The organism is Nocardiopsis eucommiae (genome assembly GCF_965344335.1).
Classification (GTDB): Bacteria; Actinomycetota; Actinomycetes; order Streptosporangiales; family Streptosporangiaceae; genus Nocardiopsis; species Nocardiopsis eucommiae.
The window spans coordinates 55,750-169,356 of the sequence record NZ_CBDRIY010000009.1 but is presented as its reverse complement, the minus strand read 5'-3'; the positions used below and the strand labels follow the sequence as shown (position 1 = coordinate 169,356).

At 71.7% G+C, this 113,607-nt stretch carries 103 protein-coding genes, 2 tRNA genes, 1 CRISPR repeat array and 1 riboswitch (2 of these 107 cut by a window edge); of the genes, 69 read left to right on the top strand and 36 right to left on the bottom strand.

Features of this window, described 5'->3' with window-relative positions; genetic code table 11:
• The 12 genes from pyrG to der form a co-directional block, all read left to right on the top strand.
• Window positions 1-1,604, top strand: partial view of a CTP synthase gene (pyrG, locus tag ACRWK8_RS08115; protein ID WP_378742031.1) — the 3' portion only. It extends 37 nt beyond the left edge of the window; only the last 1,604 of its 1,641 coding nucleotides appear in the window; the start codon falls outside the window, past its left edge; it ends in the stop codon at window positions 1,602-1,604.
• A gap of 44 nt (window positions 1,605-1,648) precedes the next feature.
• Entirely contained in the window at window positions 1,649-2,317 is a 669-nt protein-coding gene (locus ACRWK8_RS08110; protein WP_378742029.1) for an NUDIX domain-containing protein, read from the top strand.
• Window positions 2,318-2,321: 4 nt separating this feature from the next.
• Window positions 2,322-3,359, top strand: a complete 1,038-nt coding sequence (locus tag ACRWK8_RS08105) for a site-specific tyrosine recombinase XerD (protein WP_431869318.1) — start codon at window positions 2,322-2,324, stop codon at window positions 3,357-3,359.
• 289 nt (window positions 3,360-3,648) lie between these two features.
• Window positions 3,649-4,608, top strand: a complete 960-nt coding sequence (locus ACRWK8_RS08100) for a ParA family protein (RefSeq protein ID WP_378742025.1) — start codon at window positions 3,649-3,651, stop codon at window positions 4,606-4,608.
• Window positions 4,605-5,006, top strand: a complete 402-nt coding sequence (locus ACRWK8_RS08095; protein WP_378742023.1) for a hypothetical protein — start codon at window positions 4,605-4,607, stop codon at window positions 5,004-5,006. Before ACRWK8_RS08100 ends, ACRWK8_RS08095 begins: the two co-directional genes overlap by 4 nt.
• A 121-nt stretch (window positions 5,007-5,127) precedes the next feature.
• Window positions 5,128-5,991, top strand: coding sequence for a segregation and condensation protein A (locus ACRWK8_RS08090; protein ID WP_378742021.1), 864 nt, complete (start codon window positions 5,128-5,130; stop codon window positions 5,989-5,991).
• On the top strand, window positions 5,991-6,581 hold the full coding sequence (gene scpB, locus ACRWK8_RS08085) for an SMC-Scp complex subunit ScpB (protein WP_378742019.1): 591 nt from the start codon (window positions 5,991-5,993) through the stop codon (window positions 6,579-6,581). The genes ACRWK8_RS08090 and scpB overlap by 1 nt, the downstream gene beginning before the upstream one ends.
• A complete protein-coding gene (locus ACRWK8_RS08080) occupies window positions 6,568-8,544 on the top strand; it encodes a pseudouridine synthase (protein WP_431869314.1) in 1,977 nt (658 codons plus the stop codon). Before scpB ends, ACRWK8_RS08080 begins: the two co-directional genes overlap by 14 nt.
• 116 nt (window positions 8,545-8,660) lie before the next feature.
• Window positions 8,661-9,023, top strand: a complete 363-nt coding sequence (aroH, locus tag ACRWK8_RS08075; protein WP_378742014.1) for a chorismate mutase — start codon at window positions 8,661-8,663, stop codon at window positions 9,021-9,023.
• Between the two features lie 128 nt (window positions 9,024-9,151).
• A complete protein-coding gene (locus tag ACRWK8_RS08070; RefSeq protein ID WP_378742012.1) occupies window positions 9,152-10,291 on the top strand; it encodes a prephenate dehydrogenase in 1,140 nt (379 codons plus the stop codon).
• A 120-nt stretch (window positions 10,292-10,411) separates the two neighbouring features.
• A complete protein-coding gene (gene cmk, locus ACRWK8_RS08065; protein WP_378742010.1) occupies window positions 10,412-11,101 on the top strand; it encodes a (d)CMP kinase in 690 nt (229 codons plus the stop codon).
• 221 nt (window positions 11,102-11,322) lie between these two features.
• Window positions 11,323-12,759, top strand: a complete 1,437-nt coding sequence (der, locus tag ACRWK8_RS08060) for a ribosome biogenesis GTPase Der (protein ID WP_378742079.1) — start codon at window positions 11,323-11,325, stop codon at window positions 12,757-12,759.
• Window positions 12,760-12,847: 88 nt separating this feature from the next.
• Here der and ACRWK8_RS08055 read toward each other — a convergent pair whose 3' ends face one another.
• Window positions 12,848-14,293 (bottom strand): MFS transporter, encoded by a 1,446-nt coding sequence (locus ACRWK8_RS08055; protein WP_431869311.1) that lies wholly within the window; start codon window positions 14,291-14,293, stop codon window positions 12,848-12,850.
• Window positions 14,294-14,391: 98 nt separating this feature from the next.
• Between ACRWK8_RS08055 and ACRWK8_RS08050 the strand changes: the two genes are divergently transcribed.
• Window positions 14,392-14,886: a 2-thiouracil desulfurase family protein gene (locus ACRWK8_RS08050; protein ID WP_378742006.1), complete on the top strand. Its 495-nt coding sequence runs from the start codon at window positions 14,392-14,394 to the stop codon at window positions 14,884-14,886.
• A 33-nt stretch (window positions 14,887-14,919) separates the two neighbouring features.
• Here ACRWK8_RS08050 and ACRWK8_RS08045 read toward each other — a convergent pair whose 3' ends face one another.
• The 3 genes from ACRWK8_RS08045 to ACRWK8_RS08035 are packed head-to-tail and all read right to left on the bottom strand — an operon-like array spanning window position 14,920 to window position 16,565.
• Window positions 14,920-15,465 (bottom strand): dihydrofolate reductase family protein, encoded by a 546-nt coding sequence (locus ACRWK8_RS08045; RefSeq protein ID WP_378742004.1) that lies wholly within the window; start codon window positions 15,463-15,465, stop codon window positions 14,920-14,922.
• The gene (locus ACRWK8_RS08040; protein ID WP_352388189.1) at window positions 15,462-16,403 is read right to left on the bottom strand and encodes a helix-turn-helix domain-containing protein; all 942 of its coding nucleotides are present in this window, start codon (window positions 16,401-16,403) and stop codon (window positions 15,462-15,464) included. The genes ACRWK8_RS08045 and ACRWK8_RS08040 overlap by 4 nt, the downstream gene beginning before the upstream one ends.
• Before the next feature lie 24 nt (window positions 16,404-16,427).
• On the bottom strand, window positions 16,428-16,565 hold the full coding sequence (locus tag ACRWK8_RS08035; protein WP_352388187.1) for a hypothetical protein: 138 nt from the start codon (window positions 16,563-16,565) through the stop codon (window positions 16,428-16,430).
• Window positions 16,566-16,640: 75 nt separating this feature from the next.
• Here ACRWK8_RS08035 and ACRWK8_RS08030 point away from each other — a divergent pair.
• The 3 genes from ACRWK8_RS08030 to ACRWK8_RS08020 all read left to right on the top strand — a co-directional run bounded on the left by ACRWK8_RS08030 (window position 16,641) and on the right by ACRWK8_RS08020 (window position 18,489).
• Window positions 16,641-16,714 (top strand) — tRNA-Pro (locus ACRWK8_RS08030).
• Window positions 16,715-17,214: 500 nt separating this feature from the next.
• On the top strand, window positions 17,215-17,919 hold the full coding sequence (locus ACRWK8_RS08025) for an AAA family ATPase (protein WP_431869308.1): 705 nt from the start codon (window positions 17,215-17,217) through the stop codon (window positions 17,917-17,919).
• A 162-nt stretch (window positions 17,920-18,081) separates the two neighbouring features.
• The gene (locus ACRWK8_RS08020) at window positions 18,082-18,489 is read left to right on the top strand and encodes a RidA family protein (protein WP_378741999.1); all 408 of its coding nucleotides are present in this window, start codon (window positions 18,082-18,084) and stop codon (window positions 18,487-18,489) included.
• Here ACRWK8_RS08020 and ACRWK8_RS08015 read toward each other — a convergent pair whose 3' ends face one another.
• The 3 genes from ACRWK8_RS08015 to ACRWK8_RS08005 are packed head-to-tail and all read right to left on the bottom strand — an operon-like array spanning window position 18,490 to window position 20,273.
• The gene (locus tag ACRWK8_RS08015; RefSeq protein WP_378741996.1) at window positions 18,490-18,702 is read right to left on the bottom strand and encodes a helix-turn-helix domain-containing protein; all 213 of its coding nucleotides are present in this window, start codon (window positions 18,700-18,702) and stop codon (window positions 18,490-18,492) included.
• Complete coding sequence (locus tag ACRWK8_RS08010; RefSeq protein WP_378741993.1) at window positions 18,702-19,199, bottom strand: DUF2975 domain-containing protein; 498 nt, start codon at window positions 19,197-19,199, stop codon at window positions 18,702-18,704. The genes ACRWK8_RS08015 and ACRWK8_RS08010 overlap by 1 nt, the downstream gene beginning before the upstream one ends.
• Window positions 19,200-19,250: 51 nt before the next feature.
• On the bottom strand, window positions 19,251-20,273 hold the full coding sequence (locus ACRWK8_RS08005) for a zinc-dependent alcohol dehydrogenase family protein (RefSeq protein ID WP_431869305.1): 1,023 nt from the start codon (window positions 20,271-20,273) through the stop codon (window positions 19,251-19,253).
• 331 nt (window positions 20,274-20,604) lie between these two features.
• On the opposite strand from ACRWK8_RS08005, the gene ACRWK8_RS08000 reads away from it, so the two are divergent.
• Together ACRWK8_RS08000 and ACRWK8_RS07995 are read left to right on the top strand one after the other, a co-directional pair.
• Complete coding sequence (locus ACRWK8_RS08000) at window positions 20,605-21,750, top strand: NAD(P)-binding domain-containing protein (RefSeq protein WP_431869303.1); 1,146 nt, start codon at window positions 20,605-20,607, stop codon at window positions 21,748-21,750.
• A 45-nt stretch (window positions 21,751-21,795) separates the two neighbouring features.
• Window positions 21,796-22,860, top strand: a complete 1,065-nt coding sequence (locus ACRWK8_RS07995; RefSeq protein ID WP_431869301.1) for a glutathione S-transferase family protein — start codon at window positions 21,796-21,798, stop codon at window positions 22,858-22,860.
• Window positions 22,861-22,877: 17 nt separating this feature from the next.
• On the opposite strand, the gene ACRWK8_RS07990 is transcribed toward ACRWK8_RS07995, so the two are convergent.
• Window positions 22,878-23,777: a LysR family transcriptional regulator gene (locus ACRWK8_RS07990; RefSeq protein ID WP_378741984.1), complete on the bottom strand. Its 900-nt coding sequence runs from the start codon at window positions 23,775-23,777 to the stop codon at window positions 22,878-22,880.
• Between the two features lie 97 nt (window positions 23,778-23,874).
• Between ACRWK8_RS07990 and ACRWK8_RS07985 the strand changes: the two genes are divergently transcribed.
• Window positions 23,875-24,786 carry an EamA family transporter gene (locus ACRWK8_RS07985; RefSeq protein ID WP_431869299.1) on the top strand — a complete coding sequence of 304 codons (912 nt, stop codon included), beginning with the start codon at window positions 23,875-23,877 and terminating at the stop codon, window positions 24,784-24,786.
• Here ACRWK8_RS07985 and ACRWK8_RS07980 read toward each other — a convergent pair.
• Window positions 24,783-26,543 (bottom strand): TIGR03767 family metallophosphoesterase, encoded by a 1,761-nt coding sequence (locus ACRWK8_RS07980; RefSeq protein WP_431869297.1) that lies wholly within the window; start codon window positions 26,541-26,543, stop codon window positions 24,783-24,785. The genes ACRWK8_RS07985 and ACRWK8_RS07980 overlap by 4 nt on opposite strands.
• Before the next feature lie 684 nt (window positions 26,544-27,227).
• On the opposite strand from ACRWK8_RS07980, the gene ACRWK8_RS07975 reads away from it, so the two are divergent.
• From ACRWK8_RS07975 to ACRWK8_RS07960, 4 genes are all read left to right on the top strand, one after another.
• Window positions 27,228-28,097 carry a hypothetical protein gene (locus ACRWK8_RS07975; protein WP_431869295.1) on the top strand — a complete coding sequence of 290 codons (870 nt, stop codon included), beginning with the start codon at window positions 27,228-27,230 and terminating at the stop codon, window positions 28,095-28,097.
• Window positions 28,098-28,240: 143 nt separating this feature from the next.
• Window positions 28,241-30,073: an outer membrane protein assembly factor BamB family protein gene (locus ACRWK8_RS07970; RefSeq protein WP_431869293.1), complete on the top strand. Its 1,833-nt coding sequence runs from the start codon at window positions 28,241-28,243 to the stop codon at window positions 30,071-30,073.
• Window positions 30,070-31,842 carry a PQQ-binding-like beta-propeller repeat protein gene (locus ACRWK8_RS07965; protein ID WP_431869291.1) on the top strand — a complete coding sequence of 591 codons (1,773 nt, stop codon included), beginning with the start codon at window positions 30,070-30,072 and terminating at the stop codon, window positions 31,840-31,842. The genes ACRWK8_RS07970 and ACRWK8_RS07965 overlap by 4 nt, the downstream gene beginning before the upstream one ends.
• A 72-nt stretch (window positions 31,843-31,914) precedes the next feature.
• Window positions 31,915-31,988, top strand: a tRNA-Pro gene (locus ACRWK8_RS07960).
• Between the two features lie 159 nt (window positions 31,989-32,147).
• Here the strand turns inward: ACRWK8_RS07960 and ACRWK8_RS07955 are convergent.
• Together ACRWK8_RS07955 and ACRWK8_RS07950 are read right to left on the bottom strand one after the other, a co-directional pair.
• Window positions 32,148-32,492 carry a tyrosine-type recombinase/integrase gene (locus tag ACRWK8_RS07955; RefSeq protein ID WP_431869289.1) on the bottom strand — a complete coding sequence of 115 codons (345 nt, stop codon included), beginning with the start codon at window positions 32,490-32,492 and terminating at the stop codon, window positions 32,148-32,150.
• Between the two features lie 950 nt (window positions 32,493-33,442).
• Window positions 33,443-33,850: a hypothetical protein gene (locus ACRWK8_RS07950; RefSeq protein WP_431869287.1), complete on the bottom strand. Its 408-nt coding sequence runs from the start codon at window positions 33,848-33,850 to the stop codon at window positions 33,443-33,445.
• Between the two features lie 531 nt (window positions 33,851-34,381).
• On the opposite strand from ACRWK8_RS07950, the gene ACRWK8_RS07945 reads away from it, so the two are divergent.
• From ACRWK8_RS07945 to ACRWK8_RS07935, 3 genes are all read left to right on the top strand, one after another.
• Window positions 34,382-35,176 (top strand): hypothetical protein, encoded by a 795-nt coding sequence (locus ACRWK8_RS07945; protein ID WP_431869285.1) that lies wholly within the window; start codon window positions 34,382-34,384, stop codon window positions 35,174-35,176.
• A 98-nt stretch (window positions 35,177-35,274) separates the two neighbouring features.
• A complete protein-coding gene (locus ACRWK8_RS07940; protein WP_431869283.1) occupies window positions 35,275-35,751 on the top strand; it encodes a hypothetical protein in 477 nt (158 codons plus the stop codon).
• 286 nt (window positions 35,752-36,037) lie between these two features.
• Window positions 36,038-36,634, top strand: coding sequence for a hypothetical protein (locus tag ACRWK8_RS07935; RefSeq protein WP_431869281.1), 597 nt, complete (start codon window positions 36,038-36,040; stop codon window positions 36,632-36,634).
• A gap of 212 nt (window positions 36,635-36,846) precedes the next feature.
• Here the strand turns inward: ACRWK8_RS07935 and ACRWK8_RS07930 are convergent, their stop codons facing one another.
• Together ACRWK8_RS07930 and ACRWK8_RS07925 are read right to left on the bottom strand one after the other, a co-directional pair.
• Window positions 36,847-37,005, bottom strand: coding sequence for a hypothetical protein (locus ACRWK8_RS07930; protein ID WP_431869279.1), 159 nt, complete (start codon window positions 37,003-37,005; stop codon window positions 36,847-36,849).
• Window positions 37,006-37,273: 268 nt separating this feature from the next.
• Window positions 37,274-37,678: a hypothetical protein gene (locus ACRWK8_RS07925; RefSeq protein WP_431869277.1), complete on the bottom strand. Its 405-nt coding sequence runs from the start codon at window positions 37,676-37,678 to the stop codon at window positions 37,274-37,276.
• Between the two features lie 103 nt (window positions 37,679-37,781).
• Between ACRWK8_RS07925 and ACRWK8_RS07920 the strand changes: the two genes are divergently transcribed.
• The 3 genes from ACRWK8_RS07920 to ACRWK8_RS07910 all read left to right on the top strand — a co-directional run bounded on the left by ACRWK8_RS07920 (window position 37,782) and on the right by ACRWK8_RS07910 (window position 41,581).
• Entirely contained in the window at window positions 37,782-38,159 is a 378-nt protein-coding gene (locus ACRWK8_RS07920) for a winged helix-turn-helix transcriptional regulator (protein ID WP_431869275.1), read from the top strand.
• A 73-nt stretch (window positions 38,160-38,232) separates the two neighbouring features.
• Window positions 38,233-40,230 carry a prolyl oligopeptidase family serine peptidase gene (locus ACRWK8_RS07915; RefSeq protein ID WP_431869273.1) on the top strand — a complete coding sequence of 666 codons (1,998 nt, stop codon included), beginning with the start codon at window positions 38,233-38,235 and terminating at the stop codon, window positions 40,228-40,230.
• Window positions 40,231-40,279: 49 nt separating this feature from the next.
• Window positions 40,280-41,581, top strand: coding sequence for a pyroglutamyl peptidase (locus tag ACRWK8_RS07910; RefSeq protein WP_488186449.1), 1,302 nt, complete (start codon window positions 40,280-40,282; stop codon window positions 41,579-41,581).
• Between the two features lie 74 nt (window positions 41,582-41,655).
• Here the strand turns inward: ACRWK8_RS07910 and ACRWK8_RS07905 are convergent, their stop codons facing one another.
• Entirely contained in the window at window positions 41,656-42,564 is a 909-nt protein-coding gene (locus ACRWK8_RS07905; protein WP_378741964.1) for a LysR substrate-binding domain-containing protein, read from the bottom strand.
• 157 nt (window positions 42,565-42,721) lie between these two features.
• Here ACRWK8_RS07905 and ACRWK8_RS07900 point away from each other — a divergent pair, with 157 nt between their 5' ends.
• The 5 genes from ACRWK8_RS07900 to ACRWK8_RS07880 all read left to right on the top strand — a co-directional run bounded on the left by ACRWK8_RS07900 (window position 42,722) and on the right by ACRWK8_RS07880 (window position 47,602).
• The gene (locus ACRWK8_RS07900) at window positions 42,722-44,038 is read left to right on the top strand and encodes an MFS transporter (protein WP_378741962.1); all 1,317 of its coding nucleotides are present in this window, start codon (window positions 42,722-42,724) and stop codon (window positions 44,036-44,038) included.
• A 79-nt stretch (window positions 44,039-44,117) separates the two neighbouring features.
• Entirely contained in the window at window positions 44,118-45,395 is a 1,278-nt protein-coding gene (locus tag ACRWK8_RS07895; RefSeq protein WP_431869270.1) for a flavin-containing monooxygenase, read from the top strand.
• Window positions 45,396-45,403: 8 nt separating this feature from the next.
• Complete coding sequence (locus ACRWK8_RS07890; protein WP_431869268.1) at window positions 45,404-45,826, top strand: RidA family protein; 423 nt, start codon at window positions 45,404-45,406, stop codon at window positions 45,824-45,826.
• Window positions 45,823-46,491 (top strand): DUF1028 domain-containing protein, encoded by a 669-nt coding sequence (locus ACRWK8_RS07885; RefSeq protein ID WP_431869266.1) that lies wholly within the window; start codon window positions 45,823-45,825, stop codon window positions 46,489-46,491. The genes ACRWK8_RS07890 and ACRWK8_RS07885 overlap by 4 nt, the downstream gene beginning before the upstream one ends.
• On the top strand, window positions 46,481-47,602 hold the full coding sequence (locus ACRWK8_RS07880; RefSeq protein ID WP_431869265.1) for a M20 family metallopeptidase: 1,122 nt from the start codon (window positions 46,481-46,483) through the stop codon (window positions 47,600-47,602). The genes ACRWK8_RS07885 and ACRWK8_RS07880 overlap by 11 nt, the downstream gene beginning before the upstream one ends.
• 25 nt (window positions 47,603-47,627) lie before the next feature.
• Here ACRWK8_RS07880 and ACRWK8_RS07875 read toward each other — a convergent pair whose 3' ends face one another.
• The 7 genes from ACRWK8_RS07875 to ACRWK8_RS07845 all read right to left on the bottom strand — a co-directional run bounded on the left by ACRWK8_RS07875 (window position 47,628) and on the right by ACRWK8_RS07845 (window position 57,636).
• Window positions 47,628-48,065, bottom strand: a complete 438-nt coding sequence (locus ACRWK8_RS07875; protein ID WP_378741951.1) for a hypothetical protein — start codon at window positions 48,063-48,065, stop codon at window positions 47,628-47,630.
• A 107-nt stretch (window positions 48,066-48,172) separates the two neighbouring features.
• Complete coding sequence (locus ACRWK8_RS07870; RefSeq protein ID WP_378741949.1) at window positions 48,173-49,414, bottom strand: helix-turn-helix domain-containing protein; 1,242 nt, start codon at window positions 49,412-49,414, stop codon at window positions 48,173-48,175.
• Window positions 49,415-49,560: 146 nt separating this feature from the next.
• Window positions 49,561-50,643, bottom strand: coding sequence for a hypothetical protein (locus ACRWK8_RS07865; protein ID WP_431869262.1), 1,083 nt, complete (start codon window positions 50,641-50,643; stop codon window positions 49,561-49,563).
• A complete protein-coding gene (locus ACRWK8_RS07860; protein WP_378741945.1) occupies window positions 50,640-51,680 on the bottom strand; it encodes a TIR domain-containing protein in 1,041 nt (346 codons plus the stop codon). The genes ACRWK8_RS07865 and ACRWK8_RS07860 overlap by 4 nt, the downstream gene beginning before the upstream one ends.
• A 61-nt stretch (window positions 51,681-51,741) precedes the next feature.
• Complete coding sequence (fxsT, locus tag ACRWK8_RS07855) at window positions 51,742-55,605, bottom strand: FxSxx-COOH system tetratricopeptide repeat protein (protein ID WP_431869260.1); 3,864 nt, start codon at window positions 55,603-55,605, stop codon at window positions 51,742-51,744.
• Window positions 55,606-55,882: 277 nt separating this feature from the next.
• Window positions 55,883-57,028: a PrsW family intramembrane metalloprotease gene (locus ACRWK8_RS07850; RefSeq protein WP_431869258.1), complete on the bottom strand. Its 1,146-nt coding sequence runs from the start codon at window positions 57,026-57,028 to the stop codon at window positions 55,883-55,885.
• Window positions 57,025-57,636, bottom strand: coding sequence for a hypothetical protein (locus ACRWK8_RS07845; RefSeq protein WP_378741939.1), 612 nt, complete (start codon window positions 57,634-57,636; stop codon window positions 57,025-57,027). The genes ACRWK8_RS07850 and ACRWK8_RS07845 overlap by 4 nt, the downstream gene beginning before the upstream one ends.
• Before the next feature lie 276 nt (window positions 57,637-57,912).
• On the opposite strand from ACRWK8_RS07845, the gene ACRWK8_RS07840 reads away from it, so the two are divergent.
• Entirely contained in the window at window positions 57,913-58,698 is a 786-nt protein-coding gene (locus ACRWK8_RS07840) for a class I SAM-dependent methyltransferase (RefSeq protein WP_431869256.1), read from the top strand.
• A 503-nt stretch (window positions 58,699-59,201) separates the two neighbouring features.
• Here the strand turns inward: ACRWK8_RS07840 and ACRWK8_RS07835 are convergent.
• On the bottom strand, window positions 59,202-60,632 hold the full coding sequence (locus ACRWK8_RS07835) for a WGR domain-containing protein (protein ID WP_431869254.1): 1,431 nt from the start codon (window positions 60,630-60,632) through the stop codon (window positions 59,202-59,204).
• A gap of 129 nt (window positions 60,633-60,761) precedes the next feature.
• Window positions 60,762-61,706: an MBL fold metallo-hydrolase gene (locus ACRWK8_RS07830; RefSeq protein ID WP_431869252.1), complete on the bottom strand. Its 945-nt coding sequence runs from the start codon at window positions 61,704-61,706 to the stop codon at window positions 60,762-60,764.
• A 298-nt stretch (window positions 61,707-62,004) separates the two neighbouring features.
• Here ACRWK8_RS07830 and ACRWK8_RS07825 point away from each other — a divergent pair, with 298 nt between their 5' ends.
• Complete coding sequence (locus ACRWK8_RS07825) at window positions 62,005-62,745, top strand: maleylpyruvate isomerase family mycothiol-dependent enzyme (RefSeq protein WP_431869250.1); 741 nt, start codon at window positions 62,005-62,007, stop codon at window positions 62,743-62,745.
• A 109-nt stretch (window positions 62,746-62,854) separates the two neighbouring features.
• Window positions 62,855-63,829 carry a phosphotransferase gene (locus ACRWK8_RS07820; RefSeq protein WP_431869248.1) on the top strand — a complete coding sequence of 325 codons (975 nt, stop codon included), beginning with the start codon at window positions 62,855-62,857 and terminating at the stop codon, window positions 63,827-63,829.
• 22 nt (window positions 63,830-63,851) lie between these two features.
• Here the strand turns inward: ACRWK8_RS07820 and ACRWK8_RS07815 are convergent, their stop codons facing one another.
• A complete protein-coding gene (locus ACRWK8_RS07815) occupies window positions 63,852-65,324 on the bottom strand; it encodes a bifunctional phosphatase PAP2/diacylglycerol kinase family protein (RefSeq protein WP_431869246.1) in 1,473 nt (490 codons plus the stop codon).
• Window positions 65,325-65,642: 318 nt separating this feature from the next.
• Between ACRWK8_RS07815 and ACRWK8_RS07810 the strand changes: the two genes are divergently transcribed.
• The 8 genes from ACRWK8_RS07810 to ACRWK8_RS07775 all read left to right on the top strand — a co-directional run bounded on the left by ACRWK8_RS07810 (window position 65,643) and on the right by ACRWK8_RS07775 (window position 75,219).
• A complete protein-coding gene (locus tag ACRWK8_RS07810; RefSeq protein WP_378741922.1) occupies window positions 65,643-65,966 on the top strand; it encodes a hypothetical protein in 324 nt (107 codons plus the stop codon).
• A 137-nt stretch (window positions 65,967-66,103) separates the two neighbouring features.
• Complete coding sequence (locus tag ACRWK8_RS07805) at window positions 66,104-67,561, top strand: hypothetical protein (protein ID WP_431869244.1); 1,458 nt, start codon at window positions 66,104-66,106, stop codon at window positions 67,559-67,561.
• Window positions 67,562-67,601: 40 nt separating this feature from the next.
• The gene (locus ACRWK8_RS07800) at window positions 67,602-69,638 is read left to right on the top strand and encodes a hypothetical protein (RefSeq protein ID WP_431869242.1); all 2,037 of its coding nucleotides are present in this window, start codon (window positions 67,602-67,604) and stop codon (window positions 69,636-69,638) included.
• A 119-nt stretch (window positions 69,639-69,757) separates the two neighbouring features.
• Entirely contained in the window at window positions 69,758-71,050 is a 1,293-nt protein-coding gene (locus ACRWK8_RS07795) for an NAD(P)/FAD-dependent oxidoreductase (RefSeq protein ID WP_431869240.1), read from the top strand.
• Complete coding sequence (locus ACRWK8_RS07790) at window positions 71,044-71,844, top strand: DUF1365 domain-containing protein (RefSeq protein ID WP_431869238.1); 801 nt, start codon at window positions 71,044-71,046, stop codon at window positions 71,842-71,844. The genes ACRWK8_RS07795 and ACRWK8_RS07790 overlap by 7 nt, the downstream gene beginning before the upstream one ends.
• Window positions 71,841-73,100: a class I SAM-dependent methyltransferase gene (locus ACRWK8_RS07785; RefSeq protein ID WP_431869236.1), complete on the top strand. Its 1,260-nt coding sequence runs from the start codon at window positions 71,841-71,843 to the stop codon at window positions 73,098-73,100. Before ACRWK8_RS07790 ends, ACRWK8_RS07785 begins: the two co-directional genes overlap by 4 nt.
• Window positions 73,097-74,410, top strand: a complete 1,314-nt coding sequence (locus ACRWK8_RS07780; protein WP_378741907.1) for an SAM-dependent methyltransferase — start codon at window positions 73,097-73,099, stop codon at window positions 74,408-74,410. The genes ACRWK8_RS07785 and ACRWK8_RS07780 overlap by 4 nt, the downstream gene beginning before the upstream one ends.
• Window positions 74,407-75,219: a DUF1295 domain-containing protein gene (locus ACRWK8_RS07775; RefSeq protein ID WP_431869234.1), complete on the top strand. Its 813-nt coding sequence runs from the start codon at window positions 74,407-74,409 to the stop codon at window positions 75,217-75,219. The genes ACRWK8_RS07780 and ACRWK8_RS07775 overlap by 4 nt, the downstream gene beginning before the upstream one ends.
• A gap of 186 nt (window positions 75,220-75,405) precedes the next feature.
• Here the strand turns inward: ACRWK8_RS07775 and ACRWK8_RS07770 are convergent, their stop codons facing one another.
• Window positions 75,406-76,191, bottom strand: a complete 786-nt coding sequence (locus ACRWK8_RS07770) for an SDR family oxidoreductase (RefSeq protein WP_431869232.1) — start codon at window positions 76,189-76,191, stop codon at window positions 75,406-75,408.
• Between the two features lie 182 nt (window positions 76,192-76,373).
• On the opposite strand from ACRWK8_RS07770, the gene ACRWK8_RS07765 reads away from it, so the two are divergent.
• Window positions 76,374-77,369 carry an aminoglycoside phosphotransferase family protein gene (locus tag ACRWK8_RS07765; protein WP_431869230.1) on the top strand — a complete coding sequence of 332 codons (996 nt, stop codon included), beginning with the start codon at window positions 76,374-76,376 and terminating at the stop codon, window positions 77,367-77,369.
• On the opposite strand, the gene ACRWK8_RS07760 is transcribed toward ACRWK8_RS07765, so the two are convergent.
• From ACRWK8_RS07760 to ACRWK8_RS07745, 4 genes are all read right to left on the bottom strand, one after another.
• The gene (locus ACRWK8_RS07760; RefSeq protein ID WP_431869228.1) at window positions 77,302-78,537 is read right to left on the bottom strand and encodes an NAD(P)/FAD-dependent oxidoreductase; all 1,236 of its coding nucleotides are present in this window, start codon (window positions 78,535-78,537) and stop codon (window positions 77,302-77,304) included. The two genes, ACRWK8_RS07765 and ACRWK8_RS07760, sit on opposite strands and share 68 nt — an antisense overlap.
• A gap of 20 nt (window positions 78,538-78,557) precedes the next feature.
• Window positions 78,558-78,755 carry a ferredoxin gene (locus tag ACRWK8_RS07755; RefSeq protein WP_378741897.1) on the bottom strand — a complete coding sequence of 66 codons (198 nt, stop codon included), beginning with the start codon at window positions 78,753-78,755 and terminating at the stop codon, window positions 78,558-78,560.
• 13 nt (window positions 78,756-78,768) lie between these two features.
• The gene (locus tag ACRWK8_RS07750; RefSeq protein ID WP_431869225.1) at window positions 78,769-79,665 is read right to left on the bottom strand and encodes a pyridoxamine 5'-phosphate oxidase family protein; all 897 of its coding nucleotides are present in this window, start codon (window positions 79,663-79,665) and stop codon (window positions 78,769-78,771) included.
• Window positions 79,666-79,770: 105 nt separating this feature from the next.
• A complete protein-coding gene (locus ACRWK8_RS07745) occupies window positions 79,771-80,223 on the bottom strand; it encodes a VOC family protein (RefSeq protein ID WP_431869223.1) in 453 nt (150 codons plus the stop codon).
• Between the two features lie 179 nt (window positions 80,224-80,402).
• On the opposite strand from ACRWK8_RS07745, the gene ACRWK8_RS07740 reads away from it, so the two are divergent.
• Entirely contained in the window at window positions 80,403-80,957 is a 555-nt protein-coding gene (locus ACRWK8_RS07740; protein ID WP_431869221.1) for a CGNR zinc finger domain-containing protein, read from the top strand.
• Window positions 80,958-81,006: 49 nt separating this feature from the next.
• On the opposite strand, the gene ACRWK8_RS07735 is transcribed toward ACRWK8_RS07740, so the two are convergent.
• Window positions 81,007-82,056, bottom strand: a complete 1,050-nt coding sequence (locus tag ACRWK8_RS07735) for an NAD(P)-dependent alcohol dehydrogenase (RefSeq protein ID WP_378741888.1) — start codon at window positions 82,054-82,056, stop codon at window positions 81,007-81,009.
• A 235-nt stretch (window positions 82,057-82,291) separates the two neighbouring features.
• On the opposite strand from ACRWK8_RS07735, the gene ACRWK8_RS07730 reads away from it, so the two are divergent.
• Together ACRWK8_RS07730 and ACRWK8_RS07725 are read left to right on the top strand one after the other, a co-directional pair.
• On the top strand, window positions 82,292-82,675 hold the full coding sequence (locus ACRWK8_RS07730; protein WP_378741886.1) for a VOC family protein: 384 nt from the start codon (window positions 82,292-82,294) through the stop codon (window positions 82,673-82,675).
• A gap of 54 nt (window positions 82,676-82,729) precedes the next feature.
• Window positions 82,730-83,977, top strand: a complete 1,248-nt coding sequence (locus tag ACRWK8_RS07725) for an MFS transporter (RefSeq protein WP_431869218.1) — start codon at window positions 82,730-82,732, stop codon at window positions 83,975-83,977.
• A 377-nt stretch (window positions 83,978-84,354) separates the two neighbouring features.
• On the opposite strand, the gene mgrA is transcribed toward ACRWK8_RS07725, so the two are convergent.
• Window positions 84,355-85,350, bottom strand: a complete 996-nt coding sequence (gene mgrA / locus ACRWK8_RS07720; RefSeq protein WP_378741882.1) for an L-glyceraldehyde 3-phosphate reductase — start codon at window positions 85,348-85,350, stop codon at window positions 84,355-84,357.
• A gap of 417 nt (window positions 85,351-85,767) precedes the next feature.
• Here mgrA and ACRWK8_RS07715 point away from each other — a divergent pair, with 417 nt between their 5' ends.
• The 13 genes from ACRWK8_RS07715 (at window position 85,768) to ACRWK8_RS07655 (ending at window position 99,993) form a co-directional block, all read left to right on the top strand.
• Window positions 85,768-86,166 (top strand): VOC family protein, encoded by a 399-nt coding sequence (locus tag ACRWK8_RS07715; protein WP_378741880.1) that lies wholly within the window; start codon window positions 85,768-85,770, stop codon window positions 86,164-86,166.
• A 102-nt stretch (window positions 86,167-86,268) separates the two neighbouring features.
• A complete protein-coding gene (locus ACRWK8_RS07710; RefSeq protein ID WP_431869215.1) occupies window positions 86,269-87,267 on the top strand; it encodes a sigma-70 family RNA polymerase sigma factor in 999 nt (332 codons plus the stop codon).
• 343 nt (window positions 87,268-87,610) lie between these two features.
• Window positions 87,611-88,786: a UDP-N-acetylglucosamine--N-acetylmuramyl-(pentapeptide) pyrophosphoryl-undecaprenol N-acetylglucosamine transferase gene (locus tag ACRWK8_RS07705; protein ID WP_431869213.1), complete on the top strand. Its 1,176-nt coding sequence runs from the start codon at window positions 87,611-87,613 to the stop codon at window positions 88,784-88,786.
• Between the two features lie 136 nt (window positions 88,787-88,922).
• Window positions 88,923-89,377: direct repeats of the CRISPR family, unit length 28 nt; unit sequence CTGCTCCCCGCGCACGCGGGGATGGACC.
• Between the two features lie 178 nt (window positions 89,378-89,555).
• On the top strand, window positions 89,556-90,017 hold the full coding sequence (locus ACRWK8_RS07700) for a PPOX class F420-dependent oxidoreductase (RefSeq protein WP_431869211.1): 462 nt from the start codon (window positions 89,556-89,558) through the stop codon (window positions 90,015-90,017).
• Window positions 90,018-90,162: 145 nt separating this feature from the next.
• Window positions 90,163-90,274, top strand: a riboswitch (SAM riboswitch).
• A gap of 79 nt (window positions 90,275-90,353) precedes the next feature.
• Window positions 90,354-92,006, top strand: coding sequence for a TIGR04028 family ABC transporter substrate-binding protein (locus tag ACRWK8_RS07695; protein WP_431869209.1), 1,653 nt, complete (start codon window positions 90,354-90,356; stop codon window positions 92,004-92,006).
• A 125-nt stretch (window positions 92,007-92,131) separates the two neighbouring features.
• Entirely contained in the window at window positions 92,132-93,073 is a 942-nt protein-coding gene (locus ACRWK8_RS07690; protein WP_431869207.1) for an ABC transporter permease, read from the top strand.
• Window positions 93,070-93,966 (top strand): ABC transporter permease, encoded by an 897-nt coding sequence (locus tag ACRWK8_RS07685; protein WP_431869205.1) that lies wholly within the window; start codon window positions 93,070-93,072, stop codon window positions 93,964-93,966. The genes ACRWK8_RS07690 and ACRWK8_RS07685 overlap by 4 nt, the downstream gene beginning before the upstream one ends.
• Window positions 93,963-95,948 (top strand): dipeptide ABC transporter ATP-binding protein, encoded by a 1,986-nt coding sequence (locus ACRWK8_RS07680; protein ID WP_431869203.1) that lies wholly within the window; start codon window positions 93,963-93,965, stop codon window positions 95,946-95,948. Before ACRWK8_RS07685 ends, ACRWK8_RS07680 begins: the two co-directional genes overlap by 4 nt.
• A 104-nt stretch (window positions 95,949-96,052) precedes the next feature.
• Window positions 96,053-97,075: a putative FMN-dependent luciferase-like monooxygenase gene (locus tag ACRWK8_RS07675; RefSeq protein ID WP_431869201.1), complete on the top strand. Its 1,023-nt coding sequence runs from the start codon at window positions 96,053-96,055 to the stop codon at window positions 97,073-97,075.
• A 466-nt stretch (window positions 97,076-97,541) separates the two neighbouring features.
• Window positions 97,542-97,820: a hypothetical protein gene (locus tag ACRWK8_RS07670; RefSeq protein ID WP_431869199.1), complete on the top strand. Its 279-nt coding sequence runs from the start codon at window positions 97,542-97,544 to the stop codon at window positions 97,818-97,820.
• On the top strand, window positions 97,817-98,440 hold the full coding sequence (locus ACRWK8_RS07665) for an alkylhydroperoxidase domain protein (protein WP_378741858.1): 624 nt from the start codon (window positions 97,817-97,819) through the stop codon (window positions 98,438-98,440). Before ACRWK8_RS07670 ends, ACRWK8_RS07665 begins: the two co-directional genes overlap by 4 nt.
• Window positions 98,437-99,084: a VOC family protein gene (locus ACRWK8_RS07660; RefSeq protein ID WP_431869197.1), complete on the top strand. Its 648-nt coding sequence runs from the start codon at window positions 98,437-98,439 to the stop codon at window positions 99,082-99,084. The genes ACRWK8_RS07665 and ACRWK8_RS07660 overlap by 4 nt, the downstream gene beginning before the upstream one ends.
• 129 nt (window positions 99,085-99,213) lie before the next feature.
• A complete protein-coding gene (locus ACRWK8_RS07655) occupies window positions 99,214-99,993 on the top strand; it encodes an endo alpha-1,4 polygalactosaminidase (protein WP_431869195.1) in 780 nt (259 codons plus the stop codon).
• Here ACRWK8_RS07655 and ACRWK8_RS07650 read toward each other — a convergent pair.
• A complete protein-coding gene (locus ACRWK8_RS07650; RefSeq protein ID WP_378741850.1) occupies window positions 99,990-100,283 on the bottom strand; it encodes a DUF6506 family protein in 294 nt (97 codons plus the stop codon). The genes ACRWK8_RS07655 and ACRWK8_RS07650 overlap by 4 nt on opposite strands.
• A gap of 75 nt (window positions 100,284-100,358) precedes the next feature.
• On the opposite strand from ACRWK8_RS07650, the gene ACRWK8_RS07645 reads away from it, so the two are divergent.
• The 4 genes from ACRWK8_RS07645 to ACRWK8_RS07630 all read left to right on the top strand — a co-directional run bounded on the left by ACRWK8_RS07645 (window position 100,359) and on the right by ACRWK8_RS07630 (window position 103,754).
• Window positions 100,359-101,000, top strand: a complete 642-nt coding sequence (locus ACRWK8_RS07645; protein ID WP_431869192.1) for a VOC family protein — start codon at window positions 100,359-100,361, stop codon at window positions 100,998-101,000.
• Between the two features lie 157 nt (window positions 101,001-101,157).
• Window positions 101,158-102,306, top strand: coding sequence for an SDR family NAD(P)-dependent oxidoreductase (locus tag ACRWK8_RS07640; protein WP_431869190.1), 1,149 nt, complete (start codon window positions 101,158-101,160; stop codon window positions 102,304-102,306).
• Window positions 102,303-102,500, top strand: coding sequence for a hypothetical protein (locus tag ACRWK8_RS07635; protein ID WP_378741843.1), 198 nt, complete (start codon window positions 102,303-102,305; stop codon window positions 102,498-102,500). The genes ACRWK8_RS07640 and ACRWK8_RS07635 overlap by 4 nt, the downstream gene beginning before the upstream one ends.
• A 177-nt stretch (window positions 102,501-102,677) precedes the next feature.
• Window positions 102,678-103,754, top strand: a complete 1,077-nt coding sequence (locus ACRWK8_RS07630; protein WP_431869187.1) for a glycoside hydrolase family 5 protein — start codon at window positions 102,678-102,680, stop codon at window positions 103,752-103,754.
• A gap of 47 nt (window positions 103,755-103,801) precedes the next feature.
• Here ACRWK8_RS07630 and ACRWK8_RS07625 read toward each other — a convergent pair whose 3' ends face one another.
• Window positions 103,802-106,300: an ATP-dependent Clp protease ATP-binding subunit gene (locus ACRWK8_RS07625; RefSeq protein WP_378741839.1), complete on the bottom strand. Its 2,499-nt coding sequence runs from the start codon at window positions 106,298-106,300 to the stop codon at window positions 103,802-103,804.
• Between the two features lie 207 nt (window positions 106,301-106,507).
• On the opposite strand from ACRWK8_RS07625, the gene ACRWK8_RS07620 reads away from it, so the two are divergent.
• Window positions 106,508-107,824, top strand: coding sequence for a bifunctional o-acetylhomoserine/o-acetylserine sulfhydrylase (locus tag ACRWK8_RS07620; RefSeq protein ID WP_431869185.1), 1,317 nt, complete (start codon window positions 106,508-106,510; stop codon window positions 107,822-107,824).
• Between the two features lie 17 nt (window positions 107,825-107,841).
• Entirely contained in the window at window positions 107,842-109,023 is a 1,182-nt protein-coding gene (gene metX / locus ACRWK8_RS07615) for a homoserine O-acetyltransferase MetX (protein ID WP_431869327.1), read from the top strand.
• A 43-nt stretch (window positions 109,024-109,066) separates the two neighbouring features.
• On the opposite strand, the gene ACRWK8_RS07610 is transcribed toward metX, so the two are convergent.
• A complete protein-coding gene (locus ACRWK8_RS07610) occupies window positions 109,067-110,014 on the bottom strand; it encodes an aldo/keto reductase (protein ID WP_378741835.1) in 948 nt (315 codons plus the stop codon).
• Between the two features lie 182 nt (window positions 110,015-110,196).
• On the opposite strand from ACRWK8_RS07610, the gene ACRWK8_RS07605 reads away from it, so the two are divergent.
• Complete coding sequence (locus ACRWK8_RS07605; RefSeq protein ID WP_378741833.1) at window positions 110,197-111,978, top strand: tetratricopeptide repeat protein; 1,782 nt, start codon at window positions 110,197-110,199, stop codon at window positions 111,976-111,978.
• A 12-nt stretch (window positions 111,979-111,990) separates the two neighbouring features.
• Here the strand turns inward: ACRWK8_RS07605 and ACRWK8_RS07600 are convergent, their stop codons facing one another.
• Window positions 111,991-113,322, bottom strand: a complete 1,332-nt coding sequence (locus ACRWK8_RS07600) for a hypothetical protein (RefSeq protein ID WP_431869182.1) — start codon at window positions 113,320-113,322, stop codon at window positions 111,991-111,993.
• On the bottom strand, window positions 113,319-113,607 hold the 3' portion of the coding sequence (locus ACRWK8_RS07595) for a hypothetical protein (RefSeq protein ID WP_431869180.1). It continues 107 nt past the right edge of the window; 289 of the gene's 396 nt are visible here — the last part of the coding sequence; its start codon lies beyond the right edge, outside the window; it ends in the stop codon at window positions 113,319-113,321. The genes ACRWK8_RS07600 and ACRWK8_RS07595 overlap by 4 nt, the downstream gene beginning before the upstream one ends.

The window sequence follows — 113,607 nt, the reverse complement described above, 5'->3', positions numbered from 1 at the left end:
CTGGCGGCGTCGCCTCCAGTCTTGGCAAGGGCCTGACCGCCTCCAGCCTGGGACGACTCCTGAAGTCGCGTGGGCTTCGGGTCACCATGCAGAAGCTGGACCCCTACCTCAACGTGGATCCCGGAACGATGAACCCGTTCCAGCACGGTGAGGTCTTCGTGACCGACGACGGCGCCGAGACCGACCTGGACGTCGGCCACTACGAGCGCTTCCTCGACGTCGAGCTCTCCGCCTCGGCCAACGTCACCACCGGGCAGATCTACTCCAGCGTCATCGCCAAGGAGCGCCAGGGCGCCTACCTGGGTGACACCGTGCAGGTCATCCCGCACATCACCAACGAGATCAAGTCGCGCATCTACGCGATGGACGCCCCCGACGTCGACATCGTCATCACCGAGATCGGTGGCACCGTCGGCGACATCGAGTCGCAGCCCTTCCTTGAGGCGGTCCGCCAGATCCGGCACGAGATCGGCCGGGAGAACTGCTTCTTCCTCCACGTCTCCCTCATCCCCTTCCTCGGCCCGTCCGGCGAGATGAAGACCAAGCCCACCCAGCACTCGGTCGCCGCCCTGCGCAGCATCGGCATCCAGCCCGACGCCATCGTCTGCCGCTCCGACCGGCCCATCACGCAGAGCCTGAAGTCCAAGATCAGCCTCATGTGCGACGTGGACGAGGCGGGCGTGGTCTCCACCCCGGACGCGCCCTCCATCTACGACATCCCCAAGGTCCTGCACCGCGAGGGGCTGGACGCCTACGTCGTCCGCCGTCTCGGCATGCCCTTCCGTGACGTCGACTGGACCGAGTGGGACGAGCTGCTGCGCCGTGTGCACCAGCCCGACCACGAGGTCACCATCGCCATGGTCGGCAAGTACATCGACCTGCCCGACGCCTACCTCTCGGTCAGCGAGGCCCTGCGCGCGGGCGGGTTCGCCACGGACACGCGCGTCAACATCCGCTGGGTGGCCAGCGACAACTGCGCCAGCCCCTCCGGCGCGGCCGCCGAGCTCGACGGCGCGGACGGCGTCCTCATCCCGGGCGGCTTCGGCGTGCGCGGCATCGAGGGCAAGCTCGGCGCGATCCGCTACGCCCGGGAGAAGGGCGTGCCGCTGCTCGGCATCTGCCTGGGCCTCCAGGGCCTGGTCATCGAGTACGCGCGCAACGTGCTCGGCCTCGAGGGCGCCAACAGCCTGGAGTTCGACGACAAGGCGATCGACCCGGTCATCGCGACCATGGCCGACCAGGAGGACGTCGTCGCGGGTGACCGCGACATGGGCGGCACCATGCGGCTGGGCCTGTACCCCGCGGACCTGGGCGAGGGCACCCTCGCCCGCGACCTGTACGACGGCGCCGAGCAGGTCTCCGAGCGCCACCGCCACCGCTTCGAGGTCAACAACGCCTACCGGTCCCAGCTGGAGGAGGCGGGTCTGGTGTTCTCCGGCCTCTCCCCGGATGGCAAGCTGGTGGAGTACGTGGAACTGCCCCGGGACGTGCACCCGTTCTTCATCGCGACGCAGGCGCACCCGGAGCTGCGCTCCCGCCCGACCAACGCGAACCCGCTCTTCCGGGGCCTGATCTCCGCCTCGCTGGAGCACAAGGTCTCCTAGCGGCGACGACCAGGCGGGTGGGGCCCGAGCCTGAGAGGGGCCGCATGGCCAACCACACCCGCCCGGTCGAGGACGAGACGACGGGGGCGTTCGCGAAGGTCGCGGACGCCCCCGAGTCGTGGCCGGTGGAGCGGTCCGAGGAGCGGTACCGGGGCGCCAAGTGCTCTATGCGCACGGACTGGGTGGAGATGCCCGGCGCCCACGGCCAGGGCCGGGCGGTGGCCGCCCGAGACTACATGGACCACCCCGGCGCCTCCGCGATCGTCGCCCTCGACTCCCGGGGGCGCGTGCTCCTGCAACGCCAGTACCGGCACCCCACCCAGCACACGCTCTGGGAGCTGCCCGCCGGTCTGATCGACGGTGACGGTGAGGGGCCGCTGGCCACCGCCAGACGTGAGCTGGTGGAGGAGGCCTCGCTGCGCGCCGCCACCTGGCACCGGCTCCCCGACTTCTACCCGAGCACGGGTTTCTCCAACGAGCGCATCCACGTCTTCCTCGCGCGTGACCTCACCGAGGTGCCCGAGGAGGAGATCGATTTCGTGCGCGAACACGAGGAGACCGACCTGGCCTCCGAGTGGCTGCCGCTGCCGGAGGCGGTGCGCGCGGTTATGGAGGGACGGCTGCACAACGGGGCGACGGTCATCGGGATCCTCGCCGCCCACGCCGCCTCCCAGGACGGCTTCGTGTCCCTGCCCGTGGCCTCGGACGACTGAGCCGGTGGTGGGAACGGACGCGGCGGAGAGGGAGCCGGGGCGCGCGGAGCTGGACGAGGGCCCCCTGGGCCGGGTCCGCGCCGCCTTCCTCGACCACCTGAGCGCCGAGCGGGCCCTGGCCGACAACACCCTGCTGGCCTACCGGCGTGACCTGTGGCGCTACGTCGAGTACCTGAGCGACCAGGGCGTCACCGACCTCGCCGGAGCGACCACGGGGCACGTCGGCGCGTTCCTGGGGGCGCTGCGTGACGGGGACGGGACCCACCCCCCGCTGAGCGCCTCCTCGGCCGGGCGCACGCTCGCCGCCGTGCGGGGGCTGCACCGGTTCGCGGTCCGTGAGGGGTGGGCGGACACCGACCCGGCCGTCGAGGTCGTGCCACCGTCACCGCCCATGCGCCTGCCCAAGGCCGTTCCCCTGGACCAGGTGGAACGGTTGTTGGACGCGGCCGGTCCGGTGGCGGCACCGGCCTCCGACGCGCGGTCCGACCTCCTGGCCCAGCGCGACCGCGCCCTGTTGGAGGTGCTGTACGGCACGGGGGCGCGGGTGTCGGAGGCGGTGGGCCTGGACGTGGACGACGTCGCGGAGGCGGTGGACGCGAGCGGCCCGGTCGGTCTGGTGCGCTTCCGGGGCAAGGGCGGCAAGGAACGCCTGGTGCCGCTGGGTTCGTACGCGCGCCGTGCCCTGGCCGGCTACCTGACACTGGTGCGGCCGGTTCTGGCCGCTTCCGGACGGGGCGGCCCGGCGCTCTTCCTGAACACGCGGGGTGGTCGCCTGACCCGGCAGGGCGGATGGGTGCTGCTGTCGGCGGTGGCGGAGCGGGCCGGGGTCGAGGGGGTGTCGCCGCACACCCTCAGGCACTCCTTCGCCACCCACCTGATCGACGGAGGCGCGGACATCCGTGTCGTGCAGGAGTTGCTGGGGCACAGTTCGGTCACCACCACGCAGGTCTACACCCTGGTGACCGTGGAGCGGCTGCGTGAGGTGTACGCCTCCAGCCATCCGAGGGCGCGGCGCGGCGCGGACCCGGGTGGCCGGGTGTGAGGCCGGGCGCCGCTCGTGGGGAGCCCGTACCGCGTTCGGGACGAGTCCGAGGCGTGTCGTGTGTACCCTTCTCCTACGAGAGAAATGGGTACGAGCGTGCGGTTCCTCCCGGTTGCAGAGGGTGGGGAATCCTGGTCGGATCATGTTGAAGTGCGCCGTGTCGTCGTTCTAGAGTCGCCGCACAGAGGTACGTTGCTGTCGACATATTGAGTTTCCGACGGCGGCCAGTCGTGGGAGACGTCAAGAGTCCCATCGGGCCGTGGCCGGTCCGTAGGGGAGGTCAAGGGTTGTGAACTGGTCGGAGAACGGCGAGGCGGCGAACACCGCACCCGTCGGCGAGGAGGGCTTCGCCGATCCGGTGAGCAACCCGTGGGGGACGACACGCAACACGGGGGCGGATCTGCACACCAAGAGACCCGTGCGTACATATCCGGAGCCAGCACCGCTCGACGAACACGGTCCGGCACGGATTGTAGCACTCTGTAACCAGAAGGGTGGGGTCGGTAAGACCACCACCACCATCAACCTCGGTGCCGCCATCGCGGAGTACGGCAGGCGGGTGCTGCTGGTCGACTTCGACCCGCAGGGCGCGCTGTCGGTGGGCCTGGGCCGACTGGACCCGCGAGAGCTGGACCTGACCGTCTACAACCTGCTCATGCAGCGTGACGTGACGGTCGAGGACGTCCTGCTCAAGACGGACATCGACGGTCTGGACCTCATCCCGAGCAACATCGACCTGTCGGCCGCCGAGGTGCAGCTGGTCGGGGAGGTGGCCCGTGAGCAGATGCTGGGGCGCGCGCTGCGCCCCGTCATCAACGACTACGACGTCATCCTGATCGACTGCCAGCCGTCGCTGGGTCTGCTGACCGTCAACGCGCTGACCGCGGCGGACGGGGTCATCGTGCCGCTGGAGTGCGAGTTCTTCGCGCTTCGCGGTGTGGCGCTGCTGATGGACACCATTCAGAAGGTGCAGGAGCGCCTGAACGAGGACCTCGTCATCGACGGGTTCCTCGGCACCATGTACGACCCGCGCACGCTGCACGCCCGCGAGGTGCTGTCCACGATCGTGGACGGTTTCGGCGACAAGGTGTACGGCACGGTCATCAACCGCACCGTGCGCTTCCCGGACGCCACCGTGGCGGGCGAGCCCATCACCAGGTTCGACTCGTCCTCGGCCGGGGCCAACGCCTACCGGTCGCTGGCCAAGGAGGTGCTGGCGAGGTGGCCTCTCAGCGGTCACGACGTGTGACGCTACCCGGGGCGGACGAGCTGTTCTTCCGCCCCTCCGGTCCCGAAGAGGAACCGGTCGAGACCGAACGCCAGTACCAGGTACCGGAACAGGATCGACAGAGCACCACCGAGAACTCGTCGGACCGGCCCGCGCGCAAGTCGAACGGCAGGGGGCGGAGCAAGGTACGCCGCGCTCCGAAGCCGAGCGGGCGTCAACGCCACGACGAGAAGATCACCGTCTACGTCTCCGGGGCGGAACTGCTGGCCCTGGAGCAGACCCGGCTCTCGCTGCGCGCGGAGCACGGGTTGTCGGCCGACCGCGGCCGCCTCGTACGCGAGGCCGTCGCCGTGCTGCTCGCCGACTTCGAGGAGCACGGCCCCAGCAGCATGCTGGTACGCCGGCTGACCGAGGACTGACGTTCCCGGACCGACCGCTGGGGGAGCGGACGCACATCCGGGGACCGGGAGGTGAGGGTGTCACCGGCAGCTCCGCGCCGGTGACACCCTGGTGTCATGAGTGAGAAGACGTGGACCCGTCATGGTGACTGACCAGGAGGGCGCGCCGCCGGGGGCGGAGAGCGCCGACGAGGTCGACGAGAACGCCTTCCAGGTGCACCTGGACAACTTCGAGGGCCCCTTCGACCTGCTCCTCGGGCTGATCTCCAAGCACAAGCTGGACATCACCGAGGTGTCGCTGTCGAAGGTCACCGACGAGTTCATCGCGCACATCCGCCGGTTCGGTGACGACTGGGACCTGGACCAGGCCAGCAACTTCCTGCTGGTCGCGGCCACCCTGCTCGACCTCAAGGCCGCCCGTCTGCTGCCGCGCGGCGACGTGGAGGACGAGGCGGACCTGGCGCTGCTGGAGGCGCGCGACCTGCTGTTCGCCCGGCTGCTCCAGTACCGTGCCTACAAGGAGGTCGCCTCCTTCATGCGGGAGCGCCTGGCCGCGCAGGGCCGCAGGTACGCGCGGGCGGTGCCGCTGGAGGAGCGGTTCGCGGGGATGCGTCCGGACGTGCTGTTCAGGCTCGGTCCGGAGGAGTTCGCCGCCCTGGCGGGGCTGGTGTTCACGCCGAGGGAGCCGCCGAGCGTCTCGGTCACCCACATCCACCTCACCAAGACCTCCGTCAAGGAGCAGGGTGAGCTGATGGTGGCCGAACTCCGAGAGCACGGCCAGCTGACGTTCGCCGAGCTCACGGCCGAGTGCGACGGCACCTTCGAGGTCGTCGCCCGGTTCCTGGCCCTGCTGGAGCTCTACCGGGCCGCGAACGTGGGCTTCGACCAGCCCGTCCCGCTGGGGGAGCTGACCGTGACCTGGACCGGCGGCGACGAGGACGTCGAGCTGGAGTCCGACTACGACGACGCGGAACCGACCGCCGAGACGACACCGGGGGAGCAGTGATGACCGCAGAGCACACCGCCGAGGCGGAGGACCTCTCCACACCCCCGGGTTTGCGCCGCGACCTGGAGGCCGTGCTGATGGTGGTCGACCAGCCGGTCTCCGAGTACGACCTGGCCCGTGCCATGGACGTGCCGTTGGAGCTGGTGACCCGAACCCTGGAGGAGCTCTCCCGGGAATACACCGAACAGGGCCGTGGTTTCGACCTACGGGCGGTGGCCGAGGGGTGGCGTGTGTACACGCGGCCCGAGTGCGCCGACATCGTCGAGCACTTCCTCAGGGAGGGGCAGGAGGTGCGGCTCACGCAGGCCGCACTGGAGACGATGGCCGTCGTCGCCTACCGCCAACCGGTCTCACGTGGCAGGGTCTCCGCCGTACGCGGGGTCAACTGCGACGGGGTTATGCGTACCCTCGTACTGAGGGGCCTGATCGAAGAGACCGGACACGATCCCGAGTCCGGTGCGCTGCTGTATCGGACCACTTCCTATTTCCTGGAACGGCTGGGCCTGCGTGGCCTGGACGAGCTGCCTGATCTGGCGCCGTTCCTCCCCGACGACATCGAAGGTCTTGACGACACCGGTGAGCACACCTAACAGAGAACGTTCCCGTGGTGAGCGGGACGGACACGCCCCGCGCGGTGAGCGCGGCGACTATGACAACCGCGGCGGCCGAGGCCCCCGCGACGACCGAGGCGGGAACGACCGCAGTGGCGGCGGACGCCACGACCGGGACGACCGTCCCCGCCGTGACGACCGTGGCCGGGGCGGCCAGCAGGGCCGGGACGACCGGCGCGGCGGCTACCAGGGTCGGGACGACCGTGGGGGTCGCTCCTACGACCGTCGTGACGACAGCCGTGGCGGTCGTTTCGACCGCGACGACCGACGTGGCGGGAACCAGAACCGCGATGATCGCGGGGGCCGTTCCTTCGACCGTCGTGACGACAGCCGTGGCGGGTACCAGGGTCGGGACGACCGTCCCCGTCGCGATGACAGCCGTGGTGGTCGCTTCGACCGCGACGACCGGCGCGGCTACCAGGGTCGCGACGACCGTGGGGGGCGCTCCTACGACCGTCGTGACGACAACCGTGGTGGCCGTCCGCAGGGTCGCGATGACCGTGGCCGTGGGCGCGATGACAGCCGTGGTGGTCGCTTCGACCGCGACGACCGGCGCGGCGGGAACCAGAACCGCGATGATCGCGGGGGCCGTTCCTTCGACCGTCGTGACGACAACCGTGGCGGGTACCAGGGTCGGGACGACCGTGGGGGGCGCTCCTACGACCGTCGTGACGACAACCGTGGTGGCCGTCCGCAGGGTCGGGACGACCGTGGCCGTGGCCGTGACGACAGTCGTGGTGGTCGCTTCGACCGCGACGACCGGCGCGGCGGGAACCAGAACCGTGGCGACAGCCGTGGCCGTTTCGACCGGGACGATCGTCCCCGTCGCGACGACCGGAACCGCGACGACCGCAACCGTGACGACCGGCGCGGTGGCTACCAGGGCGGACGGGACGACAAGCGCGGGGGCTTCCGCGACGAGCGTCCCCGCCGTGACGCCCAGGGCCGTCGGCTCCAGAACCGCGACGACAAGCGCGGCGGCTACCAGCGCCGTGACGACGGTCGTGGCGGCCGTCCGCAGGGCCGTGACGACCGGCCGCGCCGGGACCCGGACCAGCGTCCGGCCCGTCGCGACCACGAGCCCGTCCGCGACGTCAAGAGCGAGAGCCAGCTCTCCAAGGCGGCGCGCGAGCGTCTCCAGGCCCTGCGCGCGGACTTCAACCCGCGTGACGAGGACCGCCACGAGGGCGACTCCCGTGACACCTACACGGACGTCCCCGACGGCATCCGGCTCCAGAAGGCACTGGCCGCGGCCGGCGTCGCCAGCCGCCGGGCCAGCGAGGAGATGATCGCGGCCGGTCGGGTCAGCGTCGACGGTCAGATCGTCAAGCGCTTCGGCGCCCGGGTCGACCCCGAGGCCTCGGAGATCCGCGTCGACGGCATGCGCGTGGTCACCGCCCCGGACAAGCTGTACTTCGCCCTGAACAAGCCGCGCGGCGTGGTCAGCACCATGTGGGACCCGGAGGGTCGCCCGACCCTGGCCGACTACGCGGGCCAGACCGACGAGCGCATCTTCCACGTGGGTCGGCTGGACACCGAGACCGAGGGTCTCATCCTGCTGACCAACGACGGTGACCTGGCCAACCGCCTCACGCACCCGCGTTACAAGGTCGTCAAGACCTACATCGCGAAGGTGCCGGGCCCGGTGCCGCACCGCGTGGTGCGCGAGATCCAGAAGGGTGTGGAGCTGGAGGACGGGCCGGTCCAGGTCGACTCCTTCCGCGTGGTCGACAACGACGACACCCAGGCCATGGTGGAGATCCGCCTGCACGAGGGGCGCAAGCACATCGTGCGTCGCCTCATGGAGGCGGTGGGCCACCCGGTCGCGGACCTGGCCCGCACCCAGGTCGGTCCGATCGACCTCAACACCCTGCGTCTGGGCACCATGCGTGCGCTCAGTTCGCGTGAGGTCGGCGAGCTCTACAAGGCCGCCGGTCTCTGACCCGGAGGTCTTGTCGATACAGTTGACGGCGGTCGCGCCCCACCCGGGGAGCGGCCGCCGTCTCCCCTTTCCCCCGGGTGACGGCATCACCGACGAGGACGAAAGCGGGATCGAACGTGGCGGTACGGGCCATTCGCGGTGCGGTGCAGGTCGACGCGGACGAACGCGAGCAGGTGCTGGAGGCCACGACCGAACTGGTCTCCGAGGTGATGCGGCGCAACGGGCTCACCACCGACGACGTGATCAGCGTCCTCTTCACGGCCACCACGGACCTGACGAGTGAGTTCCCCGCGCTGGCGGCGCGGGGTGTCGGATTCACCGACGTCCCGCTGATGTGCGCCTCCGAGATCGACGTGCCCGGTGCCCTGCCGCGCGTGGTGAGGTTGATGGCCCACGTGGAGACCGACCTCCCACGGGCCGAGGTCCAGCACGTGTACCTGCGCGGCGCCCAGGCACTGCGCCTGGACATCGCACAGTAGCGACCCCGCCGTCAGCGCCCGGGCCGCCCGGCCCCACACCGGGGTCTCGGGCGGGAGGCCAGGTCAGAAGGTCGTACTCTGGGACCGTGCCCGCGACAGGCGCGGGCGGGGTGACTCGGGGGAGTGCTGTGGGCGAGGAAGCGGCCGGGACGGGCCGGACGGAGCCGCGTCGGGTCACCGTGGTCGGAACCGGGCTGATCGGAACGTCGATCGCCCTGGCCCTGCGCGCCCGCGACGTGGACGTCACGCTCAGCGACCCCGACGCGGCCTCCCTGCGCCTGGCCTGCGACCTCGGTGCCGGGCGTCCGCTGGAGGAGACCGACGGGTCGCCGGTGGACGTCGCGGTGATCGCGGCCCCGCCCGCCGTGGTCCCGGCGGTGCTGCGCGACGCCCAGCAGCGGAAGCTGGCCCAGGTGTACACCGACGTGGCCAGCGTGAAGACGAGTGTGCTGGAGGGCGCCGAGCGGCTCGGCTGCGACATGGCGACCTTCGTCCCCGGCCACCCCATGGGGGGACGTGAGAAGCACGGTCCCGGCGCCGCCCGCGCCGACCTCTTCCTCGGCCGTTCCTGGGCGCTGTGCCCCACCCCGGAGGCCGACCACGGTTCCGTCGAGGCGGTGGCCGGACTGGCCCGCATGTGCGGCGCGGACCCGCTGGTGCTGGACGCCCGGGCGCACGACCGCGCGGTGGCCCTGGTCTCGCACGCCCCGCACGTGGCCTCCTCCGCCGTGGCCGCGCGGCTGCTCTCCGGTGACGGCGACGCTCTGACCCTGGCCGGTCAGGGAGTACGTGACGTCACCCGGATCGCGGGAGGGGATCCGGCGATGTGGGAGGAGATCCTCACCCACAACGCGGGCCCGGTGGCGGAGGTGCTGCGCGGTGTGGCCCGGGACCTCACCGCCGCCGCCGACGCCCTGCGGTCCCGGAGCGGAACCGGGCACGGAGTCGCGTCTCGGGAGGATCTGGAGCCCGTCCGTGACCTGCTGGCGCGGGGGCGCTCGGGGCAGGCCCGGATCCCCGGCAAGCACGGAACGCTCCGCCGTCCGGACTACACGGTGATCCCCGTGGTCATCCCGGACGAACCCGGTGCCCTGGGCCGCCTGTTCGCGGCCGCCGCCACCGCCGGTGTGAACATCGAGGACGTGCGGATCGAACACAGCCCCGGGCTGCCGCTGGGCGTGGCGGAGCTGTACGTGCTCCCGGAGGCCGTGGACACGTTGGCCGACGCGCTGTCGGCCGACGGCTGGTCGGTGCACCCCGGACTCTGAACCCGGTCTCTGAACGCCGGACCGTACGCGTGGTGCCGGGCGTCTCGGCGCGAAGGTAGGCTGAGGCGTCGGCGACAGCAGACGCCGACGCAGGCACAGTGAACTCGGGAGTCAGCAGCAGTGAGCGCGCAGGGCAAGGGCATCGTCATCGCCATCGACGGTCCCTCCGGGTCGGGCAAGTCGAGCACGGCCAGGGGTGTCGCCAGGGCGCGGGAGCTGCGCTACCTCGACACCGGGGCCATGTACCGGGCCCTGACCTGGTGGATGCTGGACAACGGCGTGGACGTCGATGACGCGGCCGCGGTGGCCGCGAACGTCGAGCGTCCGGTCATCTCGATGGGCACCGACCCGTCCGCCCCCTCCGTGACGGTGGACGGCCGCGACGTGGCCGCCGAGATTCGCGGCAAGGAGGTCACCACCAGCGTCAGCGCTGTCTCGGCCGTGCCCGAGGCCCGTGAGCTGCTGGTGCGGACCCAGCGCGAGGTCATCGAGGCCGCCCGCGAGGAGAGCACCGGTATCGTGGTGGAGGGCCGTGACATCACGACGGTCGTCGCCCCCGACGCCCCCGTCAAGCTGTTCCTGACCGCCAGCGCCGAGGCGCGCGCCCAGCGGCGCAGCAAGGAGGTCCGGACCGTCGACGTCGCGGCGACCCAGGCCGACCTGGCCCGCCGGGACAAGCTCGACTCCAGCCGGGCCCACTCGCCGCTGACGCAGACCGCCGACGCCACCGAGCTCGACACCACCGGCCTCACCCTCGACGAGGTCATCGCTCTGGTCGTCAAGCTGGCCGACGAGGCCCGCGACAGCTAGCGCGGACCCGCCGGAGACGGCGGGAGGCCGGGGAGAGACCGGCCACACCGCCCCCGTCAGGGGGAACACACGAACATCCACGGGGGTTGCCCTCCGTGGCAGGACACGGGCGCCCTCGGTGGCGCCCGTGGTGATTCACGTGGCGATCGCGCTGAATCCTTCGACATCCTCGCGGCACGCATCCTGGGCGCGTGGGGACCTGGAACCGGGAGTACGAGTACATGAGTGAGTTCGACGTGTCCGACGTGGGCGAGGGGCCCGAGGGCGAGGACGCGGCACTGCCCGTCGTCGCCGTGGTGGGCCGACCCAACGTCGGCAAGTCCAGCCTGGTGAACCGGATCATCGGCCGCCGTGAGGCGGTCGTCGAGGACGTCCCGGGTGTGACCCGTGACCGGGTGGCCTACGACGCCGAGTGGCAGAACCACCGCTTCACGCTGGTGGACACGGGCGGCTGGGAGACCAGCGTCAGCGGGCTGGCCGCGATGGTCGCCCGCCAGGCCGAGTACGCCGCGCAGACCGCCGACGTGATCCTGTTCGTGGTCGACGCGACCGTGGGCATCACCGATGCCGACGCCTCCGTGACCCGGGTCCTGCGCGCCACGAAGAAGCCCGTGGTCCTGGCCGCCAACAAGGTCGACGGCGGGCAGCAGGAGGCCGACGCGCTCGACCTGTGGAACCTGGGTGTGGGGCAGCCGTTCCCGATCAGCGCCCTGCACGGTCGGGGTACCGGCGACATGCTGGACGCCATCGTGGAGGCCTTCCCCGAGACCCCCGTGGGCGAGGCCGAGGACGACGAGGACGGTCCGTCCCGTATCGCGCTGCTGGGCCGCCCGAACGTGGGCAAGTCCAGCCTGCTCAACCGGCTCGCCGGTGAGGACCGCGTGGTCGTGGACTCGGTCGCGGGCACCACCCGCGACGCCGTCGACGAGCTGATCGAGCTGGGCGGCCAGACCTGGAAGTTCATCGACACCGCCGGTATCCGCCGCCGGTTCCGTGCCCTCCAGGGCGCCGACTACTACGCGACGATGCGCACCGGTACCGCTCTGGAGCGGGCCGAGGTGGCCGTGGTGCTGATGGACGTCAGCGAGCCGCTGGCCGAGCAGGACATCCGGGTCGTGGAGCAGGTCGTGGAGGCCGGTCGCGGTCTGGTCCTGGCGTTCAACAAGTGGGACATCCTCGACGAGGAGCGCCGCACTTACCTGGAGAAGGAGATCGACCGCCAGCTGGCGCGGGTCTCCTGGGCCCCCCGGGTGAACATCTCCGCCATGACCGGCCGCCACATGGAGCGTCTGGTTCCGGCGATCGAGACCAGCCTGTCCGGGTGGAACCAGCGCATCTCCACGGGGCAGCTCAACAACTGGCTCAAGGAGCTGGTGGCGGCCACCCCGCCGCCCGTGCGTGGCGGCAAGCAGCCCAAGATCCTGTTCGCGACGCAGGCCGGTGCGCGTCCGCCGCACTTCATCCTGTTCACGACCGGGTTCCTTGAGGAGAACTACCGCCGGTTCATCGAGCGTCGCCTGCGTGAGGACTTCGGCTTCGAGGGGACCCCGGTGCACATCAGCATGCGTATCCGGGAGAAGAAGAACGGGGTACCGGGCCGCGCCTCCAAGGGCAGTGTGCGTCCGGACCGCAAGCCGCGCGGCGGCGGCCGCCGCTGACGGCGGGCCCGACCACCGCGGGTGAGACACGACGCGGGGGCGTCCCGGACGGGGCGCCCCCGCGTCGTGTTAAGGGACCGGGGTTCGTTCAGGTGTCCGTCGGCAGACGGCGGACGTTGCTGCCCCGGATCCCCGAACCGGACTCACCGCTCCGCCTCGGGTAGGGCAGGTGCCCGGAGGACCGGCCCGACTCGGGCACCGGGATCGCCGGGGCACCGGGCAGCGGACGTCCGGCGCTCTCCCGCATCCGCCAGACCACGACGAGTCCGATGACGCTGGCCGCCATCACCAGCCAGGCGGGGGAGTACAGGTTGCCCGTGGCCTGCACCAGCGACTCGGAGATCAGCGGTGTGGTGCCGCCGAACAGCGCCACCGAGACGTTGAAGCTGATGGCCAGGGCCCCGTAACGGACCTTGGTCGGGAAGAACGCCGGGAGCGACGCGGGGCCCGCGCCGGAGAAGTGCACCAGGGTGAAGGCCAGGACCAGCACGCCCAGGGCCGCCGCCCACGTGCTGCCCTGTTGCAGGAGCCAGAAGGCGGGCAGGGACAGCACCAGCCCGAAGACGCAGCCGGACATCAGGATCGGTCTGCGGCCGACCCGGTCGCTCATGAACCCGAACAGGGTCACGCTGGCCAGCATGAACACCATGGCGCCCAGGGTCACCACCAGGGCCAGGGTGGAGCTGTACCCCAGCACCGCCTCCAGGTACGTGGGCATGTACGCGGTCACCATGTAGTTGTTGACGTTGAACACCATGACCAGGCCGATGCACAGCGCGATGGCGTGCCACTGGCCCACGATCGTCTCCTTGAGCTGGCCCTTGCGGCGCTCGCCCGCCTCGTCCTTGGCGAACCCGTCGGTGTTCTCGTTGTAGACCGGGGTCTCCTCCAGCTTCACGCGCAGGTAGAGACCGATGGCGCCCAGCGGCAGCGCGAGCAGGAACGGGATACGCCATCCCCAGGCCTGCATGGTGTCGGGGCCCAGGAGCAGGGTCATCACGGTGACGATGGCGGCACCGCCCACGTAGCCGCTGACGGTGCCGAACTCCAGCCACGAGGAGAGGAACCCCCGGCGTCGGTCCGGGGCGTACTCCGCGATGAACGTGGTGGCCCCGCCGTACTCACCGCCGGTGGAGAAGCCCTGGAGCATGCGGGCGACCAGGAGGAGGATCGGCGCGGCGATGCCGATGGTCGCGGCGGAGGGGATGAGGCCGATCGAGAAGGTGCTGACCGCCATGAGGAGCATGGTGGCGGCCAGGACGCGCTTGCGGCCGATGCGGTCACCGAGCGGGCCGAAGAACACGCCGCCGAGCGGACGGACCAGGAAGGCCGCCGCGAAGGTGGTGAACGTGGCGATGAGCTGGACCCCGCCGGACTGTGACGGGTAGAAGACCAGACCGATCGTCACGGCGAGGTAGCTGTAGACACCGAAGTCGTACCACTCGGTCGCGTTGCCGATCGCGGCCGCGACCACGGCCTTGTGCGTCGTCCTTCGCTCCGTCTTCAGGGTCGGCCGGTCCGGTTGTTCGCTCACGTCTCCCCCTCGGTGGAATCACCTCACGTGCCTAGATAATCACTTGGGGTGAGGAAAGCGTGGGAGGTGTACGTGTTGGCCGACGGTAGCGTGGCACCATGCGCAAAGTGCTGGTCAGTGCCTGTCTCATGGGGCGCAGGGTCCGTTACGACGGCAGGGCCAAACCGGTGGGGGACGACACGGTCACCCGCTGGCGGGAAGAGGGCCGCCTCGTCGTGCACTGCCCGGAGATCGCAGGGGGGCTCCCGGTTCCCCGGCCGCCCGCCGAGATCGAGCCCGGAGCGGACGCCGCCGACGTGCTCGCCGGTCGGGCTCGCATCCGCACCCCCGAGGGGACGGATGTGACCGAGCACTTCGTCTCCGGTGCGCGGGCGGCGCTGGCCACCGCGCGGGCGCACGGCGTGGCGGTGGCGCTCCTCAAGGAGTCCAGCCCCTCGTGTGGGACGCGCGAGGTGTACGACGGCGCCTTCGAGGGGCGCAGGGTGGCCGGTGAGGGCGTGACCGCGCACCTGCTCCGGGAGAACGGTGTGGCGGTGTTCAACGAGGGCGAGGTCGCGCTGGCGGCCGAGCGCCTGCGCGACCTGGAGGCCTGAGGGCCACGGGGGCGCCCACGTGGCCCTCTCGGTTCAGTCCTTGACCACGGCGTAGCGCAGACAGGCGAAGGCCCCCACCAGCTTGGCCTCCAGCGGCCGCAGCCGCACCCGTCCGTCCAGCAGGGGGGCGCCCCCGCCCAGACTCACCGGCGCCACGGACACCGACACCTCGTCCAACAGGCCCAGCCGGGCCAGGTCGGCGGCGACACGGCCGCCGCCGACCACCCACACGTCACGACCGTTCGCGGCCCGTACCATCCCGGCGTGCAGGTCCCGCAGCTCCTGGTCCGTGTCTGCGCTGGTGAACCGGAGGTCCCCCTCGATCCGGGGAAGCTCCCGATGGGTGAGCACCCAGGTGGGCGCCTCGTACGGCCAGGGCTGGTCCCCCTCGTGTTCGTGGATCCATTCGTAGGTGGTCGCCCCCATGAGGATCGCCCCGGCGTTCCTGATGAACTCGGCGGTCTCGTCGATCGCCTCTCCCTCCTTCGCGCCCTCCACCGCGAACAACCAGTCGAGTGAGTTGTCCCGGTCCGCGATGAACCCGTCCAGACTCGTGGCGGTCTCGTACACGGTCCTCATACTGTGTCTCCCCGTTTCCTTGGTGCTTCGTAGCGTCGCGGCAACCACTCCAGGGGGTCTCCCTGGTCGACCTCCACCCCCGCCTCGCGCAGCATGTGCCGGACGTTCAACCGGCGGTACGCGGAGTAGGTGAGCACGTGCGCCACCACCCCGCCGAGGAGGAAGCTCTCCGGCGGGTCGCACAGGGCGTCGATCAGCCGGTCACCCCAGGCGTCCCGCCGGCCGATGTCGGCGACCACGGCGATCCACCGCGCCCCGGCCTCCGCGTGCCTGACCAGCAACGACTCCGGATCGTCGGCTCCGAGCTCCGGTGTGTCCGCGCCCTCGACGGAGGCGAGCCACACCTCCTTGGAGCGCACGAGGAGGTCCAGAGCCGAGGCGATCGACCCCTCCGCGCCGTCCCAGGACAGGACGGCCCGTGTGTCCCGGACCCGTCGGTACTCCTCCTCGGGCAGGTCCGCGGCGAACCGGATGAGCCGGGTGGTGTCGTCCACGTCGTGGTGGGTCTGGAGCCCGGTCACGTCCATGCTGGGTCGGCCCCTCGGGTTCTCCTCCACCCACAGGTGGAGCGGTGGATGGAAGTGGACGCCGTTCGGTGCGGGCAGCCAGTGGCCGCTGCCCGCCGTGGTGGCGCTCGGAGGATGCCCGAACGCCCGGGCGAAAGCCCGTGTGAACCCCTCGACGGAGGAGTACCCGGCCTCGAAGGCCGCGTCGGTGACGCTGCTGCCGTGACCGATCCGCCAGGCGGCCCGTTCCAACAGGACCCTCCGCCGCAGGGCCACCGGTGACTCGCCGGTGTCCCGGGACAGCTGGCGGCTGAAGTGGAAGGGGGAGGCGTGCGCCTGCCCGGCCATCTCGCTCAGCCGGGTGTTGTCCTCGTCCAGGACCGCGTCGAGCAGTTCTCGTAGGCGGTCTCGTCCGGTGGTGGCTTCGGTCATGTGACCAGTATGTTCCGGGGGCCCTCACCGCCGCTTGACCGTTCTTGCGCAGTGTCGGCTCCGCTTCGTGTCCTGACCGCCGACGGTGAGCGTGACGTCGGTGAGGAGGTGCGTGACGTAGGAGAACGCGGCGAGGGCGGCGCCGTCCGAGGGGGTGCGCATCGTGGTGCGAAACCCCCGGAGGATGCGATAGAGTCTTCCCCGTTGGCGACGCCGGAGACGGCGCCGCGCAGCGGACGGGACGTAGCGCAGTTTGGTAGCGCACTTGACTGGGGGTCAAGGGGTCGTGGGTTCAAATCCCGCCGTCCCGACACAGGAAAGCCCTGGTGAGACAGGAGATTCTCACCAGGGCTTCGTCATGTCCGGGGGAGCCCGGGGGCACCGGCCGTCTCCGTGAGCGGACGGCCTCGGGAACCCTCGTCGGGAGTCGGTCGACCGGGCCCCGTGTCGGTGTTCTCGCCGGTGGCGTCGTCCCCGGGCACGGGGACGGCCAGCCGGAATCCTGAGGTGGGGTCGTGGCCCTCGGGGAGACCACCGGAAGGCCCGTCCAGACGGGCTTCCTGGGCTTAGGCTCGGTCCATGACTGACATGTGGTTCAGCCGGGATTCTCCGGTGCTCCGCGCCGTGGTTCGCCTTGCGGACACGGGCACGTCGGGCGACCCTCGGACGTTGCGAGCATGAGGGGGCGCGCGGGAACGCGCGGTACTCGTCCGGAGCGTCCACGCCCCGGTGGCGTCGCCGTGTCTGTGCCGCGTCCCTCGTGGAGCCGTGCCTCACCGGCGCGACGGTCGGCTTTGAGGAGCTACCGAGGATGTTCCAGGGTCGGGTGCGCCACGTGCCCACGATGAAGGACGCGATGGTGCGCGGAGCGGTCTATCCTCGGCGGTCCCTGGTCCTGGTCGCCGGGGTCCCCGGGGCCGGGAAGAGCACCCTGCTGCGGCGACTGTTCGGTCTGCGCGGGGACGAAGCGCGGCCCGTCCTCACCGCGGACGGCGTGCGGGTGATCGACTCGCTGCAGTCGCGGTACCAGCTGAGGCCGCTGCTCGCCCGGGTCCCGTACCCGCTGTGGCGCTGGGTGGTGCACGTACTGCACCTGGCCCAGGTGGCGGCGGCGCTGTGCGGCGGCCCGGTCGTGGTGCACGAGTGCGGGACCCGGCTCCCGGTCCGCGTGCTGCTCGCCCTGCTCTGCCGGTTCCGCCGGTACGAGGTGCACGTGCTGATGATCGACGCCACCCCGGAGGAGGCCCGGAGCGGGCAGAACGCCCGGGGGCGGCGGGTGACCGAGCGCAGCCACCGGATGCACTCACGCCGCTGGCGGCGCCTGCGCGCGGCCACCCGGCACGGTCCGGCGGCGTTCGCGCCGGGGGCGCGCAGTCTGCTCGTACTCGACCGGCGCCAGGCACGGGAGCTGACGTGGATCCGTTTCGGCCCCGGTGGGGGCGCCCGTGGGTCACGGCGCACCTCGACGGACTCGCCCTCTGATCGGATCGAACTCCTGATGCCCGATGCCTCGTGACGCCCCTCTCAGGAGCGCGAGGTGACGAGTCGAGGCCCCGGAAGGGACGGTTGCGTCCGGGGATGGTGACGCGCGCCCGGGCGATGACCGTTAAATCGTTGGGCGCCGCCCCTCCGCGCCGCTAGGGTTCCCTGGGCCCGACGCTTCCCTTGGAGACCCTTCTTGAACAGTGCAGTGACCCTCATCCGTTCCGCCGCCCTCTCCGACGCCGCCGAGTACGCCTACGCGGCGACCGTTCCGCCGGGCGTGCGCCTGGTCTTCCCCGCCGGATCGTGCCCGCTCGACGAGGACGGCTCCACCGCCGCCGTGGGTGACTACGCGGGCCAGGCGGCCGTGTGCGTGGCCAACCTGCGGACCGCCTTGGCCGAGGCGGGCGCCGAGCTCACGGACGTGGTCAACACCCGGGTGCTCGTCGCCTCCACCTCCCAGGACGACCTGGTCGCCGCCTGGGAGGTGGTTCGCGACGCCTTCGGGGAGCACGACGTCCCCAGCACCCTCATGGGCGTCACCGTCCTGGGCTACGACGACCAGCTCGTGGAGATCGAGGCCGTGGCCGCCGTGCGCGAGTGATCAGGCCTCGTCGGGGACCCGGCGCAGCAGGTCGCCGGGTTGGCAGTCCAGGACGCGGCAGATCGCGTCCAGGGTGGTGAACCGCACCGCCTTGGCGCGGCCGTTCTTCAGGACGGCCACGTTCGCGGGGGAGATCCCGACGGCCTCGGCGAACTCCCCGACCGACATGCCGCTCCGGGCGAGCTGGACGTCGAGATCGACGATGATCGGCATCAGACCACACCGGCCATCTCGGTCTGGAGACGGGTCGCCTTGCTGAGAAGGCCGCGCATCAGGACGACCAGCAGGACGAACGCCGCACCCACGGCGGCTGTCACGGAGGCGGCGCCGAGCGCGGCGACCGCCTCCATGGTGCCGTGGGCGAACGGCATGTCGGTCACGGCCAGGTGCCCCGCGACCCCGGCGGTGAGCAGCGTCGCCACGAGGCCGGCGCCGATGATGACGTCCACCCACACGAAGGCGCCGGGATCGAAGAGCGCGTCGCGGCCCAGCATGCCGAGCAGCTGCCACGTGGCGACGAGCGCCGCCTGGACGCAGGCGACGCCGAGGACGCCCAGGACCGTGTACGGGACGACGATCCTCTCGTACGGCGGGAAGTGCGCGGCCTCCCCCGCGAGGGCCCCCGGGATCACGACGATCTGCCCGAAGAGGCCGACCAGGAGGGCCACGACGATCGCGGCGCGCAGGATGAGGGTGATGGAGTGGTGCATATATCGATTATCAATAGATAGCTATCGATAGTCAATAGGCGCCGCCCTCTCTCAGAGAGTGAGCATCACCTTGGTGGCCCTGCGCTGGTCCATCGCCCGGTACGCCTCCGCCGCCTCCTCGATCGGGAGGGTGAGGTCGAAGACCACCCCGGGATCGATCTGGTCCGTCATGACCAGGTCGACCAGGTCGGGCAGGAACCGGCGCACCGGAGCGGGGCCGCCGAGCAGGCTCACCGTGGAGAAGAACAGGTCCATGCCGTCGAGTTCGACCCCGTGGGACACCCCGACGTAGCCGACGTGCCCGCCCGGCCGCGTGGAGTGGATGGCCTGCTCCATGGACTCCTGGGTGCCGACCGCCTCGACCGTCGAGTGGGTCCCCAACCCTCCGGTGAGCTCCCGCACCCTCTCCGCGCCCGCCCGGCCGCGCTCCTCCACGATGTCGGTGGCGCCGAACCTCCGGGCCAGGGCCTGACGGTCGGCGTGGCGCGACACCGCGATGATCCGCTCCGCGCCGAGTCGGCTCGCGGCCAGGACCGCTGACAGGCCGACGGCACCGTCACCCACCACCGCGACGCTCCGGCCGGGTCCCGCGTCGGCCGCGACGGCGCCGAACCAGCCGGTGCCCAGCACGTCGGAGGCGGCCAGCAGCCCGCGGGTCTGTTCCGGAGTGGGCTCCCCCGGCACCCTGACCAGGGTGCCGTCGGCCAGGGGCACGCGCGCGTAGTCCGCCTGGGTCCCGAGGGAACCCATCATCACCTGGTGGACGCAGCGCGACTGGAACCCCGCCTGACAGATCTCGCAGGTGTTGTCGGAGGCCACGAACGAACCGACGACGAGGTCACCCACCCGGACGTCGCGCACCGCGGGTCCGACCCGCTCCACCACGCCGACGTACTCGTGGCCCATGCGGGTGGGACCGTCCTGCTGTTCGACGCCTCGGTAGGGCCACAGGTCCGATCCGCAGACACATGCGGCGGTGACCCGGATGACGGCGTCGGTCGGCTCGACGATCGCCGGTTCCGGAACGTCCTCCACCCGGACGTCACCGGGCCCGTGCATCACTACGGCTCGCATGGCTTCTCCCCTCGTTGACTCTCTGTTCTGCCCGCCAGAGCACCACGTTTCACCTCCGCGACGGAGTTCTGCCTGGTGGGGCGGTGTGAGGGCCCCGCTCGAACGGAAACCGGAGCGGCGGGTGCTCCTGCGGGCGCCGTTCGTCCGCGTGCACGTGTGGCCGATGTCCGGCCTGTCCGGCGACTCGTCGGGCACGCGGGGGAAGCGCTGGTCCCCGGCTGTCCCCGGGGCGACGGTGGCGCACGTCACCGAGCCCCCTCCCGCGCTCACCGGCATGAACCGTGGCGCACCGTTGTTCCCGGAGGGTGGCGGACGAACGTGAGGAGGGGTCGTGGAGGGTGGTCGGGGCGGAACGCCGCCCGGGGCGACGGACGTGGTGATCATCGGTGCGGGTCAGGCCGGGCTCTCGGTCGCCTGGCACCTGCGGAGGCTCGGACTCGGGCCCGGGGTGGGATTCGTGGTCCTGGACCGGGGTCCCGACTCCGGCGGGGCGTGGCAGTTCCGCTGGGAGTCACTGCGGCTGGACGACGCGCACAAGGTCGACGACCTGCCCGGGATGCGGGAGATGGGCCTGAGCTTCGCCACCGCCGACGCCGCGCGCCCCGCACGGGACGTGGTGCGTGACTACTACGAACGGTACGAGCAGTGGTTCGGGCTGAACGTACTGCGGCCGGTCCGGGTCACCTCGGTGCGCGAGGAGGGAACCGGCCTCCTGGTCGCCACGGACAAGGGCGACATCGCCGCACGTGTGGTGGTCAACGCCAGCGGGACCTGGGCGCGGCCCTTCCGGCCCTACTTCCCCGGGGCCTCGGACTTCCGTGGCGTCCAGGTCTCCACACCCGAGTACCGGGCGGCGGAGGACTTCGCCGGGGCGCGGGTGCTGGTCGTGGGCGGCGGGACCTCGGCGGTGGGGTTCCTGCGTGAACTGGAGGGGATCGCCGCGAGCACGGTCTGGGCCACCCGCCGTCCGGTCGAGTTCGTCGACGACCCCCAGGGCGGGGTCCGTGCGGTGCGCAGGGCGGACGAGGCGGCCCGGGCGGGGCTTCCGCTGCCCAGCATCATCAGTGGAACCGGACTGCCCGCCACGGAGGGGAACCTCGCGGCACGGGACCGCGGGCTCCTCGTGTCCCGGCCCATGTTCACCGAGATCGAACCCGACGGCGTCCGTTGGCCCGACGGCTCCTTCGAGCCCGTGGACGCCATCGTCTGGGCCACCGGGTTCCGCGCCGAACTCACGCACCTGGCGCCCATGCGACTGCGCGAACCCGGTGGAGGGGTGCGGGTCGAGGACGGCCGCGCCGTCCGCGAGCCGCGCCTGTTCCTCGCCGGGTTCGGTCCGCAGGCCAGCACGATCGGCGCCAACCGGGCCGGGCGCTCCATCGCCCGCCAGGTCGTGGCCCGGCTGCGGGCCGACGAGGGAGAAGTGCGGGGAGAGGGGCCTGTGGACGACCGGTGCCGCGGTCGGTCCAGGAGTTAGTGTCGGTTCCGGACCCAGTTGGTGCACAGCGTCGGAGGTAGCCGTATGAGGGCCAACAAGCTTCCCACCGAGGAGATCAAGCGGGACCCGGCGGCCTTCGCCGACCGGGTCACCGCCGACGCCCGCTTCGGGCGCCCGGCCGAGGCGGGACGTTACCGTCTTGTCGTCAACCGGGCCTGCCCGTGGGCTCACCGCGTGGTGATGACCCGGCGGCTCATGGGGCTGGAGGGAGCCGTCTCCCTGGCCGTCACCGACCCTGTCCAGGAGATCATCGACGGTGATCCGCACTGGGTGTTCACCGAGCGCACGGGCAGCCCCGGGGACCGGGACCCGGTCCTGGGCATCCACGCCCTGCGCGAGGCCTACCTCGCCCGCGACCCCGCCTACGACGGCGGCGTGAGCGTGCCCGGGCTGGTCGACGTCCCCACCGGGCACCTGGTGTCCAACGACTACGACCAGATCAGCGTGGACATGGCCACCGAGTGGGGCGGCCTGGCTCGGGAGGGGGCTCCGGAGCTGTACCCCGAGGCGCTCCGGGAGGAGATCGACGCGGTCAGCGCCGAGGTCTACCGTGACCTCAACAACGGTGTCTACCGGTCCGGGTTCGCCCCCGACCAGCGGCGCTACGACCGGGCGGTCTCCTCGGTCTTCGCCCGGCTGGACGCCCTGGAGAACCGCCTCACCGACCGCAGGTACCTGGTGGGCGACCACGTCACCCTCGCCGACCTGCGGTTGTGGGCCACCCTGGTGCGGTTCGACGCCGTCTACCACGGCCACTTCAAGTGCAACCGGCGCAAGCTCACGGAGTACCCGGCACTGTGGGCGTACGCGCGGGACCTGTTCCAGACGCCGGGCTTCGGGGACACCACCGAGTTCGAGCACATCAGAGTCCACTACTACCGGGTGCACACGGCCCTCAACCCGTCCGGCGTGGTGGCGATCGGCCCGGACCCCCGTGCCTGGCTCACCCCGCACGGCAGGGAGGCCCTCGGTGGCGGCCCCTTCGGAAGGGGCACGGCGCCCGGTCCGGTACCCGTCACCGAGAGGTTGCCGCCGCTGGAGGCCCAGGACCGCGCGGCCGGAGGGACCTGGGACGCGCCGCTGGACTGAGCGCGCACGGGTCGGCCTCAGTCGAGGACGGTGTGTTCGCGCAGCAGACGGACGGCCTCGGTGACGGCGGGGCGCCGGGAGGTGCCCTCACGCCACAGGACGGCCACCCCGCGCACCGGGACGGGCTCCAGCGGCTTGACCACCAGGGAGTCGGGCACGGCGCCCCGCCCCAGACGGGGGACGAGGGCGATGCCCAGCCCGACCTCCACCAGGGCGAGCTGGGTCTGGAACTCGGCCACGAAGTGGGCGATGTCGGGTGCGCCGTGCACCGGACGCAGGGTGCGGGTCAGCCAGTCGTGGCAGACCGTCCCGGGGGGTTGGCAGATCCAACGCTGTGAGGCCACGTCCTGGTGGTTCAGGACGGGGAGTTCGGCGAGGGGGTGATCCCGGGGAAGGACGACGTCGCACCGGTCCGCACCGAGAGCGGCGCGCGACACCCCCTCGGGCACGGCCATCGGCGCGATGTCCCAGTCGTGGACGACGGCGAGGTCCACCGTTCCCTGCGCGACCATGTGCGGGGAGCTGTGCGGGTCCTCCTCGACGACGCGCAGGTCGAGGTCGGGGTACCTCAGGGTCAGCTCGGCCAGGGGGCGGGGGAGCAGCCCCCGGGCGGCGGTGGCGAAGGCCGCCACGGTGAGGCGGCCGGAGGGCTGGCCGCGCCGTTCCTCCAGGGTGACCTCGGCGGTCTCCATGAGGGTGAGCATCCGGGACGCGGTGTCCACCAGCATCCCGGCGGCGTCGGTGAGCACCACACCGCGTCCCTGGCGTTCCAGGAGCGCGGTGCCGGTCTCACGTTCGAGTTTGGTGACCTGCTGGGAGATGGCCGAGGGGGTGTAGCCCAGTGCCTTGGCGGCGGCGCTGACCGAGCCGTGGACGTGGACGGCGTGCAGCGCCCGGAGTCGGGACAGGTCGAGCACGAGGGGCTCCTCACGGAATTTCTTTAAGCAGTGCTGAACCTAACCTAGTAGAAGCTTTCGCTGGTGCTAAAGCCTGGTGCCCGCCATGATCGGAGGTATGCGCCCCACCCACTCCCTGCTCGCCGTGCTGGTCGCCGCCGTGTGGGGGCTCAACTTCGTGGTCATCGAGGTCGGCCTCGACCACTTCCCGCCGCTGCTGTTCTCCGCCCTGCGGTTCGTCGTCGCCGCTCTTCCCGCGATCTTCTTCGTCCGGCGTCCCGGCGTCGCGTTCGGCTGGGTCGTCCTCGTGGGACTGGTGCTGGGAGTGGCCAAGTTCGGGCTGCTCTTCACCGGCATGAACCTCGGGATGCCCGCCGGTCTGAGCTCGTTGGTCCTCCAGGTCCAGGCGGTGTTCACGGCGCTCTTCGCGGTGCTCTTCCTGCGGGAGGGGCTGCGCCCGGTCCGCTACCTCGGGATGGCCGTCGCACTGGCGGGGATCGGCCTCGCCGCGTACGACCACGGCGGATCGGGCCCGTTGGCCGCGTTCGTGCTGGTCGTGGCGGCCGCGGCGTTCTGGGGGCTCTCCAACGTGATCACCCGGAGGGCCGCGCCGCCGGACGCGCTGAGCTGGATGGTCTGGGTCAGCGTGGTGCCTCCGCTGCCGCTCTTCGCCCTGTCGATGGTGCTGGAGGGGCCCGGGGCCGGGCTGGCCGCCGTCCGGGGCCTGGACCTGGCCGGGGCGGGCGCCCTCCTCTATGTCGCCTGGGCGGCCACGGTGTTCGGCTTCGGAGCGTGGGGCTACCTGCTGCGGCGCAACGAGGCCTCGGCCGTCGCCCCGTACTCGCTGCTGGTGCCGGTGTTCGGGATGGTTTCGGCGGCGGTGTTCCTCGGGGAGTCGGTCCGCCCGCTGAGCCTGGTGGCGGCGGCGCTCCTCGTGGGCGGTGTGGCGCTCACGGCCCTGGGCGGCCGGTCCGCGAGGGCGGTGGACACGGGTTCCCCGCGCACCTCGGGGAACCCGCGTTCTACCTAGCGGCCCGGGTGGTGAGCGGCGACCAGGAGTTCCACGTTGCGGTCCAGCGGCTCGCCGTAGTTGGCCGGGTCCGCGTACAGGTCGTTGACGGACAGCTCGCGGTAGAGCGAGGCCAGCCCCTCCACCGAGAAGTCGCCGTGGTCGACCTGGTACGGGCTGTCCGCCTCCAGGAGCGTGGTGAAGAGCGACATCGTGCCGTCGGCGTTGTCCACGATCTCGATGCTGCGGGCCATCTGCGGGTGGTCGATGTGCGAGGCGGTGTTGATCTCCCAGAACCCGCGCTCCGGCGCGCTGGAGGTGTGGGCCCGCACCCTGTTGTAGTGGGTGTGACCGTTCACCCAGGCCAGCACGTTGGGGTACCGCTTGAGCATGCGCACCAGGATGTCACCGATGTACCGGATCTCGGCGGGGCGGCGACGGTCCGGGAGGGGGTTGGTCATGGTGTCGCTGGTGTGGTGACTGAACAGGACGAACAGCTCGTCGGTGACCTGCTGGGCGCGGCGCCGACCGAGCAGGTCGTAGTAGACCGAGCTGGAGCCGCGCAGCGTCCGCTCCAGCCAGTCGTACTGGGTCTTGCCGATGGAACCGTTGGCCAGACCGGCGAGCGTGGTGGTGTCCATGCTGATCCCGAGGACACCCTCGGCGATCCGGAAGCTGTAGAAGCAGTCCACCCCGTCCGCGTTGTCCTCGGTGAACCCGTGCCCGACCGGCCCGGGCCCGGTGTTGGCCTCCGCGAGGTGGGCGGCGACGAAGCCCGCCGTGTCGAAGGGGGCCCGCCGCTCGTCCGGGGTGACGGTGGAGGTCAGCGCGGCGGTGGTCACCGCGTCGGGGTCGGGGTGCTCGACCTCGTCGGGGATCTCGCCGAGCCGGTCCTCGTCGGTCATCGCCTCGGCCGTCTCCGCGGTGACCCGGTCGTCCGCGAACATCAGCTTGCGGTCGCCCACGTAGACGTCACCGAGGGTGCCCGCCGGCAGGGTGCCCGCCGGGGTGTTGTCGTGGTTGCCCACGGTGCAGTACCAGGGGACGTCCAGGCCGGGGCTGCTGAACTCGGCCGTGGCGGCGGCCAGGAACCCGGGCAGGTGGGGGAACCCGCCCCGTGCCTTGTACCGGTCGCTTCCCTCGCTCTCGGGCTGCCAGTACAGCTCGGAGCCGCAGTTCTGCACGCCCTCGAAGCGGGTGGGGTCGCCGGTGTCGGGCGTGAGTGAGCCGCCGTTGAGGATCGACATGAGCCAGGCGAGCTCGATCTGCTCGTGGTTGTCGGTGTTGTCGCCGGTGGTCATCATGAAGTCGAAGGGGCGGCCGGTCACCGGGCCGTTCCTGAGCGAGTTCACCCGGGCGACCAGCGCCGACGCCCCGACCATGGCGAGCGCCTCCTGGGGGCGGTGCGCGCTGGAGCCGAGGATCGGGTGGGTGTACTCGAACCGCACGGGGCTCTGCACGTCGAGCACGTGCAGGTCCGTGAACTGGACGAAGGCGCTCAGGGGCACGCGCCGTTCGTCGCGGCCCGACTGCGCGGGGACCAGGTCCTCGCGGACGTGCAGCGGCCAGCCCGGACCGGCGGTGAGGAGCCGGTAGCCGTCCCCGACGGGGGAGGCCACCTCCGCGAAGGTGGTGCCCTCGGGGTGGGCGACCCGGTCGAGGGCCTCCCGGACCAGCCGGTCGTGGGTCGCGGCGGAGACGGGGAGGGCGGGCAGACCGAGGGCGAACCCGAGTCCTGCGGAGGCGGTGAGGAAACCGCGCCGGTTGAGGGAGGCCATGGGTGGCGGCGTCCTTTCGGCCCTGCGGGGGCCTGTGAGGAGAGCGGGGCGCCGTCATTAAAGGCCGAAGTCAGCGCTGGTGGCAACGGGTGCACGGCCACGGGTGCCGCACCCGGTCCGGTGCGGCCCCGAGGCCGGTGGGTACGATCATCGGTTCGGCCCCTTCCGTTTGTGTGAGCAGGAGGGCAACCTCACCGAGAGTGATCGCCCGTCGTCCGCACGCGCGTCGACGGCGCGTGGCGGACCGTTCTCCTGGGCCGTGGGGAGTCGTCACAAAGGTGAGTACTTCTCATGTTTGGCCGGATGCGGCCAATCTGGGCTCGCCTCCTGCGCTGGACACCTGGACGTCCCCGCCGCCCACCACCCGGTCGTGACGGACCTGAGCGGAAGGTGTCCTCCACCGCCTGGGCGGAGGGGCGCGACAGTGGAGGCCCTGGAGCACACGGACTGCGTCCGGCGGCACCAGGAGACGGGGAACGACCCCAGTCCGCACGGCTGGCTGCCCGCACCTGCCGCCGAGCTCCGACCACCCGCCCTGGCCCGCGAGGGACGAACCCGTCCGCCCGTGCTGGCACACTGTGCGGGCGCCCGTGGCCCGGGGCGACGGATCCCGGCCGGGTTGGACACGAACGGGGAGAGCATGCGCGGGAGCATGTGGACGGGGCGGATCCGGGGGGTGCGGCCGTGAGCTGGCCAGCGCGGAACGAGGGCGGGAACGGCGGGTACCCGCCCCAGGGGCACCCCGGCCAGTACGGTCACCAGCAGCCGCCGAGGCCTCCGTACGGGCAGCCGTACCAGGGCCACCCGCAGCACTTCCAGCAGCAATCCCAGGCCCATCACCCCCACGGATACCAGGGACACCACCCGCGTCCGGGCCACCAGCAGCACGTTCCGGTGGAGGGTCTGCCCCACGGGTGGACGCGCGCGCCGGGATGGGCCCTGCCGGGGGAGCCCGGGACCCTCACGGCCCGCCCCGTGGGCGACGTGGGCACCTACCTGCGCTACCTGCTGGCGTTCAGTCCGCTCCTGGGGGTGTTCTTCCTCGTCGTCCTGATCCTGACGTCCATCTTCTTCGAGACGGCCAGCCCCGGGACCGGAGTGACCGGCGGCATCGTCGTCGGCGCCCTCGCCACGCTCTGCCTCGCCGTCCTCCCCGTCGTCAGGACCCGGCGCATGCTCGGGGGAACCGTCGTGGTGATCTCCCCGGCGGGCGTCGACCTGCGCGACCACATCGGCTTCGAGGTGCGGCTGCGCTGGCGGGACGCCACCCAGGTCGGCAGGACCGTCGACCGCGTCGCCGCCGGTCCGGGCGTCGAGGTCGGCGGCCAGCAGGTCCAGGTCCGGGACCTGGAGTCCCGCGGCCTGGTGGGGTGGGGAGAACGCGTCATCCCCGACCAGGCCGCGCGTATGCGGACCGTCCTGGCCTCGCAGCCCCGCCACCCCCGGACCGGCGCCGAACTGGTCGCCGTCTCCTTCCAGGCCGCCGGGGCCAGCGGCTGGGACAACCCGCTCGTCACCGAGGCCCGCCGCCACCGCCCCGACCTCTTCGGCTGACCCTCGTTCACGCGTCCCCGGACCCCTTCCCCCGGCCGGAGGGCAGGGAAGGCCCCGATCAACCGGGATTCCCTCATCGCTGCTACTTTTCGTGTCGTCGCGGGGCCCGGGAGCCCCTCAGATCACGGACGGGGCGGTGCGGGTTGGCGGGTGGAAGGCGCACGGAGGGTGTCCTGGCGTGGATCGGGGCGGGAGCGATCGCGGGGGCGCTGGTTCTGGCCGCGCTGACCCTGGCCCTGCACCCGGTGGGGCGGGACGAGGGAGTGTTCGCGGTCGCCGGCTGGGGCTGGTTCTGGTCCTGCCTGATCGGGGCGTTCGTTTTGATGACCGGCGTCCGTTGGAGTCGTCCCCGCCCCGACAAGGATCCCCTACCGGAGGACGGTTGGGACTACGTGGTCCTGGTGGCCGCCGCAGCGGCCGTCGTGTCCGTCATCGCGGCCCACGGTGTGTTCCTGGGTACTGACTCCTCCGATCCGGACACCCTGACACCGAGCGCCTTCCGTGCCGGTGTGGTGGTCTGCGCGGTCGCGCTCGGCCTGCTGTTCCTGCTCACCTCCGTACGGCGCCCCACCGCCGACCCTCGGGTCCGTTCCCTGCCCGCCCTCGGCGCGGGCGCGCTCACCGTGGTCCTGGTCGGGGCTCTCACCCCGGTGTTCGTCGGGCCGGGCGACGGATCCCGGCCCCGTCACTCCGTCGCTGAGGAGCCGCCCGACGCGGGCCCGGTCCCCGACCGGGTGCGTGAGACGGGGTGGACCTGGCGTCCCGACCACGATGCCGAGATCGACCGGATCACCGCCGGAGTCCACGGTCCCCTGGTCGTCCTCGGAGACGGCGTGGTGTCCCTGGACGGCACTGACGGTGCCGAGGTGTGGTCGTATCGTCGTCCCGCCGGTGACGCCGCCAACGAGGACATCTCGCTGTGGGTCGGCGACCGCGCGTATCTCACGTACACGCCGGTGACCGGTGACGACACCGAGGCCGACCCCGTCACGGAGGCGTTCGACCTGGTCACGGGGGAACGGAAGGCCGAGTACGCCATGCCTCCGGAGGAGGGCGACGCCGGTCGCCTCCTGGGGTGGTCGGACGGCGTCCGCGTCCACCAGGACTGGCGGGCCCGCAGGGAGGCGGACCGGGCCCCGGGGCTGAGCGCCTGGGACGCGGCGACCGGTGAGGAAATGTGGCACCGAACGCTGGGATCGGACGGGGACCAGTTCTGTGACGGGAGCCGCCCCCGGGTGCGCCGGGACACGGTCGAGTACGCCGTCGTCTGTGTGAACCCGGACGTTGTGGCCGAGCGGGGACTGGACGTCCGCGATCTCGTCTGGCACGGTGACGCCCCCACCGAGTTCCACGTGGTCTCCGTGGACCTGAGGACCGGCGAGGAGCTGTGGACCCACGAGCGCGCGGACTGGCAGGACGTCTTCGTCCCCAGCGTGTCCTGGACCGCGTGGGGGACCGGCGACTCGGGGAACGCGATGGTCGTCGAGACGTCGGTCGGCGCGCGGGGCCTGCTGTTGGACACGGCCACCGGCGAGGTGCTCCTGGACTTCGCGCACGGAGCCGCGGGAGAGGACGACACCCTCTCCCCGGAACGGGTGGTCGCGGCGGACCCCGAGGGCGTGGACGTGCTGGTCACCCGGGCGGAGCAGGGCGTCGAGATCCAGCGCGTCGACACCTCGGGGAACCGCACCGTGCTGGTCGGGGCGGGCGGGTTCCTCAAGGACGTCTTCGTCGAGGAACACGTGGCCCTGGCGGACCAGGTGCTCTTCACCGACGGCGGGCAGGACACGGAGGGCCGTGAGCCGGTCAGCGTCCTGGCGGTCTCACCGGGGGAGAGGTTGGGCACGGGTCTGGACCACCGGATCGTCCTCAGTGCCCCGGGTGAGGTGCGCCAGCTGGCGTCGTCAGCAGGAGCGGTCGCGGCCCTGGTCAGCGAGTACGAGGGTGGAACCCGAGTGGAGGGACTGGTTCCGTGACGCGTCGAATCAACGTGGACGGGCTGTGGGTTCCGCTCGCCTGGGCGGGCAGCGGATCCGTGCTCGCCGGCGGTCTGGTCCTGGCGGTCCTGGCGTTCACGGTTCCCTCCGGTGCACCGCTGCACTGGGCACTGCTCGGCGCGGTGCCGCTGCTCGTCGTGGCATGCGTGCTGAGCGGAGGAGAGCAGCGCCCCCGAGCGGGCTCCCCGGGCGCTGGCTCGGGCCCGGTGCGGGCGGCCGCCGCCCTGGTGGCGTGCCTGGCCCTGTCGGTGGCCGTCCGCGAAGGGCTGCCTCCCCGCGACGAGGGCCAGGAGCTGCCAGCCGCCGACGTCCTGGTCGATCCCGGAGGGAGCTCCTCCCTGTTCTTCCTCGCGGCCGTGGCGCTGTTGTTGGGGGCCGTCGCCCTGATGGTCTCCGGGCGCCCCGAACTGTCGCGGCCCCCCTCGGCGCGCCCCCGGCGGGCGTCCCTGTTGGCCTCCCTCGCCCCGGCCGTCGCCCTGACGGTGCTCGCCGTGCCCACGGCGCTCGACCGGGACCGCCTCGCGCACACGCTCGCTCCTTCGCTCACGGACGCCGGGGAAGCCGTGCCGGGCGAAGAGGTGGCCTGGGTGTGGGAGCACCCTGAGGACGGTTCGGCGGGCGGTGTCGACGTGGTCGCCACCGCGACCGGGGCACTGGTGCTTGGTGACACCGGTGTGTGGGCGCTGGACACCCGGGACGGCACCGAACGCTGGAGGTTCCGTCCGGTCGGAGAGGTCGTCTGGTCCGGTCTGTCACCGGACACCGAGCGCGTCGCGGTCCTGTATCGGGACGACAGCGAGACCGACCGGGGGCGGGCCCTCACGATCCTGGAGACCGACACCGGCGGGCTGGTCGGACACCACGGCGTCCCCGACCCCGTGGAGCGCGTGTCGCTCACCAACGCCACGTTCGTCCAGACGGGGGAGGGCGGCACGTTCACCCTCCGGGACCACGAGTCGGGGGAGGAGCTGTCGTACGCGGGTACCCCGGACGGATGCGTTCCAGTGGGGGCGCCGGTGGTCGCGGGTACCAGGATCCTGGTCCCGGACACCTGCGAGGAGGCCGGTCGCCACCGGGGAGAGAACCCGGTCCGCGTCCTGGGTGCGCGCGGCGATTGGTTCGAGCGCGCCGAGCTCCCCGGTCCCGTGGAGGAACTGGTCTCGGCCCCGGACGGCTGGGCGGTGGTGGCCCGCCACGGCGGCGACGAGCCCGGCGCGCTGGCCCTCCGAGGAAGGGACGGCGGAGTGATCTCCTCGGACCTGAGCGAGGACGACGTGGTGCGGGTGGACCCCGTCAACGGCGAACGGCTGCTGTTCACCGAGGCCAGCGAGGGCGCCCGACGCGTGGAGTACCGCCTCGAACGGCCGGTGGTGGTTCCGCCGGGCGAGGGCGATCCGACCATCGAGCCTGTGGCGCCCCTGGCGTTCGAGTTCGCGGACGAACTCTCGGTCGAGGAGGCCGAGCTGGCACTGGACCCGGGTTCCGTCGCCGCGGGGCCCGACCTCTTCGCCGCCGTCCACGGTGTGCCGCGCGCGACCGTGGGCGGCGGGGATCCGGCCCTCCACCTGCTGGTCGGCGCGTGGGGATCCGAGGGGACGGCGGTCCGGCTCGACACGGCGGCCGAGGGCCTGGCTCCGGCCGGTTCGGGCTTTGGCGTGGCCCTGGCGCCGGGGGCGGTCGTGGTGTCCGGCCTCGCCGTGGGGGAGCGGGCTCACGTCGTCGGCGTGGGCCCCGGGCCCAGGGGCTGACTGGTTCGAGCGCCCTCCTACATGCGGTAAAGTTTCACCTGTTGGCGGGGCGGAGACGCACCGCCCAGCGGCCGGGACGTAGCGCAGTTTGGTAGCGCACTTGACTGGGGGTCAAGGGGTCGTGGGTTCAAATCCCGCCGTCCCGACTGGCGAAGGGCGTTCACTCAGGTGGACGCCCTTTCTCGTGCCCGGGTGCGGCCCGAACCTAGGCCGCGTTGCACATTCATTGCAGATGGACTCAGAACCTGGTCCAGTTCACGCTGCCATTGCCAACCGGGCGGCCGCTTGCTTCCGACCCACGTCCATCACGTCGGCGACTTCGTCCAGGCATCAGGGAACAGGTGCCCGTACACGTCCAGCGTGACCGTCGCGCTCTTGTGGCCAAGCATGTGCTGGACGACCTTCACGTCGGTCTGGGCAGCGATGGCCAACGACGCGGTGGTGTGCCTCAGCTTGTGCGGAGTCAGTCCAAGACCGTCGAACCCGGCGTCGCGAACCGCCTGGTCGAATTCCTTCGCTCTCCGATTCGCCGCCCGTAGGCAGGTTCCCCGACGAGTGGTGAACACGTAGGAATCCTTGTCGCGACCCTGAACGAGCGGGGTGAGGTCTGCGACCAGCGAGGGTGGGATGGGGACGGTGCGGACTCCCATGTCTTCGGCGCCTGCTCCATGAGCTTTCCCTTGACCTCGGAGAAGGTCTGCACGACGCGGATGCGGCGTTTCTCCAGGTCCACTCGGCCCACCTTCAAGGCGGAGGCTTCGCTCCACTGTAGGCCTGTGTAGGCGAGCAAGAGGATGAGGGCACGGTTGATGTGAGCTGTGGCGGCGGGCAGGTGGGACTCGACTCGCGCGGTGATCGCGACGGCGTCGGGCTCACCGGCTTCGGTGATGTACCGGTCCAGGCGCAGGTCCTGCACTAGTTCGTCCAGGACCGGGACGCGCCCTGCGGCCACGGCTCGAAACTCCGCCGCGACCAGCAGGTCGCGGTAGCGGTCCGCGGCGGCCTGCTCGCCCTGAGCGCGCACCGCTTCCAGGGCCTTCTCCTGGTCGGACAACTGTGCGTTGCGGAGTTCGGTCAGGTCGGTCTCGGCCTGGCGCAGCCGCTTGAGTTCGTCCGTGCTGGGCAGCTTCTTGAGCTGGTCTTCCTTCTTGCGCAGGTGGAACTGGTAGTACGCAGCCTTCTGGGCCTCGGCCATCTCCGCGACGGGGACACCCTCGGGAAACCCCTTGTCGGAGATGCTCGACTCGGTCTTGATCTCGCTGTTGTCGGTACCGGGCTCTGTGTTCTTGGGCATGGGACTTCCCCTGTCGGGATTGGAAAGTGGAGCCGCACCCCTGTCGGATGCGGGCATGGAAATGGCCCGCATAGGCGGGCCATTATTGGTAGAGAGCTCGGGCGAACTGTTCGTGGAAGATGAGTCAGCCGGTCACGGTTCGAGGATCACGACCTCTTCGGATCATGTCTCGTCTGACGTCTTGGTCGGGGAGCTCGGGAGGCTCGGAATGCTCGGACCGCAACAGCGTCCGCGGAGCGGACTCAGTGTCGCGTCGTGCTCGACGCCCGGGGTCTTTCGGGGCGGGCCCGCGACCGGCCGTGAAGGTCACCTCCCGAAGGTCAGAAGTCGGACCGCGCTCAGGTCCGCGAGGATGTTCGGCGCGCTCTGATGGGGGAGCCCGGTCACGGGCACGACCCGGTCGGCCGCGAGGACCTCGACGTCGAAGCCAGGCCTGCGAGCCCGTTGGGCTGCGATCTCTCCCGTACCCCACACACGGGTCGTGGAGGAAGTCGCCTCGGCGTAGGTGGAAGGGAGTTGGTCCAGGACGAGGTTGGTCTGGCCACGCACGAGCAGGCACACGAAGCCCGAGCCGACGACGAAGCCGAGTTCACCGATCGAGGACCGGCTGGCCTTCGCGTAGGTGGTCCAGCTAGCGGTGGTCGCGGCCCGTCCCTGCGGCGTCATCGCGATGCCCGCTCGGGTCAGGCGAACCCAACGCCGGGCGGCACGCATGGAGGAAGGGATGGGGGAGAGGTCGGCGTCCTTCTTGCGCTGGCGAGCGGCAGCGGCTCGGCAGGCTGGAGAGCAGTAGCGAGCGTGGGCACGGGCGCGAAGAGGGAGCGGGCGAGGGCAGTGGGAACACTGTGGCATGAGTACGCTTCCACGCCGCTGAGCAGCGTGAATATCAACGAGTCAGAGGATGGGGATCTCGGTGAGGGGCTGAGTCGGGCCGAGCGGAGAACAACCCGACGAAGGGCGGCAGAAGGGCGCCGGTGGGGCGGCCAGTCGCCCCAAGAAGCACAAGCAGGGCGTCTGACCCAAAAATCCCCAGACTCGTACAAAACGCGAGGCGCCGCACTTTCCCGGGGGCTGTGGGCCCCGAAGGGGGTACCCCCGAGGAACCAGCTCAAGGTTCTAGACGTCGAACGTTCAGAGAAGGCAACGCTAGGCTGAGGTCACAGGTTGAGGGATTGGGTGAACATGGATGCAAGGAAGATCGTCGATCGCGTTTCCTATCGGAAACCTTCTGACGATGATGTATGTGTGAGCTCAGAAGAGTTGAAGGACCGGCTGGGTAGACTGAAAAAGCTTTATGCAGATAAGTATGATGTGCTATTTGACGTGCCTATTATGAAGCTCTCTGGCCTGGAAGTGATGATGCTTCTCGGTTTGGAAAGAGTGAGTATTCATGGAGAGGAAGCTGCGAGGCTAATTCGGGTTGATATGGACCAGGATCAAGCTGTAACGTCGCTCCGGGCTCTCCTTGGGGAATTGCAAGCACTCCCCCAGTCAAGTCTCAATGGTTTCGTATATACAGCTGAAACCGATCTGGGGCCCGAACTTGCTGAGGCCGTGGTGGGGTTGTTGCAAACGTTTGGGTTCGCTGAGTCTCATTGTGAGAATCCGAAATACGGTTCCTATTTTCAAAGATTCTTCACATGGATGAACGACAGGGCAAATTCTCCTGCAGGAATTGACGCGAGGGAGAAGGCGCAGCGTGCCCTTGAGCTCAAAGTACTGGACAAGGAACAGGCCGGGGTTGATGCTCAGCAGGCCGAGGCTGTCGCGCGCGTGATCACCGCCCTTGAAAGGACCGAGCGATGTGCTCTACTGGTTGGATCACTCCTGGTCGTTAAGACTCAGGAGGTTCTCGTGGCACGAAACCTCACACAGAGGGAAATGTTGCTACTCAGCATGAACCCTGAACTTCAGATGCAGCCGGAGAGGCTGTTGGAGTTGCTTCGTCAAGCGCAGGGGGAGAAGGACTGCGAGCCGGTCGCTTCCATGCCGGAGATGGGACGGCACTTCCGAACTGCGATCGAGAAGCGGGCTGGCTGACGTGGATGGCAGATGTGACAGAGCTCGGTGCTAGGGCTCCGCCGGTAGCACCCAGGGGAACAGCGGAACCAAACACGCCACCCGTAAGTCTCAGAAACATGGTCGTTTCCGCTCCTGCTCCCGATGATGAACCCGCTGAAGGAGCGACGGGTGAAGATGCTCTTGCTGACACCGTCAACCACTACCGGATGTATCTCCAGGCCGGCTCAGGTAAGATAGGGGCCGCCAACCACGCGGCGCTGTGGCTGACGGGGGCGAAAAGGTCTCTACTGTCTCCCCAGCAAGTCGGAACTGTGGATCAACTTGTTGACGAGGCCAGGCGTTCACTACAGGTCGACAGCTCAGCCCAGGAGCTGACGCCCATCGAGAGCATGGAGAAGCAGCGCCGGCTTCTCTCAGTGATCGCTCAGGAGCTTGAAGGCCAGCGCGAAGACGCTCGTCGCGGGGAAGAGGATGCGCTCGTCCACCAGCAGCGAGCACTGCGGATCGCTGCTTGGAGCCTCGGTGTTGCCACCCTTGCCCTGATTCCCCCGATCATGGAGATCGTGTTGAAGCTGCTCGGGGTGGAGCTTTAACGAGGAGACCCTGGGGTGGTGTTGAGCCGCTCGGTCGTCCACACGCGGTGTTCGCCCCTCAAAGGAGGGGCGGGAGGTTGCCGATGATCCAGCGGAGGGGCTGGGCTCGGCAGTGCTCGACGTCGGCGTCGTGGTCGTAGGGGAGTCCCACCTCGGCGGGTGGGCGTCTTGGGGTGCGCCACGCTACGGGTCCGCGGAGAGGCTCGGGTGGATCGCTCATGTGTCGGGGGCAGCTCAGGCTGACGTGAACCGCGCGAGTGCGGCGAGCTTGCGAGATCATCATGGGATGGACGTAACGAATATCGCCTCGGGCAGGATACAGGGCGGCCTCATCCAAGTTGGGACGGTGCACGGTGACGTCGTTCATGTGGTGAACGGAGAGTCGCACGGACCCAACGATGTCCGCGTTGCTATGGGCTGGAGATACCGGAACCGCGATCCCGATCCGGCTGCCGCGCCCTGGGACTTCTTTTGGAAGGCATGGGAGGAACCGGAAACTTACAGCATCGGCATCCGAAACAAGCTTGCGTGTCCTCTTGGTATTTCTGATGCAGGGTTTGTGTTGCGTTGTTCGCCGCGCAGGGGCGGTGAAGACCTTGCCAGAATCTCAGTTCCCGAAGTGCGGTTTCCTTTGGTAGTGGAGGGTAACGGCACGGTGGAGTGGAATGTAAGCAGTTCTGAACTTTCTGGCTTCGCTAAAAAGCAGGACGACCAAGAAGGCAAGAAGCTATGGCTGGGTTCCTACGCCGTGACGTTGCGCGGGCGAGACTTTGAGGGCTTCCTCCACTTCCCCGGAAAGGCTCGTTTTGATCGCGGTACCCGATTGGAGCAGAAGTTGCTCAATCGGAAAGACCGGGGTGCTTCTCACTCTGGTGATATGTAGAGAATCGGCGCCTTTTCGAGTTGGCCTCCTTCGCGGCTTTTCTCGCGTGGTGCCAGGCGCACAGTAGCTGCAAGTTCTTCAACTGGTGGTCGTCGCGGTCGCGGATTTGATCGATGTCCGTGCCGTTTCCGATGTCTGTCACCCCGTTGTTGCGTTCTTTAGTTGTTGACCCCTGGGGATTCCGGTGCCCCGTCGCGCTGTGTAGTCGGTGCTCAGGAAGAGTGCGCGGTCACCGAGTGGATGAAACCGACCAAGCCGAGGAGCGAGACCAGCGCGGACAACGCGGCAGCGCCGGCCCACGCCCCACCGAGCAGGACCAGGTACACGGTCAGCGCGCCGAAGATCAGGGCGACCCCGGTTCCGAGGACCACGGACGGTCCGATCGGCTCGTGCTTGCGCAGGGCCGAGGCGGTGACGCGGATGTCGGTCTCGGTCAGGTACGGTTTTCGTGGCAGTCTTCGAAATTTGATAATCGGGATTCCATATTTCCCATTCTTCCTTGGTCTCTTCGTGGTCTTCGAGCTGATTTGGGGGCGCAATTCGCTTGCGCTCGCCAGTGGACCTGTCGGCTTGTTCCTTGCCGGGAGTCTCTTGGGGTGGGTTCAAATCCCGCCGTCCCGACTGGCTAAGGGCATTCACTCAGGTGGACGCCCTTTCTCGTGCCCGGGTGCGGTCGGTGTGGGCGGCCACCAGCTCGGGTGTCCACTGGACGTACTCGACGGCGATGCCGTCCGCGTGACGGGCGTACGCGAACCGGCCGGTGGGGCTGGTCGTCGGTGGGACCGTGACGACGGCTCCCGCCCGGTCCAGGTCCTCCAGGAGGGCGTCCAGGTCGGACACGACGACGGTGGCGCTCGCGGGGGCGTAGCGCTCGCGCTCCTCGGCGGGACCGGCGATCACCAGGAAGTCACCGATCGCCATCAGTTCCACGGACTCGAAGGCCAACCGCAGGTGCGGCCGTTCCCCGGTGATCCGCTCCAGGAGGGGGAGGGCCGCCTCGGCGTCGTCGCTCCACACACGGGCGTAGGTCCTCAGGACGGTCATGGCGCTCCCTCTGCTCGGGCGTTCCCGCTGGTCGGTCGCGGACGACGCTAGGGCACTAGGGTGACGCGCGACAGTACGCACCTTCTGTTGACTGGGGCACCGTATGGAAAGCGAACAGGTCAGGGGTTCGGTCGACCAGGGGGATGTGACGCGCGCCAACTCGCTGGCTCGCAGTGTCTTCTCCGACATCGCGGACAAGTGGTCCCTGTTGGTGGTGAACGTGCTGGGCGACCGCACCCTGCGTTTCACCGAGCTGCACCGGTCGATCGAGGGTGTCAGCCACAAGATGCTGACCCAGACCCTGCGACGCCTGGAGCGCAACGGGCTGGTCGAGCGGACGGTCCACCCGGTCGTGCCACCACAGGTCGACTACCGGCTGACGGAGGCCGGGCGGGACCTCAGGGACACCGTCAACGGCCTGTGCGGGTGGGCGCGCCGCCACCTCGACGTGATCGAGGAGGCGCGACGACTCCACGGGTGAGGCGGAGCGGATCGGCGGGCGGTGGGACCCTCCCGGCCTGGTGGCCCTTGGCCGCGCACGCTACCGTGAGCCGATGCCCTCATCGACACCCGCACCGTTCTCCGCCTTCACCGACATCGACGCCTTCACGCGGATCCCCAGGGTCACCGCCCTGGCGGCCGGGCCCGACGGTCGGGTGGTCGCCTCGATCGACGAGGTGGACGAACACGGGTCGAAACGCGTGTCGGCCCTGTGGGCGCTCGACCCGGAGGGTCTGCGACCGGCCCGGAGACTGACGTTCTCCCAGGACGGGGAGAGCACGCCGTGGTTCACTCCCGACGGGTCGCTGCTGTTCACTTCCCGTCGGCCGGACGACGGGGACGACGAGGGCGCGGCCGTCTGGCGCCTGCCCGAACACGGCGAGGCGACCGTCGTCGCGCGGCTCCCCGGCGGGCTGAGCGTCTCCGGTGTCGCGAAGGACAGCTCGATCCTCGCGAGGACGAGCGTGCTGGCGGGGGCCACCCTGGACGACGACGGCGAACGCCGTCGGGCCCGCAAGGACGCCAAACGGAGCACCATCTGGCACACCGGCATGCCGATCCGCCGTTGGGACCATGAGCTGGGCGACGTCAGCCCCCGCCTGGTGCTCGTCTCCCCTGACGGTGGGATCAGCGATCTGACCGAGGACGCCGACACCCTGGCGCTCGTGGGCGCGTCGGCCGACCTGTCGTCGGACGGCCGGACCGTCGCGGCGACCTGGACCGAACGGGTCGGGGGCGGGCAGACCCGGACCAGCGTCGTCCTGATCGACACCGACAGCCGCGAGCGCACCACCATGCTGGCAGCCGACGACGACCAGGAGTACGGCTCACCGCTGCTCTCTCCTGACGGAGCCCATCTCGCGGTCACGCGGACCACGATCTCCACGCCCTCCGACACCGGTTACGGCTTCCTGGAGATCCATCCGCTGTCGGGTGAGGAACCGGTCGGCGTCGACCTCGGGGACCTCACGGTCAACGAGTACGTGTGGAGCCCTGACGGAACCCTCGTGGTCTCCGGTGACCTGCACTCCTCGGGGGCCGTGCTCGCCGTCGACCCGCGCACCGGGGAGGCGCGGACCCTCGCGGACGCCGGTGTCTTCACCTCCCTGGCTCCGGCGCCGGACGGTTCCCTCCACGCGCTGCGTTCCGACATCGGCACCCCTCCGCGCCCGGTGCGGCTGACTCCCGGTGAGTGGACCGAACTCCCCGCCCCGGGGCGGGTCGACGGGCTGCCGGGAAGCCTGGAACGGGTGTGGACCGACGTCGACGGCGTGCGGGTCGGCGGATGGTTGTGCCTGCCCGACGGCGCCTCCGAGGCGGACCCGGCCCCGGTGATGCTGTGGATTCACGGTGGTCCGCACAGCTCCTTCAACACCTGGTCCTGGCGTTGGTGCCCGTGGCTGGCCGTCGCCCGGGGCTACGCCGTGCTGATGCCCGACCCCGCCATGTCCACCGGTTACGGGCACACGGGGTTGAACCGCGGCTGGCCCCGACTGCCGGATGTGGTCTACCGGGAGTGCGAGGCGCTCCTCGACCTCGTGCTGGAGCGTCCGGTCCTGGACGGCGCGCGGACCGCGCTGCTCGGGGCGTCCTTCGGCGGCTTCATGGTGAGCTGGATCGCCGGTCACACCGACCGCTTCTCGGCGGTCGTCACCCACGCGGGGTCGTGGGCCATGGGTCAGCAGCACCGCACCACCGACGCGGCCGCGAAGAAGATGCGCGTGCACGGACACGAGGACGAGCAGCCCGAGTGGTACCGCGACCATTCTCCGCACCACGGCGCGTCGCGTGTGGTCACGCCCGTGCTGATCACCCACGGGAACCGGGACTACAGGGTGCCGATCAGCGAGGCCCTGCGGATGTGGTGGGACCTGGTCTCGGCCTGGGAGGGCTCACCGGAGACCATGCCGCACCGGTTCCTGCAACTGACCGGTGAGAACCACTGGGTGCTGACCCCGTCCAACAGCCGGGTGTGGAACGAGACCGTGCTGGCCTTCTGCGACCAGCACCTCGGGGGCGGCGACCCGATCCCCGAGACCCTGCCGTGGTGAGGGTGCCGCGGTCAGTCAGCCACGCGAACAACTGAGAGGACGGGACATCGTGTCGGACAGATCAACCTCGGGGAACGGGAGCGTGCGCCCCTGGCGGACGGGTTCCCGTATCGCCGCGTCGGCACTCGTGCTGGGCCCCGCCCTGGCGCTCGTGACCCCCGCGTACGCCGAGCGTGCGGACGGCTGCCTGGGTGAGGAGGGCGCGACCGTCGAGGAGGCGCGGGTCGAGCGGGAGGTCCCGCAGGAGATCCTGCGCGGGTCCGGGTTCGACGCCTCCGTGGACCGGTTCGAGGAGGAGCTGTGCGCGGCGTCCGACCTGGACGGTGCCAGCACGGTCGTCCGGAGTCACGGGGACGCGCTCTGGAGGGACGCGGTCCAGCGCGTCCAGGCCCCCGGGGAGGTCGAGGGGGACCTGAGCGCAGAGGACGACCGGCCGCTCTACTGGGCACGGCTCTCCATGACCTCCGCGCTCCACCGCTGGGAGCCCGGTTTCGCGCTGAGCGGGACCGAGCGCGCCGCACTCGTGGCCGATTTGGAACGGCGCTCCCGGGGCCAGGACGGCGAGGACTTCGCGGAGGCTCCCGGGGACGCCGACGTCAAGCACGTGGTCGTCACCGGGTTCGACCCGTTCCGCCTCGACGACGACATCCGCCAGGCCAATCCCTCCGGTGCCGCGGCCCTGGCCCTCGACGGGGCGGTCCTGGAGACCGCCGACGGCGTCGCGGTGGTCAAGGCGATGATGTACCCGGTGCGCTGGCGGGACTTCACCGACGGCATGGTCGAGCAGTCCCTTCTGCCCTACTACACCGGTGACCACCAGGCCGACGCGGTCATCACGGTCAGCCAGGGCTCGCCGGGGAGGTTCGACCTCGAGGCGCACAACGGCGCCTGGCGCGGAGGCTCCGAGGACAACGAGGCGCTCGGCACACCCGAGATCATCCCCGTTCCCGAGGGCGTTCCCACCGTCACCCCCCAACCCCAGTGGTCCGACTCCTCCCTGGACCGTCCCGCCATCGTCGAGGAGACCACCGGGTCCCCCTTCCCCGTGGTCGACAACACCCAGGTGACCGAGATCCCGGCCGGTGGGACCGAGCCCGTGGTGCGCCCGGACGGGCCCACCCCCGGCTCCGAGGCGCGGTCCGGCGGCGGGGGGAACTACCTCTCCAACGAGATCGCGTACCGCAACACCTTGCTGCGCGACGCCACCGGGAAGGACGTCCCCGCAGGTCACATCCACACCCCGGTGCTGAACCTCGGTACCGGTGGGGACGTCAGCGATCCGGACTTCGAGGCGGACCGCGAGGCGATCGTGCGCCAGGTCGAGGACATCGTCGCGGCCTCGATCCGCTAGGCCGCCCCTCGCCGGTCCGGAGCCCGTCCCCCCGGTCGGGTCCCGGACCGGCGGCCCCGTCCCCCCTTCCGGGATCAGACGACGACCTCCTGGCAGACCTCGATGAAGGCCCGGGTCCGCCGGATCGGCGCGCGGTCGGTGAGCTGGACGATCTCGATCCCGAGCCCCTCGGGCTCGACGTCCAGCCGCCGGGTGACGTAGGGCAGGTCCTCGTAGCTCCGTTCCAGCACGGTGCGCTGGGTGAGCAGCGCGTTGCCCAGGCCACGGGCGACCAGGGCCCGGACCATCTCGAAGCTGGTCGTGCGGAAGCGCACGTTCGGGGTCAGTCGGGCCCTGGTGAACAGGCCCAGGAAGTACTCTCCCCCGGGAGGCAGGTCGAACAGGATCAGCGGTTCGACCGCCAGATCGGCCAGGCTCGGCCGCTCCTTCGCGCTCACCGCACCGCCCACGGGCGCGAGGACGTACGGCGGGTCCGACCTCAGCGGGAGGGCCGTCACCCCGGTCGTGGTGCGCACCGAGGCCAGTTTGTAGTCGTAGGTGATGGCCAGGTCGATCCGCGTGTTGAGCAGGTCGTCCAGGAGCCTCTCGTGCGCCGCCTCGACGAAGGAGAGCTGGACGTGGGGGTGGCGGCGGGAGAACTCCGCGATCACCCTCGGCAGCAGGATCGGCGCGATGGTGGCGTAGCAGCCGATGGTGAGCGTGCCCTCGATCTGCTCCCGTTCCTGTCGGGCCGACTCCCGGAACTGGTCGAGGCCGGCCAGCACGTTGTCGGCGGCGGCGATGGCGCGCTGCCCCGACGTGGTGAGCCGCATCCCCTTCTGCGATCGCACGAACAGGGTGATGCCCAGGGTCGACTCCAGTTCGGCCAGGGCGGTGGAGACCGCCGACTGCGACACGAAGAGATCCCGCGCGGCGGCGGTCACCGAACCGTGCCTCGCGACGGCCGTCAGGTACTCCAGTTGGCGCAGGCTCACGTCCGACATGCCCGTCCCCCTCTCGGTTATCGGTTTTTCTGATGGCTGGGTTCAGATCTATGTGTTGTACAGATCGTACTTCGCCCCCCGATACTCGTGACCCAGGCCACAGGCAGGGCGTCCCCCGGGCCCGTCCGTGCCTTGAGAACCGTCCCCAGGAGGCGTGATGACCGGTGCGAACCCGGAAACAGTGGACCGGAAGGACCTGCGACGCAGCGTCTTCGCCGGAGCGGTGGGCGTCTTCGTCCACTGGTTCGACTGGGCGGTGTACGCGTACCTGGCCACCACGATGGCCAAGGTCTTCTTCCCCGAACAGGACGGCACGACCGGGCTGCTCTCGGTGTTCGCGGTCTTTGCCGTGGCGTTCTTCGTCCGTCCGCTCGGTTCGGTGCTGTTCGGCCACCTCGGAGACCGGTTCGGGCGCAAGACCACCCTCTCGATCGTCATCATCTCGATGGCGGCGGGCACGCTCATGCTCGGGCTGCTGCCCACCTACGACTCCGTCGGCATCCTCGCGCCGATCCTGCTCGTCGTCGCCCGCGTCATCCAGGGGCTCGCGGCGGGCGGGGAGTTCGGCAGCGCCGCCGCCTTCCTCGCGGAGTTCTCGCCGCCCAAGCGCCGGGGCTTCGGCTGCTCGTGGATCGAGTTCGGCTCGGTCGCCGGATTCCTGTGCGCGTCGTTCGCCGTGTGGGCGCTCCACTCGGCCTTCCCCGCCGAGGTCGTCCTCGACTGGGCCTGGCGGATCCCCTTCCTGCTGACGGTGCCCATGGCGGCGGTCGGCCTCTACATCCGCCTGAAGATCGAGGACACCCCCGAGTACCGCGCGCTGGAGGACATGAACAACGTCCCGAGCCAGCCGGTCGTGGAGGTCTTCCGCTCCAACGGCAGGCAGTTCCTCCAGACGGTGGGCATCGAGACCTTCATGAACTCGACGTTCTACATCGTCCTCGTGTACCTGATCACCTACCAGGAGGAGATCGTGGGGGTGCCCGCCGACCGGGCCGCCCTGCTCTCCGCCGGGGCCTCGGTGGTCGCGATGGGTGTGATCCCGCTGTCCGGCATGATCTCCGACCGGGTGGGCCGCAAGCCGGTGCTGTACACCGCCGCCGGGGCGATGATCGTCGGCGCCGTGCCCCTCTTCCTGCTGATGCAGGCGAACACCTCGTGGGCCGCCTTCCTCGCGACCTTCGGACTCGCGGTGATCCTCGCGATCATCCTGGGCACGCACGCCTCGACCGTGGCGGAGCTCTTCCCGACCCGCACCCGCCAGAGCGGGCTGTCCATGGCCTACAGCGTGGCGGGAGCGTTCTTCGCGGGCACCCTGCCGTACCTGATGACCTGGCTGATCTCGCTCACGGGCAGCACCATGGTCCCCGGCTTCACGATGATCGTGATCGGCGTCATCGGCGCCCTCACCCTGCGGACCATGCCCGAGACCAGGGGCTCCGACCTTCTGCACGAGAGTGACCGCGCGCGGGTCTGACCCGCCACCGGCCTCGTGCCCGGGGCTCGCACGGACGAGCCCCCGTACCTCGCAACCGTCCATGGGAGTGGAGAGCAGTATGTCCGTTGAGGAGACCGAGGTCGTCGTCGTCGGAGGAGGGCAGGCCGGGATCGCGATGAGCGAACACCTGCGTGCCCGCCGGGTTCCGCACGTCGTCCTCGAACGACACCGCGTCGCGGAGCGCTGGCGCTCGGAGCGGTGGGACTCGCTGGTCACCAACGGGCCCGTCTGGCACGACCGGTTCCCCGGGATGGAGTTCGACGGCCTCGGCCCCGAGGAGTTCGCCACGAAGGATCAGGTGGCGGACTACCTCGCCGCCTACGCGGAGAGGATCGGCGCGCCGCTGCGCTGCGGGGTCGAGGTGACCTCGGTGCGCGGGCACGAGGGCCGCAGGGGCTTTCGTGTGGAGACCTCCGACGGCGACTACGACGCGCGTTTCGTCGTGGCTGCCACCGGACCGTTCCAGCGCCCGGTGATCCCACCCATCGTCCCCGAGGGGGCGGTCCCGGTCCAGATCCACTCCAGCGGCTACCGGAACCCCGCCCAACTGCCCGAGGGCGGCGTCCTCGTGGTCGGGTCCGGATCGTCCGGCGTGCAGATCGCGGACGAACTCCGTGCCTCCGGTCGGCCGGTGTACCTCTCCGTCGGCCCCCATGACCGTCCTCCGCGCCGGTACCGGGGACACGACTTCGTCTGGTGGCTGGGTGTGCTCGGCAAGTGGGAGGCCGCGACCCCGCCCCAGGGCGCGGAACACGTGACGATCGCGGTCAGCGGTGCGCACGGCGGCCACACCGTGGACTTCCGCGCCCTGGCCGAGCGGGGCGTCACGCTGGTCGGTCGGACCGAGTCCTACGACGGCGGCACCGTGCGCTTCGCCCCCGACCTGCGGGACAACATCGCCGGTGGCGACGCCAACTACCTGTCGCTGCTGGACGAGGCCGACGCCCATGTCGCCCGCAACGGCCTCGATCTGCCGGAGGAGCCGGAGGCCAGGGTCCTGGGGACACTCCCGGACTCGGTGACCGACCCCGTCCTCGAACTCGACCTCGTCGCCGCCGGGATCACGTCCGTCGTGTGGGCCACCGGTTTCACGGCCGACTACGGATGGCTGCCCCCGGACGCCGTCGACGAGCACGGCAGGCCCCGGCACCAGCGCGGGGTCTCCAGCGAGCCCGGCGTCTACTTCGTGGGGCTCCCCTGGCAGTCGCGCCGGGGGTCGAGCTTCCTCTGGGGCGCCTGGCACGACGCGAGCTACGTGGCCGACCAGATCTCCATCCAGAGGGGATACACACGACACGACGAAGCCCGCCCGCGCCCGACCCACGCCCAGAGGTGAGAGCACACATGACCACGCACACCCGCATCCGCACGTTCAACACCAGGGACACCTACCCCGAGCAGAACCTCGACAACGACCTCTGCCAGGCCGTCGTCGCCGGGGGAGTCGTCTACCTGCGCGGCCAGATCGGCCAGGACCTGGACACCCGCGAGTCCGTGGGCGTCGGCGACGTCCAGGCGCAGACCGAGAAGGCCATGGCCAACATCGACCTCCTCCTGCGTGAGGCGGGCAGCGGACTCCAGGACATCGTCAAGGTGACGGTCTACCTCGTCGACCCGCGCTACCGAGAGGACGTGTACCGGGAGATGGGGCGCTGGCTCAAGGGGGTCCACCCGGTCTCCACCGGGATCGTCGTCCAGGCGCTGGCCCGGCCGGAGTGGCTGGTGGAGATCGACGCCACCGCCGTCATCTCGGGAGGTGGGGCGTGACCTTCTCCATCGCGGCACACCAGGACGGCCGGTTCGGCGTCGCGGCGGTGTCCTCCTCACCGGCGGTCGCGGCGCGCGTGGTCCACCTGCGGGACTCCGTCGGCGCCGTCGCCTCGCAGAACATCACCGACCCCCGGCTGGGAGCGGCCCTGCTGGACCGGCTGGAAGCGGGAAGCGGCCCCGAGGCGGCGCTGGAGGAGGTCGTCGGCGGCGCGCCGAACGCCAACTTCCGTCAGCTCACCGTGGTGGACGCCTCGGGCGCGGCGGCGACGTTCAGCGGTGGCCTCACCCTGGGCGTGCACGGTGAGGCCACCGGGCCGCACTGCGCCGCCGCGGGGAACATGCTCTCCCGCGCGGACCTCCCCGCGATCATGTGCGCGGCCTTCGCCTCTGCCGGAGGTGAGCTGGAGGAGCGCCTGCTCACCGCGCTCTCGGCCGCTCTGGCCGCTGGCGGCGAGGCCGGTCCGGTGTACTCGGCGGGGCTGTCCACCGTGTCCGGCCACGGCTGGCGCGACACGGACCTCCGCGTGGACTGGCAGGACGAGCCGGTCGAGGCGCTGGGGCGACTGCTCGACGTCTGGCTGCCCCAGCGCGAGGACTACGTCCAGCGCGGCCTGGATCCGGCCGCCTCTCCCGGATACGGGGTGCCCGGCGATGACCGCTGAGACCCACCGCCCGCCGGAGGTCTCCGGCCACCTCGCCCGGCTGATTTCCTACTCCGAGACGCTGCACGCGCACCCGGAGACCGCGTGGCGGGAACACCGGGCCGCCGCCTGGACGGCCGAACTGCTCGACGAGTTCGGCTTCGGGACGACCACCTCCTATCTCGGCTTCCCCACGGCCGTGCACGCCTCCTACGGGTCGGGCACGCGCAGGGTCGGACTGGTCGTGGAGTACGACGCGCTGCCCGGACTCGGCCACGCGTGCGGGCACAACCTGATCGCCGCGATGTCGGCGGGCGCCGCGATCGCCCTCCGCCCGTGGGCGGACCAGCTCGACCTCACGATCGAGGTGGTCGGAGCCCCGGCCGAGGAGGGCGGCGGGGGCAAGGTCGAGCTGCTGGACGCCGGCGCCTTCCACGGCCTGGATCTGGCGCTCATGGCCCACCCGGGCCCGGTGGACGCGCCCAGGGCCGAGCCGTACGCGGTCGCCCACGATCACGTCCGGTTCACCGGGCGCACGGCCCACGCCGCCGCCTACCCGCACGAGGGCCGCAACGCCAACGACGCGTTCGTCATCTCCCAGGTCGCCCTCGGTCTGCTGCGGCAGCAGCTGCCGCCCGCCACCCGGGTCCACGGCATCCAGACCGTCGGTGGCGAGGCCCCCAACGCCATCCCCGGTGTCACGGAGGGCCGCTGGTACACGCGGGCCCGCACGCTGGCCGAGCTGGAACCGCTGCGCGCACGGGTGGAGCGGTGCTTCGAGGCGGGGGCGCTGGCCACCGACACCGAGCTGGAGTTCACGCCCGAGTCCCAGCCCTACTCCGAGTTCCGCACGGACGAACGCGCGCTGGAGATCTACACGCGCCACGCCCTGGCGATCGGTCGCAGGTTCGACGCCCCGGCGGAGCACCAGACGATGAACCGCGCCTCCACCGACATGGGCAACGTCTCCCAGCACGTGCCCGCCATCCACCCCTACATCGGCCTGGACTGCTTCCCGGTCAGCAACCACCAGCCGGAGTTCGCCGCCGTGTGCGTGGGGGAGGCCGCGAACCGGGTCATCGAGGACGGCGCCACCCTGCTCGCGCGGACCGCCCACGAGTACTTCTCCTAGGTACGGGCGGCCCGGGGCGGTTCGGTCAGTAGCGGGCCACCCCGGGTTTCCACAGGGTGGCCCGCTCCACCACGTACACCTCCAGGTTGCCGACGCTCGCGCCGCACGCGTCGTGGCGTTCGGTGGCGACCAGGGCCGAGGCGATCAACTCCGCGCGGTGCCGTTCCTCGGGCTCGCTGTCGCCCACCGGGATCACCTGGCGCACGTGGTGGCAGCGCGACCGGCCGTCAGCGTGCACCAGTCCCACGACGTAGGTGCGCCTCCAGCGCCGCAGGGCGGCCTGACGGGGGATCTCGTAGAGGTAGCGGCAGCGCACCCGGCCGCCGGAGGGCAGGTCGGCCTCGGCCTGGTAGGTGATCGACCACCAGTTCTCGGCCACGGGCACGACCGTCGCGCGCATGGTCCGCGCCCACGCCTCCAGGGTCGACCGGTCCTCGACCTCGATGACGGCGGCGTCGCTCACGACGCCCCCTCGCGCTGGTCGGGGATCTGACATGAGATCACTCTAGGTGTCCACGTGGGTTCGAAGGGTACAGTTTGTGCCCCTCGTGCCGAGGAGCCGCGCTCCGCTCACGTCAGCAGCCCGATCCGCTCAGCGAGACCGCCCGCCCCGTCACGGCGCCGGGGATCACGTGACTCCAGTTCCTCCAACACCATGCGGCGGGCGAACCCGTTGTACCGGACCGTCTCCGGGGCCGCCGCGTGTGCCGCCTCCAGCACCCGCAGCGCCTCGTCCCGCTGCCCGGCCAGGTGATGGGCGCGCGCCTGCTCGATCCGGTGCCGGGCCCCGCGTGGCCGCGACGGGATCGCCTCCGCCGGGGCCCGCCCGGCCTGGCGGACCGCCTCGTGCCCGCTGCGCAGCTCCACCGCCACGGTCACCGCGTGCGCGGCGATCACCGGACGGGAGAACGAGGTCATCGGGTGGAAGTAGGAGGCGGGCAGGCGCTCGGCGGCCTTCCGGGCCGTGTCCCAGTGGCGCCAGGCCGTCCCCGCCTGCCCTCGACGCGCCGCCGTGTACCCCGCCTCGAACCGCAGCGCGCCCCACACCGCGAGCACGTCGCGGTCACCGTCCGGCAGGTGGCGCACCAGGTGGCGGCTGGCGTCCTCGGTGACCGCGTCCGCCGCCTCCCAGTCACCCGCGTCCCGGTGCGCCTGCGCCAACAGCCAGGCCGCCACACCCAGGGCGTGCGGGTCCTCCGCCTCCTGGGCGGCGACCATGCCGCGTTCGGCCACCCGCCAGAGCAGGCTCTCGGCGGGCTGGTACGCGATGAAGAACTGCGCCAGCGAGCACACCTCCGACAGCACCGACCGCGCCGCGCGCCGGGCGGTCCCGTCCTCCGCCCGCCGAACCGCCCTCTGGGAGTCCTCGAAGAGCGCGGGAAGCAGCCGCCCCACCACGTCGCGGTGGTGGGACGCCGAGTGCCGGGCCCGCCAGGCCGCCGCCAGCCGGGCGCGCAGCCGCTCCACGGTGGGGGCGGGCCCGTCGTCGCCCAGCGTGAGGGCGTTGACCGACGCGCGGACCCTCGGCAGCCGCGTGTGTCCCGGGCCGGTGAACAGATCCACGGGTACGGACTGCTCCCCGGTGAGTTCGGCCAGGTCACGGATGCGCAGTGCCTCCACCAGGCGCAGGAGGATCGGGAGTTTGGGGGTGCCCAGCCGCCCGGTCTCCACGGCCTTGACCCACGACGCGGAACGGCCCACGAGGCCACCCAGCACGTCCCGGGTCAGCCCTCTTCTGGTGCGGTGCAGCTTGAGCCGGGTACCGAAGGGGATCTCGACCTCGTACGGGTCCGGGGTGCCGTCCACGGCCATCGCGTCGTCCTTCCCTGGGGAGTCGCGGAGACCAGGCTATGAGCCGGATCCCGACCCCAGGGCGGAAACCGGGCCACCTCCCCCGGTCGGGCCCCGGCGACCGGGTATGGCCCGGTCGGGCCCCCTCCGAACTGGCACGACGTCACTCAGTTCCGCGTGCCGAGGGAGGGTGGCGGCGCCACCTGGGGTCCGCCGGGGCTGCGCAGACGCTCGAGGACGAGGTCGAAGGTGAACCCGGCGGTGAAACCCACCGGGACCACGAAGAACAGCAGGCGCCGCGCGTCCAGCTCCACCAGCAGCTCCGGAACGGTCAGCAGCTGGGCCGCCACGTACAGCAGGACCGAGACCGCGCCCGCGCCCAGCCCCCGCGCGCAGGCGCGCAGGGCGGAGGGGGTCCGTCCGAACGAGTCCCTGATCAGCGCACCCGAGACCGCCGCGCACATCGGACCGGCCAACAACAGGGACAGACTGGCCGGGTCGGCGGGGCCGGGACCTCCGGCCAGCACGATCGACGCCAACGCCGCGAGCAGCAGCAGGATCGCGGAGACCAGCCCGGCCGACTCACGCCAGCGCCCCCACCGCCGGTCCCTCTCCTCACGGCGGCGGCGTTCGGCACGGCGCTCCATCTGTCGGCGCAGCACCTCCGCCATTCGCCTGGCCGACCCGGACGACCAGGACTCTCCCAGGGCGCGTACGTCCTCCCGGTCCACGTGCTCACCGGCACCGTCCAGGTACACCCACACCTGCCGGGCGGCGCCGCCGAAGACCGCCAACGGCACCACCGGGACGCCGTGGGCCAGGGCGACGACCCCGGTGACCCGGGTGGACCGACCGCCCCCGGCCAGCACGATCCCGTCCACCTCGAACAGCGTCCGGTAGTACGGCACCTCCCACTCGGCGCCGGTGTCGCGGATCGTGGTGACACGCACCCGTGAGCCCTCGGGCAGAACGGGCGCGTAGTCCTGGTGCCGGGGCGGGTGGGCGATGATCCGTGAGTCGGGGGCGGAGGCCGCCGCGTACCCGCGCGCCACCAGCGTCTCGACGTAGTGCTCGTCGTCGGCGAAGACCACGAGGTCGTACCCGGCCAGGGCCAGTTCGCGGCCGAGGTCGTGGCAGGCTGCGCGCACCTGGTCGGTGGCGCTCAGGGGCGGTTCGTACTCGCGGGAGGCGTCGACGCTGCCGACCACGGCGATCCGTGGTCGTCTCGGCGGGGCGGGTGCCTGTTTCACGGGGCCTCCGTCACGGTGCGGGGAGGGTCGGTCGGGTGGTCCTCCGGAGCTGTTCGGCCCCGGGGGAGGAGGGCGCGCAGCGCCGCCGCCGCGTCGGGGTCACCGGCGGTCTCGGCGACGGCCCGGGCGAGCCAGGAGAGGGCGTGGGAGTCGGGGTGCTGGGCCCGCAGGTGGGCCACGAGGCGTTCGTGGCGTTCGGGGGCGGGAACGGTGACCCGCCAGTACAGAGGGTTGAGGGCCCGGTCCCGGCGGAGCTCCCCGAGCCGGCGCAGGAACGCCGCCCAGCAGGCGGGGTCGTCCAACGCCCGGACCGTGAGCAACACCCGGACGGCCCGCTCACCGACCGACCCGCGCGCGTCCGGGCCCTCGGGGCCCTCGGGAGGAGGGAGCTCCCCCTGATCGGAGGGAGCCCCGTCCGGGTCCGCGCCCTCCCTCCGGGCGACCGCGTCCCAGGCGGGGACGGCCTCCCGGGCGACGGCCTCGGGCAGGGGCGGAAGGGGGTCGGCCGCCGAACGTGCCACCAGGGCGCCGATCCGGTAGCAGAGGGCGCGGTAGGCGGTCGGGTCGGTGAGCATCAGCTCCAGGACCCCGGCGTCCGCGTGACCGGGCACGCCCACCCAGTCCAGCCGCTGGCGCTCCCGCACCACGCGGGGGAGCGGTCCGCTGAGCGGTTGCCACACCAGCGGCAGGATGTGGTGGGGCGGGGCACCGTGGTCCCGGAAACGCCGGACCCGTTCCTCGACGATCCACCACTCCCGGGCGCACCAGGCGCTGTTGAGGTGGGTCTCGCTCAACAGGACCACCAGGGTGCGGGTGGTGGCGCAGTGCCGGAGCAGTTCGGAGCGCCAGCCTCCGCCCGGTTCCAGGGTCGGCCCGGTCGCGCCGAAGGCGCGGTCGTCGGTGTGCAGCCGGACCATGGCCTCCAGATCGGAGTGGAAGCGCAGCACGTGCTCCCGGTCGGCCCTGCGCCCGCCGTAGCTCGTGAAGAAGGCGCTGGTCCCGCCCGCTCCGGTGTCCTCCGCCCCGGTGGCCTCCACCCCCGTCACCTCCACCTCGGACCTCCCGCCCGCCGCCCCGTTCCGTCACCGGTGTCCGCGCTCAGATCTCCGGCACCTCCAGGTCGATGTGCCCGCGTTCGCTGACCGAGTCGCCCATGTGCCGGGCGGTGCTGTTCAGGTAGTTCGCGTAGGCGAGCTCGTAGTGCGGGTGCTGGGTGCCGCACACCTGGTGCAGCTCCTCCTGGGTGCGCACGTCCAGCGCCACGGCCTCGGTGATCTCCCCCTTGGCCACCAGGGCGTTGGCCAGGTTCACCGCCGCGCCGAGTGCCAGGGGGTGCACCTCGCCCACCTGTGGGTCGGAGCACAGGCCCTCGTGCGCCCACCGGGCCTGGGTCTCCGCCTCCCCCACGTGACCGGTGCGGCAGGCGTAGGCGGCCAGGTTGGCCCTGGCCGCGAGGGTGAAGGGATGGTCCGGACCGAACACGCCCGTGTAGCCGTCGACGCACGTACGGGCCTGGTGGAGCGCCAGGTCGTAGCGGTCGGCGGCGGCCAGGCCGGCCGCCAGTGCCAAGGCCATCGCCAGGCTGCGGGGGTGCTCGTCTCCGTACTCGCCCCGGTGCTGTTCGTGCGTGCGGCGGATCCGTTCCAGCGCCTGCTCGGGGTCGCCCACCAGGCGTTCGTTCACCGCCAGCTCCTTGCGGGCGTGCAGCGTGTGCGAGGACAGCTCACCGATGGTGCGACGCAGCATCCCCGCGGCCTGGTGGATCTGCCGGTGCGCCATCACGTACTCGCCCGTACGACGGCGGTAGGTCGCCGTCGCCGAGGAGAGGATCCAGGTGTAGGGGTGACGGTGGCCCAGGATCTCCCGGGTGACCCGGTGCGCCCCCTCACCGACCCGCAGCGCCTCCGCGTAGTCCCCGGCCGCCGACAGGGACAGCGCCAGGTTGTGCTCGGCCAGCAGGGTGTGCTGGTGGTGGGGGCCTCGACCGGCCAGGTAGGCGGAGTAGGTCTCCCGATCGTGTTCGAGCGCCGACGCGAACCGTCCCAGGGCCCGCAGGTCCGCGCCCATGCCCCGCCGCGTCAACAGGGTGAACGGGTGGCGTTCGCCGAGGACCTCCCGCTGGAGTTCGAGGGTCCGGCTGTTCAGCCGCCCCGCCTCGCGGTGCTCGCCGCGCGAGCGGTGGACGTTGGCCAGCTGGGTGGCCAGGTGCAGGCGGAGCCGGTCGCGTTCACCGAAGGTGTCGGTCCAGGCGCTCAGCAGCGGTGTGCCCAGCTCCAGCGCGGCCTCCAGCTCTCCCTTGCGGTGGTGGTAGCGAACCTGGTTGACCAACCAGCGGCGCACCTCGTCGTCACCGCTCAGACTGGCCCCGGAGGGGACGATCTGCCAGCGCAGGTTCTGGTAGCGGTGATCGTGTCGGGGGTCGTCCGCCTCCTCGTCGTGCGGCGCGTAGGAGGCCAGCACCTGCCGCACCGACTCGCGGACCCGCGCGCGCTCCCCGGCGGGGATGCGGTCCCGGACCACCTCCTGCACCGCCGGGTGCACCGAGAACGTCTTCAGCTGCCGGTCGAAGTCCATCAGCAGGACCCGGGTGAGCTGGAAGTGGACGTGGTTGAAGTTGACCCGGCCGGTCCGGTACCGCGGGTCGGCATCGGTGTACTCGCTGACGGCACGCGGTGAGCGGAGCAGGTCCTCGGGGACGCCGTCGGGGGACAGGTGCGCGGCCAGCCGGATCAGGCACAGGCTCGCCGGGTGGTACTGCTCCAGCTCGTCCAGGGCGAGGGAACTGCTCAGCCGCTCCTCGAAGGAACCCGCGCCCCGGACCACCGAGGGCTCGCGTTCGTCGAGCAGGCGTGTGTACTCCGCCACCGCCTCAGCGGCGCCGTCCAGCCGCTGGCCCGAGTTCAGCCACTCCAGGGCGCGGTGCAGCTGGGCGGGCAGGTGACCGAGCCGTCGGGAGAGGGCCAGCGCGGTCTCCGCGTCGATCTCCGAGAGGCGGTCCCGGAACAGCTCCACCACCTCGTCCTCACTGAAGGGGCCCACCTGGAGGCAGCGCCGGTGACCGTAGGCCTCCCAGTCCCGGTCGTAGGAGGTGATGATGACGTGCCCGTGGTCGTGCGGGATCAGCGCGTCCAGCGCGCCGGGCGGCCCCGCGTTGTCGTAGACCAGCAGCCACCGGTTGAGCGGACGGCCCGCCCGGAGCGCGGCCAGCACGGGGTCGGCCTCGGGCGAGCGGTGGTCCGGGAAGCGTTCGGCCAGGGTCGCCGCCAGTTCCTCCAGGGACGACTCGACCTTCTCCGGGCGGTCCGCGGAGATCCACCAGATCAGGTCGTAGTCACTGCGGAAGCGCCGGACGAACTCCCGGACGATCTCCGACTTCCCGCTGCCCTGCATCCCCACCAGCACCACCGGGGGCTTGTCCTCCATCCCCTGCCCGAGGAGGTCGCGCAGGCGCTCCAGGAACCCCTCGCGGCCGCTGAAGTTCTGGTTGCCGTGCGGGGCGTTGCTGATCAGCTCCGGGTTGGGTGCCCCCGGATAGCTGGGTCCCTGCCCGGGACCACGCGAACGGTGGCTGGGGAACCTCGGGTCGAAGCGGGCCAGCAGCGCGCCGCGCGCGTCCTCCTCCTCCCGGATGCGCAGGTTGATCCACTCGGCCTCCGGGAAGCCGTCGGGCGGCGCGCCCTCGTCGATCGTCACCCCCAGCACCCGGTGCGTGCCGTTGCCGCCCTGCTGCGGCGCGGTCTCCAGCAGACGGTGCAGGAGCCCGAACGCGGCGGACCCGTGCAGGTGGGCGGAGACCAGCACCATGATGATCCCGTGCCCGCCGGTGTCGGGCGGGGGAGCCCCGTCCGTCCTGGGCCGCGTCACCCGGATGCCGACCCACTCCAGCTGCGGCTGGACCCAGTCGGCCCACGAACGGTCGCGGGAGTCGGCCAGCAGGATCACCGAGGCGACCGCGCCGTGCCGGATCTGTTCGAAGACCAGCCTGACCTGCTCGCTCTGCTCCTGAGTGAGGTGGCGTCCCCGGGGAACCGCGCCGCCGGTGAGGATGGAGGTCAGCCGCTCGTAGGCGTGGAACAGGGAGCTGGGCATCCAGGTGCGTTCCAGGAAGGCCGCGAGGGTGAGCCGTTCCGCGATCCGGGCCTTGTACGGGATCTCCGCCCGGCCCCAGTACCGCCAGGGATCGTCCTCGGAGGCCTCGACCCAGGGCGCGAACGTCTCGTACGCACGGTCACGGAGCTCGTCCAGGTTGGGGAGTTCCAGGTCCACGCGGGTCAGGATCGGCCGGACCGGCACGTGCGGGGCCTCGGTCCGCAGTTCGGCGGCGATCCGGGCCGACTTGTGGATGGCGGTGGTGTTGAGGGTGAGGCAGAGGGCGACCTGGTCGGCCAGGACCGCCGCGCAGCGCCGCCCCAGGAGCCCGTTGCCGGGGGCGGTGTCGACCAGGACGTGGTCGTAACCACTGTCCAGGAGCGCGGTCCGGAGTTCGCGGAGGAAACGGGTGGAGAGGGCGCCTCGGGCGAACCCGGAACCGTGGATCGTGTCCAGCTGGGTGAGCCGTGCGGTGTGGTGGGAGCCGGGTCCGAGGTAGCCGATCTCGCCCTCCGGGACACCGGGGATGACCGGCCATCGGCTGAGCTGTTCGACCTGGTCGCTGAGGTCGGCGCCGCGCGCGCACACCTCGGCGGGGTCGGCTCCCGGCACGTGGCAGCCCTCGATGACGTCGGTGATCATGTCGACCAGCCCCTGGGGGCGTCCGCCGCGGAGTCCGAACAGCGGGGAGAAGTACTCGCGCAGCTCGGGGGAGTGCAGGTTGAAGTCGACGAGCAGGACACTCCGACCGGTGCTGGCGATGTTCCAGGCCACGTTGGCCAGAGACGTGGTGCAGCTGCTTCCCGACAGGGGCGAATGGAACACGAGTATCTGTCCGGCGGAGTTCGTGTCCCCGATTTCTTTGCTGGTCAACGCGGCTCCGGGGGGATGGAGTTTCCTTTTCTCGTTCCTTCCGGCGGGCCCGTGCGTCCCGTGCGCACGCGCTTTCGGCTTGGGAGAGGGGATGTTCCCACTTTTCATGGAAAGGAACCCCGGGAAACCTGGGTGCGCGGAGCGGGAAAACGGCCGCTGTGAATTCAGGGACGGTTGTCGCCGTTGTTACCGAGGTCGGCCGGCGGAAGGACCGGCGACACGGCGAAGCCCCCGGGGCGGTCCTCACCGCGCCGGGGGCTCACGAGAACCCGCCGCCTCAGCCCCGGTACTCCGAGGCCCGCTCCTCCGCGGTCGCCACCATCCTGTCCTGGCGGTCGCGGACGGCCGGTCGTTCCGGAGCCGCCACACGGCCCAGCTCCCGGTGCCGACCGTGCCGACTGGACAGAGCCACCGCCGCCGACCGGCGCATGCCCAGCTCCTCGCCCTGTTCCGCCAGGGACTCGCGGACCCGGCGGCGGTGGGAGTGCCGCGCCACGACGTACACGGCCACCGCGCTCAGGAACACCACCAGCGTCTTGACCAGCACACCGAGGAGGCCGACCAGGACCGGGGCGTCGAAGAACCAGTGGACGCCCATCGCCAACAGGAACAGGAGCAGCGCCCCCGTGGCGCGGCCCGCTCCGGGCCGCCACGCCACGGCGGCCAGCAGGCCGACCGCCGTACCCGCGATCGCGGACATCGCCCAGTGCGAACCCAGGCCGGTCAGGCCGACCCGCAGGAACAGCGTCTGGAGCACCGAGGCGACCCCGTCCGTGGCCCCCTGCATCATGATCGAGTTGAGCGCGTAGGTGAAGTCCTCCGCGAGCTGGAAACCCAGGCCCACCAGGGCCCCCATGACGAAGCCGTCGACGGGACCGCGCACCACGCGCGGCGCGATCACGGCGATCAGCACCACCCCGATGGTCTTGAGCAGCTCCTCGTTGAGCGGCGCGGTCAGCGACGCGCCCCACGCCGAGCCGAAGTCGACGCCGCCCATCCGGGACCACGCCGACATCAGCTGGGAGTTCGAGAACAGGGCCAGCCCGATCGCCCCGGTCAGGCCCCAGAGCACGGCTACGAGCGAGAACGTCGGGCTCGGCGCCCGGACGGGGCGGATCCGGCGCAGGACCCAGAAGCCGATCACACCGGCCACGGCCAGCACGACGGCGGCGGCCAGCGTCTCGGTGGGGAAGACCCGGATCGCCCCGAAGAAGCTGGTCAGGGTGTAGACGAACCCGCCCAGGCAGACCACGGCCAGGGCCACCGTGGCGACCAGGGCGGGGACGCGCTGCGGACCGGGCGGTTCCTGGTGCGGTGGCGCGGCCGGGTGTTCGGACGCGTGTTCCCGACCGGGCCTTCGGGGCGTGGGGACCTGTCCGCTCACTGTGGACGGGACGTCGGGTTCGGGTCGTGCGTGACTCATGGGGTCCCTCCCGTGCTCCGGTCGAACCGGATCGACTGGACCATCCGCTCGGCCTCGACGAGGTCGGCCGCGCTGGCCTCGGCGCCGATCGCCTGGGTCTCCACCGCGAAACCGCCGTTCGGGGAGGGGAACACCGTCGCGATCCCGGTGTGCTCCTGCATGTGCAGGTCCCCGGTGAGGCCCTGGGCGCCTCCCTCGGAGGTGACCGGCTCGGGTTCTCCGAGGGTGGCCGAGGAGTCCCCGACCCTGACCGTCTCGCGCATGCCGTCCCAGAGCTGGGCGGCGTCGGCGCCCTCGGTCGGCTCCACCACGCTCACCTGGAGGTTGACCGGCCCCTTCGCGAAGAGGAACTGCTGGTCGGTGGTGCTGGAGCCGGTGTCGAGCTCCCAGCCCTCGTCGAAGGTCATCGACGCCCCGTAGCCCTCACCCGAACCGAGGGTCATGCTCTGACCCGCGGGTACCGCCTCGGACGCGGGCAGCGCCGCGTTCACCAGAGCCCATCCGCCCGTCAGCACCACGACCACCCCGGCCGCGGCCCCGAGCGGGACCCAGTTGCTCCGTGGACCCGGCGACCCGGCGTGGCGTAGCTCCACGCGCTCATTCACCATCGTTCCCCCGTCCGTTCGTTCGTCCTGGAGACAGCGAAACACCCACAAAGGTGTCGAACGGAGAAAAGTGGGACACTTGGCGTGATTTTGCGGTTATTTCACCGGCAACGGGCGTGAGGGTGGACCGACGACCCGACTTCACCACCTGCGTCGTGGGGGTGATGTGGCCGCATGTGGCCCGACTTTCCGGCCCGCACCCCCTTGGCGAATCAGCCCTCCCGTGATGGGATGCCACCTTCAGCGTGACACCCACCGACGGAAGAGCACGGGCGACCGATGCCGAAGCAGAGCACAGACCAACTCAAGACGGACCGTTCCTCCCTGGTCCACCGGATCCGCTACGCGCTTCGGAACCCGAGCCGGATAGCGCCCCACGTTCTGCGGTCCGCGCGAGACCTGCGTCTGCGCCTCACCCACCGGGATCACGTCTCCTACTACCGCGCGGTGATGGCCTCCGACGCCGCTCGCGATCCCAGGGCGGCGGTCGGCAGCCGCAACGAGGAGCGCTGGCTGGCGCTGGGCGAGATGCAGTTCGACTACCTCGTCGAGCACGGCCTCAAGCCCGGTCACCGGATGCTCGACATCGGCTGCGGCAACCTGCGGGCCGGGTGGCGGTTCATCGACCACCTCGACACCGGCGGCTACTACGGGATCGACATCTCCCCGGACATCCTGATCGCCGGTAAGAAGGTCCTGGCTGAGCGCGGACTCCAGCACAAGCTGCCGCACCTGACCCTCACCCAGGACCTGACCTTCGACTTCCTCCCCGACGACTCCTTCGACGTCGTCCACGCCCACAGCGTGTTCTCCCACTCGCCCGTCGAGGTCATCGACGAGTGCCTGCGCCACGTGGGCCGCGTGCTCGCCCCGGGCGGGTTCTTCGACTTCACCTTCGACCGCACGGAGGGTGCCGAGCACCACGTGCTGCGCGAGGACTTCTACTACCGCACGGAGACCCTCGTCGCGCTCGCGGAGAAGCACGGACTGCGCGCCCGCTTCATGGAGGACTGGGAGGAGCGCCCGCACGGGCAGTCGAAGATCCGCGTCACCGTTCCGGAGTGAGTCGGGGTCACGGGAGGCGAACGCGTTTGGCGATGACCGGTCGCGTCATCCGGGTGAGCGCCCGAGGGGTGATCGTTCCGACCTCAGGCAGCCACGGGGCGCGCCACCGAGGACCGCCCTTTCGCCACGTGTCTTCGCCCCCTGTTCCGGGAATCTCGTAGCCGCTTGATCCGCCTGATTCTGAGGGGACCCGTGTGACGCGGGTCCCCTTCCGTCTGCATTCACCACTCGCAACTGTTGTGGCTTAATTGTCGCAAATGTTAGGAATTCCTATAAGAGAACAATGAAGAGCGCTCGACAGGGCTGGCCGGGCCACTCCGCAGATCATCATCCTGGACAATGACGGGCCCAAGGCGGGAGGGACGCACCTCGTCGAATTGAGCAGGGAGGAACCCCTTCTGCCCGGGATCACGCACGAGGACACCGGGGAGAACCCCGGCGCCGCCTGGAGGAACGCGTCCCGCTCCCGGGGCCCGTCGACACGGGACCCCGGGAGCCGTGGTCTAGCCGAGGCGGCGGATGTCGCCTCTGACGCGGTAGAAGCCGCCGCTGCCCGAGGTGAGCACCTCGCTCACGACGTAGCGGGCTCCGGCGCGGCGGATGTCCTTGGGGAACTGCACCCGCAGGGTGGGGTCGTAGCCCTCCGAGACCACGCGGATCCGCAGGCGGCCGCCGTCGTCCACGCACTCGACGACGATCCCGTCGTCGGCCACGAGCTCGCTGGAGCGCACCGTCTCCAGCTCGGTGGCCGGGGTGACCGCGTCCCAGGAGGGGGCCTTGACGCTGACCGGCTCCGGGACGGTGCCGCGCTCGGCGGCCAGGATCGCCTCCTCGGAGGCGTCCACACAGGCCAGGGAACCGTCGGTGGTGACGATGTACAGCCGGTCCTGGTGGAACTGCATCGAGTAGGCCGAACCGCATCCGGTGGCCAGCTTCCACAGACGGCGTCCGTCCCTGGAGAAGCAGTAGACCGAGGAGTGGTTGTCACCCGCGAACACGTAGCGGCCGTCCGGGGAGGCCGCGCAGGAGAAGACCGCCCCGTCGCAGCGGTAGGTGGAACGGTGCGCCCCGCCCTTGCTGATGCGGTCCACGGAGTTGCGGGCCGTGGCGGCGAAGACCTCGTCGCCCTCCTGCCAGCCGAACAGCACCGCGCCGCTGGTCGGCACCGTCCAGCGCTCGTCCCCGGTGCCCGCGTCGTACATGGTGACGCCCCGGGAGTGCCCGTGGTAGACGCCCGCCTCGTCGTGGCGGACCATCCACGCGGAGTCTCCCGAGCTGCGGCGGGACCACTGGAACTCGTCCTCGTGGTCGATCACGGTGATCCGCCCGGCCACGTCGGAGACGCCGAGCACCCCGTCGTGGATGTCCAGCCAGAAGATGTCCACGTCCTCGGAGATCTCGTACGCCACATGCGGGATCTTCGCGCCCAGGTCGTAGACCTTGCCGTCGTCACACCCGGCGTAGATCCAGAAGTCGTCGGCCACGATGCACTTGACGCCGTCCGGGAGTCCGTAGCGGGCGGTGACGGTGCCCTGGTGGGAGAGGGTGTACACGTCTCCGCGCTCGTTGCCGACCCAGCAGCGCTCGTCGTCGACGAAGATGCCGAAGGCGGGGCTGCCCGAGCGGAACCGCCACAGCACCGGGGCGAGGTTGGCGGTCGAACGCTGGCTGACGATCGTCCTCCGGGTGACCGCGCGCCGCTTGCGGACCCCGACCACGGCGGGCTCGTACCCCTTGCGCCGCTTCTCCGCGATCTTCCGCGCCGCCGTGGCCTCGGCCTTCGCGACGGTGGGGTGGCTCGCGGTGCGCGCCTGGCCGTTCTCGCCGATCCGTCCGTACCGGATGGTGACGTCGGTGCCGTCGAGGGTGACCTCGTAGAACTTGTGCGCGCCGCCGCCCTCTTCCGAGAGCTCCAGGTAGGTGGTGCTGGTCATGGCAGGCCCTTCGACGATCGGATCCGGGCACACCGGAAGGGGGTGCCAGGCAGGGGAGAGAGGGGGCGCCTCCCGGGGGAGGGCGTGTCGACTGGTGGAGAATCTATCGGCGGGTACCGACAATTCGGGTCAGAGGGTGGTGGGCATCGGTCCGCCGTTCCACTCCACGGCGTCGGCCAGAGCCCGGGCGAGGTCCATCGGTACGCCGGCGCGGTCGGCCTGGGCGCGGTGCAGGTTCATGACGATCCGCTCCGCGTCCGCCCACGCGCCGAACTCACCGAGGTCGATGTCGCGCGCGGCCTCCAAGGGGGTGTGGCCCTTCCGGAGGGCCTCGTCGGCGGCTGCGAGGACGAACCGGTAGTACCGCTCGTGCACGGCCAGCACGGCGTCGAGCTCGGAGCCGGGCATCACCGGCCCGTGACCGGGCACCACGTGGTCCGGAGCGAAGGAACGGACCCACTCCAGGGAGCGCAGCGCGCCGTCGAGTGACCCCATGAGCAGCAGCGGTGTCAGCCCGTGGAAGATCAGGTCGCCGGTGAACAGGACCCGTTCCCGCGGGAGCCAGGCCAGCACGTCCCCGACGGTGTGCGCGGTGTATCCCGGGTGGTGGAGGTCGACGCGGCGGCCGCCGCCCAGGTGGAGCGTGAGTGCGTGGTCGAAGGTGACGGAGGGCAGCCTCCGGGTGACGTCGCCCCAGTTCGGCACGGGTTCCCAGACCGGTGGCGGGTTCTCGAAGAGCGGGTCGGTGTCCAGCGCCTCGCGCATGCCGTTCTGGCCGATCAGCACGGTGGAGTCGGGCAGCAGGCTGTTGCCGTAGGTGTGGTCGCCGTGCTGGTGGGTGTTGACCGCCCAGCGCACCGGCGCGCCCGCAGTGGCGGAGGCGAGCGCGCCCAGGAACCGGCGGGTGCGGGTCGCGGTGGCGCAGGTGTCCACGACCAGGAGTCCGTCGTCCCCCGCCACGGCGCCCGCGTTGTTCACCCACCAGGTGCCGTCCGGCTGCACCCACGCGTACACCCCGTCGACGACCTCGCCGAGCGCCCCGGCCTCCGGGCCGGTCCGTGCGTTCTCTCCCATGGCGATCCCCTTGTCTGGTGGCGGTTCGGGGCGTTGCCCCGACGCGCAGCGTAGGGGGTGGTCCCTGCCGTTCGGGGCCGCTCCGCCGAAGTCGCCACGTCGGTGGGCGGGCCGCGGTCGCTTCGCGACCCCGGCGGACGGGCCGAGCCGGACGACCACCGGTCCGGGTCACGGGACCGTCGGAGGTCGGGGAGGTCTCGGGAGAGCGCCGACGGCGCCCTGGCCAGCTCCGGCCTTCCGAGAATCCAGCTTGTGGATATCCGGACTTCGGTCTCCGCCGGGTGCTAGCGTCCCGAACATGGACACCCCTCGATACCTCACGGTCCTTCGCGAGAGCGGGACCCTCCTCGCCGACGCCGCCGAGGACCGCGCGCACGCGCACGTACCCACCTGCCCCGAGTGGAACGTCCTGGACCTGGTCTGGCACGTGGGCGAGACCCACCACTTCTGGAGGTCCATCGCCTCCGGGGAGATCAGGGACCCTGACGACGGGTACGCGCAGCCGGAGCGCCCCGACGACGAGGCGCTGCTGAGCTGGTACCGGGAGGGACTGGCCGAGACCCTGACCGTGCTCACCGCTCTGGACCCCGACGCGCCGCGCTGGACCTGGTCCCCGCAGAAGGACGGGGCGTTCATCCTCAGACGCATGGCGCAGGAGACCGCCGTGCACGCCTGGGACGTGCTGAACGCGGTCGACGGCGGGGCCGCGCTGCCCCGGGACGTCGCCGTGGACGGGGTGGACGAGTTCCTCACCTTCTTCCTCGGCCTGGCCGAGATGCTGGACCTGCCCCGCGAGCCGGTCGGACCGATGGGCGCGGTGCTGCTGACCGCCACCGACGCCGACCTCTCCTGGACGGTGGACCACACCGGCCAGCACTGGCGGGTCAGTCGCGGAGCGAACCGGGCCAGCGTCGCGGTGGAGGGCACCGCCTCCGACCTGCTGCTCACGCTGTGGAGACGGATCGGCCCCGAGTCGCTGGCGGTCACCGGAGACGCACAGGAACTCGCACGGTTCCTCAAGGTCGCGGAGACGGAGTGACCGACCGGCGGCGCCCGCTTCCCCGGGTCACCACGGGTCCCGGAGAACCGGGAACGCCCCGTGGAAAACGCCGTGCGCCACCCGAGGCCGGACTGTTAGCGTCGCTGCCATGCTGGACAGGCCCGTGGACTTCGACGACCACCAGATCAAAGACGCGCTGGCGGACTGGGGCATTCACGCGGAGGTGCTGACGCACGTTCCGCTGGGCTTCGGTGACCACCACTGGAGCGCCACCGACACCTCCGGGCGGCGGTGGTTCCTCACCCTGGTCGACCTCGAACACAAACCCTTCCTCGGCGGCGATCCCGACACCGCCCTGCGCAACCTGCGCCGGGCCATGGACACCGCCGCCGAGCTCCACGACGCGCACGGGCTCGGGTTCGTCGTGGCCCCGCTCCGCGCCACCGGGGGCACCACCGCTCTGCGGATCGGTGACCGTTACGCACTCAGCGTCTTCCCGCACACGGAGGGCAGCCCCGGCGACTTCGGCCAGGAGCTCACACCGGACCAGCGGGCCCAGGTCCTGGACACTCTCGCCCGCCTGCACGGACGCACCCCGCCCGCCGAGATCCGACCCACCCCGCCGAGCCTGGCCGGGGCCGACCGGCTGGCGGAGCTCACCGTGGATCCCGGGAGGATCGGTGACCACGGCCCCTTCGCGGAACCGACCGCCGAGCTGCTCGCCGAGCACGGAGGCGCGCTGCGGGCCCGCCTGGACGAGTTCGGCCGCCGCGCCGACGAGGCCGACGCCTCGCGGGCGGTGCCCACCCACGGCGAACCGCACCCGGGGAACCTGCTGTGGCGCGAGTCCGGGCCGCTGTTCGTGGACTGGGACACGGTGGGCCTGGCCGTCCCCGAACGCGACCTGTGGCTGGTCACCGACGACCCCGACGAACTCGCGCGCTACGCGGAGGCCACCGGGCACCGGCCCGACCCGGCGCTCCTGTCCCTCTACGGGCTCCGCTGGGACCTCCAGGACGTCGTGGAGTTCGTCGACTGGTTCGCCGCCCCGCACCAGCGCGGCACCGACACCGAACAGGCCTGGCGGGACCTGGGCGTCATCCTGCGCCGTCTGGAGCGCTGAGTCCGCCCGGGTCCCGCCGCGCTCAGCCGTGGACCAGCGGCACGAACACCCGCAACGCCGCCGGTCGCTTGCGGAAGACCACCTCGGCCGACCCCTCCACGACCTCGCCGTCCACGGCCAGGAGCCGGGGCTCGTCCGGGATGGCCAGGGTGAGCGACTCGGTCAGCCGCTCGGTGTAGCCGGACCCGGACGTCGCCCCCGCGAACAGCACGTCCGCCAGGGCACGCAACCGGGGGAAGGGCGAACGCGCGCACAGCACCCGCACGTCCAGCCGCCCGTCGTCCAGGTGCTCCCGCAGAGCGGGCACCCGGGCGTGGGTCCGGTACCGGCAGTTGCCCACGAACGCCCACCACACCTTCACGGGCCGTCCGTCCACCAGAGCCGGGGTGGGTTGGACCTCCCGCAGGTCGCGCCAGAGGGCCAGAGCGAACGCGGGCCACTTGCCGATCCGGTCCGCCCAGCGGTCGCGCCGCTCCACCATGCGCGGGTACGACCCGAACGACGACGTGTTGAGGAAGACGCGCCCGTCCACCTCGCCCACGTCCACCCGGGCCAGCCGACCGCCGGAGTAGGCGCGCAGGGCGATCTCCACCGAGGTCAGCCCCAGGGTACGGGCGAAGTTGTTCAGAGTGCCGTCCGGCAGCACCAGCAGCGGACGGTCGTGGGCGAGCGCCGCCGTGGCCCCGGCGTTGACGGTGCCGTCGCCACCAGCCACCGCGAGCACCGAGGAGTCGCGGGCCGCCTCGTCCATCACCGAGGCGACGTCGTCGTCGGCGGAGAGCGGGACGATCCGTGCCCGGGGCAGTTGGCGGGCCACCCGGGTGGTGGTGTCCGCGGTGGTCAGGGTGGGCACCCCGTTGGCGCCGCCGCGCGGGTTGACCACCACGGTCACCCCGGCGCCCTCCTGGTCCACGTCCGCCTCTCCCACGGGGGTCGTACTCGCCCCGAAGACGAGCTCCGGACGCGGTGGCAGGAGCGCGCGGGAGAGCAGGGCGGACACGGCGCCGATCGCGACTCCGCCGAGCACGTCACCCGGGTAGTGGACCCCGCTGTGCACGCGGGAGAAGCCCACGGCGCCCGCCATCGCGGACACCAGCAGGGACAGCGGCAGGGGCGCGTCGGAGACGACCCCGCCCGCGTAGCCCACCGCGGCGGCGGTGTGCCCGGAGGGGAACGAGGAACTGACGTAGGAACGGTAGGGGACCCGGGCCGCGGGAACCGCCGAGCTGTCCGGGCGGGGGCGGCGCGCCAGGTACTTGACCGCGGTGGCTCCGGCGTTGGCGATCCCGGCGGCGGCGATCGCCCGCAGCGCGGTGCGGCGCAGGCGCGGGCCGCCCGTGACGGCGAGCGTGGCCGAGACCAGGACCCACGGCGCCATGTTGTCGGTGCTCTGCACGAACTTCGGCGTGTACCCGTCCAGGTGGGGGGTCCCCACCCTGGTCACCCGGTCATAGAGGCGCTGGTCGAGGCGTTGGAGTCGAGGGAACAGTCTCATGGGCCCCAGCCTGGTGGTCACCGGATGAGTTGTCCATAAGGCGCGCTTCGCCCGTGATGCGGTCGGAGCCGGAATGGTGCCCGGGGGTGACGACTGGGGAAGGGCCGTCGCCCCCGGGCGCACGGCAGGCGGTTCGCGCACCGCCGGAACTCCCGTGGTCCCGTTCTGAGGCTAGCCGGTTCCGTTCGGCTTGGGGTGGGATCCCCGTCACTGTCCGAGGTCACCCCTGTATGGCCGGTTCCGGCCCGGGGGAGGACGTTTCGGAGGCGGGCCCGGAGAGTAGGTCTTCGGGCGTCCCCCCTTTGAGGAAAGGCGCCCATGTCCACCACTGAGACCCCCGACCAGATCCACGTCGTGGTCCTGCACTCGGAGCAGCCGCTCACCGTCGACCTCACCGAACTCCACCCTGACTGCCGGGTCACCGTGCTCACCGACGGCGCTCCGGGCGCGGTCGGCGAGGGGATCGACCCCCCGGACGTCGTGTCCATGCCCCGCGCGGAGTGGGCCGACCAGCTCGCCCGGTGGGCCCGGGGCGGCGAGGTGGACGTGGTCAGCAGGGACGCGTCCTGCCAGGACGTGTGCGCCGAACTACGCGCGGGGCTGGGGCTGGACGCCCGTCCCGCCGCCCCCGCCGACCACTGATCCCGCGTCCCGCGGGTCCCCGGGGCCCGGGGACCCGGGTGAGGCCTCCGCCGCCGCTGCTAGGTTGTCGTTCGCGCGACGGACGGTCGGGTCCGGGTACACGAGGCTGCGGACCGTGGCCGAGGAACGGGTGAGCGATGGACGAGCAGGCGGGCACCGCGCGCCCGCGTCGGCCGCCGCGCGTTCTCGGCCGCCGCCCTCCCGTCATCGTGGCCCTCTGCGGTGGCCTGGCCGTCGCACTCGTCGCGGTGCTGACCTGGGCGCTCACCCCTCCGCGCGTGATCCACGCGGTCGCCTCGGGCGACCCCGGCGCACCACCGGCCGTCCCCTCCGGAGTCGACCGTGTGGGATGGACCTGGAAGCCCCCGCCGGGCGTACGGGTGGAGCACGTGGCGGCCGGGCCGCACGGGCCGGTCCTCGTGCTGTCGGACGGGGTCGTCGCCCTCGACGGACCGAGCGGGGAGGAGCTGTGGACCTATCGCGATCCGCGCGGCTGGGACGCGGAGGTGCGCCTCTTCGAGGACGTCCTCCTTCTGACCCACGACCTCGGGGAGGGCGCCGTGACAGCCACCCCGCTGGACCCCGCGACCGGCGAGATCACGGGTGGTGGACGACGCCTGGAGGAGATGGCGGGGTACGCCCGGTCGACCACCCTCCACGCCTACCGCGACCGCGACGGGGCCGGGGGAGTCCGGGCGCGGGTGTTCGACCGGACGGCGACCGGCCCCGGCGGGACACGGTGGACCTTCGTTCCCCGGGGGAAGGGCCTGTTCTGCGAGTTCCAGCGTGACACGTGGCCGACGACCGATCCCGGCACGGGAGACGGTCGGGTCGTGGTCGCCCACACCTGCGCGGACGCGCGGGAGTACGAGGAGAGGACGCTCCAACCAGCCCGGCCGCGCGCTGCCGCTGACGGCTCCGACATCCTCGCCCACGGGGGAGGACTGGAGTCGGCGGTCGCCACCGTCACCGCCCTCGACCTCGCCAGCGGCGCGGAGGTGTGGCGGCACGAGCATCCGGTCCGCGACTCGTGGGCCCGCGTCGACCTCGGTCCCGTGGAGGGCGCGGCACTCCCCGAGGGTGCGGCGCGCGCCCTCGTCCTCCGGGCCGACGCCGAGCTGTACCTGCTCGACCCGCGCTCCGGAGAACCCCTGGGCCACCCCGAGGAGGCTCGCGACTCCCAGGGGCGGTTCGGTCCCCGGGTGGAGCGGGTCCTCCGCGCCGACACCGGCGGCACGGTCATCGCCGTGGAGGGCCGCTACCCCGGGAGCGGGGAGCCCTTGGAGGTCCTCACCTCGGACCCCGAAGGCGCGGTGACCGCGCGGGTGACGCTCGACCTCGACGGCCCGACCCCCGCACTCCTCGACCTCGCGGTCGTCCTCGACGACGCGCTCCTGATCCCGTACGCGGACCGTGAGAACGGTCAGCGGGGTGTCCACTCCTTCGCGTTGGCCGCCGGTGACCTCGGTGGGGAACGCGTGGCGGTCGGTCCACCCGCGAACGACGTGCCCGGGGAACACCGGCTGGTCGCCGTTCCCGGCGCCGTGGTCTCCTATGGCACCGGCGCGGCCGACGTCCACGGCCTGGTGCCCTGACCCCCGTCCATCCTCCAGAGAACAGCAGTGAGAAGAACCCGTGAGTACCACCTCCACGACGCAGGACTCCGCCCGCGCGGGCGCCGCACCAGACCAGGGAAACCGGACCGAGCGCCTGCGGGAGGTGGCGGGCTGGGCCGGGTTCGGGCTGCTCCTCGGGACCGTTCCGACCGCCTTCCTCGTCCTGCGGCGGTTGGAGGGCAGCGGCTTCGGCCCGGAGCTGCTGGTCCCGGCGGAGGGGCGCGGCGTCTGGCAGATTCCGGTCCTGATCGCCGTCGTGGTGGCCGTCAGCCTCCTCCGCCGGGACCGTCGGGAGCCGAACCCGAACCCGGACCCGGACCCGGAGGGGCCGGTCACCCCCGGCTTCCCCTTCCTCCTCGGATCCGCCCTGGTGGTCCTGCTGCTCGTCCTCTGGACGCACCTGCCCCGGGCCTCGTTCGTGTTCACCGCCGGGCTCTTCGACGTGGGGTACGGCGTTCGACCGGCGGAGGCGGCGCTCTGGGGGATCGGTCTCCCGCCGCTGCTCGGCCTCGTCCTGCTGCTGGTCTCCCACCGTTGGCCCCGGACCCGCACACGATCCCGGCGCTGGTGGCTGACACCGCTCGCGGTCGGCGCGTCACTGGCGCTGCTCGCCGACCCCGCCGTGCGGGCGCTGTCCGAACACGTCCCCACCCGGCACTCCGTCCTGGACGGGTCCCCGGCGGACCCCGCCCCCTACCCCGCCTCCGTCGAACGGCTGGGCTGGGAGTGGCGGCCACCGGAGGGGACCGCGGTGGCCGACGTCGAACGCGGCCCGCTCGGACCCGTCGTCGCGACCACGGACGGCGTGTTCGGTCTGGACGGTGCCACCGGCGGGGAACTGTGGAGCTACCGGCGTCCGCGCGGCGACGTCCTGGTCACCCTGCATCCGGGCGCCGACCGCGCTCAGGTGATCCTCCGCTCGCGGGAGTCGTTGGGCAGGGGGATCCCGGCCGAGGACCCGTTGCGAGGTGGCGACGTGGTGCTCCTGGACACGGCCACGGGAGGAGTCGTCGACGCGTTCGAGACCGACACCGTCGCGTCGCGGAACGCGCACGACCACTCCCTGCCCGGGCTCCGGCTGTCGATCCGCGACGACTACGACGGTGTCGGCCTCGGTGTCCGCGCGGAGGGGGGCACCGACCACCTGTGGTGGTTCACGCTGGAGGACGAACCCGGAGCGGTCGAGGACGGCATGGTCTGCGGGACCGACGAACTCCGGTTGCGCTCCGACACGTGGGGGGAGAACCTCCTGGTCCAGGGTGACCAGCTGTTGCTCTCCTACCGCTGCGCCGACCCCGCCGACTTCGAGGACGAACGGGAGGCGAGGGAACACCTCGACCGCGACGACGACCGGTTCGTCTCCCACCTGCTCGCCCTGGACCTGTACACCGGCGAGGAGAACTGGCGCCGTACCTGGGACGCCTCCGACGGAGCGACGTCCTCGTGGGTGGCGCTGAGCGACGGCGGCCCGGCCCTGAACCCCGGGGCCGCCCCGGCCGTGGTGGTGTGGAGCCTGGTGGAGCGGGCGCACGTGGTCCTGGACGCCGAGGACGGGTCGGACGTCATGGTGGCCGATCCGGACGGCCTCCTGTCGACGGTCGCGCACGCGGACACCGGTGGCGCGGTGACGGCCAGGACCGAGCGGGGGACCGACCACCAGGGGGCGGAACGGGACGACACCGTCCTGGAACGCCTGGACCCGTCCGGTGAGGTCGTCGAGGTGGTGCGTCTGCCCGCCCCCGACCGGACCGGAGGACACACCGACGCCCCGACCGGCTCCCCGGTGGCCCTGACGGGCGGGGCGGCCCTGGCCTTCGTCGGAGTGGAGGAGGCACGGAATCGGGGAGACCTCTCCCTGACGACCGCGCCCTTCCGGAGTTCCGACCCGGGGCCGGGCGAACCGACCACGGGTGTCGCCTCGTTGGTCGGCGGCAAGGAGCGCTGGAAGTACCAGCTCAAGTGGGAGGCGAGCTGGCCCCGGGCGGAGGTGGTCCCCGGCGCGGTGGTCTCCTACCTGAGCGAGGAGGGCTCCGCTGTGTACGGCTGGCTGCCGTAACCCCCGGGTCGTGCCCTCTCGTATTCCGTGAATCTTTTTTTCCCAACTACCACCAATCCGCTCCGCGACCTGCTCCGAATCACCTGTGTCAGCCAGACACCTGATTCGCGAGAGGACGCATGAGCACACACCACCAGAGGCGTCGCGCGGTCGCGGTCATCGGCAGCGGCGTCTCCGGACTGACGGCCGCGTACGTCCTCGGCCAGCATGACGACGTCACGCTCTTCGAGGCCGACGACCGCCCGGGCGGCCACGCCCACACCCACCGACTCGCCGGGGACGACGGCGGCGAAGTGGGTGTGGACTCCGGGTTCATCGTGCACAACCGCCGCACCTACCCCCACCTCCTGCGGCTCTTCGGCGAACTGGGCGTGACCACCCGGCCCACCGAGATGAGTCTCTCGGTGAGCTGTGAGGGCTGCGGGTTGGAGTACGCGGGCGCGCGGGGCCCGCGCGCGCTGTGGCCGAACCGGTCCCGCCGCCGTGCCGACCACGTCCGTATGCTCCTCGACATCCCGCGCTTCCACAGCGCGGCCCGTCGCCTGACCGCGACGGCCCGGCGGGTCGACCCCGAGGGCACGGTGGTCGGTCCGACTCTGGGGGAGTTCGCGGACCGCCACGGCTTCTCCCCCTTCTTCACCGCGCACTTCCTCCTGCCGTTGGTGTCGGCGGTCTGGTCCTGCCCGGCCGGAACCGCCCTGGACTACCCGGCCCGCCACCTGTTCGGATTCCTGGAGCACCACGGCATGCTCGGGATCTGGGGGTCCCCGCGCTGGCGCACCGTGGAGGGCGGCTCCCACACCTACGTGGAACGGGTGCTGGCGGGCCTGCACTCCGTCCGCCTGGGCACACCCGTGCGGGCCCTCTCCCGCGACGAGAACGGGGTGCGGCTGAGCACCGACACCGAGGTGCTGGAGTTCGACGCAGCCGTGATCGCCACCCACGCCGACCAGGCCCTGGCGCTCCTCGACCGCCCCTCCGCCGACGAACGGGAGATCCTGGGCGCCTTCACCTACACACGCAACCGCACCCTTCTGCACACCGACACCACGGTCCTGCCCTCGGACCGGGCCACCTGGGCGTCCTGGAACCACCGGCTGACCTCCTGCGACCCGGACGGCTCGCCCGTGCGGGTCAGCTACCACATGAACCGGCTCCAGGGCCTGCCCGACGGCACCGACTACGTGGTCACGCTCAACGCCGACGACGGTGTCACGCCCGACCGCGTGGTGGCGGCCATGGACTACTCCCACCCCGTCTTCACCCCGGAGTCGGTGGCGGCGCAGCGGAGACTGCGTTCCCTGGACACCCCCGTCCTCGCCTTCGCCGGGGCCCACCACGGCTGGGGCTTCCACGAGGACGGCTGCCGTTCCGGGGTCGAGGCGGCCGCCGCCCTGGGGAGGCGGTGGTGATCCCCGCCCTGTACGAGGCCACGGTGCGGCACGCCCGCGCCGAGCCGGTCCGACACGCCTTCGCGCACCGCACGTACTACTGGCTGATCGACCTCGACGCCCCGCCCCGCCTCCCGTGGCCGCTGCGCGCCCTGGCCGGGTTCCACCCCGCCGACCACGGCGACGGCCGTGCGGCGACGCTGCGCTCGGACATGGTCCTCTACCTGCGCGAACACGGGATCGATCTGGGCGGCGGCCGGGTGGTCATGCTCGCGCACGCCCGGGTGTTCGGTCACGTCTTCAACCCGCTGACCGTCTACTGGTGCCACGACCCCGACGGTGCTCCGCGCGCGGTGGTCGCGGAGGTGCACAACACCTACGGCGACCGCCACCGCTACCTCCTCCACCCCGACAGTCGGGGACGGGCCACGGTGCCCAAGGCCCTGTTCGTGTCCCCGTTCAACGGGGTCGACGGCGAGTACCGGCTCAGCCTGCCCGAACCGGACGAGCGGCTCGCGCTCACCGTCGCCCTCCACCGTGAGGGCCACCCTCCCTTCACGGCGTCCGTGCACGGGCGTCGCCGCCCCGCGACCCTCGCCCAACTGCTCCGCCTGTCCGCCCGCCACCCGTGGGCGCCGCTGGTCAACGCGGTCCGCATCCGGGTCCACGGGATCCGGCTCCACCTGCGCGGCCTCCCCTTCCGGCCACGCCCCGAACCCGTCGGACCCCGCACCGGGGAGCACGAGCCCTCCCCACCTGCCCCCGGTGCCCGACTCAGTCCCGGCAGTCCCCGAACACGAGGAACACGACCATGACCGCGACCAGTCCCCACCCGCCCGGTGCCGTCGACCCGCACCGATGGCCCGACGTGGCCAGAGTCCCGCGCGGCCCGCTGCGCACCGCCGCGGCCCGCCTGCTCACCGCCCGCGCCGTCCCGGCGGTGGGGATCCGCACGCACGTCGGCCCCACGGCGCCGCCCGCCGAACTCACCGAGGGAGACGACCCCGTCCTGTGGCTGCGCGATCCCGACGCGTTCCACGCCCGCCTGGCCCACGACGGCCTCATCGGGTTCGGGGAGTCGTACATGGCGGGGGAGTGGGACTCCCCCGACCCCGTCGCCGTGCTCACCCGCTTCGCCCAGCACTACGAGGAACTGGTCCCCCGGCCGCTCCAACCGCTGCGCCACCTCACCCTGCCCCGCCGCCCCGCCTCGGACCGCAACACCCGTGCCGGGGCCCGTCGCCACATCAGCCACCACTACGACCTGTCCAACGACCTCTTCGCCCTCTTCCTCGACCGCACCATGACCTACTCCTCGGCGCTGTTCACCGACGACGACCCGCGTGACGCCGACGGCCTGGCCCGGGCCCAGGCGCGCAAAACCGACCGGCTCCTGGACGCCGCGGGAGTCGGGGAGGGCACCCGGCTGCTGGAGATCGGTACCGGCTGGGGTGAACTGGCCGTGCGCGCCGCACGCAGGGGCGCCCACGTCACGTCCCTCACCCTGTCCACCGAGCAGCGCGACCTCGCCCGTGAACGTGTGGCCGCCGAGGCGCTGTCCGACCGGGTCTCCATCGAGCTGCGCGACTACCGGGACGCCACCGGCACCCACGACGCGGTGGTCAGCTGCGAGATGGTCGAGGCGGTCGGTGAACGCTACTGGCCCGACTACTTCACCGCGCTGGACCGTCTGGTCCGGCCGGGCGGAAGGGTCGCCCTCCAGACCATCACCATGGAACACCGCCTCATGCGGGCCTCCCGGGGGTCCTACACCTGGATGCACAAGTACGTGTTCCCGGGCGGCCTCATCCCCTCGGTGACCGCCATCAGCGAACAGCTCGCCGCCCGGACCAGCCTGCGGATCACCGACCGCCTCGCCTTCGGCCGCGACTACGCCGACACCCTGCGCGTGTGGCGCGAGACCTTCTCCGGAGCGGCGGAACAGGTGCGTTCGCTCGGCTTCGACGACACCTTCCGCCGCATGTGGACCTTCTACCTCTCCTACTGCGAGGCCGGGTTCCGGTCCGGCCTCATCGACGTCGAACAGATCGCCATGGAGCGTGCCGCATGACGACCACCCACCCGCGCCCCCGGGGCGTCGCCCACCTGCTCGGCCCCCTGGTCGCCGCCTTCCTCAACGGGGTCCTCCCGGTCCGGCTCCGCGCCTGGGACGGCAGCGAGACCGGGCCGCACGACGCGCCACGCGTCACCGTCCGCGACCGTGACGCGCTGAGGCACGTCCTGGCCCGCCCCGGCGAACTCGGGCTGTCCCGCGCCTACGTCACCGGAGGCATCGAGGTCGAGGGCGACCTCACCGACGCGCTGCGCCGTGTGTGGGCGTCGGTCGGGACGCACGGCACCTCGGTTCCCGGCCCGCGCACCTGGGCGAGGATCGCGCGCACCGCCGTGGTCCTAGGCGTGATGGGACCGCCGCCACCCCCTCCGGCCTCGGAGGCCCGCGTGAGGGGACGACGCCACTCCCGGGAGCGCGACGCCGCCGCGATCTCGCACCACTACGACGCGGGCAACGACCTCTACGAGCTGCTGCTGGACGAGACCATGGCCTACTCGTGCGCCCTGTGGGACGACGAGGACCCGGGACAGAGCCTCGCCGACGCCCAGCGCGCCAAACTCGACCTCATCTGCGACACCCTCCGTCTGCACAAGGGGGACCGGCTGCTCGACGTCGGATGCGGCTGGGGGTCGCTCACCCTGCACGCCGCCCGGTGGTACGGGGCCCACGTCTCGGCGCTCACCCTGTCCGCACGGCAGCGGGACCACGTGCTCGCGCGTGCCGAGGAGGAGGGGCTCGAACAACTGGTCGACGTGCGCCTGCTGGACTACCGCGACGTCGAGCCCGACACCTTCGGTCCCGGCGGTTTCGACGCTGCCGCCTCCGTGGAGATGGGTGAGCACGTGGGCCGCGACGGCTACGCGCCGTTCGCCCGCCGACTCCACGACCTGCTGCGCCCCGGAGGCTCGCTCCTGGTCCAACAGATGTCCCGGCGCGGGCCCCACCCCGGCGGAGGCCCCTTCATCGAGCGCTACGTCGCGCCCGACATGCACATGCGCCCGCTCGGTGAGACCGTCGGCCTCCTGGAGGAGGCGGGTCTGGAGGTGCGGGGCGTCCGGGCGCTGCGGGAGCACTACGTGCGCACCGCCCGCGCCTGGTCGGACGAGCTGGAGCGCCGCACCGACGAGATGGTCGCCCTCGCCGGACCGGAGGCCGCCCGGGTGTGGCGTCTCTACCTGGCCGGTGGGTCACTGGCCTTCGAGGAGGGACGCATGGGCGTCGACCAGATCCTGGCGGTCCGGCCGGACCCGGTGGTCCGGAACGAGACCGGGACGGACCGCGGCGCCGGGGCGGTGCCGATCCGATGACGGACCTCACGGCCTTCCTGGCCAACCTCGCGGTGACCGCCGTCGTGGTGGGCGCGGTCATGCTCACCACCTTCGCGGTGGCGGTCCGTGTCGGCCGCCACGCCGTCGTGGACGTCGCCTGGGGGCTCGGCTTCGCCGGGGTGGCCGTGTCCACCGCCGCGGTCGCCACCGCCACGGGGACCGGTGACCCCCTGCGGAACTGGCTCCTGGCCGCCCTCACCTCGGTGTGGGGCGTACGCCTGGCCGTCCACATCGGTCTGCGCGGCCGTGGAAAGGGTGAGGACCCCCGGTACGCGCGGTTCCTCTCCCACGCCCCCGGCAACCGGAACCTCTACGCCCTGAGGGTGGTCTACCTGCTCCAGGGGTCGATCCTCCTGCTGGTCTCGCTCCCGTTGCAGGTCGCCGCCCACACCGCCGGTCCCCTGGGCTGGGTGGCGTTCCTGGGTGTGGTGGTCTGGCTCACCGGGTTCGCGTTCGAGTCCGTCGGCGACGCCCAGCTCGCCCGGTTCAAGGCCGACCCCGCCAACCGGGGCCGGATCATGGACCGGGGACTGTGGGCCTGGACCCGCCACCCGAACTACTTCGGCGACGCCGTCGTGTGGTGGGGCCTGTTCCTGGTCGCAGCCGGGTCCTGGTGGGTCCTGCTCACCCTGCCCGCGCCCCTGCTGATGACCTACCTGCTCACGCGGGGTTCGGGACAGCGACTGCTCGACGAGCACATGTCCGGCCGACCCGGCTGGTCGGAGTACGTCGCGCGGACGAGCGCCTTCGTTCCCCTGCCCCCGAGGAGGGCGACCGCACGGGAGTGAGCCCGACGCCAGGGACGATCGGGCTCGCCCGGGAACGCGGAACCCCCGGCCGGAAGGTGTGGAGTGGCCCCGGCCGGGGGCGGTGCGGACGACGGGCGGGTCAGGCGGACCCGTCGCGCGGGGTCTCGTCGATGGCGGGGGAGGGGCGGCCGTGTCCCGCCCCTCCCCGTGCGTACGGTCCCGGACTCAGACCGACGGGATCTGGCCGCCGTCGACCCGGACGACCGAACCGTTGACGTACGCGGCCTGCCTGCTGGCCAGGAACGCGGCCACCGCGCCGTACTCCTCCGGGTCGCCGTAGCGGCCCGCGGGGACCGTCGCCCGGCCCTTGGCCTGGGTCTCCTCCAGCGACAGGCCCTCCCGCTCGGCGCGGGCACGGTCCAGCGACTCCACGCGCGGAGTGGCGATCCGGCCGGGGACGATGACGTTGGCGGTCACCCCGTCGGCGGCCACCTCGTTCGCGACCGTCTTGGACCAGGAGTGCAGTGAGGCGCGCAGGGTGTTGGACACCCCCAGGTTCGGGATGGGGGTGATCGGTCCGCCCGACGTGCTGGTGATGATCCGGCCCCAGCCGCGCTCGCGCATGCCGCCGACGACGGCGTCGGTCAGCCTGATCACCGGGAGCACCATCGCCGCGTACATGTCCTCCCACAGCGCCGGGTCCTGACCGAGCGCGGGGGTGGGCGGCGGGCCGCCCGTGTTGTTGACCAGGATGTCGACCGGGCCCAGCGCGTCGACCACGTGGGCCGCGACCTCACCGGCGCGCCCGTGGTCGGCCAGGTCCCAGACGACGCCCACCGCGTCCACCCCGTGGGCGCGGCACGCCTCGACCGTCGAGTCGAGACGCTCCTTGTCGCGGCCGGTCACGGCGACCCGGACCCCCTCGGCGGCCAGCGCGACGGCCATCGCGCGGCCCAGCCCCGAGCTGGCCGCGGTCACGAGCGCGACCTTGCCAGCGATTCCCAGATCCATGGTTCTCCTCAGACTTCCTACGTGTGCTGACGGCATCTTGGCAGCAAGGGGGAGACCTGGGACACGCGGGGGCCTGGTCAACGGGGGAGCGGTGGCCGTACCCGGTCCCGATACGCTGGCCGCAGAGATCCCTCCTCCGGCTGGCCCGGCAGGCCAGCCCACTCCCAGAAGGGCGGCCTCCCATGAGTGAGCCGCAGGTCATCGAGGTACCCGACGCCCTGGTCGCCTCCCACACCAAGGCCGGTGACGAGTTGAGTCGCGCCTGGATCGCGGGTCTGCCCGCGCAGGTGACGGATCTGCTCGACCACTGGGATCTGGAGCGCGAGGGGAGCGTCGTCTCCGGCCAGGCCGCGCTGGTGGTGCCGGTGCGCCGCGCGGACGGCTCCCCAGCGGTGCTCAGGCTCCAGATGCCCCGGGAGGAGACGACCGCCGCGCTGATCGGTCTGCGGACGTGGAACGGTGACGGTGTCGTGCGGCTGCTCGATCACGACCCGCAGGGCGGAGCTGTGCTGCTGGAACGCCTGGACGGCGCGCGTTCCCTGGCCTCCGTCGCGGACGACGACGAGGCCGTGCACATCCTGGCCGGGCTGATGGCCCGGCTGCACGCCGTCCCGGTGCCCGAGGGCCTGCGCGGCCTCGGCGAGGTCGCCCGGGACATGCTGGACTCCGTGCCCGCCGCGCTCCTCGCCCTGTCCGACCCCGGGGACCGGCGGCGGCTGCGCCGCTGGGCGGCGGCCGTCACCGAGCTGGTCGAGGAGCCCGGAGACCGGATGCTGCACTGGGACCTGCACTACGACAACGTGCTCGCCGCCGAGCGGGAACCGTGGCTCGTCATCGACCCCGAACCCCTCGTCGGTGATCCGGGCTTCGACCTGTGGCCCGCACTCAACACCGGCTGGGAGGGGCTTCCCGCCGCCGACGTGCCCCGGCTGGTGCGCCGCCGCTTCGACCTCCTGACGGAGGCGCTCGGACTGGACCGCGAGCGCGCGGTCGGCTGGACCCTGGCCCGGTTGCTCCAGAACACGCTGTGGGACGTCGAGGACGGACACACCGCCATCGACGCCTCCCAGACCACCGTGGCGGACGCACTGTCCCGTCCCCCGGGTTCGGTCATCGCGGAGGGAGGTCCGCGCGGTCGGGGGACCGCGCCTGGGCCGACCGCCGCCATTCACGGCTGATCCGCTCGCGGTGGGCGGCCAGGCGGGAGGTGCGGTTCACCGTCAGCGCTCCCACCACCCGCCGCCCCCGGTGGTAGGAGACCTCCAGCCGGTGGCGTTCCGGATCGTGTTCGTGGACCCGTGTCAGGTCACCGAGCTGGGGCAGCCCCACCGATCGGATACGCATCCCGAACTGGTCGGACCAGAAGGAGGGCACGGGTGCGTCCCCCGGGTCCTCCTGGCCGAGCAGCGCTGCGGCGACCGTGTCGGCGTGGTCGACGGCCTCGCTCCAGTGTCCGATGTCCAGGTGCGCGGGGGTCCCGTCGAGGGGCAGGGGGTTCGGCGCGGCCGACGCGTCACCCAGCACCACCACGTCGTGGGCGGGACCGCCGTCGACCGCCAGGGCCCGGCCCCGGCGGTCACGGACGACACCGCCGGAGGCCCCCTCGCGCAGCCGCAGCCCCGACCCTCGGAGCCAGCCTGTGCTCGGCCGCGCGCCCAGGGCCAGCAGAACCGTCCGGGCCCCGACCCGGCTTCCGTCGGAGAGGACGGCCCCCCGAATCGAGCGCTGACCGAGGAACCGCGTCACCGTCGTACCGAGCCGCAGGTCGACCCCGGCCGCTTGCTGGACGCCCGCGAGCACCGAGCCGACCACGGGGCCGACCGCCCGCTCCATGGGGTGGCGGGCCGAACCCACCAGTGTCACCGGAAGGTCCAGGGCCCGCGCCGCCGAGGCGACCTCGGACCCGAGGAAACCGGAGCCGACGACCAGGAGGGGGCCGCCCTCGACCAGGGCTCGGCGCAGCTCCAAGGCGTCCCCTCGGCCGCGCAGTACGTGGATCCCCGACTCGGGCACCGCACCCGGTCCGGACCACGGGCGCGCGGTGGCCCCGGTGGCGATCACCAGCCCGTCGTAGTCCAGGACGGTCCCGTCGCTGAGACGCAGCCGTCGCCCGGTCCGGTCCAGGGCGAGCGCCCGGCGGCCGAGGAGCCACCGGGCCTCCAGGCCGGGCGGGACCGGCAGCGCGGTGTCGGTGACCGAGCGGTCGCCGGTCAGGACCTCCTTGGACAGGACGGGACGGTCGTAGGGGCCGTGGGGCTCCTCTCCCACCAGGGTGAGGTCACCGTCGAAGCCGCGTTCGCGTAGCGCGGTCGAGGCGCGGAGCCCGGCCAGTCCTGCCCCCACCACGACCACGGACCGTGGGCGGATCACGCGGTGCCGCCGTCGAGGGTGATGGCGCGGACCGGGCAGCTGACCACGGCGCGTCGGACCGCCGGTCGCCGCCCGGGGTCGGGGGAGGACTGGTACACCAGCTCCTCGTCGTCGTCGAACGCGAAGACGTCGGGCGCGGCGAAGACGCACTGGCCGTGGCTCTCGCACACCGTGGTGTCGACGTGAACCCGCATCGGAGGGCTCCCTTCACTGGGCCGGGGCGACCGGCGGGTTGAACTTCGAGTACTGGGGCGGGGCGTCGGAGAGCAGACCCCCGGAGGAAACCGAGACGACGTGGTGGACGGTGAACTCGACCGTGCGGTCGCCGGGACCCGCTCCCCACAGCACACGGGCGGCCCCGGTGATCCGGAGCAGGCCGCCGCTCTCCCAGTCCGGGACGAGGAGGCCGGCCCGGGAATCCAGCCACAGGTTGCCCAGGGTGGTGAACATGGCGTTGCCGACGTAGTCGGGCCAGCTGAGCAGGGTGGGGGAGTGGACCCTCAGGAATCCGGGCGCCCCGCCCCGGTGGTTGGCGTCCGCGCCGGCGGAACCGTCGGTGGTGGCGACGAAGAAGGTGTCGGCACGACCGACCAGGTTCGCCTGGGCGTCGGTCAGACCGTCTCCTTCGACGACGGCTCCGTCCGCGCACGGGGCCGGGGACGGTGAGCGTTTCTGGATGTACTTGGGGCAGTTGGCGAAGACCTGCGCGACCCGTAGGCGCCACCCGCTTCCGTTCGGGAGCGGGGAGGACGTGCCGTTGATCCTCATGCGCCGCCGGGTGGCGGGTTCGAGGGCGAGGGCGCCGATGGTCGCGGGGCCCCGGCCGAGCACGTCGGCCAGGGGGTCGTCGGGCGGGGGGAGTGCGTCGACGTCGAGTGTTCCTCTGTCGTGGACGCGCAGGAAGCCGGGCGCACCGGTGAGCAGGGAACACCACACGCGGCCCCGGGCGTCGGCCGTACCCGCGACGAGCCACCGCTGGGTGGCGAGGAAGTCCGCCGCGACGTCGGGGATCTCCGTGTGGAGCGCCCCTTCCGCGACGGCGGCCCGCTCGGTGAGCGCGGCTCTGCGCTGGACCGTGAGCTCCCCCGAGTGGTAGGCGGCCATGCCGTTCTCCTGTCCGGGAACCGGCGCGGGGCGCAAGAGGGCGCCGCGCCGGCTCCGAGGTTCGATCGGTGGGTGGGGAGAGGGGACCGGAAGGGAGGGTGGGGCCTAGAAGAAGCCGCAGGTGGGGGCGGAGGAGACGGGGGCCTTCGCGTCCCCGGCGCCGGTGGGGGCGTAGATCTCCAGCCGGATGCCGTCGGGGTCGTGGAAGAAGATCCCGCCGGAGGAGGAGTCCTCACCGTGGGGGACCACACCGTCATAGGCGAAGTCCACCCCGACCTCCCGGAGGTCGGCCTCGGCTCGACGGACCTCCTCGACCGTCTCCACCTGGAAGGACAGGTGGTGGAGCCCGGCGGCGTCCCTATGGAAGCCCTGGGTGCCCTGCTGCCAGAGGGTGAGGACCAACCGCCCCTCGCGGCCGAGGAAGACGAACTCGCGGCCCCTCTCCGTGCCCTCCCCCTGGACCTCGAACCCGAAGACGCGCACGTAGAAGTCGCGTGAGCGCCGGATGTCGGTGACGTTCAGGCCCACGTGGCCGGTCTGGAGCGTGGTCGGCGCCATGGCGCACCCCTCTCTCGGTCGGGGGCGTCGCCCCCTCTTTAACCCTTGAAAGGGACTTTAGGGGTTAGTATGAAGATCGTCAACCGTTCAAGTGAACGTGAAAGGTTAGATGTGGTGCTTGGTAGTATCCCGTCCGACCCCTACGGCACAGCCGGGGACGACGAGGGAGAGGGGAAGCTATGCCGGACCGGACGCCCCGACGGCGCCCGCTCCTCAAGGAGCCCGTCTCCGTCGACCTGGTCAACACCCGGTGGATCGAGGACGGCGCGCACCAGGACCTCCTCGACAGCGCCGAGGGGCTCACCCAGTGGCTGGAGGAGAGCGGTCTCGCGGCCCGGTTCGAGGCGGGACCCGAAGCCCTCGACCACCTCCTGCGCGCCCGGGAAGCCCTCGCCCGACTGCTGGAGGAGCCCCGGGACACCCACGCCACCTCCGACCTCAACGCGGTCCTGGCGCACGGCAGGGTGATCCGCAACCTCTCCGAGGGTCACGCCGCCAGCACCGTCGAGTTCGACGCCCCGGCGTGGGGTCCCGCCTGGACCGCCGCCGCCGACTTCCTCGACCTGCGCGCGCGCCCCGACCGCATCCGAGGTTGCGCCAACCCCGCGTGCGTCCTGCACTTCTTCGACACCTCGAAGAACGGCACCCGCCGCTGGTGCTCCATGGCGGGCTGCGGCAACCGCGCGAAGGCCGCCCGGCACCACGCCCGCGAACGGGCGGTCCGGACGGCCTGACCACGGTGCCCCCGCCCCGGGTGCGACGCCGGGGACGCGCGGCGAGGACTCAGCTCTCGTTGGGCACCACGACCGCGCGGCCGTCGATCTCGCCCGCCTCCAACCTCCGGTACGCCTCCAGGGCGTCCTCCAGGGAGAACAGCTCCACGTCCGGGCGGATCTGCCCCGCCCTGTACATGTCCACCACCTCCCACAGTTCCCCCACGGAACCCCAGTAGGTGTTGGTCAGGTACGACTCGTACGGGTTGGTGAAGAACGAGAACTCGTGGCTGCCGCCCCCGATACCCACGATGCTCACCCGGCCGCCCTGGGCCACGGAGGCCGCGGCCGCCGCCACGGTCGGCCCCGCGCCCACGAAGTCGAAGACCGCGTCCACGCCCCGGCCGCCGGTGAGCTCCCGGACCCGCTCCACCTGGCCCTCCCCGGCCTCGACCGTGATCGCCCCGTTGGCCTCCGCCCGGGCACGCGCCCTCTCCTTGACGTCCGTGGCGATCACCGTCGCCCCGCTGAGGGCCCGCAGGATCTGGACACCGATCTGCCCGAGCCCGCCCAGGCCGATCACCAGCGCGGTCCGGCCCCCGCCCGCCAGGTGCGGAAGGGCGGCCCTGATCGCGTGGTACGGGGTCAGCCCGGCGTCGGCCAACGGAGCCGCGGCCACCGGGTCGGCGTCACCCAACGGGATGAGGTGGCGCTCGGGGACGGTCATGTACTCGGCCATCCCCCCGTCCCGGCCCAGACCCACGGCCAGGTAGGGCATGGTCGCCACGTTCTCGCAGTAGGTCTCCAGCCCCGCGGCGCACTTGCGACAGTGCTGACAGCCGATCGGCCCGTAGACCATGTAGGAGCCACCCACCTGGACACGGTCGCTCACCCCGCTCCCGACGGACTCCACCCAGCCCGCGTTCTCGTGCCCCAGGACGAACGGCGGCTTCTGCGCACCCGGCTGACCCTCCTTGAAGAGGCGGTACACGCTGATGTCGGAGTGGCACGCGCCCGCCCCCGCGACCCGGAGGAGGACCTCCCCGGGGCCTGGCTCCGGCTTGGGGACCTCCGTGAGTGAGGGGAACTCCCCGTAGTTCTCGAACACCACTGCGCGCATGTGCGGTCTCCCCCCGCGTGAGGCGCGGTGCCCGTGCGGGGGCACCGAGGACGGAGCACGCGCGGTGCTCCGGCAGTCCCCGCGAAGCTAACACCGGGCCGATTCCCGCGTCACCCAAGGGGCGTGCACGGAACCGTCCGCATTGTTTGACCCCGATCCGCCGATCCCGCCGATGACTTCCGGGAACGACGCTGGTCAGTACGGGTGAGACACCACGACCTCCAGGGAGGACACCATGTTCGACAGCACGAGGGCCTTCGGGTCCTTCGCGGTCCCCGACGCCGAGACGGCCCGAGCCTTCTACCGCGACACGCTCGGCCTCACCGTCAGGGACGTCCCCGGCATGGAGGAGTACGGACTGCTGGAGATCGACCTCGGCAACGACCGCAGCATCCTCGTCTACCCGAAACCCGACCACCGGCCCGCCGTGTTCACCGTCCTCAACCTCACCGTGGACGACATCGACGCCGCCGTGGACGGGCTGGCCGACCGAGGGGTCACCATGCTCCGTTACGACGACTTCGACCAGGACGAGAAGGGGGTGGTCCGTGGCGGTCGCCCCCTCGTCGCCTGGTTCACCGACCCGGCCGGGAACGTCATCGGCCTCATCCAGGAGTAGGCCCCGGCAGACACAGCGAATCCACGGGGAGGGCGTCCGGGTACCATCGTCCGGATGCCCTCCCCCCGCGTCGACGGCGTCGGCGGACACCCCGGCTTCCGCCGCCTCTGGGCCGGTGCTGTGGTCAGTCAGTTCGGTTCGGCCGTCGGCATGGTGGCCCTGCCCGTCGTCGCCGTCGTCGTGCTGGACGTCAGCGCCTGGCGGGTCTCCCTCCTGGCCGGGATCACCGCGCTGGTCACCGCCCTGGTCTCCTTCCACGTCGGCCGTCTCGTGGAGTACACGCCCAAACGCCCGGTCATGATCGGCGGCGACCTCCTCCGGGCCGTCGCCCTGGCCAGCCTCCCCGTCGCGCACGCCCTCGGGACGCTCACCTACACCCACCTGTGCGTGGTGGCGGCCGTGAACGCGGTGTGCGCCGTCTCCTTCACCGGAGCCTCCCAGGCCCACCTGAGGTCCCTGGTCTCCCCGGCGGGGCTCATCGACGCCAACAGCCGCCTCGAATCCACGCGCTGGCTGAGTGTTTCCGTCGGCCCCGCCCTCGCCGGTGCCCTCATCGCGGCGCTGTCGGCCGTCGGAGCGCTGATCGCCACCAGCGCGGGCTACCTGCTCGGAGCCCTGGCCGTGCGCACCATCCGTGAACCCGAACCCGCACCACCCACACGCCACGCGGCGGGACCCGCACGGCGGGAGGTACGTCGGGAGGAGCTCTTCGCCGGGCTCGGTTTCGTCTGGCACCACCCCACCTTGCGGCCGATCCTGCTCGGCTGGGTCCTGTTCGCCGGGTCCTCCTCGATGGCGGCCCCGCTGACCGCCGTCTTCTACATGCGCGACCTCGGTTTCAGCGTCTTCGAGTACGGACTCCTGATGGGGGTGCCGTCGCTCGGTGGCCTCCTGGGCGCCCGTCTCGTGCCCCGGCTGGTCAGGAGGCTCGGCGTGCTGCGCACTTTGCGCTGGGCCTCGCTGTCGCGTGGACCCTGGTACTTCCTCATCCCCCTCGCGGTTCCCGGCCCCATGGGCCTGCTCATGTGCGGCCTGGGGTTCGGCCTGCTCCTGGTGTTCGCCGCCGCGGCCAACGCGGCCATGGTCGGATATCGGCAGCTGGAGACCCCGGACGCCCTGATGTCCCGGGTGGCCACGCTCTGGGCCTTCGCCACCACGGTCTCGCAGCCGGTGTTCATCGTGGTCGGGGGAGTGGTGGCCAGCCTGATGGACGCGCGGGCGGCGCTCCTGGCCGCCGCGGTGGTGATGGCCCTGGCCGGGTTCCTCCTGCCTCGTGGGGATCGGCCCGTCGACACCGCCTGAGCACCGTTCCGACGGCCGACCATGACCCGCGCGTGGGCGTGCGGGACCGCGGATCCGTGGAGGTCCGGACGCGGCCCCCTGCGCGCGGGGTTCGTTCGGAGAGAACGGGCGACCACTCCGGCCTCGTACGCGTGGGCGTGCGCACGAACGCTTCGCCGGGCCCGGCTGGCGGACACGTGGCCTCGGGCGTGCGGGCCCGACGGTCCAGCCTGGCCCGCACGTGCCGACGCCCCGAGCCGTACGGCAGGCCGTGAAACCACCGGTGCCCGCCTGTCCGGCCGGAGCGATGGATGGGGTCGGCGATTTCCCTGATGGGTCCCACGGCTGCCGACAGCGGCTACGGACGTGGCGCACCGCTGACGGCGCGCTCCGTCCCGCTACTCGACCGGTGCGTACCGGTCGATGGCGGCGAGCTCCTCAGCGGAGAACTCCAGGTTGCCGATGGCGGCCACGTTGTCCTCCAACTGCGCCACACTGCTCGCACCCACCACGGCGGAGGTCACCCGTCCGCCGCGCAGCACCCAGGCCAGCGCCATCTGTGCCAGGGTCTGCCCGCGCCGGTCGGCGATCTCGTTCAGCCCTCTGACCCGGTCGAGGAGGCTCCCGGTGATCCCCTCACGGCTCAGGAAGGGGCTCGCGCCCGCGGCCCGCGAACCCTCCGGCACCCCGTTCAGGTACCGGTCGGTCAGCAGCCCCTGGGCCAACGGCGAGTACGCGATCGACCCCGCGCCCACCTCGTCCAGGACGTCCAGGAGCCCGTTCTCGACCCACCGGTTGAACATCGAGTACGAGGGCTGGTGGATCAGCAGAGGGGTGCCCATCTCGCGCAGGATGTGCGCGGCGTCCAGAGTCTGCTCGGGGGAGTAGTTGGAGACCCCGGCGTACAGCGCCTTGCCCTGGCGCACCGCCGTGTCCAACGCGCCCATGGTCTCCTCCAGGGGCGTGTCCGGATCGGGTCGGTGCGAGTAGAAGACGTCCACGTGGTCCAGGCCCATGCGTTCCAGGCTCTGGTCCAGGCTGGCCAGCAGCCCCTTGCGTGAACCCCACTCGCCGTACGGCCCCGGCCACATCAGGTGTCCGGCCTTGGTGGAGACGACGAACTCGTGCCGGTACCTTCGCAGGTCCGAGGCGACCACCCGGCCGAAGTTCTCCTCGGCGGCCCCGGGCGGCGGGCCGTAGTTGTTGGCCAGGTCGAAGTGGACGACGCCCAGGTCGAAGGCGCGCAACAGGATGTCGCGCTGCGTCTCCAGGCCACGGTCCCCGCCGAAGTTGTGCCACAGGCCCAGGGAGAGGGCGGGCAGGCGCAGACCGCTGCGGCCACAGCGTCGGTAGGGCATGGTGTCGTAGCGCGTGGGTGCGGCGACGTAGGTCATGGTGGTCCCTCGTGGCTGGTGGAAAAGGGTCACTGGGCCACAGTCTGGCATGTCCGGCACGCCCGGGACGGTTGTCCACAGGGCCCTTTCCCAGTCGGGGACACCCCCGTAGCCCGGGCGACCCCGCCACCCGGCCGAGCGACGCGCCCTCTCCTCCGCCGACGGGCTCCGGTCCGGTCGGTCCCCGCACACGAAACGGAGCAGGTCGTTCTCACCCCCCATGCCAGGAGACGGGCCCCATGGACCCGGCCCCCTCCCTCCGCCGTCCGGTGGAACCACGGCCACCGCGCGAGCGGTCCGGACCCCGGGACGCTCACCCCGCCCACACCGCCACTGTCTCCGGAGACGCGATGACTTTCCGGGCGAGTCCTGGTCGGTAAGGGTGAGGGAACACGACGACACCGCAGGGAGGACCAGATGAAGCGCCCCAATCTCGACAGCATGCTGCTCGCCAGCACCGACCCGGACCGCCTGCGCGACTGGTACGCCGCCGTCCTGGACCCCGTCGCCAACGACGACATGGACGGCTACCGTGTGCTCCGGTTCGGCACGTTCCACATGCTGATCGACCAGCGTGACGACGTCGGCGCGGAGGCGGCCGACCCCACCCGGATGATCCTCAACTTCGACGTCGGTGACGCCCGCGCCGTCGCCGCGCTCATGGACGAGCGGGGCACCGAGTGGGTGGCGCCGCTGGAGGACCGGGACGGGAGCCTGTTCGCGACCGCCAAGGACCCGGACGGCAACTACGTGCAGATCATCCAGATGAGCGAGGAGGCCCTCGCCGCCATGGAACGCGGTGACCTCGGCGGCTAGGTCCGTCACCGGGCGGGCCGTCACGGCCCGCCCGGAGCCGAGGCGAAGAGTTCGCAAAGGAACGACACCGACCCGTGCCTACCGTCGTAGGCGGGGCGTACCGTGACGGCCGTGGCCGAACACATGACTGACCAGGACTTCGAGCGGCTCGTCGCGCCCTACCGGCGCGAACTGTACGCGCACTGCTACCGCATGCTCGGCTCGGCGCACGACGCCGAGGACCTGGTCCAGGAGACCTACCTGCGCGCCTGGAAGGGCTACGACCACTTCGAGGGCCGGTCCAGCCTGCGTACCTGGCTGCACCGGATCGCGACCACGGCCTGCCTCACCGCGTTGGACAGACGCGGCCGTCGCCCCCTGCCCACGGGACTCGGCGGCCCGACGGACACCCCCGAGGCCGCGCTCGCGGAGCGCGCCGACCTGCCCTGGCTCGAACCGATGCCGGACGTCCTCGGCGGACCGGACGACACCGTCGACCCCGGTGCGGTGGTGGCCGCCCGCGAGAGTGTGCGGCTCGCCCTCATCGCCGCGCTCCAGTACCTTCCGCCCCGCCAGCGCGGCGTGCTGATCCTGCGCGACGTCCTGCGGTTCAGCGCGGCGGAGGTCGCCCGGAGCCTGGACATCTCGGTCCCGGCGGTGAACAGCCTCCTGCAACGGGCCCGCGCCCAGCTGGGGCGGATCACCCCCGCGGAGGACACCGTCCCCGCGCCCCGCTCAGACCAGCGTGAGAAGCTCGATCGCTACGTGGCCGCCTTCGAGTCCTATGACATCGGTGCCCTCACCGAGCTGTTCACCGCCGAGGCGTCGTTCGAGATGCCTCCCTTCGCCACCTGGGTGCGCGGCGCCGGGAACATCGGCCGGCTCATCGACACGCACTGCCCGGCCGAGCGGCCCGGAGATCTGGCCATGGTGCCGACCTCGGCCAACGGACAGCCCGCCTTCGGCATGTACCTGAGAGGTGAGGACGGCGCGTACCGAGCGTTCGGCATCCACGCCCTGACCCTGGTGGAGCAGGGGATCAGCCACTGCGCGGTCTTCTTCGACACAGGGCTGTTCCGCCTCTTCGGGCTGCCCGCCGTTCACGGTGCCGCGAGCTCGTGACCGGCCGCCTCCACGTCGGCGCGCACCTCTGAGGCGGCGCTCCGGAGAGTCCACGACACGCTCCCGACCGACTGGCTGGTCTCGGTCGTCATCGCCGTCGAACACGTCGAGGCCGGGGCCGAGGCGGAGACCCGCCAGGCGCGGCACACCGCGCTCCTCCGTGTCCTCGGCCACCAAGGACCCGTGTGACCAGGGGCCCAGCCCGATTCACCCCGATTCGCCCCGTCCACTGGCACAAAGGGCTCCCGAACGCGACTACCGTGCTGATGGGCCGTGTCAGTGCGCGGCCCTCCTTCTGACCATTTCTCCCACCCGCGGCAGCGGGCAGCCAGATGGGAACCGTGTGAACAGCACCCATGACCGATCGCCCCGGAACCTGCGCCTCATCGTGACCGGAGGGGGTACGGGCGGCCACACCTACCCCGCACTGACCGCGGTCAACGCTCTGCGGGCCCGTCTGGAGCTGACCGGCCACTCCCTCGAGGTGCTGTGGGTGGGCGCGGCGGACAGCCTGGAACAGCGCGTGGCCACCACCAACGGCATCGCCTTCGAGGCGGTGGCCACCGGCAAGATCCGCCGGTCCAAGAACCCGATCAAGATGGTCTCCCCGGCCAACGTCAAGGACATGACCAACGTCCCCCGAGGCGTGGCGCAGGCCCGGTCACTGGTGTCCGACTTCGCGCCAGACGTGGTCCTGGCCACCGGCGGCTACGTCGCCGTGCCCGTCGGCCTGGCCGCGCGCATGTGCCGCCGCCCCCTCGTCGTGCACGAGCAGACCGTCCGCCTCGGCCTGGCCAACAAGGTCCTCGCCCGCGCCGGCGCCCAGATCGCCGTGTCCGCGCAGTCCTCCGTGGCACTCCTGCCTGAGGGCTCCCAGGGCACCGCCGTGGTGACGGGCAACCCCGTGCGCCCCGAGGTCCTCACGGGCCAGCCGCAGCGCGCCGCCGAGGGCCTGGGCTTCACCGGTCACGACCCGGAGCTGCCCACCGTCTACGTGACCGGCGGCGCCCAGGGGTCGGCGCAGATCAACAACAACGTCCGCGACATACTCCCGTGGCTGCTCACCAGGGCCAACGTCGTCCACCAGTGCGGTGCGAACAACGTCGACGCCCTCCGTGAGAGCGCCCAGGGACTGGACCCGGCCCTCGCCCAGCGGTACCACCTGACCGCCTTCGTCGGTCCGGAGCTCCCCGACGTGCTGGCCCTCGCCGACGTGGTCATCTCCCGCAGCGGTGCCGGTACCATCGCCGAACTCACCGCCCTCGGCAAGGCCGCCGTGTTCATCCCGCTGGCATCCTCCGCAGGGAACGAGCAGGCGCACAACGCCCGTCACCTCCAGGAGTCGGGCGCCGCCGTGGCGCTCCTTGGCGAGGTCAACCCGGCCAACCTCCAGGCCGCCGTCGAGCCGCTCCTCGCTGACCCGGCCACCCGCGACGCCATCGCCTCCCAGGCCAGGTCCAAGGGCATGCCCGACGCCGCCGAGCGCCTCGTGGACGTCCTTCTCACCGCCGCCAACTGACCCTCGGGTCGTTCCTACCAACATGCATGCAGTTATGCGCAAGAATCACGTTCGTCGATGGAAATCACCAGTGTCCAACTTTCGAGAAGTTGGAAAAACGACCCCTTGTCACTGGTAAGTTCCCTTTTCAAAAAGTCTGCTCCCCGCGCACGCGGGGATGGTCCCCACAGCCACACGACCTTGAGCTTGGTCTCATGCTGCTCCCCGCGCACGCGGGGATGGTCCCGACAAGACCCGCACGGTACCGCTGCCGACATGCTGCTCCCCGCGCACGCGGGGATGGACCCTGCGCACCCGGGTGGCCGAAGGGGCCGCGCGGCTGCTCCCCGCGCACGCGGGGATGGACCTGAGGCCCAAGCAATGGGTCCAATGCAATTCATCTGCTCCCCGCGCACGCGGGGATGGACCCCGGGGCGGAACGGGAAGGACCAGGCACGTCTTCTGCTCCCCGCGCACGCGGGGATGGACCCACCGCCGAGTCGACCGGGCGCCCCACCATGAGCTGCTCCCCGCGCACGCGGGGATGGACCCTGCGGCGCCACCGTCGAGAGCCGTGCCACGAGCTGCTTCCCGCGCTTGCGGGGATGGACCCTCGTCGTGCGCGGCCGTGGAGTAGTCGGCCAGCTGCTCCCCGCGACGCAGGGAGCAGCTGGCCGACTCCGCACCCGGATACGTGCACGACACCTGCCGACTCGGCTTGGGGCACGGTCCCCTCGGGGTTTGCTGGATAGTCTGGCGTTGCTGGAGACGTCTTCTGGGAAGCGGGCACATGGCACCCAACATCGCCACCAACACCAAGGTCGACCTCGGCGGGCTCCTGGAGTTCGTGCGGCCCCGGCACCGGGCGCTTCTGCTCACGCGGCGCGCGGACGGCGGTCCCCAGGCCTCGCCGGTGACCTGCGGGGTCGACACCGAGGGCCGGATCGTGGTCTCCACCTATCCGGAGCGGGCCAAGGCCCGTAACGCGAGCAGGGACCCACGGGTCAGCGTCGTCGTCCTCTCCGAGGACTTCGACGGGCCCTGGGTGCAGGTCGACGGCACGGCCGAGGTCATCGACGGCGAGGACGCCGTCGAACCCCTCGTGGAGTACTTCCGGGTCATCTCCGGGGAGCACCCCGACTGGGACGAGTACCGCGAGGCGATGCGCCGCCAGGGCAAGGCGCTTGTGCGGGTCACGCCCGAGCGGTGGGGGCCCGTGGCCACGGGCGGGTTCCCGGCGGACCGGGTCTGATCAGGCGGCAGCCGCCTCGCTGAAGCCCCCACCGGGCCCGGCGGCTCCACGGTCGTGTCCCGGAGGGGGCCCTACCGGGCATTCCGCCTGGGGCGGACTCGGCCGCTATCTATAGTTTTCCTACTGGTATGATATGTTTTTGTCAGGTCAAGAGTTCCGCTGTCTGGCTCGGCAGGCGGGACAGCAACCCTCGTACGGCGGTGGGGTGCTCCCGAGCAAGACCGGGTGTCCGCGACCAGCGGGCGCAAGTGCTACCCGGCGCGAGAGGGACCCCGCCCGGACCCGAGGTGACACCGGGTCCGAGGGTCGTCCCCGTCGGTCCCCGAGAGGAAGAACGTGTCCCACTCCACGACACCGGTACGTGCCCTGTCCCTGCTCGCGGCCGTCGGCCTGATGACCCTGACGGGCTGCGGTGCCTCCGCCTCCTCAGGAACGGGGGGCGACGGTGGGCCCGTCCCGGGAGGCACCCTCGTCTACCTGGAACACCAGGCCCACGACTCCCTCTATCCGCCGTCCGCGGGCTTCTACCCCAACGGCGGCCTGGTCAACAACGTCACCGACCGGCTGGTGTACCAGGACCCCGAGACCCTGGAGTTCGAGCCCTGGATCGCCACGGAGTGGGAGGTCAACGACGACGCCACCGAGTACACCTTCACACTCCGGGACGACGTCACCTTCTCCGACGGCTCCCCGCTGGACGCGGAGGTGGTCGCCAAGAACTTCGACCTCTACGGACAGGGCGACCAGGACCGCGCGCTGATCGTCTCCGAGACGATCAACAACTACGGGGGCAGCGAGGTCCTGGACGAGACCACGGTCCGGTTCCACTTCGACGCCCCCTCACCCGGCTTCCTCCAGGCCACCTCCACCATCAACTCCGGCCTGCTCTCCGAGGACACGCTCGACCTTTCCCTGGAGGGCTTCGGCCCGGGCAACTCCACCGAGGTGATCGGCACGGGGCCCTTCACCATCACCGAGGAGGAGATCGGCACCTCCCTCACCCTCACCGCGCGGGAGGACTACGCCTGGGCGCCGCCGAGCCGGGAGAACCAGGGCCGCGCCCACCTGGACGAGGTCCAGGTCAGCGTCACCCCCGAGGACAGCGTCCGCGTGGGCTCGCTGATCGCCGGACAGGCCCACTTCGTCCGCTACGTCCAGGCCCAGGACGAGAGACAGGTCGAGGAGGCCGGGTTCACGGTCCACGCCCCGCAGACCAACGGGGTCAACAACAGCCTCAGCCTGCGCCTGGGCAACGAGATCCTCTCCGAACTCCCCGTGCGGCAGGCGCTGGTCGCCGGGATCGACCGGCAGGAGGTCGTGGACACCATCTACACGGATCACTACCCGCTGGCCACCTCCACCCTGAGCACCACCGCCCGGGGCTACGCCGACCAGTCCGAGCACCTGGAGTACGACCCCGAGCGGGCCGAGGAGCTCCTCGACGAGGCCGGCTGGGAGCTCGGTTCCGACGGGGTCCGCGAGAAGGACGGCACCCCGCTCACCCTCGTGGTCAACGAGGCGGCTCCGCAGCCTCGGTCGTTCGAGGCGCTGACGCTGATCAGTCAGCAGCTCGCCGGGATCGGCGTCGACCTCCGGATCCTCGCCGCCGACGCCGGTACCTACGCCGAGGCGATCAACGACCCCGACCAGGTGCAGATCTACCACTCCATGGTGGGTCGCGCCGACCACGACGTCATCAAGAGCCAGTACCACTCGCAGAACCGCAACACCCTGCTCAACCGTGACCCGGGCGACGGCTCGGTCCAGGACGAGGAACTGGAGGAACTGCTGGAGGAGGTGGCCTCCGCCGCCGAGCCCGAGGACCGCGACGAGGCCAGCGCGGCCGTGCAGGCCCACCTGAGCGAGCAGGCCTACGTCATCCCGCTGTTCGAGGAGCCGCAGGTGTACGGCACCGCTCCCAGCGTGCACGGCGTGGCGTTCGAGTCGGTGGCCCGGCCCAGCTTCCACGAGGTCTGGCTGGACGAGTAGCGGGCCGGTGGGCGCCGCACGGCCCTGGTCGGTCGGTGCCCACCGTCCTCCGTCTCCGCCCCTCACCGTTCCGCTCCCGTCCCCGTCCCACCCGTCCCTGGAAGTCCACACCTCAGAGAGGTCGGATGAGCTACGTACTCCGACGGGTCGGGCAGGCCGTGGTGGTGTTGCTCGCCGCGTTCACAGCGGCGTTCGTGCTGCTCCAGGCCATGCCCGGCGACGCCGTCATGATCCGGTTCGAGAACCCCGAGCTCGGCCTGTCGCCCGAGCAGATCGCCGCCCTGCGCGCGACCTACGGGGTCGACGTCCCCGCCCACCAGCAGTACGCGCACACCCTGCTCGGGTTCCTGAGCGGCGACTTCGGACACTCCGTCCAGAGCGGCACCGCCGTGCGCCACCTGATCGCCGAGGCTCTGCCCGGTACCTTCCAGCTCGCCCTCCTCGGGTTCGTCACGGCGCTGGTCCTGGCGACGGCCGTGGCCTTCCTGTCCACCTATCCCCGGCTGGCCTGGATTCGCGGACTCCTGCGGTCACTGCCGTCGCTGTTCGTGTCGGTCCCGGTCTTCTGGCTCGGCATCCTGCTCATCCAGGTGTTCTCCTTCCGACTCGGCCTGGTCCCGGTGATCAACCCAGGCCCGGTGCAGGGGCTGGTCCTGCCGGTGCTCACCCTGGCCGTGCCGATCTCCGCGCCCCTGGCCCAGATCCTCACCCGCAGCATCGACGAGGTGTACACGCAGCCCTTCGTCACCGTGGTGCGGGCCAAGGGCGCCAGCCGCCACTGGGTGCTGTGGCGCAACGTCGCCAAGAACGCGCTCCTGCCGACCCTCACCATGGCCGGTGTGCTGTTCGGTGAGCTCATCGGCGGCGCCGTGGTCACCGAGACCGTGTTCGGCCGGGCCGGGATCGGCCGCCTCACCGAGCAGGCGGTCAGCAACCAGGACGTGGCCGTCCTCCAAGCCGTGGTTCTGCTCGCCGCGACCGTCTTCGTCCTGGTCAACCTGGTCGTGGACCTGCTCTACCCCGTGCTGGACCCGCGACTGAGGAACAAGTCGGGAGCCTCCGTATGAACCTCACCCCCTCCGTCGGCCACAGCGCCGCGGAGACCGCCCCGGCCTCGGCTCCGGACCCGACCCCGGACCGCCCCAGCCGGTGGCGCCGCCCGCTCCGCCTGGAGATCAGCACTCTCCTGTCCTGCCTGGTCATCCTGTCGGTGGTGGCCTGGGCGCTGGTGCCGGGGTTCTTCACCTCGGCCAGTCCGGTCACCGGAGAGGCCGCCGACGCCCTCCAGGAGCCCAGCGCCCAGTACTGGTTCGGCACCGACGCCACCGGCCGCGACGTGTTCTCCCGGGTGGTGCACGGTTCGGTCCACTCGCTCTCCGGCGCCCTGGTCGCGGTCACCGTCGGCCTGGTGCTGGGCACCCTGCTCGGCGCGGTCGCGGGCGCCGTGGGCGGGCTGGTCGAGGACGCCCTGATGCGCGTGGTGGACGTCCTGCTGGCCGTGCCCTCGCTGCTGCTGTCCCTGAGCGTGGTCATCGTGCTCGGCTTCGGCACCGCGCAGATCGCCTTCGCGGTGGGTGTGGCCAGCGTCGCGGCCTTCGCCCGGTTGGCGCGCTCGGAGGTGGTCCGGGTGCGCGGCACGGACTACGTGGAGGCGGCCTACGCCAGCGGCGGCCGGTTCCACACGGTCCTGTGGCGGCACGTGCTGCCCAACTCCATGACGGCGGTGGCCGCGCTCGCCGCCCTCCAGTTCGGTACGGCCATCCTGGCCATCTCCACCCTGGGCTTCCTCGGGTACGGCGCTCCGCCGCCCACTCCGGAGTGGGGGCTGATGATCGCGGAGGGGCGCGACTACGTGGCCACCGCCTGGTGGCTGACCACACTCCCCGGCCTGGTCGTCGTCGCGGTCGTGCTGGCCGCGAACCGGATCAGTGCCTCGATCGCACGACGGGGGCGAGCATGACCCACACCCAACCCCAGAGCGGCACCGGATCCCGGACCCGGGGCGGCTCCCAGGACCGGACGGAGTCTCGGCCCCGGTCCGGTTCCCCGCTCCAGGGCGCTTCCGGGGCCCAGAGCGAGACCTGGTCCGGGCCCCCCGGGACCAGCACCGCAGACCGTGCCGGGGAACACCCGGGGCGGGACGGCGCCACACCGGTCCTGTCCGTCAGCGACCTCCGTGTTTCCTACACCAGCCGGGGCACCCGGACCCGGGTGGTGCACGGCGTCTCCCTGGAGATCGGCCCCGGTGAGGTCGTCGCCGTGGTCGGGGAGTCCGGTTCGGGCAAGACCACCACGGCCCAGGCGGTGGTCGGCCTCCTGCCGGAGAACGGTCGTGTCACCGGGGGGAGCGTGGTGCTCAACGGTGTCGACATCACCGGCTGGAGCGACCGGAGGCTGGAGTCGGTGCGCGGCAGCCGGGTGGGGCTCGTCCCGCAGGACCCCAACAACTCCCTCAACCCGGTCAAGCGTGTCGGCGACGGCCTCGCCGAGGTGCTGCGCATCCATCGGTGGGCCGACCGGCGCCGGATCAGGGCCCGTGTACTCGAACTCCTGGAGCGCGTCGGTATCCCCGACCCCGCGCTGCGCGCCCGTCAGTACCCGCACGAGCTCTCCGGCGGCATGCGCCAGCGTGTCCTCATCGCCAGCGCGGTGGCCCTGCGGCCGGAGCTCGTCATCGCGGACGAGGCGACCAGCGCCCTGGACGTCACGGTGCAGAAGACCATCCTCGATCTGCTCGACGAGCTGCGGAGCGAGGACGGCACCGCCGTCCTGCTGGTCACCCACGACCTCGCCGTGGCAGCGGACCGAGCCGACCGGGTGGTGGTGCTCAAGGACGGCCGAGTCCAGGAGAGCGGGCCCACGGGCACCGTCCTGACCCGTCCGGCCAGCGACTACACCCGACAGCTCCTGAACGACGCCCCCTCGCTGGCCGGGGCGGGACGCGGAACCCCGGACCCGGCCCGCGTCCGCGAGGCCCGCACCAGCGCGAACGGGGCCGGGGAGGTCGCGGCCGACACGGATCGCTCCCGCTCGTGCCGGGCCCACGCCGACCGCGTCCGCGAAGACCGGGCCTCGGCTCTCCAGGCCTCGGGTATCCAGGTCCCGGCCAACGAGGTCCCGGCCAACGAGGTCCCTGCCATCGAGGTCCGTGACCTGGTCCAGGAGTTCGGCCCCCGGCGGCGCCGCTTCCGGGCCGTGGACGAGGTGTCGTTCACCGTGGCCTCCGGAACCACCCACGCGATCGTGGGGGAGTCCGGTTCGGGCAAGACCACCACGGCCCGCGCCGTCATGGGATTCCGCCGCCCCACCTCCGGCACCGTGGCGGTGAGCGGTCAGGACGTGGGCGCCCTGAGGGGACGGGACCTGCGGAACCTGCGCGGGCGGTTGCAGATGGTCTACCAGAACCCGTTCGGTTCGCTCGATCCCCGACAGAGCGTGGAGGCCATCGTCACCGAACCCCTGCTGAACTACGGCATCGGGGACCGGAGCGAGCGGGCGGCCACCGTCGCCGAGTTCCTCGACCGGGTCGCACTGCCCGCCACGGCCCTGCGGCGCCGCCCCCGGGAGCTCTCCGGTGGCCAGCGCCAGCGCGTCGCCATCGCGCGCGCCCTGGTGCTGCGCCCCGAGGTGGTGGTGCTCGACGAACCGGTCTCCGCGTTGGACGTCACCGTCCAGGCACAGATCCTCGACCTGCTCGAAGAGCTCCAGGACGAGCTCGGGCTCACCTACCTGTTCATCTCGCACGACCTCGCGGTGGTGCGCCGCCTGTCGCACACCCTGACGGTGATGAGCGAGGGCAGGGTCATGGAGTCGGGCCCGACCGGGGAGGTCTTCGCCTCACCCGGGCACGACTACACCAGGAGCCTCATCGAGGCCATCCCCGGGAAGCGCGCCACCGCGGCCGCCCGACCGGCCGCACGGCGACAGCCGTCCGCCCAGTGACGGCTACGGGTACGGCGGCAGCTGGCCGACCACCGACCGTTGACCACGCGGACCAGCCACGGGCGTCCGCGCGGTGCGGAGACCAGAGAAGAGAGCAGAGAACAGTGTCCAAGCAGCTTGGTTTCTTCACCCGTGTCCTGGACGACGGGTCCCCGCAGGAGCGCTACCGTTCGGCGACCGAACAGATCCGGCACGCCGAGGCCTTCGGTTTCGACAGCGCCTGGGTCGCCCAGCACCACTTCGACGGCGACGAGGGCGGACTCCCGTCGCCGCTGGTGTTCCTGGCCCAGGCCGCCGCGCGGACCGAGCGCATCCGGCTCGGCACCGGAGTCGTCACCCTGACCCTGGAGGACCCGGTGCGGTCGGCCGAGGACGCGGCCGTGCTCGACCTGCTCTCCGGCGGGCGCCTGGAGCTGGGGTTCAGCTCCGGCGGGACCCCGTCCGCCTTCCCGAGCTTCGGGGTGGAGTTCGAGCGGCGGCGCGAGGTCTTCGCCCGCAAGCGCGCCACCGTGCTGGCGGCACTGTCGGGAGAGCCCTTCGGGGACGGACCGAACCGGCTCCACCCGGCCCGGCCCGAGCTCCTGGACCGCCTCTGGCTGGCGACCTTCTCCGCCCCGCTCGCGGTGGCGGCGGCCGAGCGCGGCGACGGCCTGCTGCTCTCCCGCACCCAGCCGCCGCCCGTGGACGCGCCGGACACGCCGCTGTGGGACATCCAGAACCCCGTCATCGACGCCTACCTGGACAACCTCGCGCCGGGGGCCGAACCCCGGGTGAGCGTGGCGCGCACCCTGTTCGTCGCCGACGACCGGGAGGAGGCCCTGCGCCTGGCCGAGCGGGGTTACCGGAGCGCCGGGTTCGCCCGGTCCGTGCTCGGCGACGAGGTCGACCGGCTGCCGATCGAGGAACTGCTGGCGACCTTCGACGCACACGTCGGAACACCCGAGGACGTTCTGGAGTCTCTGTCCCGGGACACCGCCCTCCAACGCGCGACCCACCTGTCCTTCCAGGTTCACTCGGTGGACCCGCCGCACGAGTACGTCCTGCGCTCCATCGAGCTCATCGCGGCCGAGGTCGCCCCCGAGCTCGGCTGGACCCCGGACCCGGCGTCCCTGATCGCGGCCGTGTAGCCGGGGCCCTCGCCCGGCACCGCTCCAGCGCACGGTCCGGTACCGGATGGCGGCACCCGACGCACCACGCTCCCCCTCCCACGTCACATCACCCACGCCCACACTGTCCACCGAACCGCCCACCAGGCAGGGAGATCACCATGGCGGACGACCTCGTCGACCGGCTCCTCGGCATCGCTCCGGGGAGTGTCCTGGACGGCGTCCGGGCCACCAGACCCGAGGCCAGGACCAACGCCCAGCGCAGCTACGAGAGCCTTCTCGAACCCGCCGATCCCGGCGGCGTCCCCCGGGCCACCCGGTTCCTTGTCGCGGCCTTCGTCGCCGGACTTCACCGGGCTTCGCTGCTCACCGAGCACTACACACGACTGGCCGCCGACCACGCGGGAGAGGAGGGCGTCCGCGTGGTGTCCGCACTCACCGAACGGGCCGCGACCAGCGGACCCACGGCCGGTACCGTGAGCTCGGCTTGGTCAACGAGTCCACCGACGGGCCTCGGTACCGCACACCCGAGGCCGACCGGCCGGTGCTCGGCGCGGCGACCGCCTCGGCCCTGGACCACGCCCACCTGCTCGTCTTCCGCCCCCGGGAGGCCGAGCCCGCCGACCTGGGCCGCCTCGTCGACGCCGGTTGGACCACCACCGACATCGTCACCCTCTCCCAGCTCGTCTCCTTCCTGGCCTTCCAGATCCGGCTCGTGCACGGCCTGGAGGTCCTTTCACAGCGAACCGAGGACACCCGATCGTGAGCCGAACCGTCACCGAACAGCCGCACGCCCACCGTCCCGAGCACTTCACCAGCGACCAGGTGGGTTGGCTGCCCTGGCTCGCACCGCTCACCGAGGAGGAGCTCACCCCGCGCCACCGCGAGGCCCTCGTCAACGAGACGCGCGCCAGGATGCCGTACTTCGCGCTGCTGGTCCGCGACCCGGACGCCCTGGAAGCGCGCACCCGCACCGACTTCGACATCTTCCACAACACCGAGGGAGGGCTGTCCCGCGCCGAACGCGAACTCGCCGCCACCGCCGCCTCCCGGTTCAACGGCTGCGTCTTCTGCGCCTCCGTGCACGCCCGGTTCGCCACCCGCCTGGCAGCACGCGGCGAGGACGTCGAGCGGCTGCTCGCGGAGGGCGTGGAGACCGACACCGGCGACGCGCTGTGGAACGCGATCGTGCGCGCGGCGGTGGCCTTGTCGCGCACCCCGGTCGGGTTCGGGGCCGAGCACGTGGAGGAACTGCGCGCCAACGGGCTCTCGGACAGCGAGATCGGGGACGTCGTCAACAGCGCGTCCTTCTTCAACTGGGCCAACCGGCTCATGCTGTCGTTGGGAGAGCCGGAGCGCCCGGCCGAGAAGGAGAGGGTTCGATGAGTTTCCCGAGCAGGCTCGACCACCTCGTGTACGCCGTGCCCGACCTCGCCACGGGGGCGGCGGACTTCGTCGAACGCACCGGGGTCGCACCGGCGCCGGGCGGCGTGCACCCGGTGGGATCGGCCAACGCCCTGGTGGCGCTGACCGTGAACGGAGAACGAGCGCCCCACTACCTGGAGATCGTCGGGCCCGACCCTCATCGGGAGGGATCTGGGCCGGTACCCGTGTTCGGTCTGGCCCACCTGGAGCGGCCCCACCTGGCCACCTTCGCCGTCCGGGTCGAGGACGGCCTGGCGACCGCCGTGGAGCGGGTCCGCAGGGTCGGACACGACCCCGGCGACGTCGAACCCTGGTCGCGCACCACCCCGGACGGAACGGTCCTGCGCTGGCTGCTCGCCAAACGGGAACCGGACGCCTACCCGGCGCCGGTGCCGTTCCTCATCGACTGGGGGCGGACCCCGCAGCCCGGCCTGGGCGACCTGCCCGCGCTCGAACTCCTGGGCCTACGCGCCGAACACCCCGACCCCGACTCCCTGTCCCCGGCCCTCACGGCGCTGGGCGTGGACCTGGAACTGGGGGCGGGGCCCGAGCCGCTGCTGGAGACGCGACTGCGCGGACCCAAGGGAGAGTTCGTCCTGCGCTGACCGGCCCCGTGGGAGCCCCGCGCACGCGGACGTACCCACCCCACCCGGCTGCCCCCGGTGCGGGGGAGTGCTGATTGACTGGGTCGGTTGAACGGATGGGGGCTTTCGTGGGCGGTCGGGTGTGCTGGGGTGGCGGGGCTCTCCCTGCTGCTGGCGGGGTGTGGCGTACTGGGCGGAGAGGACGTTCTGCCGGAGGGCGGGATCGACTACCAGCTGGGCGGCGCCTACCCGCCTCCGGACGGGGTCACCACCGTGGTGCGTGACTCCACGGCCGAACCCGCACCGGGGATCTACTCCGTCTGTTACGTCAACGGGTTCCAGACCCAGCCCGGGGCGTCGGAGTCCTGGCTCGACGCCGATCTGGTGCTGCTGGACGAGGACGGGGAACCGGTCGCGGATCCGGGATGGCCGGACGAGATGCTCCTGGACACCTCCACGGACACCAAGCGGGGGCGGATCGCGCAGGTTCTTGGGGAGACGATCGACCGCTGCTCCGAGGCGGGGTTCGACGCCGTGGAGTTCGACAACCTGGATTCCTACCTGAGATCCGGCGACGCATTGACCGTGGACGACAACCTGGCGCTGGCCGAGGAGATCGTCGCGCTGGCACACGAGGACGGGCTCGACACCGGGCAGAAGAACGCGGCCGAGGTGGCCCAGCGGGCCAGGGACGAGGCCGGGTTCGACTTCGCGGTCACCGAGTCCTGCGCGGCGTGGGCGGAGTGTCCCGCCTACACGGAGGTCTACGGCAGCGACGTGATCGCCGTCGAGTATCCGGGGGACCTGGACGACGCCGGGACCAACTTCGACGTGGAGTGCGAGAATCCCGATGTGCCGTCCAGGTTCGTGCTGCGCGACCTCGACCTGGTCGAGCCCGGGCACCCCGGGTACGTGTACGCGGAGTGCTAGCCGAAGTCCGCGGCTGACCTGAGGGACTCGGCCGAGAAGACCACGTGGCCCACGGCCACGTGGTCGGGTACGTTCGCGCGTACGCGGGCCGCGGCCTCCAGGCTGAACCCCCCGCAGAGTTCGATCAGTCCCGCTCCCCGGGCGGCGAGGGTCGCGGCGACGGCGGGGGCCGACGCCTGGTCGGGTACGGGCACCAGGATCGAACGCTGACCTTCACGGTCGAGCTCGGTGCGGTCGGCCTCGGGGTCCGTCCCGGGGTGTTCGTACAGATAGGCCCAGATGATGCTCATGGTTTCCTCCTTGGGCCACCACGTTAGGAGCTGAAGTTTGGTTGAGGTCAAGGTCGTTCCGACGGGGAGGGCCGGATGAGTTTCCCCGGCACGCTGGACCACCTCGTGTACGCGGTGCCCGATCTCGCGGAGGCGGTCACCGACTTCGCCCAGCGGAGCGGGGTCACGCCCGCACGCGGCGGCTCCCATCCGGTGGGGTCGGCCAACGCCCTCGTGGCGCTGACCGTGGACGGTCGGCGCGCGCCCCACTACCTGGAGATCGTCGGGCCCGACCCCGAGCAGGAGGGGCCGGTGACCGTCTTCGGACTGGCCGACCTGGACCGTCCGCGGTTGGCGACCTTCGCCGTGCGCGTCGACGACGACCTGGGGACCGTCGTGGAACGGGCCCGTCAGGTCGGCCACGACCCCGGAGACGTGGAACCGTGGTCCAGGACCACTCCGGACGGGACGGTGCTGCGGTGGCTCCTGGCCAAGCGGGAGCCCGACACCTATCCGGCGCCGGTGCCCTTCCTCATCGACTGGGAACGGACCCCGCAGCCCGGCCTGGGGGACCTGCCCGCGCTCGAACTGCTGGCCCTGCGCGCGGAGCACCCCGACCCGGAGTCGCTGCGGCCCGCCCTGGGCGCGTTGGGTGTCGACCTGGACCTCCGCTGGGGGCCGCGGCCCCTGCTGGAGGCCGACCTGCGCGGTCCGCGGGGTGACTTCGTCCTGTGCTGACCAACGAGGACTCCCGGATTCACCCATCTCTTCCCAGCCGTCGTTTTCGACCGACCCATGTCGGGTACCGCACTCCCACATCCCCCCGCCGCATCCGACGAACAGGGGAGCACATGCCGCAGGCCCAGCACACGCCCGCTGACCGCGAGGTCGCACGGTGAGCGGCTGGAAGGTGCCCCTCGCGCTGGCCGGGCTCCGGTGGGCGTGGTCCCACCGCGGGCGGGCCCCCGAACCCGAACCCCGCAACCCCGGGGAACTCCTGCTCTGGGGCGCGGCCGGGGCCGCTCTCGGCGTCGCCGCCTCCGCGCTGTCCGAGCGTCGCCGTTCGGGGCTGATGAACGGCAAGGTCGTGCTGATCACCGGCGGCTCCCGGGGGCTCGGCCTCCAGCTGGCCCGTGAGTTCGGGTTCGGCGGGGCCTCCGTGGTGATCTGCGCGCGCGGCAGGGAGGGCCTGGACCGCGCGGTCGCCGAGCTCTCCGGCCGGGGCGTGCGGGCACACGGTGTGGTCTGCGACGTCACCGACCCGGACGCGATCGAGGACCTGCTGGACGAGGCCGAACGCCACTTCGGGCGGCTGGACGTGGTGGTGAACTCGGCCGGGATCATGCGGGTCGGTCCGCAGGAGACCCTCTCGGACGACCACTTCCGGCAGGCCATGGACGTCATGTTCTGGGGGCCGTTCCACCTGTCCCGCGCTGCGGTGGACCGCCTGCGTCCCACCCGGGGCACCATCGTCAACATCACCTCGATCGGCGCCTACCTGTCCGTGCCGCACATGCTGCCCTACTCCACGGCCAAGCACGCCTGGGCGGCGCTCTCGGAGGGCATGGCGGCGGAGACCGCCGGCACCGGCGTGCGGGTGACCACCGTGGTGCCCGGGCTCATGCGGACCGGGTCCCACCGGGGTGTGGTCTTCACCGGGGACCCCGAACGCGAGTACGCGTGGTTCGCGCTGGCCGCCGGGCTCCCCCTGGTGAGCGTGAGCGCCGAACACGCGGCCCGGCGCGTCGTGCGTGCCACGGCCGGTCGTCGGGGCTTCCTCGTGATCTCCCCGATGGCCCGGGCGGGCATGGCGGCGCACGGTGTGGCGCCAGGACTCACCCAGGGTGCGATGCGGTTGGTCGGCCGTCTGCTGCCCGACGCGCCCGGGGACGTGGAGGAGCGCCCCGGCTCGGAGGCGGGTCAGAGCAGGCTGGGACGCCTGGTCGGCGCCGTCACGGTGCTCAACGAGCGGGCGGGCCGTCGGATGAACCAGCGTTCCCGAGTCGAACGGATCTCCCAACGGAACGAGGAGGACACCCCATGAGCGAGAACCCCGCCCCGACACTGCGCCAACCCGACCCCATGCCGCCGGACCCCTTCCCCCCGGCCCCGATGCCGCCCGAGCCCGTGCCGCCGGAGCCGAGCCCGGACCCGACCCCGGTTCCGGAACCGGAGCCGGAGCGGCCCATGCCGGTTCCCGAGCCGCCGGGCCCCGAGCCGCAGCCCGAACCCGCCTGAGCGGCCGCTCCGGGGAGTGCCCGACCGGGTGCTCCCCGGAGTCCGTGATCACCATGGGTCACCACTCTTGACGCCTGAGCGACCGAAGCCTAGCTTCTTCAGGTAACACTCCTTCCGGATACCGGTCGCGTGAACCCCCTCGCGTGGCGCCGGTCCGCACCCCGCTGGAGGTCCTCCATGGCGCGTCACCGCTCCACCCCCCGCAGACACCCCTTCAGGACCCTCGGGATCACCGCTCTGGGAGCGCTCCTGATGGGAGCCGCCCTGTTCCCGGGCGGCTCCACGGACGAGGCCACCCCCGTCTCCGACGAGACCGCGCTCAACGCCGTCGACGAACACGGGCAGCTCCAGGTGTGCGGCCTCAAACTCTGCGACGAGAACGGCCAGCCGGTCCAGCTCACCGGCATGAGTTCGCACGGGCTCCAGTGGTACGACCAGTGTCTGACGGACGCCTCGCTGGACGCGTTGGCGCAGGACTGGCGTGCCGACGTGCTGCGGGTGTCCATGTACATCCAGGAGGGCGGTTACGAGACCGACCCGCGCGGCTTCACCGACCGGGTGCACGAGCTCATCGAGGAGGGCACCGCGCGCGGCCTCTACGTGATCGTCGACTGGCACATGCTCACGCCCGGAGACCCCAACCACAACACGGACCGCGCGAAGGAGTTCTTCGCCGAGATCGCCGCCGAGCACGCCGACAAGGACAACGTCCTCTACGAGATCGCCAACGAACCCAACGGGGTCTCCTGGAACGCGGTGAAGGGCTACTCGGAGGAGGTCATCCCGGTGATCCGGGCGCAGGACCCCGAGGCGGTCGTGCTCGTGGGCACCCGCGCCTGGTCCTCACTGGGCGTCTCGGAGGGCTCGGACCACTCCGAGATCGTCGCCGACCCGGTGGACGCCGACAACATCATGTACGTCTACCACTTCTACGCCGCCTCGCACGACGGCGTGCACTTCGACGTGTTCCGTGCGGCCGCACAGGAGCTGCCCCTGTTCGTGACCGAGTTCGGCACCCAGGAGCACACCGGCGACGGTCCCAACGACTTCGCCTCCGCCCAGGCCTACCTCGACTTCATGGCCGAGGAGCAGATCAGCTGGGTGAACTGGAACTTCTCGGACGACTTCCGCTCCGGCGCGGTCTTCGAGCCCGGCACCTGCGACGCGGGCGGGCCGTTCACCGGCACCGACTCGCTCAAGCCCGCGGGGGAGTGGATCCGCGACCAGATCCGCACCAGCGGCCTCTCCGCCTGACCGGCTGAGAGCCGGGTCCCGGGGCGCGACCCCCGGGACCCGGTGCGTCAGCTCGGTGGAACGGTGGACACGCTCAGCTGGTCCTCACCGTCCACGTCGACCACCACCTGGTCGCCGGGCAGCACCTGGCGGTCCAGCACCATGCGGGAGAGCCGGTTGCCGACGTTGCGCTGGATGGTCCGGGCCAGTGGGCGGGCACCGAACTCGGGCTGGTAGCCGCGGCGGGACAGCCAGTCGATCGCCTCGTCGGTGAAGCGCACCTGGATGTCCTGGGCGCGCAGGCGCCCCTCGGTCCCCTCCAGCATCAGCGTCGTGATCTGCCGGATCTCGTCCTCACCCAGCTGCTTGAAGACGATGATCTCGTCCACCCGGTTCAGGAACTCCGGGCGGAACTCCTCCTTCAGGCGGCGCATCACCCGGCGCTCCGTGTCGGGGTCCATCTGTCCGTCCGAGGTGAAGCCCATCGGGCCGCCGCCGGTGATGGCCTCCGATCCCAGGTTGCTGGTCATGATGACCACCGTGTTCCGGAAGTCCACGGTCCGGCCCTGGCCGTCGGTGAGCCGACCGTCGTCCAGGAGCTGCAACAACAGGTTGAACACGTCGGGGTGGGCCTTCTCGATCTCGTCGAGCAGCAGCACCGAGTACGGGTGCCGGCGGACCGCCTCGGTCAGCTGCCCCGCCTCCTCGTAGCCCACGAACCCGGGCGGCGCCCCCGTGAGCCTGCTGGTGGTGTGCCGTTCCTGGAACTCGCTCATGTCGATCCGGACCATGGCCTCCTCGGAACCGAACAGCGCCTCCGCCAGGGCCCGGGCCAGCTCCGTCTTGCCCACACCGGTCGGCCCCAGGAACAGGAAGCTGCCCACGGGCCGGTCCGGGTCCCCCAGTCCGGCCCGGTTGCGGCGGATCGCCTCCGAGACGGCGGTGACCGCCTCGTTCTGGCCGATCACGCGGTCGTGCAGCACCTCCTCCAGGTTGACCAGCCGGTCCCGCTCCTCCTGGGTCAGCTGGGCCACCGGGATGCCGGTGCTGCGCGAGACCACCTCCGCGATGTCGGCCGGGCCCACCTCGGGCACCGCCGACCCGGTGCCGCGCGCCTGGTGCACGTCGCTCCTGGACGCGTTGATCTCGTCGCGCAGCGCGGAGGCGCGCTCGTAGTCCTCCTCCTGCACCGCCCGTTCCTTGCGTTCCTCCAGGTCCTTGAGCTTGCGTTCCAGGTCCCGCAGGGCCGAGCTGGAGGTCTTCAGGCGCAGCCGGACCCGGGCCCCGGCCTGGTCGACGAGGTCGATGGCCTTGTCCGGCAGGAACCGGTCGGTGACGTAGCGGTCGGAGAGCTCCGCCGCCGCGACCAGGCTGTCGTCGCTGAACCTCACCTGGTGGTGCGCCTCGTAGCGGTCCCGGAGGCCGCGCAGGATCTCGACGGTGTCCTGGACGGAGGGCTCGGGCACCTGGATCGGCTGGAACCGGCGCTCCAGGGCCGCGTCCTTCTCGATGTTCTTGCGGTACTCGTCGACGGTGGTCGCGCCGATGATGTGCAGTTCACCCCGCGCCAGCGCGGGTTTGAGCATGTTCCCGGCGCTGGTCGAGCCCTCGGACGCGCCCGCCCCGACCAGGGTGTGGATCTCGTCGATGAAGATCAGAAGCTCGTCCGACCGCGCGCGGATCTCGTCCACGATGGCGTTGAGGCGTTCCTCGAAGTCCCCCCGGTACCGGGTGCCCGCGACGATTCCGGCCAGGTCGAGCTGGACCAGCCTCCGTCCCCGCAGGGTCTCCGGGACGTCGTCGTCGAAGATGCGCTGGGCGATGCCCTCCACGATGGCGGTCTTGCCCACACCCGGGTCACCGATGAGCACCGGGTTGTTCTTGCGCCGTCGCGCCAGCACCTCGATGCACTGTTCGACCTCGTCCTCGCGGCCGATCACCGGGTCCAGGCGCCCCTCCCGCGCGAGCGCGGTCATGTCGGTGCCGAACTCGTCCAGCTGCGGCGTGTCGGAGGGCGCGCTCTCGCCCTGTTCGCTCACCGGCACCGCTCCGGCGGCCTTCTGGAGCGACTGCGGTGTGACCCCGGAGTCGCGCAGGAGCTGCCCGACCGGCGCACCGGGGTTGACCGCCAGCGCGAACAGCAGGTGCGCGGGGCTGATGCTCGTGCTGCCGGTGGCGCGGGCGATCTGGAGGGAGTCGAGGAAGGCGCGCTTGGCGGCCGGTGTGAGCCGTGGGGAGGCGCCCCGCGCGGCCCGGGGCGTCTGGGCGACGGCCTGGTCGACCACGTCCTCCAGCGAGGCCAGGTCGATGTCGATCCGGCCCAGCAGCTCGCGGATCGGCGGGTAGCGCAGGAGCGACCACAGCAGGTGGACGGAGTCGACGTCGGCCCCGCCGTTCTCCAGCGTGCGCCGGACCGCGGAGTCGGCCACCCTCTGCGCCTCGGGATCCATCAGCTTGGAGAGGTCGACGCGGCGGACGGGCCCCCGGGACCCGCTGAGGAACCGCGCGAGGAACTCGTCGAAGGAGCCCGGGTCGTCACCCGGGCCGTCGGGAAGGTCGGTGCTCATGTCGTGTCGTCTCCCGTGGTGTTGAGGGACGGGCGCGGTGCCCCGTCGGAGTCGCACGATCACCCTAAGTGAAACCACCTGAATCGGTCGGTACCACCCGCGCGCGGGGAGGGTTCGGCTGATCCCTGGCCAGGGCTGGTGGGGGAGTGCTAGCCTCGCTCTGATTCCCTACTTTTCCAGTCGGCTTTATGTGCAAAGGGGCGTTCGTTGAGCACCGACACCACCCGGATCAGGTCCTGGTCCTTCGAGACCCAGCAGATCCACGCCGGGGCCGAGCCCGATCCGGCGACCCTCGCGCGGGCCACCCCGATCTACCAGACCGCCTCGTACGTCTTCCGCGACAGCCAGCACGGCGCGGACCTGTTCAGCCTGGCCGAGCCGGGCAACATCTACACCCGCATCGGCAACCCCACCCAGGACGTCCTCGAACAGCGCGTCGCCGCCCTGGAGGGCGGCGTGGCGGCGGTCGCCTTCGCCTCCGGTTCGGCCGCCGTCACCTCGGCACTGCTCAACCTGGTCGGCGCCGGTGACCACCTGGTCTCCAGCTCGCTGCTCTACGGCGGTACCTACAACCTCCTCCACCACACGCTCCCCAAGCTCGGCGTCCAGGTGACCTTCGTCGAGGACCAGGACGACCCCGAGTCGTGGCGCGCCGCCACCCGGCCCGAGACGAGGCTCTACTTCGCCGAGACCCTCGCGAACCCCGGCGGCCATGTTCTGGACGTGCGTGCGGTGGCCGACGCCGCCCACGAGAGCGGCGTCCCGCTGATCGTGGACAACACCGTGCCCACCCCCTACCTGCTGCGTCCCATCGACTTCGGCGCCGACGTCGTCGTGCACTCCGCCACCAAGTACCTCGGCGGCCACGGCACCACCGTGGCCGGGGTGGTCGTGGACGCGGGCAGCTTCGACTTCGGCGCGCACGGGGACCGCTTCCCCGGCTTCGTGGAGCCCGATCCCAGCTACCACGGGCTCAGGTACTGGGAGGCGCTCGGCCCCGGCGCGTACGCCGCCAAGCTCCGCGTCCAGCTGCTGCGCGACACCGGCGCCGCCATCGCCCCGTTCAACTCCTTCCTGGTGCTGCAGGGCGTCGAGACCCTCTCACTGCGGATCGACCGCCACGTCGGCAACACCCGGGCGCTCGCCGCGTGGCTGGAGGGACGGGACGAGGTCGAGCGCGTCCACTACGCGGGCCTGCCCTCCAGCCCCCACCACGCGCTGGCCCAGAAGTACCTGCCCCGTGGTGCGGGAGCGGTCCTGTCCTTCGAACTGCGCGGGGGAGTGGACGCCGGACGGGCCTTCGTCGACGGCACCGAGCTGTTCAGCCAGCTCGTCAACATCGGAGACGTGCGCAGCCTCATCGTGCACCCGGCCAGCACCACCCACAGCCAGCTCGCCCCCGAAGAACAGGCCAGCGCCGGGGTCACCCCCGGTCTGGTGCGCCTGGCGGTGGGCCTGGAACACGTCGACGACCTGCGTGCCGACCTCGAACTCGGTTTCCGCGCCGCCAAGGCGCACCAGTGACCGGTCGTCCGCGACCGGTGGGTCCGGCCCGTCCGCGCCAGGACGGGCCGGACCCCGACCCGCGTGTTCCGGCCGCGCCCAGGCCCGCCCGGGGCGGCTGGCGCGAGGGCGACCCGGTCGGCCGACGTCGCTGGGTCCGATGGGACCGACCCCTGGAACTGGAGTCGGGGGAACACCTGCCCGAGGTCCGCCTGGCCTACCAGACCTGGGGGCGCCTCAACCCCGAGGGAACCAACGCGGTGCTGGTCCTGCACGCCCTCACCGGCGACGCCCACCTGGCCGGGCCAGCCGAACCCGGTCACCCCAGCCCCGGTTGGTGGGAGGGGATCGTCGGCCCCGGACGCGCCCTGGACACCGACCGCTACCTGGTGGTGGCCCCCAACGTCCTGGGCGGCTGCCAGGGCAGTACCGGACCGTCGTCCGACGCCCCCGACGGTCGTCCGTGGGGGAGCCGGTTCCCCCGGATCACCCTGCGCGACACCGTCCGCGCGGAGGAGGCGCTCGCCGACGCGCTCGGCGTGGACGCGTGGGCGGCGGTACTCGGCGGCTCCATGGGAGGGATGCGCGCCCTGGAGTGGGCCATCACCCTTCCCGAGCGGGTGCGCGGCGCGCTGGTCCTGGCCTGCCCCGCCGCCACGACGGCCTGGCAGATCGCCTGGGCCGCCCCGCAGCTGCACGCCGTACGAGCGGACCCGGACTGGTTCGGTGGCGACTACCACTCCACCGGCCGCACACCGGTGGACGGTCTCGGGGTGGCGCGCCGGATCGCCCACGTCACGTACCGAGGAGCGGGCGAGTTCGACGCGCGCTTCGGCCGGGCGGCGCAAAGGGGCGAGGACCCCGGCGCCGAGGGGCGGTACGCCGTGGAGTCCTACCTCGACCACCAGGCGTGGAAGCTGGCCCGCCGCTTCGACCCGGCCAGCTACGTGCTGCTCACCGAGGCGATGAACGGGCACGACGTCGGACGCGGGCGCGGAGGGGTGGCGGCGGCGCTGGCCACGCTGCCGGAGCGGACCCTCGTGGCGGGGGTCGACAGCGACCACCTCTACCCGCTCTCGCAACAGCGGGAGATCGCCCGCCACCTGCCCCGGCCCGGTCAGGTGCGGGTGATCGAGTCACCCCACGGCCACGACGGCTTCCTCGTCGAGACGGAGCAGGTCGCCGCCCTGGTCGCGGAGCTGCTCGCCGCCACCAGGTGAGCACGCGGGCTCCGGCCCGCGTGCCCACCCGGGTCGGACGGGGTCAGTTCGAGGCCGTGTCCAGGAGCTCGGTCTCCTCGGCGGTCAGGCGCAGGTCCGCCAGGGCCAGCAGCCCCTCCAACTGTCCCAGGTCACGGGCGCTGGAGAGCACCGAGGTCACCCCGGGGCGGTCGACCAGCCAGGCCAGGGCCACCGTCGCGGGCTCCGCCGACCGTGCGGCCGCGATCGTGTCCAGAGCCGACAGGACCCGCTCCCCTCGCGGGTGCTCCAGATAGGCGCGGGCGCTGGCGGCACGGGGGCTGGAGGCCTCCGTCGAGCCCGGGCGGTACTTGCCGGTGAGGAAGCCCCGCGCCAGACCGAAGTAGGGAAGCAGCGCCAGTCCCTCGTCCAGGGCCGCCGGCACCAGGTCCCGCTCGACGCCGCGTTCGACGAGGTTGTAGTGCGCCTGCACGCACACCGGGCGGTGCCACCCGTTCCGGTCACAGGCCGCCAGCCACTCCCGGACCCGCTCCGGAGCGTGGTTGGACAGGCCCACGTACCTGATCCTGCCCTCGTCGACCAGGGAGGAGAAGGCCTCGGCGCTCTCCGCCACAGGGGTGTCGGGGTCCTCGAAGTGCGCGTAGTAGAGGTCGATGGTCTCCACGCCGAGCCGTCGGAGCGAGGCCTCGGCGGCGGCCCGGACGTTCTCGGCGGACAGGCCGGGAAACCGGGGGTGCTGACTGACCTTGGTCGCGATCACCGTGTCGCCCGTGCCCCGGCTGGCCAGCCACCGGCCGATCACCCCCTCGGACTCGCCGCCGGTGTGTCCCTCGATCCAGGCCGAGTACGAGTCGGCCGTGTCGAGGAAGTTGCCCCCCGCCGCGCGGTAGGCGTCCAGGATCGCGAAGGAGGCGGCCTCGTCGGCGGTCCACCCGAAGACGTTTCCGCCCAGGTTCAGGGGGCTGACCCAGAGGTCGGAGGCGCCCAGACGGCGCAGCGGGGTGTCGTTCATGTTCACCGTTCCGTGTGTGCCCACCGGGAGGCGTGGGGTGTGCGCCCCACGCTAGGGCAGCGGGGCCCGGGGGTCACGGGCACGCTCCGAGCGGATGGCACATGGGGGGACCGAGGCCCTGATCCCGCCCGCGAGCACGTCGGAGCCCGTGGCCGGAGGCGGCCACCCGCGAGGACCCGGACGTGGCCGTCGCGCAGTTCCTCCGCCTCATGGGGGTTCCGGAGGCGGACGTCCCGGCCACCCCGGAACGGCGGTGGGAGATGCTGCACCGGAGCGCACGGTGGCGGAGCGGGGTCGCGGTGATGGTGGACGCGCCCCGCAGCATCACGGAGGCCCTTCCCTTCCTCGCGACCTCCCCGGGCAGCCTCACCGTGGTCACCGGCTCCCACCGGTTCGATCTGAGGACCCTGGGCCGGGAGGACCTGCGCCGGATCAGACACGTCGACTGGGAGGACGTCACACTGCAGGGGCTGTCGGACGCGGACGCCACCACGATGTTCCTCCAGCAGGCCAAGATCGCCGTGGACGGTGAACGGGACCGGGTCAGGGTGGCCGACTTCGTGTCCGCGGCCCGGGGCAATCCCGGGCTGATCGCCGACTACGCCTTCGACGTCGTCACCGAACGCCTCCTCAGAACCGGGGACCCGCTGGCCGCCGCGCACCGGCACACCTTCGGAGCGGCGGCCGTCCCCGGCCACCAGCCGCGTGACCGCGCTGACTTCGCCGGGCTGACGGGGGACCGGCGGGCGCTGGCGGTCCTGCTCGCGCAGCATCCCGACAGCGACTTCGGCGTGGACCTGGCCGTGTCGCTCCTCGGCCCCGGGACGGATCCGGTCGAGGTCCGCGCCCGGCTGGACGTGTTGGTCGAACGGGGGGTCCTGGTCCGGGGTGCCGGGGAGGGACCGCCCCGGTACCGGTTCCCGACGCGGAGCATGCGCTCGACCTTCCTTCCCGACCCGGAACAGGCCGGGGACACACCCGAACGCGTCCTCGCCCACTACTACGCGATCGCCTACGCCGCGCACCGGCGCCTGATGCCCGGTCGTTGGCTCCAGAGGGACCTCGACGGCTGGTCCGCCTTCCCGGACGGTGCCCGTGCGGCCCGCTCCTTCGCGACGGTCGAGGAGGCGCGGCGGGCGCTGTCCGTCGAACGCCGCACCCTGGTCCGGGTGGTCCTCGACGCCGTGGAGACCGGGCGCCACGCGATGGCGGCCGAACTGTGCGAGGTGCTGTGGGCCTCCTGGTTCCTCTCCGGCTCCTTCGCCGACGTGGTCGACGCCCAGGCGCCCCTGGTCAGGGCGACCGAGGGGACCCACCGCCTCGAACCGGCCCGGCTCTCCCGGCTCCACGTGCAGACGGCCATCGCCTACCGCCGGGACCGCAACGGGGCAGAGGCGCGCCGTGAGGCCGCACTCGCCCTGGAACTCGCGGAGGACGCGCACCCGCTCGTGCGGCTCACCGCGCTCGACGCCCTCGCGGACGTCGAGGCGGACGAGGGCCGGTACGACGCCGCGAGCGGGCACTTCGCCGCCGCGACCCGGATCGCCGAGGGCATGGACCCGGTGGACCCGAGGGCGCTGCACATCATGGTGCGCAAGGAGGGCCTGGCCCATCTGGGAGCCGGGCGGCTGCCGGAGGCCGAACGGCTCATCCTCCGTGCCTTGGGCCTGCTGCCAGAGGACGACCACCAGAACCGGGCCCGCACCCACAAGGCCCTGGCCGACCTGAGGGTGCACCAGGGGCGGGTCGACGAGGCGCTGGAGGAGTACGACGGGGCGGTCGCCTCGCACCGCCTGCTCGGAGACCAGCGCCGGGTCGGAGACGTGTACGTGGCGCGCGCCGACGCCGTCGCGGACCGTGACCCGGACGCCGCCCGCGCGGAACTGGGCCGGGCGCTGGAGGCGTACGAGGCCGCCGAGGCCGTGCGGGAGGCCGCCGAGGTCCGGGCACGGATCGGCGCCTGACCCCGCCCCGGGTCACTCGCCTCGCGGGCGGTGGACGGTGAAGGCGAGTCGGTGCTCTCCGAGGAGCACCGCAAGGTCCCGCTCGGGTGCCCGTCCGTCGACCCACAGGTGCCAGTAGGCGGAGGCGGCGGCGGTGGGGTCGGCCCGGTGGTGGCGGGAGTCCGCCACGAGGCGTACCCGCGCCCCGTCGCGGTCGACGACCAGACAGTCGGGTCCGTCCGCCGCCACCGCCAGGTGGGCGCGGGGGTGGTCGGTCAGCCGTGCCCGCAGACGCTCCCAGGAGGCGGCCTCCCGGGGACCCTCCGAGCCGGGGCCGCAGAGGAGGAGGCAGGCCGCCTCGAACCAACGGGCCTGGGTCTCGTCCGCGTGGGCGGCCAGGTGGGGCCGGTCCAGCGGCAGCCGTCCGGCGTCGACGGCCTCCGCGGGGAGTCGACGGACCCGGAGCCCGTCCTCCTCCTCCAGGACCGTGCACCACAGCGGTGCCGTGTCCGCGGCGTCGGGCCATCCGCGTCGGTGGGGGATCGGCGGGTCCGGCGGGAGCACGCGCGGGGCGTGTTCGGGCTCGGGCAGGTTCAGGAACCCGTAGAGGGTCGCGCGCAGGATCCGCCCGGAGCGCCCGGGCACGGAGTTGAGCAGGTCGGTGTGGGCGGAGAACCGGTCGGGCTTGTGCTCGGCGGCGTCAGCGAGCATCTGGGGCAGCAGGGGCCGGTCCGCGCGCAACCGGGTGGCGGCCCGGCCGAACGCGGCGACGGGGGAGTCGTCGGCCATCTCGTGGTGGGGGAAGGCGGCCAGCATGGTGTGGGTGCCCCGGGCGGCGCCGTAGAAGGTGACCGAACCGTGGTCACCGATCACGTGGTCGGCCGCGACCAGCGCCGCCTGCCAGCCCTGCCGGGGCGGCAGCACGCGGAGTCCGGAGCGCTCGGCCGTCGCCAGCCAGGACCGCACCTGCCAGGCGCCGTGGCCGTGCCAGACGTTGGGGTGCAGGGCGAGGACCACGCGGTACTCGTCCACGGGGAGTTCGCTGAGGAGGGTGTCGAGGAAGCCGGGCCACGCGCCCAGGAGGGAGGTGGGCCCCCAGGTGGAACTGACCAGGACCAGCCTGCGCGCGCCCGTCTCCAGGTGGTCGCGGTAGCGCTCGCGCCAGGGGAGTCCGGCCAGGATGCGGTCGTGGGTGGGGTCCCCGGCGACGACGGCGGAGTCGACCGCCTCGGGGCAGGCGGCGCGGAGCCGGTCGAGTTGTTCGGTGTGGGAGAGCACGAGGGCCGCGGGGACCAGCTCCCCGTCCCGCAGCAGAGTCGGAGCGGCCAGGCCGAACACCGCTTCGTCTTCCCGGGAATCCGTCACGGTTTCCGGTTTCCGGTTTCCGGTTTCATCAGTTTATTGTACCCGGCCCCATGGGAGAAGACGATCAGAGGAGCCCTGATCAGGTGCAGGTCATCGCCGTGGCTCGCGGCGATGGCGAGATCGAATTCCTCCTCCACGGCCTGTTCCCATGGTGCGACGACGGCGCCGATGTCACCGAGGAACTCGGTGACGCCCTCGCGGAAATTGGACGTGCGCGCGCGGGTGAAGACGATCTGGATCCGGGGATCGGACTCGAGCAGCGGGAGAATGTCGAGCAGGCGCGTG

Bases quoted from the DNA above. Each gene is read 5' to 3' on its own strand.
- ACRWK8_RS08110 (WP_378742029.1), top strand. From the start codon at position 1,649: ATGGCCAACCACACCCGCCCGGTCGAGGACGAGACGACGGGGGCGTTC.
- ACRWK8_RS08090 (WP_378742021.1), top strand. From the start codon at position 5,128: ATGGTGACTGACCAGGAGGGCGCGCCGCCGGGGGCGGAGAGCGCCGAC.
- scpB (WP_378742019.1), top strand. From the start codon at position 5,991: ATGACCGCAGAGCACACCGCCGAGGCGGAGGACCTCTCCACACCCCCG.
- der (WP_378742079.1), top strand. From the start codon at position 11,323: ATGAGTGAGTTCGACGTGTCCGACGTGGGCGAGGGGCCCGAGGGCGAG.
- ACRWK8_RS08050 (WP_378742006.1), top strand. From the start codon at position 14,392: ATGCGCAAAGTGCTGGTCAGTGCCTGTCTCATGGGGCGCAGGGTCCGT.
- ACRWK8_RS08045 (WP_378742004.1), bottom strand. From the start codon at position 15,465: ATGAGGACCGTGTACGAGACCGCCACGAGTCTGGACGGGTTCATCGCG.
- ACRWK8_RS08040 (WP_352388189.1), bottom strand. From the start codon at position 16,403: ATGACCGAAGCCACCACCGGACGAGACCGCCTACGAGAACTGCTCGAC.
- ACRWK8_RS08035 (WP_352388187.1), bottom strand. From the start codon at position 16,565: ATGCGCACCCCCTCGGACGGCGCCGCCCTCGCCGCGTTCTCCTACGTC.
- ACRWK8_RS08025 (WP_431869308.1), top strand. From the start codon at position 17,215: ATGTTCCAGGGTCGGGTGCGCCACGTGCCCACGATGAAGGACGCGATG.
- ACRWK8_RS08015 (WP_378741996.1), bottom strand. From the start codon at position 18,702: ATGCCGATCATCGTCGATCTCGACGTCCAGCTCGCCCGGAGCGGCATG.
- ACRWK8_RS08010 (WP_378741993.1), bottom strand. From the start codon at position 19,199: ATGCACCACTCCATCACCCTCATCCTGCGCGCCGCGATCGTCGTGGCC.
- ACRWK8_RS08005 (WP_431869305.1), bottom strand. From the start codon at position 20,273: ATGCGAGCCGTAGTGATGCACGGGCCCGGTGACGTCCGGGTGGAGGAC.
- ACRWK8_RS07995 (WP_431869301.1), top strand. From the start codon at position 21,796: ATGAGGGCCAACAAGCTTCCCACCGAGGAGATCAAGCGGGACCCGGCG.
- ACRWK8_RS07985 (WP_431869299.1), top strand. From the start codon at position 23,875: ATGCGCCCCACCCACTCCCTGCTCGCCGTGCTGGTCGCCGCCGTGTGG.
- ACRWK8_RS07980 (WP_431869297.1), bottom strand. From the start codon at position 26,543: ATGGCCTCCCTCAACCGGCGCGGTTTCCTCACCGCCTCCGCAGGACTC.
- ACRWK8_RS07955 (WP_431869289.1), bottom strand. From the start codon at position 32,492: ATGGGAGTCCGCACCGTCCCCATCCCACCCTCGCTGGTCGCAGACCTC.
- ACRWK8_RS07950 (WP_431869287.1), bottom strand. From the start codon at position 33,850: ATGCGTGCCGCCCGGCGTTGGGTTCGCCTGACCCGAGCGGGCATCGCG.
- ACRWK8_RS07940 (WP_431869283.1), top strand. From the start codon at position 35,275: ATGGTCGTTTCCGCTCCTGCTCCCGATGATGAACCCGCTGAAGGAGCG.
- ACRWK8_RS07935 (WP_431869281.1), top strand. From the start codon at position 36,038: ATGGACGTAACGAATATCGCCTCGGGCAGGATACAGGGCGGCCTCATC.
- ACRWK8_RS07925 (WP_431869277.1), bottom strand. From the start codon at position 37,678: ATGACCGTCCTGAGGACCTACGCCCGTGTGTGGAGCGACGACGCCGAG.
- ACRWK8_RS07920 (WP_431869275.1), top strand. From the start codon at position 37,782: ATGGAAAGCGAACAGGTCAGGGGTTCGGTCGACCAGGGGGATGTGACG.
- ACRWK8_RS07915 (WP_431869273.1), top strand. From the start codon at position 38,233: ATGCCCTCATCGACACCCGCACCGTTCTCCGCCTTCACCGACATCGAC.
- ACRWK8_RS07905 (WP_378741964.1), bottom strand. From the start codon at position 42,564: ATGTCGGACGTGAGCCTGCGCCAACTGGAGTACCTGACGGCCGTCGCG.
- ACRWK8_RS07900 (WP_378741962.1), top strand. From the start codon at position 42,722: ATGACCGGTGCGAACCCGGAAACAGTGGACCGGAAGGACCTGCGACGC.
- ACRWK8_RS07895 (WP_431869270.1), top strand. From the start codon at position 44,118: ATGTCCGTTGAGGAGACCGAGGTCGTCGTCGTCGGAGGAGGGCAGGCC.
- ACRWK8_RS07890 (WP_431869268.1), top strand. From the start codon at position 45,404: ATGACCACGCACACCCGCATCCGCACGTTCAACACCAGGGACACCTAC.
- ACRWK8_RS07880 (WP_431869265.1), top strand. From the start codon at position 46,481: ATGACCGCTGAGACCCACCGCCCGCCGGAGGTCTCCGGCCACCTCGCC.
- ACRWK8_RS07870 (WP_378741949.1), bottom strand. From the start codon at position 49,414: ATGGCCGTGGACGGCACCCCGGACCCGTACGAGGTCGAGATCCCCTTC.
- ACRWK8_RS07850 (WP_431869258.1), bottom strand. From the start codon at position 57,028: ATGAGTCACGCACGACCCGAACCCGACGTCCCGTCCACAGTGAGCGGA.
- ACRWK8_RS07845 (WP_378741939.1), bottom strand. From the start codon at position 57,636: ATGGTGAATGAGCGCGTGGAGCTACGCCACGCCGGGTCGCCGGGTCCA.
- ACRWK8_RS07840 (WP_431869256.1), top strand. From the start codon at position 57,913: ATGCCGAAGCAGAGCACAGACCAACTCAAGACGGACCGTTCCTCCCTG.
- ACRWK8_RS07835 (WP_431869254.1), bottom strand. From the start codon at position 60,632: ATGACCAGCACCACCTACCTGGAGCTCTCGGAAGAGGGCGGCGGCGCG.
- ACRWK8_RS07830 (WP_431869252.1), bottom strand. From the start codon at position 61,706: ATGGGAGAGAACGCACGGACCGGCCCGGAGGCCGGGGCGCTCGGCGAG.
- ACRWK8_RS07825 (WP_431869250.1), top strand. From the start codon at position 62,005: ATGGACACCCCTCGATACCTCACGGTCCTTCGCGAGAGCGGGACCCTC.
- ACRWK8_RS07820 (WP_431869248.1), top strand. From the start codon at position 62,855: ATGCTGGACAGGCCCGTGGACTTCGACGACCACCAGATCAAAGACGCG.
- ACRWK8_RS07815 (WP_431869246.1), bottom strand. From the start codon at position 65,324: ATGAGACTGTTCCCTCGACTCCAACGCCTCGACCAGCGCCTCTATGAC.
- ACRWK8_RS07810 (WP_378741922.1), top strand. From the start codon at position 65,643: ATGTCCACCACTGAGACCCCCGACCAGATCCACGTCGTGGTCCTGCAC.
- ACRWK8_RS07805 (WP_431869244.1), top strand. From the start codon at position 66,104: ATGGACGAGCAGGCGGGCACCGCGCGCCCGCGTCGGCCGCCGCGCGTT.
- ACRWK8_RS07795 (WP_431869240.1), top strand. From the start codon at position 69,758: ATGAGCACACACCACCAGAGGCGTCGCGCGGTCGCGGTCATCGGCAGC.
- ACRWK8_RS07785 (WP_431869236.1), top strand. From the start codon at position 71,841: ATGACCGCGACCAGTCCCCACCCGCCCGGTGCCGTCGACCCGCACCGA.
- ACRWK8_RS07780 (WP_378741907.1), top strand. From the start codon at position 73,097: ATGACGACCACCCACCCGCGCCCCCGGGGCGTCGCCCACCTGCTCGGC.
- ACRWK8_RS07775 (WP_431869234.1), top strand. From the start codon at position 74,407: ATGACGGACCTCACGGCCTTCCTGGCCAACCTCGCGGTGACCGCCGTC.
- ACRWK8_RS07770 (WP_431869232.1), bottom strand. From the start codon at position 76,191: ATGGATCTGGGAATCGCTGGCAAGGTCGCGCTCGTGACCGCGGCCAGC.
- ACRWK8_RS07765 (WP_431869230.1), top strand. From the start codon at position 76,374: ATGAGTGAGCCGCAGGTCATCGAGGTACCCGACGCCCTGGTCGCCTCC.
- ACRWK8_RS07755 (WP_378741897.1), bottom strand. From the start codon at position 78,755: ATGCGGGTTCACGTCGACACCACGGTGTGCGAGAGCCACGGCCAGTGC.
- ACRWK8_RS07750 (WP_431869225.1), bottom strand. From the start codon at position 79,665: ATGGCCGCCTACCACTCGGGGGAGCTCACGGTCCAGCGCAGAGCCGCG.
- ACRWK8_RS07745 (WP_431869223.1), bottom strand. From the start codon at position 80,223: ATGGCGCCGACCACGCTCCAGACCGGCCACGTGGGCCTGAACGTCACC.
- ACRWK8_RS07740 (WP_431869221.1), top strand. From the start codon at position 80,403: ATGCCGGACCGGACGCCCCGACGGCGCCCGCTCCTCAAGGAGCCCGTC.
- ACRWK8_RS07735 (WP_378741888.1), bottom strand. From the start codon at position 82,056: ATGCGCGCAGTGGTGTTCGAGAACTACGGGGAGTTCCCCTCACTCACG.
- ACRWK8_RS07730 (WP_378741886.1), top strand. From the start codon at position 82,292: ATGTTCGACAGCACGAGGGCCTTCGGGTCCTTCGCGGTCCCCGACGCC.
- ACRWK8_RS07725 (WP_431869218.1), top strand. From the start codon at position 82,730: ATGCCCTCCCCCCGCGTCGACGGCGTCGGCGGACACCCCGGCTTCCGC.
- mgrA (WP_378741882.1), bottom strand. From the start codon at position 85,350: ATGACCTACGTCGCCGCACCCACGCGCTACGACACCATGCCCTACCGA.
- ACRWK8_RS07715 (WP_378741880.1), top strand. From the start codon at position 85,768: ATGAAGCGCCCCAATCTCGACAGCATGCTGCTCGCCAGCACCGACCCG.
- ACRWK8_RS07700 (WP_431869211.1), top strand. From the start codon at position 89,556: ATGGCACCCAACATCGCCACCAACACCAAGGTCGACCTCGGCGGGCTC.
- ACRWK8_RS07690 (WP_431869207.1), top strand. From the start codon at position 92,132: ATGAGCTACGTACTCCGACGGGTCGGGCAGGCCGTGGTGGTGTTGCTC.
- ACRWK8_RS07685 (WP_431869205.1), top strand. From the start codon at position 93,070: ATGAACCTCACCCCCTCCGTCGGCCACAGCGCCGCGGAGACCGCCCCG.
- ACRWK8_RS07680 (WP_431869203.1), top strand. From the start codon at position 93,963: ATGACCCACACCCAACCCCAGAGCGGCACCGGATCCCGGACCCGGGGC.
- ACRWK8_RS07660 (WP_431869197.1), top strand. From the start codon at position 98,437: ATGAGTTTCCCGAGCAGGCTCGACCACCTCGTGTACGCCGTGCCCGAC.
- ACRWK8_RS07650 (WP_378741850.1), bottom strand. From the start codon at position 100,283: ATGAGCATCATCTGGGCCTATCTGTACGAACACCCCGGGACGGACCCC.
- ACRWK8_RS07645 (WP_431869192.1), top strand. From the start codon at position 100,359: ATGAGTTTCCCCGGCACGCTGGACCACCTCGTGTACGCGGTGCCCGAT.
- ACRWK8_RS07635 (WP_378741843.1), top strand. From the start codon at position 102,303: ATGAGCGAGAACCCCGCCCCGACACTGCGCCAACCCGACCCCATGCCG.
- ACRWK8_RS07630 (WP_431869187.1), top strand. From the start codon at position 102,678: ATGGCGCGTCACCGCTCCACCCCCCGCAGACACCCCTTCAGGACCCTC.
- ACRWK8_RS07625 (WP_378741839.1), bottom strand. From the start codon at position 106,300: ATGAGCACCGACCTTCCCGACGGCCCGGGTGACGACCCGGGCTCCTTC.
- ACRWK8_RS07610 (WP_378741835.1), bottom strand. From the start codon at position 110,014: ATGAACGACACCCCGCTGCGCCGTCTGGGCGCCTCCGACCTCTGGGTC.